Origin of the sequence: Dysgonomonas sp. 521 (assembly GCF_010501055.1) — a bacterium.
In the GTDB taxonomy this organism is placed as follows: Bacteria; Bacteroidota; Bacteroidia; order Bacteroidales; family Dysgonomonadaceae; genus Dysgonomonas.
Genome location: NZ_QVMO01000007.1, coordinates 18262 through 106882 on the forward strand (window position 1 = coordinate 18262; position 88621 = coordinate 106882).

Genomic DNA, 88621 nt, shown 5'->3' on the forward strand with positions numbered 1-88621 from the left:
GAAACGGGATGTTGTCCGAGCCGCAGGCGAGTTTCGTCCCGTTTAGCCGGCCAGCCGTTGGTGGGTCGCCGAGGGACAAAGCACTAGCCTTTTGCCTTCTTTTGGGCAATGCCAAAAGAAGGGGCAAGCCCGGGAGGGCGCGGCAGTAGCGAGCTTCGGCCAAAAGTAAGGTAAGCAATCTGTGATTGCGCGCAGAATAAAAATTAAAAGAACGATTATATTAATCATATTTTCAACTACTGATTGACATTACTTATATTATTTATCAGTTCTATCAATCCCTCCTTATTGATAATGTACATCCCCAGCCGGACATCGGACACTCCTTCTTTCAATTTGTAAGTATATGCCGGATGGCCGTCTTCTTGCCGTATATCAAAATACCCGAACTGGATATTGTCTTTTGGCTGTAATTCTTCCGCCGCCTCAACGATATGTGTGGAGATTACAAAAAAGGAGGTTCTTATCTTGGATAATGCCGAAACAATAGCCACTGTGCCATCATAAGCATCCTTTACGTTCGTTCCCCTGAACAATTCATCGAAAAGAACCATCATCCGGTTATTCGACTTCAGTTTTTCTGCGACATCCTTGATCCTCATTACTTCGGCATAGAAATGGCTGTAGCCGGAATTTAAGTTATCCGAAATATTTATTGTCGTACTTAGCCCCGACAATATCCCGAATTTCATTCCACTGGCCGGAACAGGGAAACCTACATGAGCCAGATATACCGCTATACCGAGCGCTTTCAGGAATGTAGACTTGCCCGCCATATTAGGCCCTGATATAAATAACAGATTGGAATCAACATCGAAACGGACATCATTGCCTACCGCCCCTGCCAGGAAAGGATGGAAAAGCCCCTGTATATCAAGGACGGATTGCGTATCGGGTAATATCTCCGGGTATTCCATCTGATGTTTTTCGGCTGCTTTAGCCACGGCGAAAAAAGCATCGTACTCGTACACCAGATTAAGAAAAAAGAGAATATGTTTCTTATCGGTATTACGAAACATAAAATCAAACCTCATTATATCATAAGATTTGTATCTCCTCATATCCAGAATCTCTTTATACTCCGGTTTGGAAAAGATAGCCAGTACTTCTTCATTATTCTTCAACAGATGAGCCGGCGCATCCGTTTTTGACATCTTCTGCGAAAGGGAAAGCGAAAAAGCATGTATATTTTTCAACAGGTCTATTGTAGAGGTCACACCTTTCTCTGCAAGATAGTATTCGTTCGCATTCGTACTGATTTTATCTGCAATCATCCGCTCTATAGCTGTAAACCATGAAGGCATCCGCGTAGGATGGTCGGGCTGCCGGAGATAGAACTCGGTAAAATCCAAAGCATCCTTATCCAGGCTCAGCCCTGCCGGAAAATGTTTTTGCAGGAAGGCTATGGACTCTTTACGCTCCGAAATTTGCCTGAAATCGGCCAACGGATTAGACAAGAACTCATATAGCTTACGTCTGCCGCCAACGCATTGAGTATGATTGAACAGACCGAAAACAGACGTACCGTCTTTTACTGTTTCAAATATTTCAAGGTCTTTTTTAGTCTGGTAGTCTACTTCAAATTTCATCTGTTTCATGATTATAAGGTTTTGTCAGTTCTATACAAAATAGATGCTTTATATAGCTTTTTTCCATAAACCTTATTATAATTCCTTCATATATCCTACAATGGTTTTCATTGCCGTATCCCAGTTCAGGCGTGTTTCGAAATCATTGTAAGCTGACAAAGCCAGTTCATTATAATATTTTTTATCCTCAAAGACCTTGTATATATGCTCAGCATAATCTTTCGGAGATACATCCGGACTAAGGATAATGCCATTTGTATCACTCACAATGGAAGGAATACCGCCTGTGGCTGCCGATACACACGGAACTCCATAAGACATAGCCTCGGAAAATACGATAGGCGTACAATCTGCCCGTGAGGGGATAAACAGGAAATGGCTTTGTAAAATCAGGTCTTCCACCCTTTTCATGCCTTCGGGGGTAGCTTTACTGATTCTTCCATGATTGATGATATAAGGTGGCAGATTATCCACAGGTAAGCTATCTATACCAACAATGTGTAATTCGGTCGGCAGATGCAGTTCTTCATTCAGATATTTAACGGCCTCAATCGTAATATCCCCGCCCTTGCGAAACCAGTCGACGCCAAGGAAAAGAATTTTACAAACATTTTCATCCCTCTTTTTCACAGCGTCTTTTATCTCATCCAAGGGCAAGTAGGTCGATATATTTGCACCGAAAGGAACAATCTTTACTTTAGCCGGATCTGTATTATAGTCTTTTATGGCACTATCTGCTGCCCATTGCGAACTATAGATAGCCAGACTACTGGTATCCAGTGACAGTTGCTCCATCCGGTTACCCTCCTTGATATACTGCGAGCTGAGATTTGTAAAATAGTCGTAATAATTAATCATAGACGCAAATGTAGCATCTGTATAAAAAACCTTATGCTTATCTGTTTTCAGATAAGACATCAATGTGGAACCTGGAGAAAAAAGGATATCGGCAGACGGCTTTAAACGAGCAGCAATCTGACGGGCATAACTCTTCCCAAATTCGGGAGAACGGTCTGCCCTATATATTTTACTACCTCCAAATAACCTGTTCTTTACTTTCAGTGAGAATGTCCAATCTTCCTGCAAATTTGTGATATAATCGACATTTGCATTCTGCTCCAGCTCTTTTGCTGTAAAATAAACAATACCTGACCAGTGCTTGATATCTATTGAAGGAAAATTGGTTACGTATGTTACATTCATAATCTATTCTTTTAAGTAAAGATAAAAATTATTTTATTGTCATTGGCTCCACTTTGCTCTGCCAAACGATGTTTCTGAACGAAGTGAAGAATCTCATATAACAAATATAGACGGGATGCTTCCTTCGTCAGCATGACAAAGAGAAAATAATCTTAGAGCCTGTTTGAATTTTAGCGAAAATTTTTATTACAGGTTCAGGTCAATAGTTCTTAGCAATTTTTTTATGCTCTTTTTACCGTATTTTTGGCTCCGCCGATTTTCAATTCCCTTTTTACTCTTGGTTTAGCCCGCTAATTAGCTCCGCTGACTGTTGGTTCGGCTAGCAAAAATGATAAAATCCATCTAAAAATAGCTATAAAAAAAATTTGCTATAAAATTTAAACAGGCTCTTACTTTAAAATGCAGAAGCTTTCAAGTTTAGTCCGGTGGTCTCCTCCAGCCCGAATATCAGGTTCATATTGTGTACCGCCTGTCCCGAAGCACCTTTGACAAGGTTATCTATACAGGAAAGAATCAGTAGCTTATTGCCATGCTTTTCCAGATGCAATACACATTTGTTTGTATTTACCACCTGCTTCAGGTCGATATTCTTATCGGATATAATAGTAAACGGGCTATCCTGAAAATATTCTTTGTATAATCTCTCAGCATCCTCTATCGTACCATCATAATTGAGATATGTAGAAACAAAAATCCCTCGTGTAAAATTGCCACGTACAGGGATAAAGTTAATCTCCCCTGCAAAATCCGCCTGCAACTGGCTAAGCGATTGCTTTATTTCAGTAAGATGCTGATGTTCGAATGCTTTATAAACGGATATATTATTTTCGCGCCAGCTAAAATGCGACGTAGCGGAAGGTTTCACTCCTGCGCCTGTAGAGCCTGTAATAGCATTGACATGGATTTCAGAATTTAGCTTCCCTGCCTTAGCTAAAGGTAACAGACCTAGCTGTATAGCTGTTGCAAAGCATCCGGGATTGGCTACATAATAAGATTTGCTGATTTCGTCTTTGTTCAGTTCCGGTAATCCGTAAACGAATTTATTACCTTCTGCCTTGTGCCGGTAGTCCGTAGACAGGTCTATTATCTTCAAGTGAGAGGGTATCTCGTTCGCGTCCAGAAACTTTTTGGTATCGCCATGTGCTGTACAGAAGAACAGTACATCTATTTTGTCATAAGGCAACTGGTCGGTAAAACTCATTTCTGTTTCGCCCAGCAGCCCACTATGTACATCCGTCAACTTATTTCCGGCATTGCTCGTACTGTTTACAAATATGAGTTCTACCTGCGGATGATTGAGTAATATCCTTATCAGTTCGCCGGCGGTATAGCCCGCGCCACCTATTATTCCTGCTTTTATCATTGTTATTTTATTTAACCTCAGAGTAAATTTATTTAACCACGGAGTAAAGGGAGTAACACGGAGTTTTTATAGAATATACCTCCTTATGCCATCCTTTAGTGATTTTACATTAAAATTCATTAAGAAACCGATTTCTATATCGGAAAGCTTCATATAGGTCAAAAGTTGCGCGGTATGAATATCTATCAACTCTTTCACTGATTTCAATTCTATGATTACAATTTCCTCAACTAATAAATCTATACGATAGCCTGCATCAATCTCAATTCCTTTATATTTGACAGGCAATTCTATTTGCTTTTCCACAGATAGCCCGCTTTCTGTTAATTCATAAAATAAGCATTCTTCGTAAACCTTTTCAAACAACCCCGGACCTAACTCAGAATGCACCGCATATGCACATTTTAATATTGTACCTGTTAGTTCTTCTTCTTTTATCATACAGACTCCGTGCTACTCCCTTTACTCCGTGGTTAATTAACTCTTACTAAAATTAGTCCTCTTTTCCGTTTTTCTTCTGCACACTATGATAAATCTTATTTGTCATAGCGTATATTTTTGTAAAACCTTTTGCGTCATCCGAAGTCCATGCTTTATTCATTTCGCCATATTCACCAAAGTCGGCTTTCATCAGGTCAAAGTCGCTTTCCACACCTACAAGTGTATAATGATAAGGTTTCAGTTCAATAATAACACGTCCTGTAACATTACGCTGCGAACTATCGAGCATCGCCTCAATATCACGCATTACAGGCTCAAGATACTGTGCCTCGTGAAGGAACATGCCATACCAGTTACCTACCTGATCTTTCCAGTATTGCTGCCATTTGGTAAGCGTATGTTTTTCGAGCATTTTATGCGCATTGATAATGACAAGCGGAGCGGCAGCCTCAAAGCCTACACGTCCTTTGATACCTATAATAGTATCGCCGATATGCATATCACGCCCGATAGCATAGGCCGATGCAATTTCCTCTATCTTCTGAATAGCTTTTACCTTATCTGTGTATTTTTCTCCGTTTACAGCGGCTATTTCTCCTTCTGCAAAGTCGATAGTCAATGTTTCCGAACCTTGTTTCTCCAATTGGGAAGGGTATGCTTCTTCGGGCAGGGTCTGGTCCGACTTCAACGTTTCCTTGCCTCCGATACTTGTACCCCAAAGGCCTTTATTGATAGAATATTCCATCTTTGTGAAATCAGCCTCATAACCATGCTCTTTCAAGTAGTTGATTTCATATTCGCGGGTCAGCAACATATCACGCGTAGGGGTTATAATCTCGATACCGGGAGCAAGCACATCGAAAGTCAGGTCGAAACGAACCTGGTCGTTACCTGCGCCTGTACTACCGTGCGCTACGGCATCCGCACCTATTTCTTTCGCGTAATTAATAATTGCAATTGCCTGAAAAATACGTTCCGAACTTACGGAAATAGGATATGTACCGTTACGCAGCACATTTCCGTAAATCATATATTTGATGCTCTTTTCGTAATATTCCTGTGTGATATCGAGGCTCACATGCTTAGCGGCACCCAGTTTATATGCTTTTTCTTCTATAATTTTCAGTTCGTCGGGCGAAAAACCTCCGGTATTGGCTATTGCTGTATAAACCTCATAGCCCAGATCGGCTGATAAATATTTGGCACAAAAAGATGTATCTAATCCCCCACTAAATGCTAAAACGACTTTCTTTTTCATTTTTTCAATTGCTTCTTTAAGTCTTTTATGATTGATTTTATTTCTTTCTTCTCTTTCTGCTTTTCGGGATCGAAAAGCATCGCTGTACAAATACAGTATTTACGTTCGGTACGTGTAAGCACATCATAGTTTACACACCCCTGGCAACCACGCCAGAAAGCCTCATCATCAGTCAGCTGTGCGAATGAGACAGGCACATAACCAAGCTCCGTATTGATTTTCATTACGGCAGCTCCGGATGTCAACCCAAAGACCTTCGCTTCGGGAAACATAGCCCTTGCCAATGAGAAAGCGTGCTGCTTGATCTTCTTTGCCAAGCCATGCTGCCTGAACTTTTCGACTACGATAAGCCCGGAGTTTGCAACATATTGCTTGTTGCCCCACGATTCGATATAACAGAACCCGGCAAACTCACTACCATATAACGCTATAATAGCTTTGCCTTCTTTTATTTTCAGCTCCAGGTATTCGGGACTACGTTTTGCAATCCCCGTGCCACGTACTTTTGCAGCGGCTTCTATTGTATCCAGTATAGTTTGCACATATTCGAGATGGTGCTCGTTGGCTATCTGTATTGTGATTTCTTCTTGCTCCATCGGTTTTTCTATCACAAGTTCTTCTATATTGTTCATCTTAGTAGGTCTATTCTAAATTTGCTATAAACGCAGATAATGAAGCCACAACTTCTTCCCTGCTCACATTCTCTCTGGGTATCAGCAATATGGTATCGTCGCCGGCTACCGTACCCAATATATATTTCGAAGCCTTATTATCTATCTCTCCGGCGATCCCCATCGCGTATCCCGGACGGGTTTTTATCACTGCCAACTGTCCCGAAAATTCGATGCTGGCAAATCCCAATGAGGAAAGAGGCGTTTCATCCTGCATAGCCGCTATATTTTCGGATAACTGATATGTATATCCGCCTTTTGAGGTCGGCACTTTTATTATTTTCAATTCCTTTATATCACGAGACAGTGTTGCCTGCGTTAGCTCGAATCCTCTCTCTATCAATATTTTGAGAAGCACATCCTGACTACTGACTTCATTTGTCTGCAATATTTCCTTTATAATTTTATGTCTGAATCTCTTTGTCATACGTGAATAAATATACAAAAACAATGCAAAAATATACACAATATTGCATATTAAAAAATATTAATGATAAAAAATATATAAAAATATTGATGGATGACTATTTTCTTTCGATACGGATGCCATTGCGGACTCTCGTTCTTTCGGATTTGCAATCCAATGAGACGGAGATGACAGACTTCACCCTATGTTTACAGTACATACTTTACCTCTTTAAAAGCAAAATGTCTTTCGGCATTATCTTTTGTTTCCAGAACAAGGATTCCGGAAGGTTCTATGTCTTTTATACGGGCTAGGAAATCGGTTTGCCCATCGTTGTAAAGGTGATAGCCCTCCCTTCTGAAAAGGGATCCTTTATAATGTTTTACAACTTCATCGCTTTTTCCGGCTTTTATCGCATCATAATACAATGAGATGTTACTCAACACATTGTCCAATATGTGCTCCAAGTTGTACTTAATCCCAGTAATTTGTGCCAAAGACACAGGATTAGGCGCATTACTTTTAAATTCTGCCTGGTTGATATTTATCCCGATCCCCGCTACAGATTGCCCTATGCTGTCGTCGATGAGCGTATTCTCCAGCAATATACCGCAAATCTTTTTCTCTCTCCAATAGATGTCATTCGGCCATTTTATACTAATGCCGTCTGTGTATGTTTGCAAACAACCGGCGACAGCCAGCGAGATTGCCTGAGAAAGTATAAACTGCTCCCCCGCCTTTACCATACCGGGATAAAGGATAGTGCTAAACAAAAGATTCTCGCCAGCCTCCGATTCCCAGCTATTTCCGCGTTGTCCCTTTCCCGCAGACTGGAAATCGGCCCAAACGACAAAGCCTTCATCCGGTTTTTGCTCCGAAGCAAGCTGTTTCAGGTAATTATTGGTGGAGTCTGTTTCTTTAATATGGATTATTCCGGCCACGGCTCTTCACTGTTTGGCAGATTATTATACTCCGCTTGCTTTACTTTCGGCAATTTTTTTATCACTTCATCTACCGAGTGCTGTATCAGTTCTACAATGAGCGTGTCGGGCACATCACTTTCAAGAATAATCGTATTCCAGTATTTCTTATTGGAATGATAACCCGGCATTACCCCTGTATATTGCTCGCGAAGTTCGATTGCCTTTTCGGGATCGCACTTCATATTCAGCCAGAACTCGCCGTCTCTGGATTCCAGCCCCATATAGGCGAACATCTTATCCATTACTTTATAGACTAATACATCTTCTCCAAACGGGAAACCTTCCGTAGCACCTTTTACAGACAGGCAGGCTTCACGGGCTTCTTCTATATTCATAACATTCTACTTATCTAAGTAATGCGAATCAGGGGTTGAAAGCAGCTCAACTCCTGCCTGAAAGGCAGAATCTTCCTAACCGTATGCAAGCGCAGCGTAGCTTACGCAGCAAGGGGCAATTACACTCCCCCTGCCCGAAGCGGCAGGACACACAGTATGTCCTGTCTTTCAGACAGCTGGTATTGCTCATCCTTTTTCCGCAGGTCAATGACCCGCGGTTATGAAGATTTGGCTTTTCAAGCCATTTCTCAACTACTGATTGGCATAAGTAACTATTTAAATTTTATACGAATATTTTATTATACCTTTTTCTTCGTTCATTTTTAGCCTGTTTTAGGCTGTTTTTTCCTTTCACTCAACTCAACCAGCGGTCACAGGAGCGAAGCGTATGTAAATAATCATCTCTAAAACATCTCTAAAAATTTGAACGAATAAAATTTAAACAGTTACTAATTTACCGGAGCCATAAAAGCATCATCTATATGGTCTATCTCAAATTTCCTGCCATCCCACATTACCGCAATTATATCGAAACGGGCGGGCTGGTCTATATCGTTTTCCCTGAGGTAAAAATCAGCAGCCTCAACAATCCTTCTGATTTTTCCTTTCGACACCGCGTCTTCGGGATTTTCCCAGTAATCGGAACTGCGGGTCTTTACTTCTGTGAAAATAATAAATTCTTCATTACGGGCAATGATGTCTATTTCATATTTGTCACAGACCCAATTGGTATCAATAATCTCATAGCCATTTCGCCTGAGATGGGCAACAGCTACTTCTTCTCCTTTTTTGCCTAGGTCGTTGTGTTGAGCCATAATTCAATATGCTAATTAGATAATGTGCCAATATGCCAATTAATTAGCAAATGATTACATCGCTTTGCGCCATTGGCATATTGGCACATTTTAGACTGTTAACTGTAGACTGTCGTAAATTGGAACTAAGGATGCTGTGTCTTCCGTCAAACAATATTCTACAGAATCCTGTAAGTTATTCGCTTCAAGCCGCTTGATATGTTCCGTGCGATTAATATACTCCCTTACATCCGGCTTCGCTTCTTTCCACATTGATAAAGCAACCTGCACAGCATCGGAGGAGAAAACATATCCCCTGTCGATCAGCCTTGCAGCCAACGCCCCGCCAAAAAGTGTATCTTCTATGTTGAAACGATTGTTCCATCCGGCACAAAGTACGATTACATCTTTTTGCTTATTTACGCAAAAGTCTGTCAGGGCACTGATATTGGAGAACGCGCCGATAGTCAGAATATCCGCATCGCTGGCGGCATCGATAGCTTGGGTTCCGTTTGTAGTCGTGAAAACAACTTCTTTTCCTTCTACAACTTCTTTTGCATAATCGAACGGAGAATTACCGAAATCGGCGAAGTCGCAACGTTTCACATTACGCTCGGCTCCTACCAGATAGCCTTTGGCCTTGTATGCCTGCGCCTCTTCGATGGAGGCAACGGGAATGATGCACTTCGCCCCGTTCTTCAAGGCGGCACACATGGTTGTAGTTGCCCTGAATATATCTACCACCACAACTATATAATCATTGCTGTCAGCATAGTAAGGATACAGTGCCGGAGAAAAACAAATATCTACTTTCATCCTTTTACAAAGCAGCTTTTATACGTATCAGTTTTTCCATCAATCCTTCAAGCTGGTCAAGCGGAAGCATATTCGCACCATCCGACAAAGCATTAGCCGGGTCGAAATGTGTTTCGATAAACAATCCGTCTACACCTGTAGCAATACCCGCCTTACACATGGTTTCTATCAGTTTGGGCTGGCCGCCGGTTACTCCTGACGCCTGATTTGGTTTCTGTAAACAATGTGTAGCATCCAGCACCACAGGGAATCCAAACTCTTTCATTTCGGGTATTCCACGGAAATCGACAACAAGGTCGGAATATCCGAATGATGTTCCCCTATCAGTCAGGATCACATTGTTATTGCCCGAATCCACTACTTTTTGTGCAGCAAACTGCATACCGCTTGGTGCAAGGAATTGCCCTTTCTTTATATTCACTATCTTCCCTGTTTTTGCGGCGGCAATCAGCAGGTCGGTCTGGCGGCAGAGGAATGCCGGTATCTGTAATACATCTACATATTCGGCAGCCATAGCGGCATCATGCGTTTCGTGTATATCAGTCACTGTAGGTATCCCGAAAGTATCTCCTACCTTGCGGAGTATTTTCAACGCTTTTTCGTCACCTATTCCGGTAAAGGAATCTACACGAGAGCGGTTTGCTTTTTTATATGAACCTTTGAAAACATAAGGTATATTCAACCTGTCGGTAACTGTCTTTACCTTTTCGGCAATGCGAAGTGCCATTTCTTCCCCTTCGATAACACATGGACCTGCCAAAAGGAAGAAGTTATCGTTTTTTAAGTCTGATATATTCATTTTTTATTTGTTTGATCACTAGCTCAAATACTTAGTAGCTGTTTAAATTTTATTCGTTCAAATTTTTAGAACTGTTTTAGAGATGCTTTTTTCTTCCTCGAAACGATAATAGCGGGCTATTTGAGTTGAGAGAAAGGAAAAAACAGCCGAAAACAGACTAAAAATGAACGAAGAAAAAGATATAATAAAATATTCGTATAAAATTTAAACAGTTACTTATCAAAGGTACAAACATTATACCATTTTGAGAAATTTTATTCGTGATCTAAAAGGAAAATTTGTTTGCCCACGTAAACTTGGTGAAAGGTGAAAGGTGAAGGGAGTAAGTTGTAGGAAATAGCGGGTATCTTATTATAATAACTCCTGAAATGCTGTATATAACAGATATTTTTGCGTTTTCCGTAAAAACTATCTATATTAGTCTACACTTTATGAAGGAGACAATTAACTATGGATTATTTATTAGGTAAACTCCAACAAATCGGAGTTCCGGAATCCGACATTGACGCATTAAGATATTTCAGACAAAGGGGAGTGTTTACGTTTGCAGATGAGAATTATCCCGATCGATTCTCAGAAGATATGTCTGATGGGAAAATACCCCTGATACCATTATTCCGTGATTGGGATTCTAACTATGTATGTGTATATACAGATGGCCCCTTGAAAGGAATGGTGTGCATTGAGATTCATGATATGAGAGACCTTGCTCCGGTAAGCAGGACTATCAAAAATTTCCTGAACGCGGCAAACAGATTATCGGATGAGGACGCGGAGTACTGTTATTATTACGACTTTGTACGCGATTATCAGGACGATCTGGACTTTCCGCTCACAGAAGGTAAATACATAGACCCGGCAGACAAAGAACGAAGGGAAAGATTGATAGAAATGTACAACGAAACGGATGATAAGGAAATCCGTTCCGACCTGCAAAATTCTATCTATGCGTTAACCCCGAAAGACGAGTTGGAAGATACCGTCTTAGTCCTACTCGAAAAGAAAGAGTATTTCTATAAAGCCATAGACCTGATAGACAGATACCGATACACCTCTGCCGTGGAAAAACTGATAACAATACTTGAACAAAGCAGGCTGCCCGCTTCGCAGAGAAGCAGGCTGAGATGGAGTATAAACCAATTAGCACCGGGAAGATTGCCGAGAAAGGCGTGGTGGCAGTTTTGGAAATAAGCAATGAATAAACGAGAGAAAACATATCAGCCATAAGATGAGTAACAGCTCTATAAAATTGATTTAGAAACTATACAATTATTACTTAACAATGGATGCAAAACAATTATTCAGGGCATATCAGAGTAAATATTATTTAGCAAACTGGCTTGATGAAGACGGGGAAGTGGCGCAGAGTGAGGGCAAAGTAAAATGGCATTATTGCGGGGTTAGCAAAGATTTTAAAAGTGAAATTGTAAATCAGGCAATAAACAATATGTTTACAGATGATGAAGTCTATCTGTGCATTTCATCCAATAAAAGTTCATTGGTTCCAAAAGCGCTCGCTGTCAAAGAAATTGATAATATCCTTCACAAGAAGGAAATCGGCATAATGAACCAATCATGTACAAAAATTATGCACTTCACTCTATATGGGACTTTCAAAAATGGAGTAATCAGAGAGTTCCCCAAAAGTCGGCTGAGACCCGCAGGACAACCTCTGAAGGTAGCATTCCATGCAAATATAACAGAAAAGAGCACACAGAAAGTTTCTGAGATTATTAGAAGCCGTTTTGGCAATCTCGAAATGGAGTTATGCAATGATTATGGAGGGTGTATGGAACATCTCTGGATAGATGTAGAATTGATTGAAAATCGCGACCCTTGGCCATTCCGTTTTCAGAAAAGGGTTGACAACCCAACTTCGTATACAGAACATTACTCCTACAACGTAGGTCATTATAGCGTTAAGCCGGATTTTGAAAAACTAAAAGGATTGTTATCCGATGATGCGATTTGTGCATACATATTCGGATTATTGTATGAATCTACCCAAATTTTAGTTGACAAACAGAAGAAACTGGAAGGATTTAATGCAACGGCATTCCGAACTGATTTTTTGTCCGCTTGCAAAAAGTTGGGATGCTGCATCCGTTAATTCCTTTATAAGAATGTAACTGCATAAAGAATAAAAACAGCCCCTGATAAGGAATGTGAGTGAAATAGAAATTCATTTTTGTTAAACACTGAATATTTATTGTTTTTCGATAAATATTTATTATTTTTGCAATGTGAAATAAATTAAAAGATCATTATGAAAAGAATTTCAATCGTATTCCTTCAGGCAGTCATCGTGCTTATCAGCTTGGTAGCACTTGCCTTTTTGATTTGGTTTCCCTTAACAGAGGGAAGAGCCACAAACTTAGACTTGTTCAGCATTTACTCCGACAAGTTCATTTTGTATGGATATGCAGCGTCGATTCCTTTTTTTGTAGCGTTGTACAAAGCATTCAGATTACTTGGATATATCGGACAAAACAAAGTATTCTCTGAAAATTCTGTCAAGGCCTTAAAAAGTATAAAATATTGCGCAATCGTATTAAGCATATTAATTGCAGCAGCAGGACTATACATAAAGGTATTCCACAGCAAAGATGACGACCCCGCGGGTTTTCTTGCCATGTGTATCATGACCACTTTCGTTTCTGTTGTAGTTGCAACTGCGGCTGCAATATTTGAAAAAATATTGCAGAATGCCGTAGATATGAAATCTGAAAATGACTTGACAATTTAAGGTATGGCAATTATTGTAAACTTAGACGTGATGATGGCAAAGCGAAAGATTTCTCTTAACGAACTTTCAGGAAGAGTTGATCTTACATTATCTAACCTCTCTATCTTAAAGACAGGGAAGGCAAAGGCTATCCGCTTTAGCACCTTAGAGGCAATATGCAAAGCATTAGACTGCCAGCCGGGTGACATATTGGAATATGTAGAGGATTAAGAAGCGGTTTGAATTATATAGAAACAAAGGTAAAACTCAAAATTATGAGGAAATAAGAAAAACATATTTCTGAATAAAAAAACAATAAATTGTTTGCAATATTCAAAAAAGTATTACTTTTGTACTCACATTCAAAACAAGAAACATTAGAATGAAGAATTTTTCTTATACATACTTTTTCTTTTTTTACTTTTACTTTAAAAGGTAAGACAGGATTTTGTATGAGAAAATTGAAATGAAATAAAGCAATATCAATATATAGAATCCTGTCAGGTATGACAGGATTTTTTTTATAATTAATTACAGTATGAAAAGAGTTGCAATACAAGGAGGACTGGGTGCCTATCATGGGATAGCCGCGGAGAATTTTTTCGGGGAAGAAGTAGAAATCGTCCCGTGCATCACTTTTCGAGACATCTTTGCCACCATCAAAAAAGAGCCGAACACCATCGGCATTATGGCTATAGAAAATACAATAGCCGGCAGCCTTCTGGGCAACTACGAGTTGCTCAAGGTAAACAAACTGCCCATAGCAGGAGAATACAAACAGCGCATCTCCCACTGTCTGGCAGCCCTGCCCGGCAAGACGATCCATGACATCAAGGAAGTGGAATCGCATCCGATAGCACTGATGCAGTGCACCGAATTTCTGGACACGCTCCCGGGTGTGAGAATCATAGAGCATGAAGATACGGCTCTGGCTGCAAAGGATGTGGCTGAGAAGAACCTGTCGTCTACGGCTGCAATATGCAGCACAAAGGCTGCCGAAATATACGGACTGAACATTTTAGCGAGGGGAATTGAGACTAACAAGCACAATTTTACTCGCTTTCTTATTTTTGGGAATCCGTGGGTGGTAGACGAACTGCAAAAGAATGAGGTTTTGAACAAATCATCTATTGTATTCACCACGCCACACAACGAAGGCAGCCTGTCGAAAGTATTATCCGTATTTTCTTTCTATGGCATCAACCTTACCAAGATACAATCGCTGCCTATAATCGGGCGTGAATGGGAATACCAGTTCTATGTAGACCTGACGTTCTCCGACCTGACCCGCTACAAGCAATCGCTACAGGCAATACGCCCGTTGACAAGTGATTTGAAAATGCTGGGGGAATATCCAGATGGTAAACAAAGCCCCCTTAATCCCCCAGAGGGGGAAACCCAGAGTAAAGAAATATAATTATTAACTAACTAAACAGACACCCTCTCTGTATTTCCCCTCGGGGGACTAAGGGGGCTCGAATATGGATACAATAAAACCCGCCAACCGCTTAAACTCAGTTGAAGAATACTACTTCGCAAAAAAGCTGAAAGAAGTAGCCGAAATGAATGCAGCCGGACTGAATGTTATCAGCCTGGGAGTAGGTAGCCCAGACCTGCCGCCTTCGGAAGAAACGACCAAAGTTTTGAATGAATATGCTTCAAAACCCGATACGCACGGTTATCAGCCGCATGTGGGTATCCCTGAATTCAGAAAGGCAATTGCCGGCTGGTACAAAAGGACATACAACGTCACGTTAGACCCTGCCAAGGAGGTACAGCCGCTTATCGGTTCCAAAGAGGGTATCTTGCATATCTCGATGGCTTTCCTCAATCCCGGCGACGGCGTACTGGTACCTAATCCGGGCTATCCTACATATAGTTCTGTAAGCAAGCTGGTAGGCGCTAATATCATAAACTATGACCTGGACGAAAACAGGAACTGGCAACCGGATTTCGATGCATTGGAAAAAATGGATTTATCCAATGTGAAGCTGATGTGGATTAATTACCCGAATATGCCTACCGGGGCTAATGCCACCCCCGAATTATTCGAAAAGATTGTAGCCTTTGGCAAAAAACACAATATCGTTATCGCGCATGACAATCCTTACAGCCTTATACTGAACAAGAAACCATTGAGTATATTTCAGGTGGAAGGAGCAAAAGATGTTTGCATAGAGCTCAACTCGATGAGCAAGTCACATAATATGCCGGGGTGGCGTATCGGAATGCTTGCATCCAATGCACAGTTTATACAATGGATTATGAAAGTGCTGACCAATATCGAAAGCGGTATTTTCAAGCCTATGCAATATGCAGCAATTGCAGCCCTCAACAATTCACCGGAATGGCACGAAGAAAACAATATAAAGATATACGCCGGTCGCCGCCAGTATGCCGAAGCCATTATGAACCAACTGGGCTGTACTTTCGACAAGAACCAGTCGGGCATGTTCCTGTGGGGCAAAATCCCCGCACATTACAAGGGCAGTGAACAACTAGCCGATAAGATGCTGTACGAAGCGAAAGTATTCCTTACTCCCGGATTTATTTTCGGGGATAAAGGAGAGCGCTATATACGCATATCGCTTTGTTGCAACGAAAAGATGCTGAAAGAGGCATTGGAGAGGATAAAAGAAGCCCCCTAACCCCCGCAGGGGGAATTTCTCTTCTATGAATGAAATGATTTTTAATTTATCTATTATAGGGGTTGGGAGCGCCCACCCCAATAAGATGCAAAGTAGAAAAAGTAACAGATAAAAACAGGCAAAAAGATGTCACTTTTGTCACTTTTTAGCATAGTACATGACAAAAAATATTTCACATACATTTAGAAACTGTTTTATTCCTACAAACCATCATAAGATTTGCTATAAAATTTAAACAGTTACTTAGAATAATCAAATAAACAACGAATCAATATGAAACTAGAATCAATTTTATTACCGGGTATCGACCCCAAACGCCCCCTTGTGATTGCCGGCCCATGTAGTGCCGAAACAGAAGAACAAGTAATGAACACAGCCAAACAACTGGCTGCCGATGGTATAAAAATACTGCGTGCCGGAATATGGAAGCCCCGCACCAAGCCCGGTGGTTTTGAGGGAGTTGGCAGCGAAGGGCTGGCATGGCTGAAAAGAGTAAAGCAGGAAACAGGCATGTACGTTTCTACCGAAGTTGCCACGCAGAAGCACGTTTATGAAGCCCTCAAATACGGAATAGATATGCTTTGGATAGGTGCACGTACTACAGCGAACCCGTTTGCCGTACAGGAAATAGCGGAAGCCCTTCAGGGTGTGGATATCCCCGTATTGGTAAAGAACCCTGTAAACCCCGACCTTGAACTTTGGATAGGTGCGCTGGAACGCCTGAGCAACGTAGGGCTGACCAAAATAGGAGCAATACACCGCGGGTTCAGCTCTTATGATAAAAAGATATACCGTAACCTGCCCCAGTGGCATATCCCAATCGAGCTTCAACGCCGATTTCCAGACCTGCCGATTATCTGCGACCCAAGCCACATCGGAGGAAAACGTGATTTGATACAACCTTTGTCGCAGCAAGCTATGGACCTGAATTATGACGGACTAATCATAGAAACTCACTGCGACCCCGAAAACGCGTGGAGTGACGCGGCTCAACAGGTAACTCCTGCCCGGTTGAAAGAAATACTGAGCGCACTGATTATACGTGATGGCAAACAATCTACAGAAGACCTGTCTGACCTACGTAAGCAGATAGACGAACTGGACGACCAGTTGCTCGAACTTCTGGCAAAACGTATGCGCATCTCCTGCGAGATAGGGACATTCAAGAAAGAACACAATATGACTGTCGTTCAGACCGACCGCTATGATGAGATATTACAGAAACGTATCAATCAGGCCGAAAACATGGGCATGAATCCTGATTTTATGCATACAGTTCTGGAGGCGATACACGAAGAATCTGTAAGGCAACAGGTCGTAATTTTGAACAAGTAAACACCCGGATATGAAAATACTAATACTCGGAGCCGGAAAAATGGGCTCCTTCTTTACAGATGTACTTAGCTTCGATCATGAGGTTGCTGTTTTTGACATTGACCCCAAACGGCTGAGATTCGTATACAATGTGGTGCGAATGAGCAATCCGGAGGAAATAAGGGACTTTAATCCGGAAATCGTCATCAATGCGGCAACTGTAAAATATACGATACAAGCATTCGAAATGGTCTTGCCATATCTGGACGAAACCTGTATATTATCCGACATAGCGTCTGTAAAGACAGGGCTGAGAGAATTCTATAAAAAGACAGGAAGGCCTTTTGCCTCTACGCATCCTATGTTTGGGCCTACTTTCGCTAATCTGACCGATTTAAGTACACAGAGCGCGATAGTGATATCAGAATCGAACCACTGGGGGAAGATATTCTTTAAGGATTTGTACAACAGCCTTAAACTGAATGTATTTGAATATACATTCGAAGAGCATGACGAAACAATCGCCTACTCGCTTTCCATCCCTTTTGCTTCTACATTGGTATTCGCCTCGGTTATGAAGCATCAGGATGCTCCGGGAACAACATTTAAGCGCCACATGAATATAGCCAAAGGGCTCTTATCGGAAGACGATTTCCTGTTGACAGAGATTCTTTTCAACCCCTACACTCCTGCTCAGGTAGAAGGTATACGCGCAGAATTGAAGCACCTGTTAGGCATTATTGAAAAGAAGGATAGTGCCGAAATGCTAAAATTCCTGACCAAAGTAAGGGCTAATATTGCCGAAAAAGTATAACCAACTAATAATCAAACAGAAAGACCGCATTAAAACAATGTCCTCCTGCGGTCTTTTCGCTCAAAGAGCATTCATCAACCTTACTTTAAAAACCACTCACGGTTGTATAAACCCAACCTTATTTCTTATGCCGGAATAGCCATGCAGCTAAATCCTTTTCCTTAAATGCACTATCCCAGCTATTATGGTTAACGCCTTCGTATTCTGTATATTCCACATCACAGCCTAACGATTTAAGCGCTTTATAGATATCCCTTGAGTTTTGTGCAGGAACAACAGAGTCGTCGCTACCGTGGAAAATCCACACAGCGGTACTCTCCGCATACAGCGGCAGCTTGGTCAAATCAGCTCCTCCACATATAGGGAATGCCGCGGCAAATGTATGAGGCATTCTCCATATTAACTCTAATGTACCCATGCCGCCCATAGAAAGGCCTCCGGCATATACCCGGCTTACATCCACTTTACCGGACGAGAGCCAATTATCCACAAGGGCCATAAGCGTGGTCATCGGCTGTGTAGGCACATCAGACACCCCGAATGTCAATGTCATCTTATCCGCTATCTGGTGCCTTACCACATTTGCCCAATAACTGTCTGCCGGGCATTGCGGCACTATTACGATGGCCGGATCAGACACATGGAAGTTATCGATCAGGAATTGCTCCCCATGTGTCAGCTGTTTCTGGTTATCGTTGCCGCGCTCCCCTGCCCCATGCAGGAATAGAACCAAAGGGTATGCTTTTGTTTCATCATAATCCTGAGGGAACATTACCTTGTAGGGCAATGTGTACCCGTTTACCATAAAAGACGCGGGCTTGAACTGGGCATAGCCTAAAAAGGCATAGACGAGAAAAACGAATGTAAAAAGACTCTTCTTCATAGTTACCATACTTTTAATATTGCTGCATTAAAGGTAATTATAAAGCCTCAGTTCTTACCCATTCCGACGTACCATTCTCATTTATAGCTTCTATAGCAAAGTAATAGGACTTTGTCTTATCCATACCCGGATAATAATATTCATTGGTATTGTGCACCATTACACAATTGTACAGTTTATCGGGGTCTGTGCCAATATAAATATTATAAGCATAGGCATTATCTACAGGTTGCCATTTGAGCCAGCCGTTGCGCCTGTCCGTATCATCATTACGCAAAGCTACAAATTGCTTCACAGGCCCGGGCTTCTGTCCGGCACCATAGCCAAATACCCGAAAGCCTGATACAGCAAATTTACCTGTAGGCATGTGGACGTTCTCCATTTTAAGATAACGGGCTTCCACAGGTTTCTCAAGTTCTACATAATCATGCGGAACATCTTTTTTATTCTGACTCTTATCTACTAATTTTTTCCAGTTTTTCCCATCCAGTGAGCTATATACGATATACTGATGATATATTCCGTGCTGCTTTCCCATAAATTCGGCATCCTGATCGGCATAGTTGATTTGGATACCGTGAACGGTAGACACTTCTCCCAAATCTGAGATCAGCCATTCGCCTTTACCGGCTGTTTTCGCGCTCCAGTATGTCTTTATATTCTCATCTACCAGATTGTTTGCAAAGAAAGTACCCAGCGTGGAAGAAACCTGAACAGGCTTATTATAGTTCAGGAGCATCCAGCCGGTAAAGCGGCTTTCCTGGTGGTCTGCCTTACCATTGGAGATATAATGCGGATAATCTCCGAATGCTGTATTGCAATACATGACATCGTCTTTGTCGAACCCGGCAGGCCATATACCGATACGGCGTTCAAAGTTATTTTTCACATTGATAACCATTGTAGATGTATGCCAGTAATTACCCCAGTTATCCTGAAAGGTTGCGCCATGACCTGCTCCGCGGATAAATCCGCCGGCCTTCATACTGAGTGGCAATGAGACATGCTCGAAAGGCCCGAGAGGATTATTACCGATGGCGACACCATCGCCATAATGGCTGAATTCTGTTCCGGGACCTCCCCACTGCAAGTAGTATTTACCATTGTGCTTAGTCATCCATGCCCCTTCCATAAAAGGCTTGAGGAATGTATTGTCCATGTGTTCGCCAAAACGGTGCCACCCTATTTTATTATCATCCAGAAGCAGCATTTCTTTACGTGTACCTATAGGGCGAAAGGTTTTCCTGTCCAACTCTATCCCATACAGGGGGTATGTATTACTGCTGCCGTTGTACATATACAGGCGGCTGTCATCATCTACGAAGAAAGCCGGATCCCAGCCTCCTATATCGAAATGCTCGACAGCCTTAGACCATCGATTTTCTTTGGGGTTCGTACTTACCCATATAGGGAATAGCCGTGAATATGTGGAGCCGAACACACACAGGGAATCGCCTTGCACCCATGCGGCCGGAGCGCAGAGGTCGTCCCATTTATTAGGGGTATTGTCAATGGCCTCCTGAGTAAGGAAACGGCGTGAAACGAAGTTCCAGTTGAGCATATCGCTACTCCACCAATATCCGCTCTGATTGGTGGAGAAAAGATAATAATCCCCTTTATAATTTACAATTACCGGATCGGCGGAAGTCCTGTGTTTACCCCATGTTACAAAATTGGGGATAGGACCATAACCATAATCTACATTGACGGGATTACAATATGTCTTTTGCTGAGCCGACAGGCATAATCCTGAAGAAAGCAGGATAACAAGAAATAATATTCGATAAAGATCTTTCATGGCATTTATTAAAAGAAACAGCCTGAAGGCTATACATTAGGGAATAGCCCCCAGACCTACAAAATATTTAATTTAAAGAAGGCGATTCGAATCCCAGCCTCCTAAGTCCTTTCTGAACATCGGGATGACTCATAAAAAGTTTCCAGATCAACTGTGAACGGTAGTTTTCTATCATTACGGCAACAGGCCCCTGATCGATAGCCAGATAACGCTGAGGATACCAGTTGTCCGTTTCGCTGAACGCGTCATAGAAGCCGTATTGTCCCCATACCTTATCTCCCATGCTATACAACTTACGCATTACCTTCATCGATTCTTCGGGTGTATAAACGATAGAAGATAACGCCGCTGTAGGGGCTATAACCCCAAGGTCTCCCTTCTCGTCCGGCTCATGGGCCGAGTATCCGTTGACGGAGTAACTGGCAGTCAATCCCCAGCAGTCTTCGCCATAGCCTTTGTAACCTTTCGGATTACTGATACAATACGCCCTGTTGATAAGTGTATAGTTCTTCATTTCCTGAAAATAGTCGGCATATTTATCCTTCAATCCGGTCGGATTTAATCCGAGGAATGAGTAATGAGCCCAGAACAAAGGCCCTACGCCACTATTGCTTTGGTATCTCATATTCAGAGTATAATCCTGAAGCTCGTGCGGCCCTATTATCTTTCCGTTTTCAGCCCAGCCTTCATGATATACCTCAGCAGGAGTACCATGAGTAGGAGAACAGGCAGCAAGGATATACGTAATCAGGCATTCATTATAACCACGGATAGGGAAGTTCATATCCCACGAATGGTCGGGGCTCCAGTGCCAGTACAATACGTTTTGTCCGTTACGGTGCCAGTTCCAGTCCACATTACGCCATATTTTATCTATACGCGCGGCAAGAGCTTTTTCAGCTACAGAACCGCTGATATAATACTGATGCGCTACCAGCAAGCCTTGCAAAAGGAAAGACGTTTCAACGAGGTCTCCCCCATTGTCCTTATCGCTGAATCCTTTTACTTTTCCTGTTTCGCCATCCCACCAATGCGGAAATACGCCATGAAAAGAATCAGCTTTCTCAAGAAAAGAGACTATCCGGGTCAATCTTTCGAGCCCCTGCTCGCGCGTCACAAAACCTCTGTCTATTCCGGCAACGATAGCCATTATGCCAAATCCGCTTCCGCCCGATGTAACAACATTCTTATCGTTTTCCGGATATACACCATCGACATGAAAACGTTCGCGAGCCATCCCGCTCGTTGGCTCGGCTCCATCCCAGAAGTAATTAAATGTTCTGTGCTGGACACTGTCAAGCAATGCGTCATCTGTAATGGCTAGCGCAGATCCGGATTGTTCCCCGGACGGGTTTTCCGATTTGTTTTTACAACTGCTCACACCAAGCAACAATATTAAAATGAGGGATACATATATTGTTTTCATTATATATATACTATTTTAATTCTTTTAAGCATTTAGTCCAGTGTAAATCTTGCCGATTTAACATCATGGCTATTACCTCCAATCATTACATCAAAATCACCCGGCTCGAATACATATTCAAGGTCATAGTTATAAAACTTCAACAGTTCAGGTGTTATCTTAAAACTAACATTCTTCGATTCGCCGGCTTTGACAGATACTTTCTCAAAACCTTTCAATTCTTTTACAGGACGGGTTACGCTACCTACAAGGTCGCGGATATAAAGCTGAACGACTTCCGCCCCGTCATATTTACCGGTATTGGTAACAGTTACGCTTGCAGTCAGTTCGCCGTTACTGCTTATCCTTGTCGAGCTTAGCTTCACATCGCTATATTTAAATGTGGTATAACTCAATCCGTATCCGAAAGGATAAAGCGGTTCATTGCTTACATCCAGATAATTACTGCGGAATTTTTCGAACCATTTGCCTTCCGCTAACGGACGGCCTGTATTTTTATGGTTATAGAATAATGGAATTTGCCCCACATTCTGAGGGAATGTAGCAACGAGTTTGCCGCTTGGGTTTACATCGCCAAACAGTACATCGCCAATAGCATAAGCCGCTTCGGTACCACCAAACCAAACATTAAGAATTGCCGATACGTTTTCATTTTCCCACGTCAGGGTCAACGGACGGCCTGTAAACAATACCAGCACTACCGGTTTACCTGTTTTTACCAGTTCTTCCAGTAATGTTTTCTGAACATCGGGAATACCTATTGCAGTACGGCTGCTAGCCTCGCCACTCATCTCCGAAGATTCGCCCAATGCCGCCACAATTACGTCAGCATCCTTGGCTACGGCCAACGCCTCACGTAACATTTCCTCATCGCTGCGCGTTTCCTGATCTCTGTTCAGAGTGCGTCCGAACATAGTAGCATGTTCTTCGTACTTCGCGTCTTTTACCAAGTGGCTTCCTTTGGCATATACCACTTTGGCGTTCGCTCCGGCTACTGCCCTAACACCTTCTACTACAGTTGCAGGCTTAGTCAGATCCACGGCAACGCTCCATGTTCCGGCCATATTGGAACGGGTATTTGCCAACGGCCCAACAACAGCGATCGTGCCTCCTTTTTTCAAAGGAAGTGTATTGTTCGCGTTCTTCAGCAGAACGAAACTTTCCGATGCTATTTTACGGGCAACGGCACGATGTTCGGGTGTGAATATCTCTGTTTTCGCACGGTTTACATCACAATATTTATATGGGTCTGAGAAAAGACCTAACTTATATTTCGCTTCCAGTACACGGCGGCAAGCCTGATCGATTTCCGCCTGTGTTACTTTGCCTTCTTGCAGTGATTTACCCACTGTGGATAAACCTTCGCTAACCATATCCATATCTATTCCCGCTTTTAACGCGCGGGCAGATACAGTTTGTAAATCGCCTATACCGTGGTCTATCATTTCGCTGATACCGGTATAGTCTGTTACAACGAAACCATTGAATCCCCATTGTTTACGCAGCACATCTGTCATCAGCCATTTATTGGCTGTAGCAGGTACACCGTCCACTTCGTTGAAGGAAGCCATTACACTGCCTACCCCTGCTTCTACAGCTGCCTGATAAGGATACAGATATTCGTTGAACATACGTATGCGGCTCATATCCACCGTATTGTAATCGCGTCCGGCTTCGCCTGCTCCATAGAGGGCATAGTGTTTCACACAGGCCATGATATTCGAGTTTGTCGCATACATGCGGTCTCCTGTTCCCTGATAGCCACGAACCATCGCTTTAGCTATCTGTCCTCCAAGAAACGGGTCTTCGCCATTCCCTTCCGAGAAGCGTCCCCAACGCGGGTCTCTCGAAATATCTACCATCGGGCTGAATGTCCAGCAAATACCATCGGCACTCGCCTCTATTGCCGCTATACGTGCAGACTGTTCTACCGCGGTCATATCCCAGGTAGCAGCCAGTCCTAATGGTATAGGAAACACCGTTTCGTAACCATGAATAACGTCCATTCCGAAAATCAACGGGATTTTCAGGCGGCTTTCCTCTACAGCTACACGTTGTACTTCCTTTATTTTTTCTACACCTTTTATATTGAATAGTCCTCCGACCTGTCCTTTCTTTATCTTTTCAGCAATATTGCTGCTCTTAGCCTGTCCTGTGGTGATATCACCGGAACTAGGCAGATTTAGTTGCCCGATTTTTTCTTCGAGCGTCATCTTGCCCATCAAGTCATTGATGAACTTGTCCATTTTAGGGTCTTTATTCTGGCCTTGCATATATCCAATAACCACAAAGGAAGCCAGAAAGACCATTAACAGTTGCCTTATTTTCATTTTACCTTATATTTCAGTTATACCTTAACTCCTGATTTCGAAATAAGAGGGTGTGTCATAAGTAATTTCCACTTTCATTTTGTCATGTTGAACGGAGTGAATTGAAAATCGACGGAGTCAAACTCCCGTATCCGGAGGGTCGGGATTCTTCATTGCATTCAGAATGACAAAGAGAGTAACAATTTAATAGACTGTTTTTACTTATGACACACCCTCACTAATAATTGTGATAACGAACAATCCTTATTGATAATTCGGGTTTTGTTTCAAAACACCGTTAGATTTATCTATTTCTGACTGAGGAACAGGAAGAAGAGCATGTTTATCCTGATAGTTGGTCTTACCGGCAGCGTGCAATACAGCCTTGGCAGTACCCCAACGTACCAAGTCGTAGAAACGGTCTGGTTCGAGAGCTAACTCAACTCTTCTTTCATGCTGGATAGCCTTTCTTAATTCTACTTGGTTTGTTGTAGTTACCTCCGGCAATATGCTGGTACTCGCACCTCTTGCATGAGCTCTTACCATTTCCAGATATTTCAATGCATCTGTAGTGTTAGCTAATTCGTTAGCAGCTTCAGCAGCCATTAGAATTACATCAGGATAACGGATGATACGGATATTTACCCAGAAACCTTCACGTGTATATTTAGATCTCATAGAAGGGCTAGTATATGCTTTCTTATTGAAATACGCGCCCATAGCTTCAGATACAGGAGACTCCCCGTAAGGTTTGTTTGTATTTTCAGGAGTGATTTCTTCACCCGGTTTCCTGAAATAAAGGAGTGTAGCATCTTTTCGTGGGTCACCCTCTTCGAAAGCTGTACCAACTTCTTTTGTAGCCATGTGCCAGCCCCAGCCGAGGTTCCATTGTCCGGCGCCTCTGACTCCCTGTACCTGACAAAACTGGCTACCGATATCGGTACTTGCAGGTTTTGCCGCAGTAGACGTACATTGCAGTTCGAATATAGATTCGCCGCAGTTTTCTCCGGCATCGGTGAATACCTGATCGACAGGTGTATTCAGGTTATACAAGCCGGAATTGATCACATCCCTGGAAGCAGCCAGCATATTATTCCAGTCGTTACGCATCATATATGTCCTCGCGTGCAAAGCCCTGGCAGCACCCCATGTTAAACGGCCTGTATATTTAGTTTCCCATGACTGTGGCAGATTGGCTTCGGCGAAAGTAAGGTCAGCGTCTATCAATTGATAAATCTCGGCGGCCGTATTCTTCGGTATATTCGCCTGTGACGCATCTGTTATCGGGAAATCGATCTTAGGAACTTCTCCCCATGCCCTTACAAGGTTGAAGTAACAATAAGCCCTGAAGAACTTCGCTTCTGCCTCAAGGCTATATAAGTCCTTATTATCCATCTGACGAAGCGTATCGATCACTGTATTACAATCATGTATGATCGAATAATTGTGATTCCAGTATGTTCCTAATATACCGTTAGACGGAGTGTATTCGAAGTTGTCCCAGAAAGCGGCGTTATCGGGCCCGTCATTTTCGGTACTCCCTTTTTCCGAGTCTTCGGAACGGAACATGTGTACGGCAAACGCCGGGATTCCTGCAGTTATATTATAACTTCTCATCTTGGAATAAACACCAAACACCTTTGCTTCTATACCTCCACTGGTATCATCATCCTCAGTAAAGCTTCCCTGAGGACTCTTGTCCAAGAAATCGCTACATCCTATAACAGATATTGCTAAAAAAGCAATTATAGCAGCATATATATATTTATTAAATACTCGTTTCATAATATTGTTTTTTGTCTATTAAAATGTAAGATTTAAACCGAATGTATAAACTGCAGGTACCGGGTATGGATTGGCATCGATACCGAATGCTGTGGCACTACCACCTATTTCGGGCGAGTATCCTGTATTGTTTTTCCATGTCTTAGGGTTCTGAGCATTGATATATACTCTCAAAGATTTCATTCTTAATTTTTTCAACATATCGGAACCGAAAGTATATCCCAACTGTATATTCCTGATACGGAAGAAGCTACCATCTTCTACAAAATATTCGGACGGATAATCTTTTCCGTTTATAGAACGTTTCCTGTCCAGTATAGGCTCAGAGTTTGATGTACCTTCGCCATGCCATCTGTTCATCCTGTTTTCGAGGTAATTGAACTGAGACCATTCGTAGATGTTCCATGTACGGTATATTTCATTACCCTGCACACCCATCATGTCTACAGACAGGTCGAAGTTCTTATATCCTGCATTGAACGAAACACCATAAGTGAAATCAGGAGTAGGGTTACCGATCTGGGTTCTGTCGGCAGTTGTAATTTCTCCGTCTCCGTTTACATCTTTAAACTTAAGGTCTCCGGGTTTTACTGTTACAAGTTTGTTTGCAGGAGAGTTGGCGATATCGCTTTCCGACTGGTATATTCCTTCAACTTTGTATCCGTAGAAGTAGCCGATAGGATAACCTGCCTGCGTGTATGACATCATAGGAAGCCCGGAAGTACCATCTGTGATAGTATAGCCATCCTGAACCAATGATATGACTTTATTCTTGATAGTGGTAAGATTTGCGCTGATACCGTATCTCCAATCGGAACCAATCCGGTCGTTCCATGACAATGATAGTTCCACACCCTTATTCTCTATCTGTCCCAGGTTACCCAGGCCAGGAGTAGTGCCTGTAATACCCGGCACTTCCGCCAACAGGTCTTTTGTGTTCTTCTTGTAATAAACACCTTCAAAATTCAGCCTGTTTCTTAAGAAATAAGCTTCGAGACCAGCTTCCCATGCTTCTACTTTTTCCCATCTCAAATTCGAATTAGGGAGGTATTGCTTAGAATATCCCGGAATAATGTTATCTCCGAATACAGCAGATGTAGAATTCGTCAAAATTGGTTCTGCAGGATAAACCCTGTCCATGTTCTGGTTACCTAACGTACCCCATGAGCCTTTAACTTTCAGATAATCGAGGAAAGTAAGGTCTTTCATGAAGTCTTCTTCGGTAATAACCCATCCGGCACCAAGTGAGTAGAAGTTTTGCCACTCGTTTCCTGTATAGTAGAAGGCTGACGAGCCATCGCGACGGAATGAACCGTTGAACAGATACTTATTCTTATAGTTATATAATGCCCTGAACAAGAATGAAACAGTAGAGCGTTCCCATTGTGTACTTGCGTTTGTAGCCGCGTCTGGGTCGCCGATACTAACAAACCATTTGTCTGAATCGTTCGCTATCGGTAGTCCGTTACCTTCTCCGCGCTTAGCCGTAAGGCTAGACAAGCTATTGTAATAGGTAGTGAAACCCGCCGTAGCTGTAATATTATGGTTGTTAAAGCTATTAGTATAAGTCAACAGGTAATCGGCCTGAACTTTTGTCTCGTTCTGTTTTTGCTGTTCCACGGCAGTTTTGCCGTCGCCCATAACAACAGATTGCTGTGTATCTACATCCCATACAGTTCTTTTTGGGGTGTACAGCCTGCTATCGTAAGACCTGTAGTCCAGTGAGTACATTACACGGAAGTTAAAGTGCTTGAAGAAATTCAGATCTCCATAGATATTACCGGAGGCTCTGTAATCGACAACTTTATTCATATCCTTTTGCAACTCTACATAAGTCATCGGATTAGATACTTCATTTTTCTGGAAGCTAGGAAGTGTATTGTACAAACCTTCCTGCGCGTTGTAAGGAGAAGCTATAGGCGCGGCATATAAGGCATTCTTCACACCATTTGTATAAAGTCCCTGAGCTGTATTTAACGGTGTAGCACGTGCTCCGTTGAACTGGAATCCTACTTTCAGGTCTTTTGTGATATTGTAATCGCTACTCAGATTGATCGTAATCTTATCATATTTCTCATGTTTGATATTACCTTCTTCGGAAGTATAACCTACACCCATGTAGAATTTATTTTTTTCGGTAGAAGATGTTATACTTATATTGTTGTTGGTAATAAAACCGGTCTGGAATACTTCATCCTGCCAGTTTGTATCGTTGTTCCAGTTAGTATAATCGAAAGCAGATGCTCCCTGGTTTGCCAACTGTTCCGAATAAAGTTCTTTGAACTGTGACGCGTTCGCCATTTTGATTTTATCCACAACAGATTTGAAGCCAAAAGAAGTATTGATATTCACCAATGTCTGGCCTTCTTTTGCTTTTTTAGTTGTAACGATAATTACACCATTGGCACCTCTCACACCAAAGATAGCCAATGATGAAGGGTCTTTCAATATTTCCATTGATTCTATATCCGCCGAGTTGAGGAAGCTGATGTTATCATTAAACAATCCATCGACAACATATAGCGGCTTGTAACCATTGATAGAGTTCGTACCACGGATACGGATTTCAGGGTCTTGTCCGGCAATACCTGTATTAACCACCTGCACCCCAGCCACTTTACCTTGCAATGAAGCCAGCGGGTTAGCTGAAGGGCGGTTAGCGATATCTTCGGCCCTGATACTGGCTATCGACCCTGTCAGGTCGCGCTTCTTAGCAGTACCGTAACCGATAACTACTGTTTCGGTCAGCATTGTCGCATCGTCTTCCAACACAACATCAATTCTAGTTTTAGAGCCAACAGCTATTAATTGAGGTTTCATACCTACAAAAGAGAATTCGAGTGTTTCATTCGATTTTGCAGCTATGGAATAATTACCATCTATATCAGTAATAGTTCCGGTAGATGTACCTTGTATGCGTACAGTCACACCTATCAGGGGTTCAGCATTGTTATCTGTTACCGTTCCCGTAATTGTGTTGGTCTGTGCATGAATGGCCGTGATGCTTGCTAATACAAAACAAGCGAAGAAAACAAAGCTCCTCCGAAAAAGAGATGTTGCGTTCTTTGATTTTTCAGGTTTAATTTTCATAGTCTTACTTTTTATTTAAACACACATTTTGCAAGTAAAATCTATTATTTACGACAAGAAAAGGCTGGTAATTGGTTAAAAAATATATACTAACTGTTTCTCTGATAAATTTTGGGCGTTTATGACAACCTTGGCATTTTCTGTGCGTGATATTAGATTTGCAACAAAGGTAGAAATGGGAAGGAAAGTGTTTCGAAAAGTTAATACATCATAGATACACTCATCCGTTTTTTAACAGTACCCCCGACTCACTTTTACCTCTCAAAAATACACAACGATCTAATAAGCAAATAGTTGACACAATCAATCTATATCAAGGAAGAACTCATTCAAATTCTGTGAAGGAAGGATATTTAACTTTTTTCTTAATCTATAACGGCTGTTTTCGACCGCCCTGATAGAAAGATTCATTAAGGAGGCTATCTCTTTTGTCTCCAAATTCAACTTCAAACAAGCGCAAAGCCGGAGGTCACTATTTGTCAACTGAGGATAAAGGGTTTTCATTTTTTTGAAAAAACCGGTATGCTTTTCTTCAAATTTTAACAAAAAAGTTTTCCAGTCTTCCTCTGTATTCATATTGTTATTGAGCAAGGCATTTATTTTTTGAGAAAGAGGGATTAGCGCGCTACTCTTATTTCTGGATGAAAAATCATCTATGATAGCCTTTATTTTCAGTATCAGTTCGTTCTTCTGTATAATGAAGGATGTCTGGGTCAGGAGTTCCGCGTTTTTTTGCTCTACTTCCTGTTGAAGTTCACCCGTCAAGGTTCTCAGCCGGCGGGTTTCCCGGTTCCTGATCTTCTGTAAATGCAGGTTACGGTATCGCCTGAGAATCAATAGCCAGACAATATACATTATAGCAAAGAAGACAATGATATAAAACATGTAAGCCCAGATACTCTGATACCAGGGAGAGGCTACCTTGAACTGATAGATCAACGGTTCTGAATGATTGCCTAGATTATCGATGGTGCGTACCAAGAACGTATATTTTCCTTCCGGCAAACGGGCATAGGACACCTGATTAAGCTTTTGTGGCAAAGACCATGTATTGTCCACCCCCTCCAGCATATATTGAAAAGACAGGTTGGACGAGAAAGCATTCTCTACCGAAAAACGGAATGTTACCGTATTGTAATTATAAGGTATCTCTACCGGTTGCGATAAACTGATATATTTATATTCCCCATTCGAATTTCTTGTTCCAAGAGATTCGAGATAAGGAGGAGATAGTGCCTTTGACCCGTCTTTCCCCGATTGCCCTTTTTTATACAGCAAAAAACCATTATCAAGACAAACAAGGCTTGTGCTGTCATTCAATATGGAGATATTTTCATACGCATTTACCAACGACAGGTTCATCCCCAGATTATAACTTTCCGTAATATACGCTTCATAGCCATCGTAAACAAACTGGTAGACAGAGGCGTCCGTCAATGCCCAGAACTCGTTATTGCGGATATGTATTACCTGCCTCAGGTTCTTTACACTCTTAAAGCAATCGTCAAGAATCGTATTGGGTACAATTTTATTGGAAATATCATCATAGGTATAGAATTGATTATTGCCCAGCAATACGATACGTCCTCCAACTTTAAACATTTTCAACTTATAAGGTAATCCATCCTTATTATTCCCTCCATAGTATGAAAATGTCTGGAATCCGGACAAGTCATCATCCAGCTTACACCTGTATATCCCCCTGTTAAAATGCTCCAGCCATACATTACCTATATGGTCTACATCGGCATTAATCACAGGTTCGGAAATCTGCCTCGGGTCGTACACCTCATCTGTGGCTTTATCCACAATCTTTAACGACTGGTATGTAGATAAAAAGAGTAAGTCCCTGTCCTTGTATCTGGCCTCGGATATATTATAAACGCCGGTACGGATATCGAACAGGTCGGTAACGGAAAGGTTGTCACGTATTTCTTTCAATCCTTTATTATGGCAGCAGTACAGTTTATTGTCTATTACCTTTAGTGCCCAAACCTGTCCCTGTGTTCCGTTTATCAGCTTCATTTTAGCCAAAGCTCCGGGCTTATCCAGATTGTCGGCAGTGATATAGAAAACACCCTGATTGGTTCCTATAAATAGTTTATCGTTCCAAAGGGCAGCCCCGTATACGGCACCGGTCTTGCCTCCCTTATCGGTATAGCAACTCATATTGTCGATATACTGTATATAGGATATGCCTTTGTCAAGCGCAGCCCATACATTAGCCGCCTTGTCCTCATAAAGGGATAAGATCGTATTGTTTTGGAGAGTACTCTCGGTAGATATATGATCCAATATATTACCATCTACATCTACCTGATATACACCATTTAATATAGTACCAAAGAAATAGGTTCCCCTTGATGAAAATATGCCACAGTTTAACTCCGCAGAATTCAGTACACCGGATAAAAGGGGATTCCATTCCTTAAAGCTAGTCCCGTCATATCGGTAAAGTCCTTTTGTAGCCGTACCTATCAGGTACTCATCTGTAGAATAGGGTAATATTACACGCACATCGGTATCCCGGAAAATTTCACTGCCCTCAATTTTTGTCAGTGTTGATCCTTTTAAACGATAAAGGGGGCCTAACATTTGCTGTACAAGGAATTCATCCCTGATTTTCGACAGGAAAAGGAATCCATTTTCGGCAGGTATCCGTTTTATCGTCTTATAGTCGTACATATATATTGAAGAAAACGACTGGAAATAAACACAATCCTCCGCTATCCAGATTTTCCAGAAATCATCGTTCTTGAAAAGCGCTTTATCCAGTTGGTCGCTTAGCGATGTATAAACCAGCTTTCCTGCAACATCCCTATCCCATCGCCCAAATTCTTCGTAACTGCCTGTAAAAACCGTATTGTGAGAGAGCACAGCAATAGACCTTGCTATCAAAGAATTAGGCATACGATTTAGCCGCCATTCTATCCCGTCAAATTCCAACAGGCCTATATCATTTCCAAAATACATTACACCTTTTTCGTCCTCTCCTATCGACCAGTTCTTATTATCAGCCTTATACCTGTCTGTCGATAGATTTATCACGTGGGGCTTATTCGGAAATACTGAAATAAGAGGTAAAAAAGTAAAAAATGATAAAAGAATATATTTGATAATGCTACCCATTTTTGATTTTTGCTTTTGATTGCTTTTTACTTAGTAACTGTTAGGAAATATCAAAAATAACATATTTTTGCGAAATTTGTTTTCTTCGGGGATCGAAGATGACTGCAAAACGGTGTATCACTTCCTTTTTAAATTATCTATATAGGGAATTCTTTGATATAATCGAAGAAAAAAGGTAACAGGAAAAAGTAATGAAAAAAGTGTAACTTTTGCACAGTACATGACAAAAAATAGAATATTAAGGTTCAACCCCTCGCCCTTTGGGCACTCCCCTTCTGCGAGGGGAGAGTCGCAAAGCGAAGGCAGATGCCGTTTGATCCGTCAGGCACTCTTCCCTTTTGATAAAGGGAAGTACCCGAAGGGGGAAGGGTTAGAATGATAGTATATATTTTTTGTCATGTACTAAACACCTTTGTCACTTTTTTGCAGCAGCCTGTTGTTTCGGTTTTTACAGTCAGGCTTCTAAGTCCGCGAAGCGGTATAATATGGATAACCACGGGGAAAGCCCGTGGCAAAAGCTGAAAGGAAGAGACCGTCTCCGCAGGAGGCGAACGGGGTTGGTTTTCGCTATTTGCCTCCTACGGAGACATGTTTTTCTGTCAGTTCCTGCCACGGGTTTTACCCGTGGTTATCCATGTTCAGTCCCTTCGGGACAGGTTGTTTATTGGAGGTGGCTGTCACTTTTTTGCAGTAGCCTGTTGTTTTTTCGTAGAAAATTGTCTTATATAAAGAGCTCTTTGATATAATCGGAGGAAAAAAGGTAACAGGAAAAAGTAATGAAAAAAGTGTAACTTTTGTCACTTTTTAGAATAAATCAGGGTAATCCGCATCAAAATTCATAAAGTTGTTTTCGGGCTCGTGTAAGGGCATATTGCAATACATCCCTGCACACTTCCGATAAAGGTTGAACAATTTCATCGTTTACCCTGACTTTAACCTGAAACGTTTTGGTTTTATATTTACAGAGGTTATATTTGTATACAAATAACTAAAATCGAATATCATGAGAATCGGAATTGATCTGGGTGGCACAAATGTACGAATGGGTATAGTGGATAATGGCAAGATTGTAAAGAAAATAGCGGAACGCTGCAAAGCCGACCAGCCCGAAGAAATTGTTATAAACCAGTTGAAAGACATGCTACACCAGATAATGGTTCCTGAAATAGAAAGTATAGGGATCGGTGTTCCGTCGGTAGTTGATGCTGAAAAAGGTATTGTCTACAATGTAATGAACATACCTTCGTGGAAAGAGGTGCATCTGAAAGAAATCCTTGAGCAGGAGTTCAAAATTCCGGTTTATGTAAATAATGACTGTAACTGCTTTGCGCTTGGCGAGTATCATTTTGGAGAAGGTGCGGGACAAAAAGACCTTGTAGCGGTCGCTTTGGGCACAGGTGTCGGCTCCGGAATCATCATCGATGGCAAGTTATACAACGGCGGCAATACAGGCGCGGGAGAAATAGGTTGCATTCCTTATTTCGACTATGATTATGAGGCATATTGCAGCAGTTCTTACTTTACCCGCGTTCATGGTATGACCGGAAAGGAAGCCTTTGAAAAGGCACAGGAAGGTGAAGACATGGAGGCTATTATTCTTTGGAACCAATTTGGACATCATGTAGGCGACCTGATGAAAGTGATTCTATTCGCCTACGACCCGCGGGTAATCATTATAGGCGGAAGCATAGCTAATGCTTATGAATACTTTGCTCCGGCAATGATGGAAAGCCTCGATGATTTTCCATATCCTGAAACAGTAAAGAAACTGAAGGTATATACTTCGAAAGTGGAAGATGTAGCTATTTTAGGAGCGTCTACCTTGGGTAGTTGATAATGGACAATTGACAGTGGGTAATTATTCATTATCCATTGTCAATTGTCCACTATCAACTAAAAACTATCTCTCCCACTGCTGTAGCTCAGCTACAGCAAGTTGGTAGTCCCTTTCTGTTTCCAGATACTTATCCATTGTTTCATAATATACGGATAGTTCCAGCAGATAATTGATGAGGGAGAGTTGGCCTTTATCCAGCGCTTTCTTCAAGAGTTCCTGATTGCTTGTTACACTCAGGGCTTCCTGATATTCTTTCAGCAACAGCGATAGTTTCTTTGCTTTATCGTACTGGTTCTTGAGAGAATTTCGGAATTGCAGTTTTGAGTCATCGTGTTGCATCTGCAATGCTACAGTCTGCGCTTTCTGGTGTTTGACTGTATTCTTCCCTTCCCACAATGGGATGGATACCCCCACCGAAATACCCTGGAATGTCTCTCCGGAAGTACGTTCGCTGGTATATCCGGCTGTTATCTTGGGAAGGTTGAGCGCACGGGTCAGTTGCTCTTGCTTTTTGCTCAGGGCAATCTCCTGTTCGGAAACCTGAAGCGAAGGATTGTTATCCTTTATCTGCTCGAACCACTCGATAAAGTTCAGTGGAAAAACAAATGAAGGGTAGCTATCAACGATGGAAGACAATTCCTGTCCACCGTTTAGCCGTTGCAGTTCCGACTTTGACAGGTTCATATCCACTTCGTTTATCTGCAAAGCTTTTTCGGCGCTCAACAGGTTCAGTTTGGTCTTGTTGCGTTCCAGAATGTCTATGTTTCCCTGATCGAAACTTTTCTGGTAAGCCTCGGATAATGTTCTGGCTTGTACGAGCCTCTGCGACAATTCTTTATGCATTCTCCACTGGTAGACCAATTGGATATACAATAGTCTGGCTTCATGGATAATTTCCATACATTGCTGATTATAAGCCATATCTACCTGTACGTTCTTTCCTTCTGCCAGTTGGTTCTTGTATCGGTAGGCGGTAGGGAAGTCGAATGACTGTGTTACATTCAGGTCTATCTTATGACCTATGCCGGAAGGGCTTCCCCACAGGTAGCCGAACTCTACTTCGGGATTGGCCATATTTATACCTGTTTTGTTGCCTATCTTGTCGGCATTGGCCTTTTCCCTGTAGGCTTTCAGGGTTGTATTATTGGCTTCTATTTCTCTTAGTACAGAGTCAAACGAGTGTTGCGCCTGTACATTTATAGCCAGAGCCAATAAAAGGATATATAGTATTCGTTTCATAATTATTTATATATTGTTTCTTTGTCATGTTGAGTGTAACGAAACATCTCTTGTCACACGAGATTTTTCACTACGTTCAAAATGACAAAAGAGAGTATTCATTATATTCAGAAGGAAAAAAATCATTTTACAATCTCCTCTGTCACAGCAGGTTCCCTTTTCTTCAACATCCTGTATATTATCGGTACAATGTACATATTCAGCAATGTAGAAGTAAGTAGCCCACCCAGAATAACCTTCGCCATAGGGCTTTGTATCTCATTTCCGGGAAGGTCTCCCTGTATAGCCAGGGGAATCAATGCCAGCCCGGAAGACAGAGCTGTCATCAATATAGGATTCAGCCGGTCTAATGAGCCTTGAAGGATACTCTTGTTCACCGAATAGCCCCTATGTCCCAGGTCATTGTAATGAGCCATCAGCAGGATACCATTCCGTGTGGCAATACCAAACAGGGCAATGAACCCGATGATGGCAGGGATACTGATTTCCCCGGATGTAAACAGGATGGCGTACACACCACCAATTAACGCCAGAGGAAGATTCAGTAGGATAACGGCCGACTGTGTCACACTTCTGAACTGATTGAATAACAACAGGAATATAATCAGGATAGCAAATACAGAAGCTATCATAATGGTGCGTGATGCAGCCTGCTCGCTTTCAAACTGTCCGCCATATTCGATATGATATCCTTCCGGCAATTGAATATTCTCATCCACACTTTTACGGATGTCGGTTACCACACTGCGCAAGTCCCTGCCGGCAACATTTGCCGATACTACAATCTTACGCTGGGCATTTTCCCGGTTTACCGTATTGGGACCTGTTGAAGACGTGATATCTGCCACATAGGCAAAGGGTACTTTCAGTCCATTGGCATCTATCATCAGGTTCCTGATTTTTTCGGCCTGGTCTTTATAGCTATCGTCTACTTTCAGGGTCAGGTCGAAACTTTTTCCGGCATCATACACCTGAGAGACAACTTCACCCGAAAGCATAGTGGTTACAAAGTCTGAAAATTCAGGTAAGGTAATACCATATTTAGCCAGTAATTCCCGCTTAGGAACAATCTTTAACTGAGGGCGTTCCACTTGTTGTTCCACATTCAGGTCGGCAACGCCTTCTACATTGTCTATCTTCGATTTAATGTCATTTCCTAACGAATACAGTTTATTCAAATCGGGGCCAAACAACTTAATGGCAATATTGGCTTTAGTACCCGAAAGCATATGGTCTATACGGTGCGAAATGGGCTGGCCTATTTCTACACTGATACCGGGTATGGCATTCAGCTTCTCCCTAAGCTCGGTTAGCATATCCTCCTGAGAACGGTCTTTCAGCATAAAGGGTGCCTCTATCTCAGAAGTATTCACTCCGAAGGAATGTTCATCAAGCTCTGCCCGCCCGGTTTTTCTTCCCACAGTCTGTATTTCAGGTACACTTAGGATTGCCTTTTCGGCCATAGCACCTACTTTATCCGATTCCTCCAGCGAAATTCCCGGAAGCGTATTGATGGTTATAGTAAAGGAACCTTCATTGAAAGGAGGCAGGAAATTACGCCCGAAAGTGAAGAAGATAATAACGGCTGATAATAAAAGTAGCCCTGTTACCCCCAGAACAATCTTTTGCTTCTCCAATGCCCAGTGCAGGCTTTTCTCATATATGGTTTTCAGCTTTACAACAAAGACCGGCTCTTTTTCCTCCTTGTCTTTCTTATTCTTGCCCAAGAGGTAGCTGCAAAGCACAGGGGTTACGGTCAGTGCTACCACTGTAGAGGCAAACAATGCCACAATGAAAGCAATACCCAGCGGAACAAGCATACGTCCTTCCATGCCGCTCAGGAAGAATAAAGGGATAAAGCTGGTAACGATAATTAAGGTCGAATTCAGTATAGGCATCCGCACTTCTTTAGAAGCCTCGAATACGACAGTGAGTACACTTTTTTGCTCTTCTTTAGGCTTTTGTCTATTTTCACGCAGGTGCTTAAATACGTTTTCCACATCTATAATGGCATCATCCACCAACGAACCTATCGCAATGGCCATTCCTCCCAGACTCATTGTATTGATGGTAAGCCCCATCAGTTTGAGGGCAAGGATAGAAGTAAGCAGAGACAGAGGCAGAGCCAATAAAGATATAAATGTAGTGCGCCCATTCATCAAGAATAGGAAGAGGATGATAACTACAAAAATAGCTCCTTCGTACAACGACTTCTGTACATTGTTAATAGAGTTGTTGATAAACCGTTCCTGACGGAAAATGTCGGTAGTTACTTTTATGTCAGAGGGAAGGCTTTTCTGCAAATCCGCAATGGATGCGTCCAGTTTATCAGTCAGTTCAATAGTATTCGTATTGGGCTGTTTGGTAACAGTCAGCAAAACGGCAGGCTTAGTCCTTTCGGATGCAACCCCTAAGACAGGTGTTTTAGCTCCTATCCTGATATCGGCAATATCACTAACCAGAATAGGGCTTTCACCGACTTTCTTTATTACTGCCTTACCTATTTCGTTTACATCCGTACTTTGCAGAACACCTCTGACGATGTACTCATTCCCATATTCGTATAAGATACCTCCCGAAGCATTCTGGTTCATATTGCGGGTTACCTGTAATACCTCATCGAGGCTGACTCCATAATGTTTCATCCTGCCCGGGTCAAGCAATATCTGATATTCCTTGATATCACCACCGATAACGGTGACCTGTGCCACACCACCTGTAGAAAGCAGGCGAGGACGAATTGTCCAGTCTGCAATTGTACGCAGGTCTAATAATGAGGTAGAATCAGATGTAAGCCCAATAATCATTATCTCTCCTAAGATAGAAGATTGAGGCCCTAAAGTAGGTTGCCCGATGTTTCCGGGAAGGGCATCGCCCAAGGTAGCCAGTTTTTCGGTGACTATCTGACGGGCTTTATAGATGTCTGTCCCCCAGTCAAATTCGACCCATACAACCGAAAAGCCTGTGGTAGACGATGAACGTACACGGCGAACGTCTGTTGCACCATTCACCGCCGTTTCGATAGGGAAAGACACAAGCCGTTCCACTTCTTCCGGTGCCATACCGTTAGCCTCTGTCATGATAACAACGGTAGGGGCATTCAGGTCGGGAAAGACATCTATCTCCATATTCTTGGCTGTATACAGACCTCCGATAAGAAGAAGTACAGCGCCAATCAGAACAACCAAGCGGTTATTCAGTGAAAATTGTATTATTTTATTCAGCATAACTATTCCCTCCCTTAATGTTCATGAGCATGAGGAATAGATGCAGAGGTTGAAGCCAACTTGACATGGTAAGCACCTTTGCTTACAACCTTATCTCCCTTTTTCAGCCCCGAAAGAATCTCTATATTACTGCCATCGCTCGTGCCGGGACTTACTTCCTGCTTTTTATAAGCATCTTCGTGAACCTGCAGATAGACAAAATAAAGACCCTGCTCTTCCACAAGAGACGATACCGGAATAGATATCACATTATTACGTGATTGGCCTAACAGATATATTTCGACATAAGAGCCTGATATAACCTGTCCTATATTGTCAAACTCAAAGTTTACAGGCACATAGTATTCCTGATTACTGGACGATTTACCATAGGATACAAGCCTGCCATTCAAGTTGGCAAGTGTATACACAGTCTTATCATAAGGGGTTTTGAAGTTAGCTGATGTAATGCTCCCCAAATCTTTGTAATAACGCTCTGAGACATCTGCCCGAAGTTGCAATTTACGGTTTTGGGTAACTGTCATCAGGGCTTGACCTACTTCCACATATTGCCCTTCGTTTACCAGCTTTGTTTTTATAAATCCGCTTATCGGGGTAGAGATACCCACACCTCTGGCTGTAGAACGTTGTGCTACTGCCTGATAAGCAACCCTCGCGTTTTCATAATTCAGCTTAATCTCATTATATTCCTTTTCGGCAATAAGCTTATCTCCGATTAATGATTCGGCACGCTGAAATTCACGCTGGGCAATATCGTAGGTCGATTTAGCCTTAATGGCAGGGTCGCCATCTACAATATTTCTGGACGAAATGCTAAGGAGAGACTCACCGCCCCTCACTGCTAAGCCTTCATTTAATGATGGCTTATTGAAGGATACGATGCCACTTGATGTAGCCGAAATAGTTACTTCATCTCCTTGTGCGGATAATATCTGCCCACTGGTCTTTATCACCTGATGGAATGTTGAAGGCTGAACTACTGTTATTTCCAAACCTGCTGATTTTGCCTGTTCGGGAGAAAAGGTGATTTCATCTCCATGCGCTTCCTCTGTCGGAGAATGTCCGGCTTCACCTTCATTATGGTCGTGGCCGCATGCTTCTCCGGGTGCATGGTTATGCTCTGCTTCATGCTTATGGTCGTGGTCGCATGTTTCTCCGTCGGCATGATTATGTGTGTGTTCTTCGTGTGAATGGTCATGCCCGGCATGCGACTCTTGGTCGTGGTTATGTACATGATTGTCTGCCTTTTGAGCGGAATTACATCCCCACAGTATCGCTAGCAGACAAGCGATATAGATTATATATTGTTTCATTATTTCTTATTTTAGTTACGAGTTACAAGTGAGTTCTTTTAGCAGATTGTTGGCAAAAAGCTGTTAGCTAATGCCCTTACTGCTAACTGTTGGCTGTTAACTGTTAACTGAAATAAGGAGGTGCTCGCAAGCTTTTTACGGAGCCTACGAAAGGTGGAGTATAGTTTTCTAAATAAGGTTTTTGCCGGAGCCGTTCCCCGAATTGTGGAGCCTCTAAATAAAATTCGTTTAGAGAATATAAAGTATAGGCTAATAAAAGGCAGTTTGCACAAGGCAATATATCTTCATGTGTATTTTCTTGTTGGCAGAGTACGATTTCTTTCAAGTCGCAATCCTCAGTGTTGGAATGATGATGACCCTCTTTGCCATGCTCGCAACAACAACCCACATCTTCGTGATGTTCGGAGCAATGATGCTGATGAGTCAATTCTTCAAGAGAGAAACAGACAATCCCATCATGATGAGAATGAGGCAAAACAGAATGTGCCAATAAGAAGATATTGGCAATGATTAATAGTGTCAAAGTAATTATCTGTTTCAGTCTCATTTTGCAAAGATATAAAACATAGGTAAAACGGATCAAGCTTTTTGAATAAATCTTGACTTTTTGATATTAGATTAAGAGCCTGTTTAAAATTTTAGCGAAAATTTTTATTACAGGTTCGGGTCAATAGTTCTTAGCAATTTTTTTATGCTCTTTTTACCGTATTTTTGGCTCCGCCGATTTTCAATTCCCTTTTTACTCTTGGTTTAGCCCGCTAATTAGCTCCGCTGACCGTTGGTTCGGCTAGCAAAAATGATAAAATACATCTAAAAATAGCTATAAAAAAGATTTGCTATAAAATGTAAACAGACTCTAAACATTTTTTATAAAACAGGAGGATACAGAAGCTAATATATGTTAACTTTGCATCCGTATTACTACAGAATAAACACTTTGCAATATGAAATTTTCTTTCCTGTACTTATTATTAATAGCGACATCGCTATTTATGGCGCAATCATGTGTCGACAAAGATTACGACTGGGATAATCTGGATAAAGACGGCGTCATCAGTATTCCTCCCGTTCCTCTGGGAAACATCGACACGATATATATAAAAGGCCTGCCACAAGGCGATAACCCGTGGAATATTCCTATACCGGATGGTTCTATCGTCAAAAGCGATACGATCAAGGGATTGTTTGACGGAGATGCCGTAAAGAACTTCTTCTTTGAGGGAGCAGGTAACGTAGAAATATCGTCTAAGATAGATCTCGATCTGGAAATTAAAGGTGTAACCATCGAAATATACCTGAATATAATAGACAGCGATGGCAAGAGAAACACAGATGTGGTAATCCCCAACCAAAGCCTAACAACGACCAAAAACCAGCAATTTTCAATAAAGATCGGCAGTGAATATATGTCGTATATGCAAAATGCGCGGGACTTGTTGCTTACCATAGCGATCCGAGCCGATAACGCTACAATATGGCTGGGAGAAGACGATTACATTTACCTCAGGGAGGCAATTATCAAGACCGGAGGATTCCACTATGAACTATAAACAACTACAAATGAAACTTATCAATACACGTCACTTACTTTTGTTTATTATTAGCCTTGGCTTTGTAAACACCGGATTTTCGCAGGTGGTAAGATCCGATTATTTTATGAGCACATCTTTTCTTCGGAGCAGTATGAATCCTGCGCTACGCCCCGATCAGGGATACCTTGTCGTACCTGTTTTGCCCAGTGTAGGAGCCAATGTCCAGAGTAACAGTTTCAATCTGGACAACCTTACATTCGGGGGAGAAAACGGCAAACGCGTCACTTTTATGCATCAGAGTGTAGATGCCAACCGTTTCTTATCCAACTTATCAGAGGATAATTATGCCGGAGCCGACGTCAATATCAAACTTCTTGCCGTGGGGTTTTACAGAGGCGACGCCTTCTGGACTTTCGATTTAGGAGTAAGGTCTCATGCCGATGTGAACATCCCCAAGGGCTTTTTCGGATTATTGAAGAAAGGGTTTGACCAGGATAACCAAACCAGATATAACTTATCAAATTTGAGCGCGACAGGCTATGCCTTTATCGAATTGGGAGCATCTTATTCCCGCCCGTTTGTCGACAACAACCTGATGCTGGGTGCGCGTGTAAAAGTCTTGGGCGGGCTTGCCGACTTTGATTTCGATGCTCAGAACCTGGCTATAGACGCCGGCCCTGAATACTGGAGCGCAACATCAAAAGCGACATTAAGAGGCTCTGCGCCCGGTGTACGGCCTAAATATGACAGCAAGGACAATCTGGACGGATTCGATTTCGACAGTGGTTTCAATATTCCGGGATTCGGTCTGGGATTGGATCTGGGCGCTGTTTATGATATGAAAGATGTACTCCCTGCATTGAATGGGTTAAAGGTATCTGCCGCGATAAACGACATCGGATTTATATCATGGTCGAAGGACAATTCCATTAACCTGCAATCGCCCGAAACGGAAGTCAGGATCACGCCTAACGATTATACCTATTTCAGCAAAAACGGCTCTTCCCTCAAAGATGTTTTCGAAGACGCCTTCGATGATATAAAGCAAGCTGTAAACCTGAAAGGGGAAACCAGAAAAAGCAGGGTTACAAAATTGAGGATGAATATAAATGTAGGGGCTGAATATGAGATATTACAGGATAAACTATCGGCGGGAGCCCTGTATCATCTCCGTTTCGGAAATTATTTCAACCTGTCGGAATTCACTCTGTCGCTCAACTACCGCCCTTGTCACTGGTTTGCTACAAGCGCAAGTTATTCATTTGTGCACAGTAAATTCGACACTTTCGGGCTGGCGATGCATCTGGCTCCATCAAAAGGGGTTACCTTCTTCCTTGCCAGCGATTATGCGATACCACATGTTTCATCCGAATTCCTGCCAACGACAAGTAAGGCTGTCAACCTCCAGTTCGGTTTCAGTATTCCGTTAGGAAGCAAGAGATATATGAAAAGAAATATTTGATATAAAAATAAAAAATGGCTGTCCGGTTGGACAGCCATTTTTCTTATAATAACTAAATATCAATCCTACTTCTTATTCACTCTGAAACGCTCGTTGCCATTCCGGATAAAATCCACGATCTGGTTAGCGGCAGCTATACCTGCGTTTGTATTAGCTTCGGCAGTCTGAGCACCCATCTTCTTCGGAGTAGAGAAATACCTTCCGGCAAACTTCTCAGCCATATCGGCATGATTGCCCGGCATAATATCCGTTACATATTTGAAGTCCTTGCGGTCTTCCATCAACTTCACCATTTCAGCCTCGTTTATTACTTCTTTGCGGGCTGTGTTGATAAGCAATGCATTTTTAGGCATCTTGCTCAACAAGGCATAATTGATTGAGTTCTTAGTTTCTGCCGTTGCCGGAATGTGCAATGAAACAAACTGGCAGGTAGCGTATAGGTCATCAGCCGAGTCTACGGCTTTTACGCCTTCTTCCTCTATAGCCTCCTTTGTCAGGAACGGGTCGTAAGCATACACCTCCATGCCAAAGCCTTTAGCTACGCGTGCCACATTACGCCCTACATTTCCATAAGCATGGATTCCCAGCTTCTTACCCAGAAGTTCAGTACCCGATGTTCCGTTATAGAAGTTACGCACGGCATATACAGCCAGCCCCAGAGCCAGTTCAGCTACGGCGTTCGCATTCTGTCCCGGAGTATTCATCACACAGATATTGTTTGCCGTTGCGGCATCGAGGTCGATATTATCAAAACCCGCGCCTGCACGCACAACTATCTTCATATCCTTTGCGGCATCCAATACCTCCTTGTCGAAAATATCGCTGCGGATAATAGCCGCCTCTACATGAGCCACAGCATCCAGCAATTGCTTTTTCTCTGTATATTTTTCAAGTAAGACCAACTCAAAGCCCGCTTTTTCTATTACATTCCTGATTCCGCTTACAGCTTCGGCTGCAAATGGTTTATCTGTTGCTATTAGTACTTTCATTTATTTAGAGCCCCTCCTTGCCTCCCCAAAGGGGAGGTACCAGAGAGTATATTTTTTAGATTAATAATTTTACTTGGTTGATCAAAGTCCCCCTTCGGGGGATTTTAGGGGCTTATTTCCCCACTTTATTTTCAAATTCCTTCATCGCGTCTACCAGCGCCTGTACACCTTCTATAGGCATAGCATTGTAGATAGAAGCACGGAAACCACCTACCGAACGGTGTCCTTTCAGTTCGTAAAGTCCTCTTTCCTTTGCAAATTCAAGGAAGGCGGCTTCGTTGCCTTCATATTCCGAAGAAAGTACAAAGCACACATTCATTATAGAGCGGTCTTCCACCTGACATGTACCTTTAAACACAGGGTTACGGTCTATTTCGTTGTACAACAGAGCCGCTTTTTCTTTATTGCGCTTGTACATGGCAGTTACACCACCATTCGCTTTCAGCCACCTTAAAGTCTGCATTGCGGCATAAACGGGTACTACAGGAGGCGTATTGAACATAGAACCGTTTTCGATATGCGTACGGTAATCCAACATACTAGGTATAGGACGGTTTACCTTACCAAGAATTTCATCTTTCACGATAACGAAAGTTACCCCTGCCGGAGCCAGATTCTTCTGTGCACCTCCGTATATCAAACCATAGTTGGATACGTCTACCGGACGGGAGAAAATATCGGACGACATATCTGCAACCAATGTTACAGGAGAATTAATATCGGTATGCAATTCTGTACCGAAAATCGTATTATTGGTAGTGATATGGAAATAATCGGCATCAGTCGGAATAGTATAATCCTTAGGTATATATGTGAAATTAGCAGCTTTAGACGATGCTACTTCAATTACTTCGCCAAACAATTTAGCTTCTTTCTGTGCCTTGCTTGCCCATGTCCCTGTATTCAGGTAAGCGGCCTTCTTCTCCAATAAGTTGAATGGAACCATACAGAATTGCAGGCTGGCACCCCCACCAAGGAAAAGTACCGAATAACCCGATGGAATATCCAATAATTCTTTAAATAAATCAATCGCCTCGTCCATCACAGCCTGAAAGTCTTTGCTCCTGTGGCTTACTTCCATCAAAGAAAAAGAGGAACCGTTAAAGTCCAAAATTGCTTTTGAAGTTTCCTCTATTGTTTGCTGAGGTAAGATTGACGGCCCTGCACTAAAATTATATTTCTTCATTTTTGATATAAATTAGGGAATTAAGAACTCTTCTTTTATACGTTTTAGGACCCCAAAATTAGTAATTATATATTAAAAATAAGTACTTTAGATAGACTTTTATTAACTAAAGTTTAAATATCTTGTCAAAATGCTCTTTACTCTTATATTTTCTGGATTTTTTATTTATTATTACGCTTATCTCTATTGTTTTTATATATTTGCATATAACAAAAAGTAAGATGTAAAAAATAGATATGAGATACAAGATACAGTTTATTTATTAACTCGTTTACACCAACTTGTCAACTCAAAACATACTTAACCTTATAAACCCAATATTAAAACACCATGGCCCGAATAAAACCATTCAAAGGAATCAGACCACCTAAAAGCATTGTAGAGGTAGTAGTTTCACGACCATACGATGTATTAAGTTCGCTAGAAGCCCGTTTGGAAGCCGAAGGAAACGAGAAGTCGCTTTACCGTATCATAAAACCCGAAATCGATTTTGAAGAAATAATAGACGAACATCATCCCGAAGTATATGAGCGCGCCGTACAGAACTTTAATAAGTTTCAGGAAAAAGGATGGCTGGTACAAGATCCGGAAGAATACTATTATATATATGCCCAGACGATGAACGGGAAAACCCAGTACGGGCTGGTAGTATGTTCGCATGTGGAAGATTATATGACGGACAGAATAAAGAAACATGAACTGACACGCCGTGACAAGGAAGAAGACCGGATGAAGCATGTACGCATCAACAACGCGAATATAGAACCTGTATTCTTCGCCCATCCCGACAATAAGGAACTGGACGGTATCATTACGCGGATAATAGCCACTCCCGCCGAATATGACTTTGAGGCTACAGATGGAGTCGGACATCATTTCTGGATAATAAGCGATAAAGAGGACATAAAAAAGATAACTGAGATATTCGCGGCGATTCCAAACCTGTATATAGCAGACGGGCATCACCGTTCGGCGGCAGCAGCACTTGTGGGCGCGGAAAAAGCAAAGCAGAATCCAAACCACAGAGGCGATGAGGAATACAATTTCTTTATGGCAGTATGCTTTCCTGACAGCCAGCTCAATATCATCGACTACAACCGTCTGGTAAAAGACCTGAACGGACTGAGCACAGCTGAATTCCTGAAAAAACTGGAAGCACATTTTACCATAGAAGAAAAAGGTTCGGACATCGCACCTCCTACCGGATTGCATAACTTTTCCATCTATGTGGAAGGAAAATGCTACAGCCTGACGGCAAAAGAAGGGACTTATGACGATAATGACCCTATCGGCGTGCTGGACGTGACTATTTCTTCAACATATATACTTGACGAGGTTCTGGGTATAAAAGACCTGCGTTCTGATAAACGGATAGATTTTGTAGGAGGTATCAGGGGTTTGGACGAATTGAAAAAACGGGTGGATAGCGGTGAAATGAAGCTGGCTCTGGCCTTGTATCCGGTGACAATGAAACAATTGATGGATATAGCCGATTCGGGAAATATTATGCCGCCAAAGACAACCTGGTTCGAGCCGAAATTGCGTTCGGGACTGGTAATACATAAGCTGGAATAATAAAATAAAAGAGGGTGTGTCATAAGTATTTTTCCATATCTTTTTGTCATGTTGAACGGAGTGAAACATCCCGTATCTGGAAGGTCGAGATTCTTCGTTGCACTCAGAATGACAAAGAGAGTAACAATTTGACAGAGATGTTTTACTTATGACACACTCTCTTATTTATATTCGGTAGTGCCGCATATTCTCTCCTCTTATAAATATTGCGATATGGAATGATTATTTCCAATATAACGTACCAGATATATTCCGTTTTCGTATTGAAAAAACACATACCATTGTGTATTCCGGTTCTTCTTGTATACGGCGTAATGCAACTCTTTCCCGTATTTGTCAAAATAAGAAGGTGCTTTTTTCTTGAGTTTTCGGGGCAGTGAAATCGTGATATCACGGATCAAATCGTTTACATAATCAAAGGCCGCGTCTTCAAAACCGAAATAGTCCTTTTCGTAAAGCAATTCGATCAACTCTAAAAAATAGAGCTTCACTTCTTTCGTTAATAATACCCTCATTTATTTTTTCTGAACATTGCTCTAATTTCAGGCTCAATTGCTTTCAAAAACTCCTCACCTGTCATGGCATTCTTTATATCCTCTTCCGAAATCAAAGGTTTTTTCGCCCCTAACTCCAATTTTTTCTTGCCTCTGGTTATAATAATTTTTTCATTCTGAGCCATATCCAGATACTTTGAGAGGTTCTGCTTAAATTCTAATTCTGTGATGACTGTCATAATTATATCTGTTTTAGCTTGATACAAATGTACAAAAAACATCTCTAAAACATCTCTAAAAATTTGAACAAATAAAATTTAAACAGGCTCTAATAAGGACATTGTTGTAAACAAAGTCAACATTGGCTTTCTTTTTTTGTTATATAAAAAAGTATATTTGTCAATTAAACAAATAACATAAAAACAGAACTATGATTTTAAAACATTTTACCGACAACGACTTGTACAAGTTCTCCGTAATGCTGGCAATACAAAAACTGTATCCGTGGGCATATGTGAAATATGCATTTACCAACCGTGGAGGGACACAGTTCCCCGAAGGGTTTGCCGAACGGATGCGCGAAGAAGTAGCCTCTATGGCAAATCTGAAACTGACACAGGAAGAAAAGCAATTCATCAAGAACAAATGCTACTTTTTCGACCCTGTATTTGTCGATTTCCTCGAAGGATTCAGGTACAAGCCCGAAGAGGTAACCATCACCCAAAACGGCGGAGACCTGAGCGTTGTAATAGAGGGTTACTGGTACAGGACCGTACTTTGGGAAGTCCCTTTGCTGGCTATCATATCCGAGCTTTATTTCCGGATGACTGGGGCTGAGCCGCACGATGTGGAAGAAAAGGCCATAACAAAAGCGAAAGCTCTGGCCGGGATGAAAGCGGATTATTCGGAATTCGGTACCCGCCGCCGCTTTTCGTTCGATGTAGAAGATAAAGTCATAGCCGCATTGCAGGCAAATTCGGGAGAATACTTTAAAGGTACGAGCAACGTATACTTTGCGATGAAATACAATACGATCCCAATAGGGACAATGCCGCACGAATGGTTTATGTTCCACGGAGCGGTTTTCGGCTACCGTTCGGCCAATATCAGGGGGCTGGAATCGTGGGTAGACGTATATGACGGAAGTCTGGGAATCGCCCTGACAGATACATACACCACCGATTCATTTTTCAATTCGTTCAGCCTGAAACAGGCCAAACTGTTTGACGGAGTGCGCCACGACAGCGGAGACCCTCTGACCTTTGCCGATAAAGCGATTAAGTTTTATGAGCAAAACCGCATCGACCCGACATCAAAAACGCTTGTATTCAGCGACTCCCTGAATCTGGAAGCTGTGAAAGAAATAAAGGAACATGTAGCGGGACGCATACACGACACTTATGGGATAGGTACATTCCTGTCTAACGATGTAGGTGCGAAAGCGCTGAATATAGTAATCAAACTGACGGATGTGAAGTTACATAAGAAGGATGCTAATTTCCTACAAGCCGTTAAGTTGTCGGATGTAGCCGGAAAACATACCGGAGACCAGAAAGAAATTGATTTGAGTCTGAGAACATTAGGCTTGGAATAATAAGTCAAAATGATGAGGCCGACCTGATATCTATAGGCAGGGGACTTCTGAGGAATCCATACTTTGCATTACATGCTGCAAAGTAACTAGATGATGAAGTAAAATATCCACCTCAGTATGAGCGGATGAGATAAATCTTGGTATATTTTAACAAAAACAAAGAATAGTATAAGAATTTATGATATCTTTGTCGGAATTTATTAACTAAATAATATCACATTCATGAAAAAACTACTACTTCTCTTGCTGGTTATTCCGTTTATTTTCGGTTCTTGTAGCTCAGATGATGATGACAATAATTCCCTTAATGGTACTACATGGGAGTCTTACGAAGATGAAGGGGACGGCTATATTTATAAAAGCACTCTAACTTTTTATGAATCTACTTATAGTGGATATGGCTATGAAGAATATAATGGTAAGAAATATGAATTTCAAGGTACCGGAACATATAAGTACAATCATCCGAATGTTACATTTACTGAAGACGGAGAAACCTATACAGCTAAGATATCAGGTAACAAAATGATCGTAGGCGAGGAGGATATAATTTATACAAAGAAATAGTAAATTTATATTTTAAATAGAGTTTATATTCAATAAAAGAGTAAGATGCATATTTTTAGGAGTTTTAGTTGCCACGACTTTCAAGTCGTGGATAATAATACAGATAGAAAACGACTTTAGTCAAAACATTTTGGCTAAAGCCATTATCTGATTAGACTATTATCCTCCAGCTAAAGCAGGAGGCAATTAAATCACAGAGAATAAACCATATATAATCTTATTGAATATAAACTCTAATACTAAAAAGGCAATCTGACAAATTGCCTTTTATTTTTTCTTCTCTGCAAGTTTATTTAAGATTATGATTCTTTTATCTCATAATACTATTTATGAGATAAAAGGGTCGCTCTGGGTTGAAGTATACTATTATAAATCAATCTTCTGTTTTGCAGTCAGGGTTCTAAGTCCACGAAGTGGGCTAATCATGGATAACTACGGGTAAAACCCGTGGAAAAATCGGATAGAGGAGAGACCGTCTCCGTAGGAGGCGAATGGCATTTATTTTTGCTATTTGCCTCCTACGGAGACATATTCTTCTGCCAGTTCCTGCCACGGGTTTTACCCGTGGTTATCCACCTTCAGTCCCTTCGGGACAATAAGTTACTGTGCTTTTTAACCCTTGATTCGCATTATTTATGCCAATCAGGAGTTGAGAAATGGCTTGAAAAGCCAAATCTTCATAACCGCGGGTCATTGACCTGCGGAAAAAGGATGAGCAATACCAGCTGTCTGAAAGACAGGACATACTGTGTGTCCTGCCGCTTCGGGCAGGGGGAGTGTAATTGCCCCTTGCTGCGTAAACTACGCTGCGCTTACATACGGTTAGGAAGATTCTGCCTTTCAGGCAGGTGTTGAGCTGCTTTCAACCCCTGATTCGCATTATTTATATATCTATAGAACAAAAAATATAATGGATTGAATTTAACAATATCTAACTCAATCCATTATATTATATATACAAATCTGCCTGTATCTATTCTTCCATCAAATCCAGCACACGGTCATATCCCCATTTTTCATCTACATCGTCATCCGATGTAAATACATTCTGCCAGTTGAAGTCAACAACCTCAATCCTCTTTGAGGCGGAACCATCCCAATTTACGGTAAAGCCCTGTTCCTTCAATTGGGAAACAACCTTATTCCCTACTATTATAGCTTCTTTATCATTTTTTTCTTTCTCTCCGTAAAAGCCGATACACAGTGTTCCCGTTTCGATAACACGTTCCAGATCCTGACCGTGGTAATAACAATATCCTACAGGTTTCACTCCACTGTCTTCCAAATCCTGCCATACATCCTGTACATCATAGATGGCATCGGACTGTGTATACCCTGCATTATGCAAAGCCACAATTTTCTGTTTACATAGGTTGTCAAAAACGGTATGTAGTTTCTCCGTATCGGTAGGATGCTGCCATGTCTTACTTGCAGCCTCGTTCTTAGCATACTCTTTACTAAAAGTGTCGCGAATCCATTCTTCCGTGATTTCGCTTTCCCAGCCTTCATCTTCTACCGCTTCCAAAGCATCGGTTATAATATCTTCTAAAGAATCAAATCCTGATTTTATACTAATAAGGAAATGATCATAGAGATATTTTTCATTTTCTGTCATAGCGTAAAAAAATTAAGAAACTTCGCGAAGCCATCCCAAAATCTGTCATCCTGTGCTTGACATGGAATCCCCCCAAAAAAGGTTTATCGGGAGATTGCGGGTCAAGCCCGCAATGACAACTGTTCTATTTTATTATTGAGACAACTCCGGCGTACTTGTGTTAAAAAAAATAAGGTTTATATTAATAATCATCGAACTCTAATCTAATCGCATAATATTGGCACCAAGCTGGTTAAGGCGCACATCGATATTCTGGTATCCTCGGTCTATCTGCTCAATATTATGTATCGTACTCTTTCCGTCGGCACACATGGCAGCGATGAGCAACGCTATACCGGCGCGAATATCGGGAGAGGTCATTGTTGTAGCGCGCATAGGGCGTTTTCCCGTACCTATAACCGTTGCACGGTGCGGGTCGCAAAGTATTATCTGGGCTCCCATATCGATCAGCTTATCCACAAAGAACAAGCGGCTCTCAAACATTTTCTGGTGTATCAGCACACTACCCTTAGCCTGTGTAGCTACCACAAGCAGCACACTGATAAGGTCAGGGGTCAGTCCCGGCCACGGGGCATCGGCTATGGTAAGTATTGAGCCATCTATAAATGTATCTATTTCGTATTCTTTCTGGGCCGGAATATGTATATCATCCCCTTTTCTCTCCAACTGTATTCCCAAACGGCGGAATGTATCAGGGATAATACCGAGATCGTCATAAGCGACATTCTTTATAGTGATTTCCGACCCGGTAATAGCGGCCATACCGATGAAGCTGCCTATCTCTATCATATCCGGCAAGATACGGTGTTTCGCTCCTGACAAAGAATCAACCCCTTCGATACGAAGCAGGTTGGAGCCCTGCCCGTCTATTTTTGCTCCCATTTTGGTCAGCATACGGCACAGTTGCTGCAGGTAAGGTTCGCAAGCCGCATTATAAATCATTGTTTCTCCTTCGGCGAGTACTGCGGCCATGATTATATTTGCCGTACCCGTCACAGAGGCTTCATCGAGAAGCATATAGGCTCCTTTCAGCTTGTCCGCCGTAATATTATACACCTGCTGCGAACTATCGTACTCAAAATCAGCACCCAGTTTCTGGATTCCTATGAAGTGCGTGTCGAGGCGGCGACGTCCTATTTTATCCCCACCGGGTTTTGGCAAAATAGCTTTACCGAAACGGGCTACCAGAGGGCCTATAATCATTACCGAACCTCTCAAAGATGCACTTTTCTTGAAAAAATCGGGTGTCTGAAGATAATCTATATTAACCGTTTCGGCCTTGAATGACCATGTATCTTCGCTCAAACGCCGGGTTTCCACTCCCATTTCGCCAAGTAAGGCAATAAGGTTGTTTACATCCAGAATATCGGGTATATTTTCTATAATTACTTCTTCGGGTGTGAGCAACGTTGCACAGATAACCTGCAACGCTTCATTCTTTGCTCCTTGTGGGGTAATCTCCCCGCTCAGGCGACAACCTCCTTCTATAATAAATGATGCCATATTTCTACAGTTAACAGGGCCCCTAACCCCCGAAGGGGGAATAAGCCTCCCCTTTGGGGAGATTGGGAGGGGCTTTAATTTTAAAATATTCTTACTTCCGGTTCCAATTCTATTCCAAAGATGCTTTTTACCGCACCTTGCACTTCATTCATAAAGCGCACTATATCGTTGCCATCGGCCGAACCATAATTGACGATAATAAGCGGCTGGTTCGGGTATGTCCCTATATCCCCTGCTCTTTTGCCTTTATATCCCGCCTTATCTATCAGGAAGGCGGCAGACGTCTTTACCAAACCGTCTTTGTAGGGGAATGCCGGCAGATCAGGATATTCCGCCTTAATCTTATCTGCGTGCTCCTGTGTGATATACGGATTTTTAAAGAAGCTGCCTGCATTGGGCAGGACTTTTTCGTCCGGCAGCTTCCGTTGCCGCACACGAATGACGGCATCGCGGACATCCTGAACAGAAGGTTCTTCTATATCTTCAAGTTCCTTGTTCAAATCCGCGTATTTAGGAACATATACAAATGTACGTTTCAGATGGAAAACCACAGAAAGGATGAGATATTTATTTGTCCGTTTGAAGATACTGTCGCGGTATCCGAATTCGCATTCAGCATTCGAGAACGACAATGTTTCTCCCGTTTCCATGTCAACGGCAACCACCTCACGTATTACATCTTTTACTTCAGCGCCGTAAGCGCCGATATTCTGTATCGGGGCAGCGCCTACCGTTCCGGGGATCAAAGAGAGGTTTTCTAATCCGACAAAGCCGCGCTCTACACAGTATGCGACAAACTCATCCCAGTTTTCGGAAGCGTTTACCTCCAGAAATATATCTTCGTCTTCTTCCTCCTCGTCCGAAATCTCACGCAGGCCTTTGATATTCGGGTAAATAACCAGCCCGTCAAAATCTTTCGTAAAGAAAAGATTGCAGCCTCCCCCTATTATCAGCTTCTTCTCGTGAGGATAGTCGGATAAACACTTGCGAAGTTCTTCTATCGTAGTGGGCTGACAAAAAATCTTCGCTAAAGCCTCTGTCTTAAATGAATTGTAATTTTTTAATTGGGTTTTCGTATAATAGTCCATTTCAGGAATTATTGATTCAACATAAGCCGGATCAGCGCTTTCGCTTCAACCAGACAATTAATATAGCCAGTACGACGACAATACCAAATATTATCAGTGCTGTCTGCCAATGGCTCATTATGAATTTCACAATGAAGATAAGCGCCACCACGGCTACTACGATGCCGGCAACCTGTAGTACGCGGCGAATAGTCATCTTCCTTTTAGCTGCGCGTTCTTCTTCACTGATCGAGTCTTCTTCATCGTCCTCTTCGATGTCATCAGTTTCGGCTTTTTCGTCCGGCTGCGGCTCAATGGCGGCTGTTTCAGGTTCTATAGTTTGCTCCTGTACATAGCTTTCTTCCAGTTCAGGAACTATTTCATGTATATCCGTATAATCTTCAACAATCCGATCCTCCACCTCTGCGTCGGCCTCAGATAATTCATTATCCTCATTAATGACAGGGGAATCTTCTTCCATATCTTCATCCGCGAATTCTTCGGGGAGCAGTGGTTCCTGCTCATTAACGTCATCCCTTACATCTTCATAAGGGACATAACCTTTTGCCGCTTCCTCTTCCAAAGATGGCTCCAGTTCTTCATATTCTATATCTTCGGGCTGATATAAAGGTTCTTCCTGCCCTTCATAGATTTCCATCGGGATATCATCCGGATTGACATGGCTGTCAGCTTGCGGCACTGCTGTTTCTACATCCTTTTCTTCGGTTTCATTCCCTGCTGCGATTGTTTCTTCTTCTTTACTTTCTTCAATAACAGCAGCAGGAGGTACAACTTCTGGTTCTTGCGGTATAGCTACCGGCTCTACAAGAGGCTGCATAACCATTCTGCTGGCTTGCGCGGCTTCGGTATCCGACAAGCGGATAACAGTATCTACCCGCGAGGAGGCTACTTTAGTATCAAAATCCCCGTCTTCAACCATAGCGATCAATTCGTCCTCTATGGCAGGATATTTAATCATCAGGGATTTCAGTGCGTTTGCAAAATCACGAAAACGCTGGATTTTATCTATCTTTGACTTTACCTCTTCGCCACTACCGGCGGACAAGTCCAGCACTTTATCGGCTAATATAGATTTTAAACGTTCCATTATTTAAATTCTCCGGATTATATCTTATTTTACTATTTTACCAAAACTTTCCAATGGTTCCTTTAGCTGAATGGCCTCCGCTGTTTTCAAAGCGAGTTCCCACCAATCTGCAAAGCCCAAATCGTCATCCTGTATTCCATTGTTTATCTCAATAAGTTCTTTCCAGGCTTTACAATATAGCTTAAACGATTTCAGAAACCCCAACCGGTATCCCAACGATGTTGCTTCCGCAAAATGTATCCGGAGGCCTTTTTCCTGCGACAGGGACAATATTACCTGCTCATTATCAGGAGTAGTAAAGGCAAAAGCATTGAAGCCATCCGGTAAAAAAATCCTCATGGAATCTCCTTCCAGCAGATTTAAAGTTTTCAAAAAATCGGCAGTAATATATGACCAGTAATACCTTGTCAGGCTATATATTTCCTTCCATTCTTCAATAACAGGAGATAATGTAAATACAGCATCTTCTGCGGAAGGAAACCACATCGCAAATTCTACATTGTTTAACTTGTCCCATTCGAGTAATTCCCCTACAAGACCTCTAAAGCAGACTATCGAATTGCCACGCGAATAATCGCCTGCATTACCGGACGATATATTATCGGTTTCCATACATTTGTTCGTAGTACTTCAGATAGTCGCCCGAAGTTACTTCCTCTACCCAAGCCTGATTGTCGAGATACCAGTAGATCGTTTTCACAATCCCCTTGTCGAAAGAGGTCTCCGGCAACCATCCTAATTCTGTCGATATTTTAGTAGGGTCGATAGCGTAACGCTGGTCGTGCCCCTGACGGTCTTTTACGAATGAGATAAGGTTATCATTGATCCAGCTTATATCGATGCTGCCGTCCGCAGCTGTTTCTTTTTTCTTCAGTACTTCACGGTATTTCGGCTCTTCGGCCATAATGTCGTGTATCGTTTTAATGACCAGCTTAACAATCTCGATATTCTTACGCTCGTTATGGCCTCCCACATTATATACTTCTCCAACACGTCCCTTATGAAGCACGATATCTATCGCTTTACAGTGGTCGTCTACATACAACCAGTCGCGTACATTGCTTCCATCGCCATACACAGGCAGTTGTTTGCCTGCAAGTATGTTACGTATAATGAGAGGGATCAGTTTTTCGGGAAAATGATACGGCCCGTAGTTATTCGAACAACGTGTTATATTTATAGGCATCTTGTACGTTTCGCCGTATGCCCTTACTATCAGGTCGCCGCCTGTCTTTGCAGCGCTATATGGCGAACGCGGATCGAGAGGGGTGGTTTCGGTAAAATATCCTTCTTCGCCCAATGAGCCGTAAACCTCATCTGTAGACACTTGCAAGAATTTTACACCTTCGCGCCAGATGGGATAGTTATTATCATCCTTACCTACTGTCCAGAATTTCTTTGCAGTATCCAGCAGGTTCTGAGTACCAAGTATATTTACTTGCAGGAATAACTGAGGATTTTCGATACTTCTGTCAACATGGCTCTCGGCAGCAAAATTAACGACATAGTCTATCTGGTGCTCTGAGAAAACCTTTTCGGTAATCTCCCTGTCGCAAATATCTCCCTTGACGAATACTACACGCGGATCTTTCAGCTCCTGAGCCAGCGTTCCGAGATTTCCGGCATAAGTAAGTTCATCAAATACAACCAGTTTCGCATCGGTATGTGTTGCCAACATGCGCTTCACAAAATTTGAACCTATAAATCCGGCTCCGCCTGTAATTAAGTAAGTCATTATAATATTCAGTATTTAAGTTATTATTCGCAAAAATAAGAAAAAAACAACACTAAAAACATCCATAACATGATAATATCTGGTAAATTTATTAAACCCAATAAATCCGGTTTGAAAAAATGTCACTTTTTTGAGAAAAAATTTAACAAATAGATATTTTTTTTATACTTTTGCAGCATCCATAAATCAAAAACCCGTTTTTACAATGAAAGCAGAATTAGTATTAGAAGATTTGAAACGTAGATTTCCGAATGAGCCGGAATACCATCAGGCCGTTCAGGAAGTATTGGAATCCATTGAAGAAGTTTATAACCAACATCCTGAGTTTGAGAAGGCAAACCTAATCGAGAGATTATGTATCCCTGAACGTATTTTTTCTTTTCGTGTAACATGGGTTGACGACAAAGGTAATACTCATACCAATATGGGATACCGCATACAACATTGTAACGCTATAGGGCCTTACAAAGGTGGATTGCGCCTGCATGCTTCGGTAAATCTGTCTATTCTGAAGTTCCTTGCTTTTGAGCAAACATTCAAAAACTCGCTGACAACATTGCCTATGGGTGGAGCCAAAGGTGGTTCCGACTTTAACCCTAAAGGTAAATCGAGCGCCGAAGTAATGCGCTTCTGCCAGGCTTTCATGCTTGAACTATGGCGCAATATAGGCCCCGACACCGATGTGCCGGCAGGAGATATAGGCGTGGGCGGCCGCGAAGTAGGTTATTTCTTTGGTATGTACAAGAAGCTTGCGCGCGAGTTTACCGGAACATTCACAGGTAAAGGGCTGACTTTCGGGGGGTCGCTCATACGCCCCGAAGCTACAGGTTACGGGAATGTGTATTTCCTGCTGGAAATGCTCAAAACTCAAAATATTGACATCAAAGGTAAGAAATGCCTTGTATCGGGTTCGGGTAACGTGGCCCAATATACTTGCGAGAAACTGATAGAACTGGGAGCAATCCCTGTAACATTATCGGATTCGAACGGATATATCTATGATCCGGAGGGTATCACTACCGAAAAACTGGAATATGTAAAAGAACTGAAAGAGCTATACAGAGGACGAATCAGCGAATATGCCGAAACTTATGGTTGCAAATATGTGGCAAACGCCCGTCCTTGGGGAGAAAAAGCGGATATAGCATTACCTTCGGCAACACAGAACGAAATAAACGGAGAGGATGCTAAAAAAATAGTAGCAAACGGAATTATCGCCGTTTCGGAAGGGGCGAACATGCCATCTACACCCGAAGCGATAGAAGTATTCCAGCAGGCAAAAATATTATATGCACCGGGAAAAGCGGCAAATGCGGGAGGTGTTTCTGTTTCGGGGCTGGAAATGACCCAAAACTCGGAACGTATAAGCTGGTCTGCTGAAGAGGTTGACGAAAAACTGAAGTCAATCATGCAGAATATCCACGAAAACTGTGTGAAATACGGTACTGAAAAAGACGGATATGTCAACTATGTGAAAGGCGCTAATATTGCCGGATTTATGAAAGTAGCCAAAGCTGTAATGGCGCAAGGCATCGTGTAAAGAATAATTTAAGTTAAGATAGAACGCCGCGGAAATTAAATGTTCCCGGCGTTTTTATTTTGTGCAGGCCGCAAATTCACTTTCGTTTTTCACCACGGAGTAACACAGGGTTACACGGAGTAAATAATGCGAATCAAGGGTTAAAAAACACAGTTACTTATTGTCCCGAAGGGACTGAAGGTGGATAACCACGGGCTAAACCCGTGGCAGGAACTGGCTGGAAAATATGTCTCCGTAGGAGGCAAATAGCAAAAACAAATACCATTCGCCTCCTACGGAGACGGCCTCTCCCCTATCCGCTTTTTCCACGGGTTTTACCCGTAGTTATCCATGATTAGCCCACTTCGTGGACTTAGAACCCTGACTGCAAAACAGAAGATTGATTTATAATAGTATACTTCAACCCAGAGCGACCCTTGATTCGCATAAATAATTAATGCGAATCAAGGGTTAAATGTGCCGTTAGGCACATCATATTGGTAGAAACATGAATGAAATTCGTTTTTTTGTGCCGTCAGGTACAAAATGTGAATTGTTCTGTAGATATTGCGTACCTGACGGCACGCAATTAACCGGTTAAAGCTTCTTTCTACCAACATTCAGTCCCTAAAGGGACAAAAAATAGCACATTTAACCCTTGATTCGCATAAATAATTAAAATAAAACACACATTCATCTCCGGAGACGACACAATAAACTATTGTATTTATCAACACCTGGTCCGCATTATTTTAAAACAGTCCCCCTCTTCATCTTTCATCAAAACCCAATATCTTTATCTTATATTAGCTAACGATGCAACAGAAAAGTAACAATGGAAAAACAATGAAAAAGATGTCACTTTTGTCACTTTTTCAAATATCCGGTAACAATTAAGCAACTCAGAATAAATACATTATAAAACAATAATGTTAAAATAAAAATAACGGGGCAGTAAAAAAGTAACAACCGAAATAAAAAGATGGTTCTATAACGTTTTGTATGAGATGTATCAATTATTGGTAGAAAAAGAATATAATTGGCTCGCAGCCGTCCCTTCTGTCCTGCGTTGCGTACCTAACGGCACGCCTTGGTTTTCGAGACACAAATTTTCTACCAATATTTTATCCCTATCGGGATAAGAGCCATCCACTAGAAACGTTATATTAAAAAATATTGAGCCAATAGCTATAAAAAAGATTTGCTATAAAATTTAAACAGACTCTAAATAATACGTATTTTTGTATGAATTAATTCCTATAATTATGAATGACTGGAAAGACCGTCTGAATGTTGTGTATTCCACAAATCCGGACTTTAAATATGAGACAGAGAAGGAGGATGAACCGGATACCCTCCCCAAAGAAAAGCAACTCTTGCGCATTTCGCTGGATAAGCGTAACCGTAAGGGAAAGGCCGTCACACTGATTACCGGATTTGTAGGTACGAATGACGACCTTGAAGACCTTGGTAAATTACTGAAAGTGAAATGCGGTGTCGGCGGCTCGGCTAAAGACGGCGAAATCATTATACAGGGAGATTTTCGCAACAAAGTTTTAGAACTGCTCCAAAAAGAGGGATATGCCAAAGCACGCATCATTTAATGATGAGATAAACCTTTATGTATATAAAGCCTCTGCCGGTTCGGGAAAGACACACCGGCTGACAGAGAAATACCTGAGCCTGCTCTTTTCGTCCCCATACGCGTACAGGCACATACTCGCCGTGACCTTTACCAATAAGGCTACGGACGAAATGAAAAGCCGCATCATAGAGGAACTGGCGAATATCGCCACCGGCAGGGAATCGGAACACATCAGCTTCCTCTCGCGGGAATACAAGTACAATGAGGAACAGGTAAGGAAAGAAGCGCGTGATATATTAATCCGCATACTGCACGATTATTCGGCTTTTTCGGTAAGTACTATCGATAGGTTTTTCCAGCAGACGATGCGCGCCTTTACCCGCGAAATTGGTCTGGGCGGCGGTTACAGCGTAGAACTTGACACCGGTAAAGTTTTGGGAGAGGCTATCGATTCCATGTTATACGATTTGGAGCGCAGCGACAACAAACTCCTGTTAGACTGGCTGATACGCTTCTCGGAGGAGAAGGTGGAAAACGGCGAAACATGGAATATACGCAACGATATACAATCCCTTTCTTCCGAAATATTCAAAGAAAGCTACAAGGCGTACAGCAACCAGGTACAATCCGACATCAACGATAAGCAACTGATGACGGACTATAAGGATATGCTCTTTGCCATTATCCAGAACTTTGAAAACACCTCTCAACAGATTGGCGAAAAAGGGCTGAATATAATGACCCGCTACGGGCTGAAAGCCGAAGACTTTAAAGGAGGTTCACGTTCGCCTTTTGCAGGATTTCTGAGATGGGCCAACAGGACAATCGTGGAACCGACCAATACCTTCCGCACACTGGCCGACAACCTTGCCGGATGGTACACCAAGACTACAGACGCGGCGACACGGGACAAGATAGAAACCGCGTATCCCGAACTGAATACCTGTATTTGCGATATAATAAACCATTATGACAATTCGCTGATTTACCAGACGGCATACGAAATAAACCGGTATTTCTTCACATTGGGGATATTGGGCGATGTGGATAAGAAAATACGAGAGTACAGTGCGGAGAACAATATTATGCTCATATCCGATACTACCGAACTGCTTAACCGCATCATAGAAGGCAATGAGTCTCCTTTCATTTACGAAAAAGTAGGTTTAAGGATAAACAACTATATGATAGATGAGTTTCAGGATACATCGGGCATGCAGTGGCAGAATTTTCTCCCTCTGGTAAAAGACAGCCTGGGAAGCGGGAACAAGAATTTCATAGTGGGAGACGTAAAGCAAAGTATCTACCGCTGGCGAAATTCCGACTGGAAACTACTGGACGAACAGCTGGATAAAGATTTCAGGACAGAGGGCATCATACACGAAACGCTGGATACGAACTGGCGAAGCTCCTGCAATGTGATCTCTTTCAACAATGCCGTCTTTACCGCCGGGGCAGCACTGTTGCAGGAAACATACAACAGGTCGTTGCAGGATATAGAAAGTGCGTCTCTCAAGCCATTCCTTTCGCGAATTACAAAAGCTTATGACGAACTGTACCAGAAGATACCTGACAGCCACAAGGACAATGAGGGGCGCGTAAGGATTGAGTTTGTTGACACGGACGAATATGTATGGCAAGAATACGCGTTGGAACAACTGCCTGCTCAGATAGAGCAATTGCAGGAAAGAGGTTATAGCCTGAAAGACATAGCCATACTGGTACGCACAAAAAAAGAAGGCGCGGATGTGGCAAACCGCCTTCTGGAATATAAAAACCAGCATGCAGACTCAAAGTACAGGTATGACATTATATCAGACGAAGCGCTCTTCGTCAGCAACTCAAAGAGCATCAAGCTGATAGTAGCCCTGCTGAAATACCTGCACAACCCGCAGGATAAGTCATTGAAAGCGCTGGCCGTGTTTGAATATTTCAAATATAGCAAACAGCTTAGCGCCGAAGAAGCCCTGCTGAAATACTTCTCAGCCAAAGACGACTTGCCGGAGCATATAACCAATAGCCTGAAACATATCAGGGAACTTCCGCTATATGAAATGACGGAGGAGGTTTTCAACCTGTTTCGCGATGCGATGGAAGACAATGAACAGGTATATATCCAGTCGTTTCTGGATATGGTGCTCGATTTTACGATACGTAATTCTTCGGATCTGGATGCCTTTCTCAGGTGGTGGGACGAAACGGGAACCAATAAGACCATCTTTACACCCGATGGTCAGGATGCTATCCGCATTATGACAATACACAAATCGAAAGGGCTGGGTTTCAATGTCGTACTGATCCCCTTCTGCAACTGGGAGATAGACCACAAGCTGACAACGATACTCTGGTGCCATCCACAGTCCGAACCGTTCAACAGGTTGCACCTTGTACCCGTGAAATATTCACAAAAACTAAAGAACACCATCTTCGCATATGAGTATTTTGACGAACGGCTCCATGCTTTTATCGACAATGTAAATATATTATACGTAGCTTTTACCCGTGCCAAAAACGAATTGATAGCATTTGCGCCAAAGCCTAAGAAAGAGGACATTACGAATATCTCGTCACTATTGTGGGCTACAATAAACCAGTCCGTTCCTGCCCTGTCCGGCAATCCGTCTTATATCAACCTGAACGAGTCGCTGGATGATGAAACGGATATTTTTGAAACCGGCAAAAACTATCTGCCTGTAAAAAAGGAAAGGCAGCCATCGGCAAAGGAAATAAGAGTAGACAGCCTGTCCAGTATCCCGTACGACGAAAGGGTAAAACTCCAGCTGAAGAACAAATACTATTTCACTGACACCGGACAGCGCGACTATGGCACGCTGATGCACGAGATAGTCAGCAAGGTGCAGACTGTAAACGATATATCAAATGCCGTGGAGGCGTATTATATAGCAGGGGATATAACCACCGGTGAAAAAGAAACAATAACCCGCCTGTTGCAGGAATATCTGTCAAACCCAATCGTGAAGCCTTGGTATTCCGGCGAATACAAGGTGCTGAATGAAGTACAGATATTACAACCCAAAGGCAACTTTATCCGCCCCGACCGGGTTATGATAAATGATAAGGAAGTGATTGTCATCGATTACAAATTCGGGGAAAAGGAGAATAAGAAGTATATCCGGCAGGTAAAATACTATACCGACCAGATTCGCAAGATGGGTTACCCGGATGTAAAAGGCTATATTTGTTATATAAAACTTGGTAAAGTGACAGAAGTATGAGAAGCCTTTCGTACAAAGGATTTCGGAGGCACACCAGTCAGCAAATTAACTAAAAATCAGATTGTTTTAACATTTTTAATACTGCTATGGTAAACTATTTTGCCTGCAGCCACGTTAATATTATGTGTTTTTCATAGTATTAGATTTAAGGTTAACAATGAAGATTGGTTGTCGTGATGACAACCTTTTCTTTTTTATATAAGCAGCCGATACTAAACTATAAGATAAGAGAAACGAATCCATAATGCAGGCACTGATAGATTTCAAGTCATTATTTGTTAAATATTGAGGTTTCGAAATGTAAATATATTAATTTTGCTCTTCTATATAACGTCAAAATATCAAAATATGAGAGCAATAATATCTGTATTTATACTTCTGCTAATGTTTTCCTGCAATCAGGCAGACAAAAAGAAAGGCAATATTGAAGTAAAAGAATTCAAAATGCTGACACAGGAAGAGGTGATCGAAGGATTCGATCTGTACCGGACTATGTCTGTCAACCTGATGATGGATATTCCCGAAGCGACTTATGTAAAGGAAAATGAAGGCCAATACTCCATACTGTATATCCCTAAAAATAAAGAAGCCCTTGAACGTTACAAAGACTTCGATAGAAAGAATAATATAAAGCTGAGTACTGATGCCGCCGGCAATTCATATTACGATGAAGCTACTCAAAAGCAGATAGACCAACTTATCCGCGAAAAGCTGAGTATAAAAGACTTTTGTATTATCGGCCGTTATATTCCTCATCATTTCCTTGCAAAGGATACAGCATCATCCCAACCTGTATACAGTATCATTATCCCTTATGAAATGCAGATTTACAAACTGGATTGCAATGAATGGAAACACCTGCAAAATGCCAAGATACTTGATTTTACAGGCGTAGACCATTATCAGACGCTAAGCACTTACGATGAACTTCTGAAATCAGGGAAAAAAGCAGATTAATAAAGATCTCCTTTTGCAATATCAATAAACAGCTCGGAAAGTTTCCGGCTAACCTCTTCGGCATATCTTTTTCCTTTCTCTGCTGTCGATCTCTTCGGGTTTCCTATCCCTGTATCCCGGGATACCTTTGCCCAGTTGCGGGGAGTCCAGCCAATGCCATCCCTCAGCGAAGCAGCCCTGAAGGGAGTGTATGCCCCGTCTCCTGCAACAGACAGATCCACCAACTCCGGATGGTAATGCATCAGCACGGATGTCTCCATTTCTCCCGCATGGTCATCCTTTTCCTCAAAATAACCGGCCTGCGGAACAATAGCGAACAGGTTGCTTATCACTACCAGAAAATCAGGATAGTCAACCGCCAGATCGCGTATCATATTTTTAAAGCTGTTTCCTCCATGCCCGTTTACAATGATAAGCTTATGTATGCCCTGATAATGCAGTGATGAAACAATATCCGACAAGATAGCCTTTTGCGTTTCATAGCTTGCATGTAAGCAAAATGGTAATTCACGCTGCCCCGGATTTTGCGATCCAAGATGAATAACAGGTAATACCATGCCTTTGACATTCTCTTTTTCGTATGCCTTTATGACCGCATCTACTGACAAATCGTGAGCCAGATAACAATCTGTCATATATGGCAGATGATAATTATGAGGTTCGGTCGCACCCCATGGTTGTACCGCAAAATCGTATTTCTTACCTTTCGTATCGTTATAGATAGCAGATAACATGTCGAATTGTGTGTTCATATCCTTCATTTTTATATGATTTGCAAAGATAAGCAATTAGTTATAGGTTATGAATTTTACGGATCTGTAGTTGAATTATAAGGTATAAGGTACTGTTAAATGTAAAATGTAAAATATTATCTTTGTACCGGAAAAGAGAAAAAGATGAAAGAAAAAATCATAGAATTAAGGAAAATACTCCCTGTACCGATAGGGGAAGCCATACATTTATTAAAAGAGAATGACAATGATATAGAGAAGTGTGTTTACCTATTCATTGCCAAATCTATAAAGGAGATACAGACGCTTACTGGCTGTGACGAAGCTATGGCAAACCAATATTATAAAGCTGAAAAGTATGATTTTAACAGGGCTGTTTCGGCTGTCAGGGAAGCTATTTACGATGCGAATTACATTCCTATAGAAGGCGTAACAAAAGAAAACATTAGCCTGATATTTAAATGGTTAGACATCATCGAAGAGGAAGACTTCGGCAGGGCTTTAGATTTCAGTTACTTAAACGTTGTGCTGGATACAATGCTCCTGATCTCCTCCCTGCAAGAAACGGCTGAAACAGTACAAAAAGCCAAGGACGCCAAGGATATTATCTTTGAAGGATACTCTGATACCGACAGTCTGGACGAGTTTGTACGCCGCCACAAACGCCTCGACGACAGCGAAGAATTTCAGCAGGCTGACCGTATGATTAACCTCAGGCTCACGGTAATAAAAGAAGAACTGATGAGGCATGCCCGGAATTTGTAAAGGCTTTATCTGATAATAAAAGATTATCTGTCTTAATATCTAACTCCTCCCCACCTCTGGTGGTACTCCCCTTCTGTGCGAGGGGAGAGTTCTGTTTTTTACCCTTGGCTAAAACTCCGAACAAACGATGGAAAAGCAGCGACTGTCCCCTTTTGTTAAAGGGGACGAGCGAAGCGGAGGGGTTAGACAAGATATTCATTAGGCATAGACGGATATTCATATAAAAATAAAACGGAGCAGATGTCTTTATCTGCTCCGTTTTCAATATATACTAATAAGATTATTTCGCTATTGCTTTCAGCTTATCATTCTCCTTATCTACCTCAAAGGTAATTGTTCCGCCTTCCTTCACTGCACCCGAAAGTATCAGTTCGGCGATTTCATCTTCTACATAGTTCTGGATAGCACGTTTCAACGGACGGGCTCCAAACTGAACATCGTAACCCTTATCCGCAAGGAAATCTTTCGTTTCCTGACTAAGCTCGATAGTATAACCCAATTCGGACATACGCTTGTAGAAGCCTTTCAGTTCTATATCGATGATCTTCTCTATTGAAGTCTTATCCAACTGGTCGAATGTAATAATGTCATCCACACGGTTCAGGAATTCAGGCGAGAATGTCTTGTTCAAAGCCTTCTGAAGTACACTTCTCGAATATTCCCTGTTGGCAGCCGATTGACGGTTAAACCCGATACCCCCGCCGAAGTCTTTCAACTGGCGCGTACCTACGTTCGACGTCATAATCAGGATTGTATTCTTGAAGTCGATTTTACGCCCCAGGCTATCAGTCAAATGCCCTTCGTCCATTACCTGCAACAATATGTTGTATACATCCGGATGCGCTTTTTCTATCTCGTCAAGCAATACTACAGAATATGGTTTGCGGCGAACTTTTTCGCTCAACAGTCCGCCCTCTTCGTACCCTACATATCCCGGAGGTGCTCCAACCAGGCGCGATACATTGAATTTCTCCATATATTCGCTCATGTCGATGCGGATAAGCGCGTCGGCAGAATCAAAGAGTTGTTCGGCAATCATCTTAGCCAAGTGAGTCTTACCTACCCCGGTAGGCCCAAGGAACATAAATGAACCTATCGGACGGTTAGGGTCTTTCAGGCCGATACGGTTACGCTGTATAGCTTTCACTATTTTGTTTACGGCTTCGTCTTGTCCCACTACGGCAGCTTTCAGGCTGTCTTTCATACCTACAAGTTTCAGGCCTTCCGATTCGCCGATACGCTGTACAGGCACACCTGACATCATAGATACTACCTCGGCAACCATTTCGGCATCCACGGTTTCGGGCTTTTCCTTCAATGAGGCCTTCCAGTCGGTTTCCGCTTTATCCAGTTTAGCCATCAGCTGGCGTTGTGTATCGCGGAAGCTGGCAGCCAGCTCATACTTCTGAGCCTTTACAGCTTCTCCCTTCTGATCTATTATATCTTTCAGTTCAGCTTCGATATCTTCTATTTCCTTCGGTACCTGAATGTTTGCTATATGCATACGCGAACCCGCTTCATCCAGGGCATCAATAGCCTTATCGGGGAAGTTACGGTCTGTAATATACCTGTCGGTCAATTTCACACAGGCCTCGAGCGCACCTTCTGTATATTTTACATTATGGTGCTCTTCGTAACGTTCCTTGATATTATGCAATATCTGCAATGTCTCTTCCGCAGTGGTCGGCTCTACCATTACCTTCTGGAAACGGCGTTCCAAAGCCCCGTCTTTCTCTATATTCTTACGGTATTCATCCAGTGTAGTGGCGCCTATACATTGAATTTCGCCTCTGGCCAAAGCCGGCTTCAGCATATTAGCCGCGTCCAGTGAGCCTGTAGCTCCTCCGGCACCTACGATGGTATGTATTTCGTCTATAAACAAGATAATGTTCGGATTTTTCGACAGCTCGTTCAGGATGGCTTTTATACGTTCCTCAAATTGTCCGCGGTATTTTGTACCTGCTACCACAGAGGCCATATCAAGAGCGATCACACGCTTGTCAAACAATACGCGCGACACTTTCTTTTGCACGATACGTAATGCCAAACCTTCAACTATGGCAGATTTCCCAACGCCCGGTTCTCCTATCAGTATAGGGTTATTCTTCTTACGGCGGCTCAGTATCTGTGCCAAACGTTCTATTTCTTTCTCACGGCCTACAATCGGATCTAGCTTATTCTCCAATGCAGACTTCGTCATATCTATACCGAAGTTGTCGAGCACAGGCGTATCTGTAGCCTGACGGGGTTGCTGTGTACCAACGTTAGAGTTTCCACTGTTCATTGGTTCATCATCCTCATCGTCGTCATCGGTAAAGTCGGCGCCCATACGAGGCGACTGTTTACTATTATTGTGTAATATATCCCCCATACTCTTAATATAGGTAAATGCTCCATTGTAATCCATGTGATATTCTTCCAACAGCATCGCAGTTACATTGTCATGATCTTTGAGAATGGCAAGAAGCAGATGCTCCGAATCAGTTTCCTGACTTTTAGTCAACCTTGCTTCCAATATACTCATTTTCAATATCTTTTCAGTGCTTTTACTTAATACGACCTCGCTGTTTGGGTATGCATCCTCCTGTTGCTTTAATATGTTATTATCAATACTGTCTTTTAATTCAATCAAATCTATACCAAAATCTTTCAATGCCTGTATGGCCAATCCTTCTCCATTGCGGAGTATACCAAGCATCAAATGTTCGGGTGCCAGATAATTGGTTTGAAGACGTCCGGCCTCCTCACGGCTGTAACTCATGATTTTGCGGACTCTCTGTGAAAAATTATTTTCCATAACCACCTTTATTTGATGTTTTATGCGTATGTTACAAATATAAGATTTATTTCTAAAACCTTTTTCAGATAAAATCTTAAATAATTATCTCTTTATATTCAAACAAAAACTATGCCATAATGTTTTAAATTTTGTGTACATTTCAAGTATCCACGATATACAAATCTGATTTACAACCGCTTTAATCAAGCCATGCAGCCCCACTGCCGACATCCGCCCCTGATATGCTATCTGTTATAATGCACTTATATATCCATGCTGAAAAAGTGGCTCTGTTTTGTTTCATATACCAGAACAACTTATCTTCTGACATTGTCAGACTGTACTCATCACAATCTGCGAACCGGACATTATAGCAAATATCTAAGTACATGACAAAATCTTATATCCTGCTGTAGGGGCATCCCCTTGTGGGTGCCCGTAAACGATGACAAGCGGGCAGGGACAAGCCACTGCCCCTACATCGTCTCCAAATCGTGTTTGAATAATTTTTGTCATATACTGCGAGCAAATATATAAATTTAGAGTGGCACTGTCTTTAAGCCTCTGTATTTAATTCTATATAGTTAATGCCAATCAGGATTTGAGAAAAGGCTTGAAAAGCCAAATCTTCATAACCGCGGGTCATCGACCTGCGGAAAAAGGATGAGCAATACCAGCTGTCTGAAAGACAGGACATACTGTGTGTCCTGCCGCTTCGGGCAGGGGGGAGTGTAATTGCCTTGCTCCGTAAGCTACGCTGCGCTTGCATACGGTTATGAAGATTCTGCCTTTCAGGCAGGTGTTGAGCTGCTTTCAACCCTTGATTCGCATAGTTAACAGTTAGTTTGATAATTTTTCCTTTTATAGAAGTCTATGGATATATACAAAATTAGCATATTTAATATCACAATATATTACATTTTGATTACAAAACAATGTGAAATAAATTATTTTGATATACAATTAAAATATTTATATCTTTTTGTTTGTTTTATAAAAAATACACTTTACATTTGTAGTATATTTTTCATGGTATTAGATTTATGGTTAGGAGTGAAGATTGGTTGTCGTGAGACAACCATTCCTATTTTAGAGGGATAAGGTTTATTTAAAATGCCTATCTTTACAACGGATATGAAGGATATTTATAAAACAATTGCCAATACATCCAAAGCTACTTACACCGAGAAACGGAGCAAGTTTATAGCCTATGCCATACCTGTAATATCACCGGAAGAAGCTAAGACAGAAATAGATAAACTTCGTAAGGAATATTATGACGCACGCCATGTATGCTGGGCATATATGCTGGGAGCAGAACGCAAGGAATTCCGCTCAAATGACGACGGAGAACCATCCGGCACAGCAGGGAAACCCATACTCGGACAAATTAACTCAAATGAACTTACAAATATATTAATCGCGGTAGTGCGCTACTTCGGTGGGATAAAGCTAGGTACAAGCGGCCTGATAGTAGCATACAGGGAAGCGGCCGCCGAAGCAATCGGGGAAGCTGAGATAATAGAAAAAACGGTAGACTGCCGCATATCGTTCAGTTTCGAATATCCTTTTATGAACGATGTAATGAAGATAGTAAAGGATCTGGAACCTACTATCCTGCACCAAAGTTACGACATGGACTGCACTATGGCACTGGAAATAAGAAAAGCCCTGTTTGATGAATTAAGAAACAGATTGGAGAAAGTGGAAAGCCTGCTGTTTACAGATAAAGAGTAAGAGAGTGTGTCAAAAGCCTGTCGCTCCGTGCCTGACACGGAATCCCCCTGAAGTCAAACTTGATTATAAGGAGATTGCAGATCAAGCCCGCAATGACAATTACTCTTTTTTACTTTTGACACATCCTCCTATCTTATATCATCTAAGAAACTGTTTAAATTTTATACGAATATTTTATTATATCTTTTTCTTCGTTCATTTTTAGTCTGTTTTCGGCTGTTTTTTCCTTTCTATCAACTCAAATAGCCCGCTATTATCGTTTCAAGGAAGAAAAAAAGCATCTCTAAAACAGCTCTAAAAATTTAAACGAATAAAATTTAAACAGTTTCTTATTTTAATCTTTCAACCTGCGGAAATTCGCATCGAAGTTTGCCCTGTCAAACATTTCGTACCAGGGCCGGGTAGGGGTATAACCCTCATCATCCCACAATGTACTTGTAATCATCAGATCGGCACTGTAACGATTGCAGGCGATGGGCACATTGTGTACACGGCACTGGCGAAGCAACATCATTATGTCAGCTTCGTGCGGTTGCGGATTCAGGTCGTCAATCAGGAAAACCGCCATATCTACTTCATGGCGTACAACCATAGCGGCAATCTCCGCATCGCCTCCTAACGGCCCTGAATTCATACGGGTAATTTCAGCTTCAATCCCTTTTTCTTCAAAGGCTTCTTTGATGAGTGTTCCGGTAGTTCCGGTACAAACCAAATGATGTGTTGACAAAAAGTCCGAATTATAATAACACCATTCTACCATATCCGCCTTGCGGTGATCGTGTGCCACGAGGGCTATTGTCAGTTTTTTATTCATAACCATAGTTTTATGTATTTACACAAAGATAGGACTTTTATGTTCCATTTCGATGAAGAATCGATTAAACTTATAAAAACAAAAAGGAGATACCCGGGGTACCTCCTCTCACTATCTGATTATCTTTTATTAATTTCTTCCGCCTTTGCGCCATACTGTGCTGTAATACCCTTCCGACAGTGAGCTTACGATTACACTCTTCTTTATAGAGGCATGAATAAACTTACCATCGCCCAAATACACACCTACATGGTTTATATATTTCTTTTTGAATGTGGAGAAGAAAACCATATCACCCGGAAGTAAATCATCTTTACTTGTAATGGATTCTTTCACATTCTTCGCTATTGTGGTACTAACCCTGTCTAATTGCTGGCCAAAGACATTCTTATATATTATATTGGTAAAGCCAGAACAGTCTACTGCCGCACGGCTCATCCCTCCTCTGCGGTAACGTGTACCCAGCCAGTCGGCAGCTTCGCGATACAAATCCAGATTATTAGGATTCTTAATTGACACGCCCAAAACAGATGACAACTCCTGCATCTCTTTCTGCTCTATCATCCTTTGCTTCATTATTTCCATTGATATGGCGGCGTCAGCACCTGCATCAGCCAGCAACACCTCCGAACTGGAAACATTATATGAATGATCTTCAAGCACCTTGTCGAAACGCGGCAACGAAACAGTCTCTCCCGTTTCGGTTACCATATCGATATTTTCTGCTGATTGTACCACGGTCACAGACTTTGGAGCATGTGATGTACTGGTCTTTGATTTTTTCTTACCTGTTGTTTTCGATTTCTTAGGTGTAGTTGCCGAGATTGGCGTGAAAGCCATGGAACACATTAATAAAAATGACGATATTCCTAATATTCTTTTTGGTATTGACATGCAGTTTTATTTTTAAGCCGGATAAAAATAAATAATTCGGCCTAATAAAAGATCATTACCGCTAATCTTTTATAATATTTTAAGTTCTAAGTAACTATTTTGGACGCCCGCCTTTTTTCCATGTACGGTCATAATAACCTTCGTCTAAATGACTGACGATAACACCTCTAGAGGTTGAAGCATGAATAAAGCACCCGTCTTTGAGATAAATACCTACATGGCTGATTTTATTTTTTTCGGATGACGTTGCAAAAAAGACCAGGTCACCTGCCTGCAATTTTTTCTTAGAAATATTCTTCATCGCCATCTTAGAAAGGTAAGTTGTAGAACGGGGTATCGTTTTCTTATACACCTCCTGATAGATAATGTATGTGAAACCTGAACAATCCACTCCGTTTTTTGATAAACCTGCATATACGTATGGAACCCCCAACCATTGGGATACTTCGGCATATAAGTGCATATTGAGGTCATCGTCCTTATCGATGTTACTTAACTCAATACCCAGTTTTGTAGAAAGCTCGGCTACCTCCTTAGGGTCGTACAACAAAACTCCTTGAGGCTTTTGAACACCACAAGAAGATACAAATAAGAGTATCAATACGGAAACAGGAATATACCTGATAAGGAATCTAAGCATAGATATCATTCGTTGTTTGCTTAAAGATATAAATTATAAAAGAAAAAAGCGGCTTTCGTTTCCGAAAAACCGCCTTTTGCATATAATAAAAAGATTAATTAACAAGATTCCATCTTATTTCTTAGTACCGGCAAAAGTAATAGGAAGAGTCATTCCGGTTAGGTCCTGAATTTCTGTTACAACAATAGACAGAGACATTGCACCATTAGAACTAACAGTACCATCAACCTTTACTTTTGCTGTTTTTTTTCCACCTAAAAGAGCTACATCAACTTCAATATCTTCATTTTTCGAAGTTAATGTATAGGTATTTCCTGATTTGGTTATTGATACAGATTTTACGTCAATCCCTGTTACAGTTCCGATATTAGGTATATCCAAACTGGCCACAGACATTTTAACTGTATTATCATTTACTTTAGATAAAACAATGTTATTTGATATAGGCTCACTAGTTAAACCTGTGATATTCAACTCACCTGAATAGGTTCCTGCTATTTGTTGTGCAACACTCTCATCATCATCGTCATCACTACATGCAGTAAAAGACAGACCTAATGTGAAAACAAGCATTAATAGATAAATAAGTTTCTTGTTCATAACTAACATTTTTTAATTAATAAGTTAAAGTCTCCTCTATTATTGGACGCGTAAAGATACATTACTTAATATCTTTCCATCTATTTTCCATGCGAAATTCTTTAACAAATAACTATATTTAACAAATTCTTAACTTCTCAAAAAATCGTCTATATGTTGTGCTGTCTTACGTCCTGAGGCTATGCTGGTTACCACTAACGATTGTCCGCTGACACAGTCACCCGCACCGAATACTTTGGCTACAGTTGTTGCACGATTTGCATCAGTTACCACATTATGACGGGTATCATCGGTCTTTATATCCAGTTCTTTCAACAGACCTTCTTGTATAGGATGCACAAAGCCAAGAGCCAGGAATACAAGGTCTACTTTATGAATTTCGGGTTTGCCAACTTCTTTCATTATGTGCTTGCCATTTTCGTCCTGTTCCCAGGCTACCTCTACCAACTCTACGGCAGTCAGCTTACCATCCTCACCTATAAAGCGTTTTGTATTCAGAGACCAGCGACGCTCGCAACCTTCGAGATGTGACGAAGAAGTTTTCAGTACAACCGGAAACGGTGTAGGCCACGGATTTTCTATATCTTCCAACCTGGCAGGCTTCGGTAATATCTCTATTTGCAGAATACTGGCTGCCCCCTGACGGTTAGCAGTACCGATACAATCGGAACCGGTATCACCACCACCGATAACAAGTACATTCTTACCTTTTGCATCTATTATCTGCTCTGCCGCAACAGGCTCTTTTGCAATCAGTTTATTCTGAGCAGTAAGGTACTCCATTGCATAATACACACCTTTCAGTTCACGGCCTTCTACAGGCAGGTTACGAGGCACCTGTGAGCCGATGGCCACACAGACTGCGTCATAGTCCTTCAGTATATCTTGACCTTTTACATCTTTCCCTATCTCTGTATTTACTACAAATTTCACACCTTCAGCTTCCATCAGCTTCAGGCGGCGGTCGATAATATTCTTATTCAGCTTGAAATCAGGTATACCAAAACGAAGCAAGCCGCCGATATGTGAACTTTTCTCATAAACGGTGACATCATGTCCTTTCTGGTTCAGTTGGTTGGCAACGGCCAACCCCGAAGGGCCTGAACCGATTACAGCTACCCTCTTCCCTGTACGGTGTGCTGGTACTTTGGGCTGAATAAAACCTTCGCTAAAGGCATGCTCCAAAGCAGAAGCTTCGTTCTCGCGGATGGTAACAGGTGCACGATGAATGGACAACACACATGATTTTTCGCACGGAGCAGGGCAAATACGCCCTGTAAATTCCGGAAAATCATTTGTCTGCATCAATACTTCCGCTGCCAGTTTCCAGTTACCTTTATAAATATATTCCTGCCATTCAGGCATCTTATTTCCAAGCGGGCACCCCCAATGACAAAAAGGAATACCACAATCCATACAGCGCGAAGCCTGTTCACGCCTGTCTTCACTATTTAGAGTTTGTTCAACTTCACCAAAATCGAGAATGCGCTCCTGTACCGGACGGTATCCCGCGTCTTTTCTCTTTACTGTTAAAAATGCTTTTGGATTTCCCATTTTCTTATAAATTGCAACCCCTCCCGACCTCCCCAAGGGGAGGAGACACGAAGCGTATTTGTATAATGTATTATAATCTTTATGGCTTTGCCTTAAGCCTCCCCCTTTGGGGAGGTTGGAGGGGCCTAATAATCAAATTCTACCTGTGCGATCTTCTTCTTGATCGCTTCCAGTTTTTCATCCTGCAATACCTTTTTGTATTCGATAGGAGTCACTTTCATAAATTTCTCCACTTCGGCATTCCAGTTATCGAGAATACGTTTTGCCAGAGGACTATTGGTATAGTTATAATGATTCGTAATCAACTGGCGAAGCTCGCGGCTGTCGTATGTATCTTCTATCAATGTCAGTTCCACCATCTGCATATTGCAATAGTAATCGAAATCGTCATCTATATTATACACATAAGCCACACCGCCACTCATACCCGCAGCAAAGTTACGTCCGGTCTTACCCAAAACCACAGTGCGTCCGCCTGTCATATATTCGCAGCAATGGTCTCCTGCTCCTTCCACAACAGCAATCGCACCACTGTTTCTCACGCAGAAGCGCTCTCCTACCCGTCCGTTGATATATATTTCACCGGAAGTAGCACCATATAATAAAGTGTTACCTGCTATGATATTCTCTTCGGGTTTAAAGGTTGATGTTGCAGGGGGAACGATAATAATTTTACCACCGGATAGTCCTTTACCTACATAGTCGTTTGCATCACCTTCCAGTTTGAACGTTACGCCATGAGCAAGAAATGCACCGAAACTCTGTCCGGCAGAGCCACTGAACGTACATTGTATTGTATCGGCAGGCAATCCGTCATTCCCATATTTCTTGGCTATTTCGCCGGATAGCATAGCGCCTACGGTACGGTTTGTATTCTTTATTACTTTCGACATCACTACAGGCATAGCCTTATCGATAGCCATACGCGAAGTAGTAATCAACGACAGGTCAAGTATATCATCCAGTTTATGTTCCTGGTCTTTTACCTTATGTGTTGCATTTTCTTTTGCTTCAACAGGGAAATATATCAAGCGGGATAAGTCAATCTTCTCCACTTTCTTATTAGCATCGCTCTTTACATACTTCAGCAAATCGGCACGGCCTACAACCTCATCCAGTGACTTTACACCTAACGAAGCCAGATGCTCACGTACTTCTTCTGCAAGGAAATTGAAATAGTTAATCAGGTATTCGCTGCGTCCCATGAATTTCTTTCTCAACTCTTCATTCTGAGTGGCAACGCCTACAGGACAAGTATTCAGATGGCATTTACGCATCATTATACAACCAAGCACAATCAGTGCACTTGTAGCAAAACCAAATTCCTCAGCTCCGAGCATCGCCGCAACAATTATATCATGTCCTGTCTTTAATTGTCCATCTGTTTGCAGATATACCTGACCACGAAGACCATTCAATACAAGCGTCTGTTGTACTTCTGCCAGACCTATCTCCAACGGCAAACCGGCATGCTTGATAGAGCTGGCAGGGCTTGCGCCTGTACCTCCTTCGCATCCGCTGATAACGATACGGTCAGCTTTGGCTTTGGCTACTCCGGCAGCAATGGTTCCCACACCACTCTCAGAAACCAATTTCACACTGATTTGTGCCTTCGGGTTTACATTCTTAAGGTCGAAAATCAGTTGAGCCAAGTCCTCGATAGAGTAAATATCATGGTGGGGCGGTGGCGAAATCAAAGATATCCCCGGTATAGAGTGACGCGTTTTTGCAATAATCTTATCTACCTTAAATCCGGGAAGCTGCCCGCCTTCACCCGGTTTTGCACCCTGGGCTATCTTAATCTGTAGTTCGTCTGCATTTACCAGATATTCGGCAGTAACACCAAAACGACCCGATGCCACCTGCTTGATAGAAGAACGTGCATTGGTTGCAAATCGCTCAGGCAATTCACCTCCTTCTCCTGTATTGCTCTTTCCTCCGATGGCATTCATAGCCACGGCCATAGCCTCATGCGCTTCGCGACTGATAGAACCGAATGACATGGCTCCTGTTACAAACCGCTTCATGATAGCAGATGCAGGCTCAACTTCGGATATATCTATCTGTTTCTTAGCCGGGTCGAAGTCAAGGAAGTCACGTAAGAAAATCTTTTCAGGTTTCTTATCTATCGATTCGGTATATTCTTTAAACTTCTTATAACTGCCCAAACGTGTAGACATTTGCAGCTTCATTATCGTCTCAGGATTCCAAGCATGGTATTCTCCATTTCGACGCCATGCATAAATGCCCTGACTAACCAGTGAAGGGTCTACAAAGTCGTCTTCGAACGCTTCATAAAATGCCTCAATAGTATCACTGGCAATGTCATTGATATCAATCCCTTCTATCTTCGAAGTAGTTCCTTTAAAGTATTTATTGATAACCCCTGTACTAATTCCTATAGCTTCGAATATCTGGGCACCGATATAACTTTTCAGTGTAGAGATACCCATTTTGGACATGGTCTTGAGCAAACCTTTGTTTATAGACTTCACATAGTTTTTCATCGCTGTATGGAAGTCGAGATGAATATCTCCTTTCTTTACAAGGTCTTCTATTACAGCCAGTGCAAGATATGGATTCACAGCATTTGCTCCATAGCCGAACAGCAGGGCAAAGTGCATTACCTCGCGAGGCTCTGCCGATTCCACCACAATATCTATCTGCATACGCTTACGGCGTTCTATCAGGTAATGATGAACCGCTGAAACAGCTAATAATGAAGGTATAGCTGCATTATCAGGATTTACCCCTCTGTCGCTGAGCACAATATAGTTACTGCCGTTATCTACTGCTTTTTCCGCATTGCGGCACATTTCATCTATTGCTTTTTCAAGTCCCGCACCACCTTGTTTCGGGTCGAACAGCATTGGGATAACCTCAGCTTTAAAGCCCTTATAACCAAGGTGTACTAATAAGTCCAGTTCCCTGTTAGACAGGAAAGGGTTGGAAAGGCCTACCATTTTGGTATGTTCCGGCATTGGCTCTAAGATATTTTTGTGCAGTGAACCGATATATCCCGCAAGAGACATCACCAGTTCTTCACGAATCGGGTCGATAGGCGGATTAGTCACCTGTGCAAATAACTGCCGGAAGTATGTAAACAGGCGTTGTGGCTTGTTTGACAATACAGCTACAGGCGTATCATTCCCCATAGAGGCAGTAGGCTCTTTGCCTTCGGCTGCCATCGGGGTAATTATCTTTTCAATATCTTCCTTGTAGTATCCGAAAACCTTTAGCAGTTTAGAATAATCATCCACACTATATTTTGGGGTACGGCCGGAAGAAATATCATCCAGTGAAATACGGTTCTTCGAGAGCCATTCACGATATGGATATGCTTTTGCCAGATTTTCTTTCAGTTCGGCATCATATTGTATTGTACCCGTTTCGGTATCTACCATCAGCATTTTACCCGGACGAAGACGACCTTTTTCTTTTATTTCGGAAGGCTCGAATGGTAATACACCCATTTCGGAAGCTACTACCATTACATCATTGTGTGTCATCAGATAACGAGCAGGGCGCAAGCCGTTACGGTCAAGTAATCCGCCTGCATAGCGTCCATCTGAGAACAACAGGGTGGCAGGGCCATCCCACGGTTCCATAAAGAGGCTATGGTATTCATAAAAAGCTTTCAAATCGCCAGATATCGGATTCTTGTCATTCCACGATTCGGGAACCATCATTGCCATAGCATGCGGCAGTGATTTACCCGACATAACAAGGAATTCCAATACATTGTCGAACGATGCGCTGTCACTCATGTGAGGCTGCACTATCGGCCACAAGTCACTAATATTTCCGAGAAGGTCGGATTTGAGTACACTCTCGCGGGCTTCCATCCACAAACGGTTTCCTTTAATCGTGTTGATTTCACCATTGTGTGCCACCATACGGAATGGATGTGCCAAATCCCATGTAGGGAACGTATTGGTACTAAAACGTGAGTGTACCAGAGCAATCGCACTTGTCAGATGGGGATTCAACAAATCAGGGTAATAGTGCCTCAACTGTTCGGAGGACAACATACCTTTATATATAATGCGCTTGGTTGACAAACTGACAATATAAAATGCGCGTTTGGTATCTAAAGAAAATACCTTCGAGTTGAATATTTCCTTTTCAATCTTTTTGCGAAGCAGATACAGCTTATGTTCCAGCTCGTCCTGAGAAATACCTTCTTCACCCACTACAAATATCTGTTTGATATGGGGCTCGTTAGAGCTTGCCATCTCGCCCAGTATTTCACTATTGACAGGAACATCGCGTACAGCTAAAAGCTTTAATCCTTCTTTGTCAATATATTGGGTTAATGTTATCATACAGGATTCTTGTTCGGCCTCTCCTTTAGGTAGAAAGACCAATCCTGTTCCGTAATGCCCTTTCTCAGGGACTGGTATCCCTTGCAGTAGTATAAACTCGTGCGGTATCTGCAACATAATACCGGCACCATCACCGGTTTTATTATCGGCGTTCTCTGCTCCACGGTGAGTCATATTCTCCAAAACACGGAGACCATTCTCAACGATGGCATGTGATTTAGCACCCTTCATATGAAGCACCATACCTACTCCGCATGCGTCGTGTTCGTAGTTTGGGTCATATAGTCCGTGCTGGATTGCTGATTTTAAATCTTGCATAATTTATAGTTGATATAGTTGAAAGAATTTTCGGGTTCTATCCTAATCTAATTAGATGACAAATGTACTAATTTTCATCAATTAAATTTTCTTTTTGATTAAAAAAATCACTTTTTTAATAAAATATCTATCATTAATCGATTTTATTTAACAAAAGAATAAAAACAATAAAACAAAATATAAATATTGACAAATATCCTTATTGTATGTACTTTTACATAACAAAAGATTGAAATTATGGTTCATATACGCAAGGCTCAGTTGAGCGATATAAAAGAGATACAGTCGCTACTGAGTCAATTAGGATATAGCAGACCGGCTGAATTATGTCAATCAGTAGTTGATAAGTTAAATCTTCAATTCCATTAGTCGTTTTACATACGCTTCGCTCCTGTGAACGTTGTTTGTCGTGACTCGGCATAACATAAAATAAATTTTAGTTCTGCTCTCGCTACTTAAAACGTTCTTTCATTTTTTACATAAAGGCTATCCTAGGCTAAATACTTTAGCCGTAGCTCGCTACTGCCGCGCCCTCCCGGGCTTGTCCCTTCTTTTGGCATTGCCCAAAAGAAGGCAAAAGGCTAGTGCTTTGTCCCTCGGCGACCCACCAACGGCTTGCCGGCTAAACGGGACGAAACTCGCCTTCGGCTCGGACAACATCCCGTTTCACGCCGCCTGCACCGGGTGGGTACCCCGCCTGCGGAACTGATGCACGGAGTCGCGACGCAACGTCAAGACAGAGGCTAGACCCTATCAATCAGGCGTCAGCAAGCGCCGTCAGCAAGCGTACGGGGTACCCACCCGGTGCAGGCGGCGTAGAATGAAGTGCGGGCGCTCTTAAGCAAGATTTCCCAATCTGTAGAATGATGAATCCATTATCACTTCATTCAGCTGGCAAACCGTTGGTGGGTCGTACAGCGAAGCGGGGCGCAATGCTTTTTTGCTTACTTTTGGAGCTTTGGCCAAAAGTAAGGCAAGCAATCTGTGATTGCGCGCAGATAGAAAAGAACACATAATTTAAACAAAACGAAATACTGATTCAGGAGCAAAGGCATAGGAAAAACAATGGAAGAATACTGCACCCAAATAGCTAAAAAATCCCAGCCTCAATCAGAAGCCGGGATTCTCTCTTATATAATGTTCAATTATCGTATAAACAATAATTCCCTGTATTTAGCCAACGGCCACATTTCGTTATCCACTATCAGCTCAAGCTTATCCACATGGTAGCGGATCTCATCTAAGTAAGGAGCCACATTGTCATGATAAGCCACGGCCTTTTCGCGTTCGCTTTCGATATTATTCGCAGCCTTACGGGCGTCTATCATTTCATGGACTTTAGCGTTTACTGCGTTTACATGGGTCGAAACCTTCTCTATCAGGCGGATTTGCTCGGCGCCCAATGTTTTGTAGTCGTCAGTTATTTCCTTCAATTTAGAGACGTTTGTCAACAGGATAGACTGATAAGTAATTGCTACCGGAATAATATGGTTCAGAGCCAAATCTCCTAACACACGCGATTCTATCTGAATTTTCTTGGTGTACATTTCCCATTTCACTTCGTTACGCGCATGCAGTTCCACTTCGGACAGAATGCCTGCAAAGGTCTTGATACTTTGTTTCGAAGTATAAGCGTCGTATATAACGGGTACACTTGTTTCACAATCCAGCTTACGTTTCTTCGCTTCGGCTTTCCATTCTTCGCTGTAACCGTTTCCATTGAAACGGATCGGGCGGGATTCTTTAATATATTTCTTCAATATTTCATAAAGGGCTTCTTCTTTCGATTTGCCCTTCTTTATCAATCCGTCCACTTCTTCTTTAAACAATCTCAGTTGTTCCGCTACTGATGCGTTCAATGCCGTCATAGCAGAAGCACAGTTGGCAGAAGAACCTACGGCGCGGAACTCGAAACGGTTTCCTGTAAATGCAAACGGAGATGTACGGTTACGGTCGGTATTATCCAGAAGTATTTCAGGAATCTGACCTACACCCAGACTGATCTGTTTTTTGCTGTCAACTACGATTGCATCCTTTACTGAGCTTTTTTCAAACTTATCGAGAATATCGCTTACCTGCGTGCCAAGGAATACGGAGATAATCGCGGGAGGCGCCTCATTCGCCCCAAGGCGGTGCGCATTGGTAGCAGATGAGATAGAAGCCTTCAACAAGCCGTTATTTTTATGTACGGCAGCCAGAATATTTACTACGAAAGTGATGAAACGAAGGTTTTCTACCTTGTCTTTACCCGGAGATAATAAGTTGATACCGGTATCTGTACTCAGCGACCAGTTGTTGTGCTTACCCGAACCGTTGATCCCTTTAAATGGTTTTTCGTGGTACAATACGCGGAAAGAATGCTTACGCGCCACCCTGTCCATTACCGACATTACCAAAAGATTGTGGTCTACCGCCAGATTACACTCTTCATATATTGGCGCCAACTCAAACTGGTTTGGAGCCACCTCGTTGTGACGTGTTTTTACCGGAATACCCAAAGAATATGATTCATACTCGAGTTCTTCCATAAATTTTTGCACACGCTCTGGAATAGCGCCGAAGTAGTGGTCTTCCAATTGCTGGTTTTTCGCGCTCTCGTGGCTCATCAGGGTTCTTCCTGTCAGCGCCAAATCGGGACGCGCCATAAACAGGTCTTCGTCCACAAGGAAATATTCCTGTTCCCAACCCAGGTTGGATTGTACCTTCTGCACATCCTTATTGAAATAGTGCACAACGCCTGTAGCTGCTTTATCCACCGCGGCAAGGGCTTTCAACAATGGAGTTTTGTAGTCGAGCGCTTCTCCTGTGTAAGAGATAAAGATAGTTGGGATACACAACGTATCGCCCACAATAAAAGCAGGGGAAGAAGGATCCCAGGCCGAATATCCGCGCGCCTCGAATGTGTTGCGAAGACCTCCGGACGGAAAACTTGAAGCGTCAGGCTCCTGCTGTGCCAGCAGTTTTCCTTCAAACTCTTCGATCAATCCGCCATTTCCATCATGCTCGACAAAGGCATCATGTTTTTCGGCAGTACCATCCGTCAACGGATGGAACCAGTGTGTATAATGGGTCACACCGTTTTCGAGAGCCCACATACGCATACCCGCAGCAACATGTTCCGCCAGATTACGATTTACAGACTGACCTTTCTCGATGGCATCATTAAGCGCTTTAAAAGTTTCTTTCGAAAGGTACTTGGTCATCGCTTTGCGATTGAATACCTTTTCGCCATAGTACTCAGATGTCTTACTAGCCGGTTTCTTTACCTCAAGAGGCTTTCGCTCTGAGGCTAACGCTACTGCTTTAAAACGTAACTTTGTCATAGATTTGCTTTTATTGAGTTTTTAATATATTTTAAATTGAAATCTTTTTTAAACGACTAATTGCTTCTTTTGTATTTTCCAATGTACCGAACGCCGTCAACCTCAAATATCCTTCGCCACTAGGACCGAAACCTACGCCCGGAGTACCTACGATATTCAGGTCATTCAACAGGTAATCGAAGAACCCCCACGAAGTCATTCCCTCAGGGGTCTTTACCCAGATATAGGGAGAATTTACACCTCCGTAAACCTGAAGCCCTTCGGCTGACAGCCCTTCACGGATAATCTTCGCGTTAGCCATATAGTAATCGATAATCCCTTTTATCTGTTTCTTTCCTTCGGCAGAGAAGCAGGCTTCGGCTGCACGCTGGATAATATACGGTACACCATTAAATTTAGTTGTATGCCGCCTGTTCCATAATTTATTCAGAGAAACTCTTTCTCCGGATTTAGTATATCCCACCAATGCCTTAGGAACGACAGTATAAGCGCAACGTGTTCCGGTAAATCCGGCTGTCTTGGAGAAGCTGCGGAATTCTATAGCAACTTCTTTCGCGCCTTCTATCTCGTATATGCTGTGAGGCACATCACTTTCTGCGATAAATTCTTTATAAGCGCCATCGAACAATATCAGCACTTTATTCTTGAGGGCATAATCGACCCATACTTTCAGCTGATCCTTTGTCAAAGTTGTTCCTGTCGGATTGTTTGGATAGCACAGGTATACAATATCCACCTTTTCGGTTGGCAACGAAGGTACGAAATCATTCTCTGCCGTACATGGGATATATACCAATTTGCTCCATTTGCCGTTTGCCAGCAATTCCCCCGCGCGTCCCGCCATCGCGTTTGTATCCACATACACAGGGTAGACAGGGTCTGTTATGGCCACTATATTATCCAGTCCGAGTATATCGCCGATATTACCTGTATCGCTTTTCGAACCATCGCTCACGAATATTTCGGACGCTGAGATATCCAGCCCCCGTGTTTTATAATCATTTTCGATAATCGTATCCAACAGGAAATCATATCCTTGTTCCGGTCCGTAACCTCTGAATGTAGACGCATCCGCCATTTCATTCACGGCTTTATGCAGGGCTTCTATTATTGCAGGTGGCAATGGCTTGGTTACGTCTCCAATGCCCAGTCGTATAATATTCGCGTCAGGATGGGCGGCCTTAAATTCGTTTACTTTTCGCGCAATATCCGAGAATAAATAGCTACCCGGGAGCTTTGTATAATTTTCGTTTATAAATGCCATATATCTTTTAATGTACTAAGAGCCTGTTTAAATTTTAGCGAAAATTTTTATTACAGGTTCAGGTCAATAGTTCTTAGCAATTTTTTTATGCTCTTTTTACCGTATTTTTGGCTCCGCCGATTTTCAATTCCCTTTTTACTCTTGGTTTAGCCCGCTAAACCGGCTAGCAAAAATGATAAAATACATCTAAAAATAGCTATAAAAAAGATTTGCTATAAAATTTAAACAGTTTCTAATGAGATAATATGCCGATGTGCCAATGCAACATTACCCATTTTTATCTTACGATTTTTAATTCTTATTCATTTCTAATTGTCCAATTGGCATATTGGCACATTAGTCAATTGAAAACTCCCCTTCGAAAACCGTAACGGCCTCTCCGGTCATATATACATGATTATTCTCGCGGTTCCACTCTATCTCCAAGTCGCCGCCAAGCAGATGGATGGTTACTTTACGGCCGCACAGGCCATTCAGCACAGCAGCCACAGCGGCAGCGCATGCACCTGTACCACATGCCAGAGTCTCCCCTGCCCCCCGTTCCCACACACGCATATTCAATGTATGGCGGTCTACTACTTCAATAAACTCCGTATTCGTTTTGCGAGGGAAAACAGGATGTTTCTCAAACTTAGGCCCGATAACGGGTAAATCCAATTCTTTTATACCTGTAGTAAAAACAACAGCATGCGGATTCCCCATCGATACGCAGGACATTTCCCATATTTCACCATCAATATCCAATGGATAGTTAAGAACAGGTTCTTCGTCAACCTTTACAGGAATCAAGGCCGGATCGAGGATAGGCTCGCCCATATCCACCGTTACCCTACGCGCCTTTTTATCCCCGTCGAGCAATGATATATATTTTACACCGGCTTTTGTTTCCAGCGCAATTTCCGTTTTTACCGTCAATCCGTTATCATACACATACTTGCCTACACAGCGTGAGGCATTTCCACACATTTCGGCTTCAGAACCGTCAGAATTGAACATCTGCATCCTGAAGTCACTAGTCGCCGATGGTAATATCAGTACCAAACCGTCCGACCCTATACCAAAATGACGATTACTCAACCGCACTGCCAGTTGGGAAGGATTTTCTATTGTCTGGGACAGCCCATCCATATAGATATAATCATTACCGGCACCCTGCATTTTGGTAAATTTCAAATTCTTCATTCTCTATTTTCGATGTATATTTTAGATTCTCTTACTATATTTATATTTACGATGCAAATTTCATACAAATTATTCGTTTTTGCAAGAATTTTATAACATTTTTTCATTTTTAATAAAATAAAAAATCTTTTTGACTTATTTACGCTTTAAAAATAAAACATAAAGACACTCCGAAAGTTCAAATGATTTACAAATGACATATTTAGATTTAATATACCAACTCTTTATTTTATTTAACGACGTTTTTACATCAAAATATCTCTTATACCCAATAGTTTAAAACTATATATCAGAAAACACCTGAAACAAAAAAAGTTGCCATTAACGGGCAACCTTTCCTATCTGTACTACAATTCCATATCTGCTTTATTTATCATACGCCTCTTCGTGGACAGCCTTTACGGCACGCCCCGAAGGGTCGACCCTGTTCTTGAACGATGCATCCCACTCCAAGGCGGTAGCCGTACTACATGCCACCGACGGTACAGAAGGCACCGTATGTGCCGCGGATGCCGAAGGAAAATGTTCCTCAAACATTGTGCGGTACCAGTACTCCTCTTTCGACATAGGCGGATTTATCGGGAAACGCTCCGAGGCGTGCATCATCTGCTTGTCCGAAACTTTCTTCTCAGCCATTTCACGCAGTGAATCTATCCAGTTGTAGCCTACCCCGTCCGAGAACTGTTCTTTTTGCCTCCATGCAACACTTTCAGGCAGATAATCTTCAAAAGCCTTCCGGAGGATATACTTTTCTATCTTTCCGTTACCACACATTTTATCACGGGGATTGAGGCGCATGGCAACATCCATAAATTCCTTGTCCAGAAAAGGCACGCGCCCCTCTACACCCCATGCGGCCAACGACTTATTCGCACGCAGGCAGTCATACAGATGCAACCTGTCCAGCTTGCGGACAGTCTCCTCATGAAACGCTTTTGCATCCGGCGCCTTATGGAAATACAAATACCCGCCGAACAGCTCATCCGAGCCTTCGCCCGAAAGCACCATCTTTACCCCCATCGACTTAATAAAACGTGCCAACAGGTACATAGGCGTTGAAGCCCTGACGGTGGTAACATCATACGTTTCGATATGGTAAATCACATCACTAAGGGCGTCCAACGCTTCTTCTACCGTAAAATGAATCTCATGATGTACCGTTCCTATATATTCAGACACTTTCCTTGCAGCCATCAGATCAGGCGAACCTTTCAGCCCGACAGCAAAGGAGTGCAGTTGAGGCCACCATGCTTCGGTTCTGTTATCATCTTCTATCCTGCGGGCGGCATACCGCTTTGCGATAGCGGAGATAATAGACGAATCCAACCCGCCCGAAAGAAGAACGCCATAAGGCACATCCGACATCAGCTGGCGATGCACGGCTGCCTCTAAAGCCGCCCTTAACCCATCTATATCCGACTTGTTCTCTTTTACGTTATCATATTCCATCCAGTCGCGCTTATACCAGCGCTGCAGCCCATTCCCCCCGGCGCTGCAAAGGTAATGACCCGGCAAAAATTCGCTTACATTGGGACAAACACCCTCCAGCGCTTTCAGTTCACTGGCGACATAAAATTGCCCGCGATCGTCATATCCCATATACAAGGAGATAACCCCCATGTGGTCGCGACCGATAAGGCATATATCTTTTTCCACATCATACAGGGCAAAAGCAAATATCCCGTTCAGCTCTTCGAACAGCTCCACACCTTTGTCCTGATATAAAGCAAGAATAACTTCACAATCGGAATGTGTAAGGAATTCATAGCCGGGATAACGGCTTCTGATTTCTTTATGGTTATATATTTCCCCGTTGACAGCCAATATCAAATTTCCATCTTTACTATAAAGCGGTTGCTTACCTGTGTCTACCCCTACAATGGACAGACGCTCATGCGCAAGGATGGATTTTTCGCCACAATATATACCAGACCAGTCCGGCCCGCGATGACGAATCTTCTTTGCCATACGGAGCACCTGCCCCCGTAAGGCATCCACACTTTGTGTTAAGTCAAAAACACCTACAAATCCACACATATTTTCATTTCTAATAATTTCACAAATTGGTATAGTCCGGCAAATATATATCATTTTATTCAAATAAAAAATATTAACAATACTTTTTGATAGATATATAGTTATTTTAATTTCAAAATGACAAGAATAAAATATTTTGATTAAAATTTCGTTCTATTTGTACCAAAATCTTAGAGCCTGTTTAGTTCCTATGTTTGTATTTGAATTACGGCGATAGCAAATATGCATAAGCCCACGAGTATTATTATATTTGAGTTTGATTATAATAACATAATAATATTTAGAGCTTATGCAAGAACAAATTAACAAATTAAGTTTCAAAGGACAAAGCATTTATGCGGGCATTGATGTACATTTACGGAGTTGGTCAGTGACGATTTTGAGCGAACATAATCACCACAAGACGTTTACTCAACCTGCGGATCCGACAAGGCTGGCAGCTTATTTACATACTCACTTTCCGGGTGGTACTTATTATTCTGTTTATGAGGCAGGCTTTAGTGGTTTCTGGACACATTTCAGATTGGAATCTATGGGAATAAAAAATATAGTTGTAAATGCCGCAGATGTTGCCAGCACTCAGAAAGAGAAGCTGCAAAAAGACGATGCTGTGGATAGCCGGAAATTAGCACGGGAACTCCGTTCAGGAGATTTGTCTGGTATTCATGTTCCATGTATATCGACACTAGAAGATCGTTCTTTAGTGAGAACCCGTTCGGCTTTGGTCAAAGATATGAGTCGTTTTAAGCAACGTATAAAATCACATTTATACTTTTATGGCGTTCGATTTCCTGACCAATTTGAGAAAAGCGGAACTCATTGGAGCAAACGATTTATGAAATGGCTCAAGGAAGATATATGCCATAGAGATGGCTGTGGGAAGCATGCTCTTGAAATATTAATAGCAGAAGCAGAGCAACAGCGGAAACTTTTGTTGGAGGTAACCCGCAAAGTCCGTTCTCTTTCAAACGATGCTAAATATGCGGATAAGATAAGGTTGTTGAGGACTATTCCGGGAATTGGTTTTATCACCTCTATCTCTCTTTTGACAGAGTTTGAAAATATTAACCGCTTTCATAATACCGACCATTTGGCAGCTTATGTAGGCCTTGTCCCTAACAGGCATACATCAGGGGAGAAAGAAAATGTGGGAGAAATGACTTTCCGCGGGCATCGCCTGCTTCGCAGTTATCTGATTGAGAGTGCTTGGTTTGCTGCAAGGCTGGATCCGGCTTTGAGTCTTTGTTTCAATACCTGTTGTAGACGAATGGAATCAAACAAGGCCATTGTGAAGATTGCCAGGAAATTGTTGAATCGCATCTATTATGTATTGAAGAATGAAAAAGAATATGTGTGCTCGGTGGTTAAATGAGTCCTTGAAAACAATCAATATACTAAAGTGACCGGTAACAGTTTCTTGCAGCTATTTGTCTGCTTTTCTTAGAATACGGCACTTAAACCTATAAAACTGAAAAGGAAAATGTAGCGAACTGCTTTTAATTGTTTGTCTACTGATAGAAGGTTGTTTTCATAGGATACTTACGGAAAAGAAAAACATCAAAAAACGATGGGTTTTCTTAGCCATGAAGCGATATCAGTAACAAATAAAGGACAGCTAAAATTGCCATCCTTTATCAATATGTTACTGCGTAACGCAGGAAGTGTATTGCTGACAAGTTGCTCCCCAGCAGAGCCTGTTTCCTCTTCAACTTCCTGATACAAATGTAGTTGTTTTTATG

Annotated in this window: 69 protein-coding genes; 21 read left to right on the forward strand and 48 right to left on the reverse strand. The window is 42.1% G+C overall.

Annotated elements, in window-relative coordinates:
• Window positions 1-236: 236 nt before the first annotated feature.
• The 12 genes from D0T84_RS03590 to kdsA all read right to left on the reverse strand — a co-directional run bounded on the left by D0T84_RS03590 (window position 237) and on the right by kdsA (window position 10658).
• The gene (locus tag D0T84_RS03590; RefSeq protein WP_163306116.1) at window positions 237-1598 is read right to left on the reverse strand and encodes a hypothetical protein; all 1362 of its coding nucleotides are present in this window, start codon (window positions 1596-1598) and stop codon (window positions 237-239) included.
• 66 nt (window positions 1599-1664) lie between these two features.
• Window positions 1665-2792 (reverse strand): glycosyltransferase family 4 protein, encoded by a 1128-nt coding sequence (locus D0T84_RS03595; RefSeq protein WP_163306119.1) that lies wholly within the window; start codon window positions 2790-2792, stop codon window positions 1665-1667.
• Window positions 2793-3186: 394 nt separating this feature from the next.
• Window positions 3187-4155, reverse strand: coding sequence for an N-acetyl-gamma-glutamyl-phosphate reductase (argC, locus tag D0T84_RS03600; protein ID WP_163306121.1), 969 nt, complete (start codon window positions 4153-4155; stop codon window positions 3187-3189).
• A 66-nt stretch (window positions 4156-4221) separates the two neighbouring features.
• Window positions 4222-4596: a GxxExxY protein gene (locus tag D0T84_RS03605; RefSeq protein WP_185155681.1), complete on the reverse strand. Its 375-nt coding sequence runs from the start codon at window positions 4594-4596 to the stop codon at window positions 4222-4224.
• A 52-nt stretch (window positions 4597-4648) separates the two neighbouring features.
• Complete coding sequence (locus D0T84_RS03610; RefSeq protein ID WP_163306123.1) at window positions 4649-5854, reverse strand: argininosuccinate synthase; 1206 nt, start codon at window positions 5852-5854, stop codon at window positions 4649-4651.
• Complete coding sequence (locus D0T84_RS03615) at window positions 5851-6450, reverse strand: GNAT family N-acetyltransferase (protein WP_221413112.1); 600 nt, start codon at window positions 6448-6450, stop codon at window positions 5851-5853. Before D0T84_RS03615 ends, D0T84_RS03610 begins: the two co-directional genes overlap by 4 nt.
• Before the next feature lie 46 nt (window positions 6451-6496).
• The gene (gene argR, locus D0T84_RS03620; RefSeq protein WP_185155682.1) at window positions 6497-6952 is read right to left on the reverse strand and encodes an arginine repressor; all 456 of its coding nucleotides are present in this window, start codon (window positions 6950-6952) and stop codon (window positions 6497-6499) included.
• Between the two features lie 188 nt (window positions 6953-7140).
• On the reverse strand, window positions 7141-7872 hold the full coding sequence (locus D0T84_RS03625) for a biotin--[acetyl-CoA-carboxylase] ligase (protein ID WP_163306129.1): 732 nt from the start codon (window positions 7870-7872) through the stop codon (window positions 7141-7143).
• Window positions 7860-8249, reverse strand: coding sequence for an MmcQ/YjbR family DNA-binding protein (locus D0T84_RS03630; protein ID WP_163306132.1), 390 nt, complete (start codon window positions 8247-8249; stop codon window positions 7860-7862). Before D0T84_RS03630 ends, D0T84_RS03625 begins: the two co-directional genes overlap by 13 nt.
• Before the next feature lie 449 nt (window positions 8250-8698).
• Entirely contained in the window at window positions 8699-9064 is a 366-nt protein-coding gene (locus tag D0T84_RS03635) for a YraN family protein (protein ID WP_163306134.1), read from the reverse strand.
• Window positions 9065-9154: 90 nt separating this feature from the next.
• Window positions 9155-9859 (reverse strand): 2-phosphosulfolactate phosphatase, encoded by a 705-nt coding sequence (locus D0T84_RS03640; RefSeq protein ID WP_163306136.1) that lies wholly within the window; start codon window positions 9857-9859, stop codon window positions 9155-9157.
• 4 nt (window positions 9860-9863) lie between these two features.
• Window positions 9864-10658, reverse strand: a complete 795-nt coding sequence (gene kdsA, locus D0T84_RS03645; protein WP_163306138.1) for a 3-deoxy-8-phosphooctulonate synthase — start codon at window positions 10656-10658, stop codon at window positions 9864-9866.
• A gap of 450 nt (window positions 10659-11108) precedes the next feature.
• On the opposite strand from kdsA, the gene D0T84_RS03650 reads away from it, so the two are divergent.
• The 8 genes from D0T84_RS03650 to D0T84_RS03685 all read left to right on the forward strand — a co-directional run bounded on the left by D0T84_RS03650 (window position 11109) and on the right by D0T84_RS03685 (window position 18159).
• Window positions 11109-11849, forward strand: a complete 741-nt coding sequence (locus tag D0T84_RS03650) for a hypothetical protein (protein WP_163306140.1) — start codon at window positions 11109-11111, stop codon at window positions 11847-11849.
• Between the two features lie 91 nt (window positions 11850-11940).
• Window positions 11941-12768 (forward strand): hypothetical protein, encoded by an 828-nt coding sequence (locus tag D0T84_RS03655; RefSeq protein WP_163306142.1) that lies wholly within the window; start codon window positions 11941-11943, stop codon window positions 12766-12768.
• A gap of 156 nt (window positions 12769-12924) precedes the next feature.
• Window positions 12925-13404, forward strand: a complete 480-nt coding sequence (locus tag D0T84_RS03660) for a DUF2975 domain-containing protein (protein ID WP_163306143.1) — start codon at window positions 12925-12927, stop codon at window positions 13402-13404.
• A gap of 3 nt (window positions 13405-13407) precedes the next feature.
• The gene (locus tag D0T84_RS03665; RefSeq protein WP_163306145.1) at window positions 13408-13614 is read left to right on the forward strand and encodes a helix-turn-helix transcriptional regulator; all 207 of its coding nucleotides are present in this window, start codon (window positions 13408-13410) and stop codon (window positions 13612-13614) included.
• 307 nt (window positions 13615-13921) lie between these two features.
• Window positions 13922-14800 carry a prephenate dehydratase gene (locus D0T84_RS03670; protein WP_163306147.1) on the forward strand — a complete coding sequence of 293 codons (879 nt, stop codon included), beginning with the start codon at window positions 13922-13924 and terminating at the stop codon, window positions 14798-14800.
• A 64-nt stretch (window positions 14801-14864) separates the two neighbouring features.
• Entirely contained in the window at window positions 14865-16031 is a 1167-nt protein-coding gene (locus D0T84_RS03675; RefSeq protein WP_163306149.1) for a pyridoxal phosphate-dependent aminotransferase, read from the forward strand.
• A 273-nt stretch (window positions 16032-16304) separates the two neighbouring features.
• Window positions 16305-17366, forward strand: a complete 1062-nt coding sequence (locus tag D0T84_RS03680; protein WP_163306151.1) for a bifunctional 3-deoxy-7-phosphoheptulonate synthase/chorismate mutase type II — start codon at window positions 16305-16307, stop codon at window positions 17364-17366.
• A 10-nt stretch (window positions 17367-17376) separates the two neighbouring features.
• Complete coding sequence (locus D0T84_RS03685; protein ID WP_163306153.1) at window positions 17377-18159, forward strand: prephenate dehydrogenase/arogenate dehydrogenase family protein; 783 nt, start codon at window positions 17377-17379, stop codon at window positions 18157-18159.
• Between the two features lie 118 nt (window positions 18160-18277).
• Here the strand turns inward: D0T84_RS03685 and D0T84_RS03690 are convergent, their stop codons facing one another.
• The 7 genes from D0T84_RS03690 to D0T84_RS03720 form a co-directional block, all read right to left on the reverse strand.
• Window positions 18278-19042: a dienelactone hydrolase family protein gene (locus D0T84_RS03690; protein WP_163306155.1), complete on the reverse strand. Its 765-nt coding sequence runs from the start codon at window positions 19040-19042 to the stop codon at window positions 18278-18280.
• Between the two features lie 37 nt (window positions 19043-19079).
• Entirely contained in the window at window positions 19080-20840 is a 1761-nt protein-coding gene (locus tag D0T84_RS03695) for a family 43 glycosylhydrolase (RefSeq protein WP_163306157.1), read from the reverse strand.
• Window positions 20841-20907: 67 nt separating this feature from the next.
• Entirely contained in the window at window positions 20908-22266 is a 1359-nt protein-coding gene (locus D0T84_RS03700; RefSeq protein ID WP_163306160.1) for a glucoamylase family protein, read from the reverse strand.
• Window positions 22267-22298: 32 nt separating this feature from the next.
• Window positions 22299-24539, reverse strand: coding sequence for a beta-glucosidase BglX (gene bglX, locus D0T84_RS03705; RefSeq protein WP_370525414.1), 2241 nt, complete (start codon window positions 24537-24539; stop codon window positions 22299-22301).
• Window positions 24540-24839: 300 nt separating this feature from the next.
• Window positions 24840-26360: a RagB/SusD family nutrient uptake outer membrane protein gene (locus D0T84_RS03710; RefSeq protein WP_163306164.1), complete on the reverse strand. Its 1521-nt coding sequence runs from the start codon at window positions 26358-26360 to the stop codon at window positions 24840-24842.
• Window positions 26361-26378: 18 nt separating this feature from the next.
• Window positions 26379-29450 (reverse strand): TonB-dependent receptor, encoded by a 3072-nt coding sequence (locus D0T84_RS03715; protein WP_163306165.1) that lies wholly within the window; start codon window positions 29448-29450, stop codon window positions 26379-26381.
• A gap of 303 nt (window positions 29451-29753) precedes the next feature.
• Window positions 29754-32579 carry a triple tyrosine motif-containing protein gene (locus D0T84_RS03720; RefSeq protein ID WP_185155683.1) on the reverse strand — a complete coding sequence of 942 codons (2826 nt, stop codon included), beginning with the start codon at window positions 32577-32579 and terminating at the stop codon, window positions 29754-29756.
• A gap of 1003 nt (window positions 32580-33582) precedes the next feature.
• Here D0T84_RS03720 and D0T84_RS03725 point away from each other — a divergent pair.
• Window positions 33583-34413, forward strand: coding sequence for an ROK family protein (locus tag D0T84_RS03725; protein ID WP_163306167.1), 831 nt, complete (start codon window positions 33583-33585; stop codon window positions 34411-34413).
• Window positions 34414-34479: 66 nt separating this feature from the next.
• Here D0T84_RS03725 and D0T84_RS03730 read toward each other — a convergent pair whose 3' ends face one another.
• From D0T84_RS03730 to D0T84_RS03745, 4 genes are all read right to left on the reverse strand, one after another.
• Entirely contained in the window at window positions 34480-35655 is a 1176-nt protein-coding gene (locus D0T84_RS03730) for a TolC family protein (protein WP_163306169.1), read from the reverse strand.
• 122 nt (window positions 35656-35777) lie between these two features.
• Window positions 35778-38882 carry an efflux RND transporter permease subunit gene (locus D0T84_RS03735; protein ID WP_163306170.1) on the reverse strand — a complete coding sequence of 1035 codons (3105 nt, stop codon included), beginning with the start codon at window positions 38880-38882 and terminating at the stop codon, window positions 35778-35780.
• Between the two features lie 14 nt (window positions 38883-38896).
• Window positions 38897-40195: an efflux RND transporter periplasmic adaptor subunit gene (locus D0T84_RS03740; RefSeq protein ID WP_163306172.1), complete on the reverse strand. Its 1299-nt coding sequence runs from the start codon at window positions 40193-40195 to the stop codon at window positions 38897-38899.
• Window positions 40196-40298: 103 nt separating this feature from the next.
• A complete protein-coding gene (locus D0T84_RS03745; protein WP_163306174.1) occupies window positions 40299-40742 on the reverse strand; it encodes a hypothetical protein in 444 nt (147 codons plus the stop codon).
• A gap of 397 nt (window positions 40743-41139) precedes the next feature.
• Between D0T84_RS03745 and D0T84_RS03750 the strand changes: the two genes are divergently transcribed.
• Both D0T84_RS03750 and D0T84_RS03755 read left to right on the forward strand, forming a co-directional pair.
• A complete protein-coding gene (locus tag D0T84_RS03750; protein ID WP_163306176.1) occupies window positions 41140-41745 on the forward strand; it encodes a hypothetical protein in 606 nt (201 codons plus the stop codon).
• A 10-nt stretch (window positions 41746-41755) separates the two neighbouring features.
• Entirely contained in the window at window positions 41756-43189 is a 1434-nt protein-coding gene (locus D0T84_RS03755) for a DUF5723 family protein (protein WP_163306178.1), read from the forward strand.
• Between the two features lie 65 nt (window positions 43190-43254).
• Here D0T84_RS03755 and D0T84_RS03760 read toward each other — a convergent pair whose 3' ends face one another.
• Together D0T84_RS03760 and serC are read right to left on the reverse strand one after the other, a co-directional pair.
• On the reverse strand, window positions 43255-44178 hold the full coding sequence (locus D0T84_RS03760; RefSeq protein ID WP_163306179.1) for an NAD(P)-dependent oxidoreductase: 924 nt from the start codon (window positions 44176-44178) through the stop codon (window positions 43255-43257).
• A 112-nt stretch (window positions 44179-44290) separates the two neighbouring features.
• Complete coding sequence (gene serC, locus D0T84_RS03765) at window positions 44291-45364, reverse strand: 3-phosphoserine/phosphohydroxythreonine transaminase (protein ID WP_163306181.1); 1074 nt, start codon at window positions 45362-45364, stop codon at window positions 44291-44293.
• 330 nt (window positions 45365-45694) lie between these two features.
• Here serC and D0T84_RS03770 point away from each other — a divergent pair, with 330 nt between their 5' ends.
• Window positions 45695-46939: a DUF1015 domain-containing protein gene (locus D0T84_RS03770; RefSeq protein ID WP_163306183.1), complete on the forward strand. Its 1245-nt coding sequence runs from the start codon at window positions 45695-45697 to the stop codon at window positions 46937-46939.
• A 197-nt stretch (window positions 46940-47136) separates the two neighbouring features.
• On the opposite strand, the gene D0T84_RS03775 is transcribed toward D0T84_RS03770, so the two are convergent.
• Both D0T84_RS03775 and D0T84_RS03780 read right to left on the reverse strand, forming a co-directional pair.
• The gene (locus D0T84_RS03775; protein WP_163306185.1) at window positions 47137-47454 is read right to left on the reverse strand and encodes a hypothetical protein; all 318 of its coding nucleotides are present in this window, start codon (window positions 47452-47454) and stop codon (window positions 47137-47139) included.
• A complete protein-coding gene (locus tag D0T84_RS03780) occupies window positions 47451-47672 on the reverse strand; it encodes a hypothetical protein (RefSeq protein WP_163306187.1) in 222 nt (73 codons plus the stop codon). Before D0T84_RS03780 ends, D0T84_RS03775 begins: the two co-directional genes overlap by 4 nt.
• 191 nt (window positions 47673-47863) lie before the next feature.
• Between D0T84_RS03780 and pncB the strand changes: the two genes are divergently transcribed.
• Complete coding sequence (gene pncB / locus D0T84_RS03785) at window positions 47864-49027, forward strand: nicotinate phosphoribosyltransferase (RefSeq protein ID WP_163306189.1); 1164 nt, start codon at window positions 47864-47866, stop codon at window positions 49025-49027.
• A 222-nt stretch (window positions 49028-49249) separates the two neighbouring features.
• Entirely contained in the window at window positions 49250-49594 is a 345-nt protein-coding gene (locus tag D0T84_RS03790; protein WP_163306191.1) for a hypothetical protein, read from the forward strand.
• A 973-nt stretch (window positions 49595-50567) separates the two neighbouring features.
• On the opposite strand, the gene D0T84_RS03795 is transcribed toward D0T84_RS03790, so the two are convergent.
• The 6 genes from D0T84_RS03795 to rfbB form a co-directional block, all read right to left on the reverse strand.
• Entirely contained in the window at window positions 50568-51209 is a 642-nt protein-coding gene (locus D0T84_RS03795) for a hypothetical protein (RefSeq protein ID WP_163306193.1), read from the reverse strand.
• 198 nt (window positions 51210-51407) lie between these two features.
• The gene (gene murA / locus D0T84_RS03800) at window positions 51408-52712 is read right to left on the reverse strand and encodes a UDP-N-acetylglucosamine 1-carboxyvinyltransferase (protein ID WP_163306195.1); all 1305 of its coding nucleotides are present in this window, start codon (window positions 52710-52712) and stop codon (window positions 51408-51410) included.
• Window positions 52713-52792: 80 nt separating this feature from the next.
• Window positions 52793-53800, reverse strand: a complete 1008-nt coding sequence (murB, locus tag D0T84_RS03805; RefSeq protein ID WP_163306197.1) for a UDP-N-acetylmuramate dehydrogenase — start codon at window positions 53798-53800, stop codon at window positions 52793-52795.
• 31 nt (window positions 53801-53831) lie between these two features.
• A complete protein-coding gene (locus D0T84_RS03810) occupies window positions 53832-54887 on the reverse strand; it encodes a hypothetical protein (protein ID WP_163306199.1) in 1056 nt (351 codons plus the stop codon).
• Between the two features lie 24 nt (window positions 54888-54911).
• Window positions 54912-55499 carry a hypothetical protein gene (locus tag D0T84_RS03815; protein WP_163306201.1) on the reverse strand — a complete coding sequence of 196 codons (588 nt, stop codon included), beginning with the start codon at window positions 55497-55499 and terminating at the stop codon, window positions 54912-54914.
• On the reverse strand, window positions 55486-56625 hold the full coding sequence (gene rfbB / locus D0T84_RS03820; protein ID WP_370525415.1) for a dTDP-glucose 4,6-dehydratase: 1140 nt from the start codon (window positions 56623-56625) through the stop codon (window positions 55486-55488). The genes D0T84_RS03815 and rfbB overlap by 14 nt, the downstream gene beginning before the upstream one ends.
• Before the next feature lie 202 nt (window positions 56626-56827).
• Between rfbB and D0T84_RS03825 the strand changes: the two genes are divergently transcribed.
• The 4 genes from D0T84_RS03825 (at window position 56828) to D0T84_RS03840 (ending at window position 63919) form a co-directional block, all read left to right on the forward strand.
• A complete protein-coding gene (locus D0T84_RS03825) occupies window positions 56828-58162 on the forward strand; it encodes an NADP-specific glutamate dehydrogenase (protein ID WP_163306205.1) in 1335 nt (444 codons plus the stop codon).
• A 1244-nt stretch (window positions 58163-59406) separates the two neighbouring features.
• Entirely contained in the window at window positions 59407-59745 is a 339-nt protein-coding gene (locus tag D0T84_RS03830; protein WP_163306207.1) for a translation initiation factor, read from the forward strand.
• Complete coding sequence (locus tag D0T84_RS03835; protein ID WP_163306209.1) at window positions 59723-62962, forward strand: exodeoxyribonuclease V subunit beta; 3240 nt, start codon at window positions 59723-59725, stop codon at window positions 62960-62962. Before D0T84_RS03830 ends, D0T84_RS03835 begins: the two co-directional genes overlap by 23 nt.
• Before the next feature lie 348 nt (window positions 62963-63310).
• Window positions 63311-63919 (forward strand): hypothetical protein, encoded by a 609-nt coding sequence (locus D0T84_RS03840; protein ID WP_163306212.1) that lies wholly within the window; start codon window positions 63311-63313, stop codon window positions 63917-63919.
• Here the strand turns inward: D0T84_RS03840 and D0T84_RS03845 are convergent.
• Window positions 63916-64671 carry a creatininase family protein gene (locus D0T84_RS03845; RefSeq protein ID WP_163306214.1) on the reverse strand — a complete coding sequence of 252 codons (756 nt, stop codon included), beginning with the start codon at window positions 64669-64671 and terminating at the stop codon, window positions 63916-63918. The two genes, D0T84_RS03840 and D0T84_RS03845, sit on opposite strands and share 4 nt — an antisense overlap.
• A gap of 144 nt (window positions 64672-64815) precedes the next feature.
• On the opposite strand from D0T84_RS03845, the gene D0T84_RS03850 reads away from it, so the two are divergent.
• Entirely contained in the window at window positions 64816-65415 is a 600-nt protein-coding gene (locus tag D0T84_RS03850) for a hypothetical protein (protein WP_163306216.1), read from the forward strand.
• A gap of 280 nt (window positions 65416-65695) precedes the next feature.
• Here D0T84_RS03850 and D0T84_RS03855 read toward each other — a convergent pair whose 3' ends face one another.
• The 3 genes from D0T84_RS03855 to D0T84_RS22785 all read right to left on the reverse strand — a co-directional run bounded on the left by D0T84_RS03855 (window position 65696) and on the right by D0T84_RS22785 (window position 68710).
• Complete coding sequence (locus tag D0T84_RS03855) at window positions 65696-68212, reverse strand: ATP-dependent Clp protease ATP-binding subunit (protein ID WP_163306218.1); 2517 nt, start codon at window positions 68210-68212, stop codon at window positions 65696-65698.
• 181 nt (window positions 68213-68393) lie between these two features.
• On the reverse strand, window positions 68394-68585 hold the full coding sequence (locus D0T84_RS03860; RefSeq protein ID WP_163306220.1) for a hypothetical protein: 192 nt from the start codon (window positions 68583-68585) through the stop codon (window positions 68394-68396).
• Window positions 68576-68710 (reverse strand): hypothetical protein, encoded by a 135-nt coding sequence (locus D0T84_RS22785; protein ID WP_255495167.1) that lies wholly within the window; start codon window positions 68708-68710, stop codon window positions 68576-68578. Before D0T84_RS22785 ends, D0T84_RS03860 begins: the two co-directional genes overlap by 10 nt.
• A 618-nt stretch (window positions 68711-69328) precedes the next feature.
• On the opposite strand from D0T84_RS22785, the gene D0T84_RS03865 reads away from it, so the two are divergent.
• Complete coding sequence (locus D0T84_RS03865; protein WP_163306272.1) at window positions 69329-69931, forward strand: YigZ family protein; 603 nt, start codon at window positions 69329-69331, stop codon at window positions 69929-69931.
• 334 nt (window positions 69932-70265) lie between these two features.
• Here the strand turns inward: D0T84_RS03865 and D0T84_RS03870 are convergent, their stop codons facing one another.
• The 11 genes from D0T84_RS03870 to asnB all read right to left on the reverse strand — a co-directional run bounded on the left by D0T84_RS03870 (window position 70266) and on the right by asnB (window position 86882).
• Window positions 70266-70745, reverse strand: a complete 480-nt coding sequence (locus D0T84_RS03870; RefSeq protein ID WP_163306222.1) for a methylglyoxal synthase — start codon at window positions 70743-70745, stop codon at window positions 70266-70268.
• Between the two features lie 129 nt (window positions 70746-70874).
• Window positions 70875-71639, reverse strand: coding sequence for a C40 family peptidase (locus D0T84_RS03875; protein WP_163306223.1), 765 nt, complete (start codon window positions 71637-71639; stop codon window positions 70875-70877).
• Between the two features lie 94 nt (window positions 71640-71733).
• Entirely contained in the window at window positions 71734-72288 is a 555-nt protein-coding gene (locus D0T84_RS03880) for a C40 family peptidase (RefSeq protein ID WP_255495170.1), read from the reverse strand.
• Window positions 72289-72393: 105 nt separating this feature from the next.
• Window positions 72394-72879 (reverse strand): calycin-like domain-containing protein, encoded by a 486-nt coding sequence (locus D0T84_RS03885; RefSeq protein WP_163306225.1) that lies wholly within the window; start codon window positions 72877-72879, stop codon window positions 72394-72396.
• Between the two features lie 129 nt (window positions 72880-73008).
• Entirely contained in the window at window positions 73009-74433 is a 1425-nt protein-coding gene (locus D0T84_RS03890) for a glutamate synthase subunit beta (RefSeq protein WP_163306226.1), read from the reverse strand.
• 125 nt (window positions 74434-74558) lie between these two features.
• On the reverse strand, window positions 74559-79076 hold the full coding sequence (gltB, locus tag D0T84_RS03895; protein WP_163306227.1) for a glutamate synthase large subunit: 4518 nt from the start codon (window positions 79074-79076) through the stop codon (window positions 74559-74561).
• 837 nt (window positions 79077-79913) lie between these two features.
• Entirely contained in the window at window positions 79914-80090 is a 177-nt protein-coding gene (locus tag D0T84_RS03900; protein ID WP_163306229.1) for a hypothetical protein, read from the reverse strand.
• 131 nt (window positions 80091-80221) lie between these two features.
• Window positions 80222-82399 (reverse strand): glutamine synthetase III, encoded by a 2178-nt coding sequence (locus tag D0T84_RS03905; protein WP_163306231.1) that lies wholly within the window; start codon window positions 82397-82399, stop codon window positions 80222-80224.
• A gap of 31 nt (window positions 82400-82430) precedes the next feature.
• Complete coding sequence (locus D0T84_RS03910) at window positions 82431-83663, reverse strand: LL-diaminopimelate aminotransferase (protein WP_163306234.1); 1233 nt, start codon at window positions 83661-83663, stop codon at window positions 82431-82433.
• 336 nt (window positions 83664-83999) lie between these two features.
• Window positions 84000-84845, reverse strand: coding sequence for a diaminopimelate epimerase (dapF, locus tag D0T84_RS03915; RefSeq protein WP_163306236.1), 846 nt, complete (start codon window positions 84843-84845; stop codon window positions 84000-84002).
• A 366-nt stretch (window positions 84846-85211) separates the two neighbouring features.
• On the reverse strand, window positions 85212-86882 hold the full coding sequence (gene asnB, locus D0T84_RS03920) for an asparagine synthase B (protein ID WP_163306238.1): 1671 nt from the start codon (window positions 86880-86882) through the stop codon (window positions 85212-85214).
• Window positions 86883-87171: 289 nt separating this feature from the next.
• Between asnB and D0T84_RS03925 the strand changes: the two genes are divergently transcribed.
• Entirely contained in the window at window positions 87172-88254 is a 1083-nt protein-coding gene (locus tag D0T84_RS03925; RefSeq protein WP_163306240.1) for an IS110 family transposase, read from the forward strand.
• The last annotated feature ends 367 nt before the right edge of the window (window positions 88255-88621 follow it).

What these genes read in the sequence shown, in the direction of transcription:
- D0T84_RS03675 (WP_163306149.1), top strand. Translation starts at nt 14,865, where the DNA reads ATGGATACAATAAAACCCGCCAACCGCTTAAACTCAGTTGAAGAATAC.
- D0T84_RS03880 (WP_255495170.1), bottom strand. Translation starts at nt 72,288, where the DNA reads ATGATATCTATGCTTAGATTCCTTATCAGGTATATTCCTGTTTCCGTA.
- D0T84_RS03610 (WP_163306123.1), bottom strand. Translation starts at nt 5,854, where the DNA reads ATGAAAAAGAAAGTCGTTTTAGCATTTAGTGGGGGATTAGATACATCT.
- argR (WP_185155682.1), bottom strand. Translation starts at nt 6,952, where the DNA reads ATGACAAAGAGATTCAGACATAAAATTATAAAGGAAATATTGCAGACA.
- D0T84_RS03730 (WP_163306169.1), bottom strand. Translation starts at nt 35,655, where the DNA reads ATGAAACGAATACTATATATCCTTTTATTGGCTCTGGCTATAAATGTA.
- D0T84_RS03700 (WP_163306160.1), bottom strand. Translation starts at nt 22,266, where the DNA reads ATGAAAACAATATATGTATCCCTCATTTTAATATTGTTGCTTGGTGTG.
- D0T84_RS03735 (WP_163306170.1), bottom strand. Translation starts at nt 38,882, where the DNA reads ATGCTGAATAAAATAATACAATTTTCACTGAATAACCGCTTGGTTGTT.
- D0T84_RS03890 (WP_163306226.1), bottom strand. Translation starts at nt 74,433, where the DNA reads ATGGGAAATCCAAAAGCATTTTTAACAGTAAAGAGAAAAGACGCGGGA.
- D0T84_RS03845 (WP_163306214.1), bottom strand. Translation starts at nt 64,671, where the DNA reads ATGAACACACAATTCGACATGTTATCTGCTATCTATAACGATACGAAA.
- D0T84_RS03795 (WP_163306193.1), bottom strand. Translation starts at nt 51,209, where the DNA reads ATGACAGAAAATGAAAAATATCTCTATGATCATTTCCTTATTAGTATA.
- D0T84_RS03720 (WP_185155683.1), bottom strand. Translation starts at nt 32,579, where the DNA reads ATGGGTAGCATTATCAAATATATTCTTTTATCATTTTTTACTTTTTTA.
- pncB (WP_163306189.1), top strand. Translation starts at nt 47,864, where the DNA reads ATGATTTTAAAACATTTTACCGACAACGACTTGTACAAGTTCTCCGTA.
- D0T84_RS03900 (WP_163306229.1), bottom strand. Translation starts at nt 80,090, where the DNA reads ATGTGTTCTTTTCTATCTGCGCGCAATCACAGATTGCTTGCCTTACTT.
- D0T84_RS03710 (WP_163306164.1), bottom strand. Translation starts at nt 26,360, where the DNA reads ATGAAACGAGTATTTAATAAATATATATATGCTGCTATAATTGCTTTT.
- D0T84_RS03760 (WP_163306179.1), bottom strand. Translation starts at nt 44,178, where the DNA reads ATGAAAGTACTAATAGCAACAGATAAACCATTTGCAGCCGAAGCTGTA.
- murB (WP_163306197.1), bottom strand. Translation starts at nt 53,800, where the DNA reads ATGGACTATTATACGAAAACCCAATTAAAAAATTACAATTCATTTAAG.
- D0T84_RS03855 (WP_163306218.1), bottom strand. Translation starts at nt 68,212, where the DNA reads ATGGAAAATAATTTTTCACAGAGAGTCCGCAAAATCATGAGTTACAGC.
- D0T84_RS03830 (WP_163306207.1), top strand. Translation starts at nt 59,407, where the DNA reads ATGAATGACTGGAAAGACCGTCTGAATGTTGTGTATTCCACAAATCCG.
- D0T84_RS22785 (WP_255495167.1), bottom strand. Translation starts at nt 68,710, where the DNA reads ATGACAAAAATTATTCAAACACGATTTGGAGACGATGTAGGGGCAGTG.
- D0T84_RS03740 (WP_163306172.1), bottom strand. Translation starts at nt 40,195, where the DNA reads ATGAAACAATATATAATCTATATCGCTTGTCTGCTAGCGATACTGTGG.
- asnB (WP_163306238.1), bottom strand. Translation starts at nt 86,882, where the DNA reads ATGTGTGGATTTGTAGGTGTTTTTGACTTAACACAAAGTGTGGATGCC.
- D0T84_RS03665 (WP_163306145.1), top strand. Translation starts at nt 13,408, where the DNA reads ATGGCAATTATTGTAAACTTAGACGTGATGATGGCAAAGCGAAAGATT.
- D0T84_RS03670 (WP_163306147.1), top strand. Translation starts at nt 13,922, where the DNA reads ATGAAAAGAGTTGCAATACAAGGAGGACTGGGTGCCTATCATGGGATA.
- D0T84_RS03825 (WP_163306205.1), top strand. Translation starts at nt 56,828, where the DNA reads ATGAAAGCAGAATTAGTATTAGAAGATTTGAAACGTAGATTTCCGAAT.
- D0T84_RS03850 (WP_163306216.1), top strand. Translation starts at nt 64,816, where the DNA reads ATGAAAGAAAAAATCATAGAATTAAGGAAAATACTCCCTGTACCGATA.
- D0T84_RS03865 (WP_163306272.1), top strand. Translation starts at nt 69,329, where the DNA reads ATGAAGGATATTTATAAAACAATTGCCAATACATCCAAAGCTACTTAC.
- D0T84_RS03755 (WP_163306178.1), top strand. Translation starts at nt 41,756, where the DNA reads ATGAAACTTATCAATACACGTCACTTACTTTTGTTTATTATTAGCCTT.
- D0T84_RS03925 (WP_163306240.1), top strand. Translation starts at nt 87,172, where the DNA reads ATGCAAGAACAAATTAACAAATTAAGTTTCAAAGGACAAAGCATTTAT.
- D0T84_RS03640 (WP_163306136.1), bottom strand. Translation starts at nt 9,859, where the DNA reads ATGAAAGTAGATATTTGTTTTTCTCCGGCACTGTATCCTTACTATGCT.
- D0T84_RS03650 (WP_163306140.1), top strand. Translation starts at nt 11,109, where the DNA reads ATGGATTATTTATTAGGTAAACTCCAACAAATCGGAGTTCCGGAATCC.
- D0T84_RS03655 (WP_163306142.1), top strand. Translation starts at nt 11,941, where the DNA reads ATGGATGCAAAACAATTATTCAGGGCATATCAGAGTAAATATTATTTA.
- D0T84_RS03745 (WP_163306174.1), bottom strand. Translation starts at nt 40,742, where the DNA reads ATGAGACTGAAACAGATAATTACTTTGACACTATTAATCATTGCCAAT.
- D0T84_RS03790 (WP_163306191.1), top strand. Translation starts at nt 49,250, where the DNA reads ATGAAAAAACTACTACTTCTCTTGCTGGTTATTCCGTTTATTTTCGGT.
- dapF (WP_163306236.1), bottom strand. Translation starts at nt 84,845, where the DNA reads ATGAAGAATTTGAAATTTACCAAAATGCAGGGTGCCGGTAATGATTAT.
- D0T84_RS03840 (WP_163306212.1), top strand. Translation starts at nt 63,311, where the DNA reads ATGAGAGCAATAATATCTGTATTTATACTTCTGCTAATGTTTTCCTGC.
- D0T84_RS03680 (WP_163306151.1), top strand. Translation starts at nt 16,305, where the DNA reads ATGAAACTAGAATCAATTTTATTACCGGGTATCGACCCCAAACGCCCC.
- murA (WP_163306195.1), bottom strand. Translation starts at nt 52,712, where the DNA reads ATGGCATCATTTATTATAGAAGGAGGTTGTCGCCTGAGCGGGGAGATT.
- D0T84_RS03630 (WP_163306132.1), bottom strand. Translation starts at nt 8,249, where the DNA reads ATGAATATAGAAGAAGCCCGTGAAGCCTGCCTGTCTGTAAAAGGTGCT.
- D0T84_RS03715 (WP_163306165.1), bottom strand. Translation starts at nt 29,450, where the DNA reads ATGAAAATTAAACCTGAAAAATCAAAGAACGCAACATCTCTTTTTCGG.
- D0T84_RS03835 (WP_163306209.1), top strand. Translation starts at nt 59,723, where the DNA reads ATGCCAAAGCACGCATCATTTAATGATGAGATAAACCTTTATGTATAT.
- D0T84_RS03860 (WP_163306220.1), bottom strand. Translation starts at nt 68,585, where the DNA reads ATGTACTTAGATATTTGCTATAATGTCCGGTTCGCAGATTGTGATGAG.
- D0T84_RS03750 (WP_163306176.1), top strand. Translation starts at nt 41,140, where the DNA reads ATGAAATTTTCTTTCCTGTACTTATTATTAATAGCGACATCGCTATTT.
- D0T84_RS03905 (WP_163306231.1), bottom strand. Translation starts at nt 82,399, where the DNA reads ATGACAAAGTTACGTTTTAAAGCAGTAGCGTTAGCCTCAGAGCGAAAG.
- D0T84_RS03780 (WP_163306187.1), bottom strand. Translation starts at nt 47,672, where the DNA reads ATGACAGTCATCACAGAATTAGAATTTAAGCAGAACCTCTCAAAGTAT.
- bglX (WP_370525414.1), bottom strand. Translation starts at nt 24,539, where the DNA reads ATGCAAGGCCAGAATAAAGACCCTAAAATGGACAAGTTCATCAATGAC.
- D0T84_RS03885 (WP_163306225.1), bottom strand. Translation starts at nt 72,879, where the DNA reads ATGAACAAGAAACTTATTTATCTATTAATGCTTGTTTTCACATTAGGT.
- D0T84_RS03870 (WP_163306222.1), bottom strand. Translation starts at nt 70,745, where the DNA reads ATGAATAAAAAACTGACAATAGCCCTCGTGGCACACGATCACCGCAAG.
- D0T84_RS03775 (WP_163306185.1), bottom strand. Translation starts at nt 47,454, where the DNA reads ATGAGGGTATTATTAACGAAAGAAGTGAAGCTCTATTTTTTAGAGTTG.
- D0T84_RS03615 (WP_221413112.1), bottom strand. Translation starts at nt 6,450, where the DNA reads ATGGAGCAAGAAGAAATCACAATACAGATAGCCAACGAGCACCATCTC.
- D0T84_RS03635 (WP_163306134.1), bottom strand. Translation starts at nt 9,064, where the DNA reads ATGGCTCAACACAACGACCTAGGCAAAAAAGGAGAAGAAGTAGCTGTT.
- D0T84_RS03815 (WP_163306201.1), bottom strand. Translation starts at nt 55,499, where the DNA reads ATGGAAACCGATAATATATCGTCCGGTAATGCAGGCGATTATTCGCGT.
- serC (WP_163306181.1), bottom strand. Translation starts at nt 45,364, where the DNA reads ATGAAGAAATATAATTTTAGTGCAGGGCCGTCAATCTTACCTCAGCAA.
- D0T84_RS03660 (WP_163306143.1), top strand. Translation starts at nt 12,925, where the DNA reads ATGAAAAGAATTTCAATCGTATTCCTTCAGGCAGTCATCGTGCTTATC.
- D0T84_RS03910 (WP_163306234.1), bottom strand. Translation starts at nt 83,663, where the DNA reads ATGGCATTTATAAACGAAAATTATACAAAGCTCCCGGGTAGCTATTTA.
- D0T84_RS03605 (WP_185155681.1), bottom strand. Translation starts at nt 4,596, where the DNA reads ATGATAAAAGAAGAAGAACTAACAGGTACAATATTAAAATGTGCATAT.
- D0T84_RS03690 (WP_163306155.1), bottom strand. Translation starts at nt 19,042, where the DNA reads ATGAAGAAGAGTCTTTTTACATTCGTTTTTCTCGTCTATGCCTTTTTA.
- kdsA (WP_163306138.1), bottom strand. Translation starts at nt 10,658, where the DNA reads ATGAATATATCAGACTTAAAAAACGATAACTTCTTCCTTTTGGCAGGT.
- D0T84_RS03595 (WP_163306119.1), bottom strand. Translation starts at nt 2,792, where the DNA reads ATGAATGTAACATACGTAACCAATTTTCCTTCAATAGATATCAAGCAC.
- D0T84_RS03810 (WP_163306199.1), bottom strand. Translation starts at nt 54,887, where the DNA reads ATGGAACGTTTAAAATCTATATTAGCCGATAAAGTGCTGGACTTGTCC.
- gltB (WP_163306227.1), bottom strand. Translation starts at nt 79,076, where the DNA reads ATGCAAGATTTAAAATCAGCAATCCAGCACGGACTATATGACCCAAAC.
- D0T84_RS03770 (WP_163306183.1), top strand. Translation starts at nt 45,695, where the DNA reads ATGGCCCGAATAAAACCATTCAAAGGAATCAGACCACCTAAAAGCATT.
- argC (WP_163306121.1), bottom strand. Translation starts at nt 4,155, where the DNA reads ATGATAAAAGCAGGAATAATAGGTGGCGCGGGCTATACCGCCGGCGAA.
- D0T84_RS03685 (WP_163306153.1), top strand. Translation starts at nt 17,377, where the DNA reads ATGAAAATACTAATACTCGGAGCCGGAAAAATGGGCTCCTTCTTTACA.
- D0T84_RS03875 (WP_163306223.1), bottom strand. Translation starts at nt 71,639, where the DNA reads ATGTCAATACCAAAAAGAATATTAGGAATATCGTCATTTTTATTAATG.
- D0T84_RS03725 (WP_163306167.1), top strand. Translation starts at nt 33,583, where the DNA reads ATGAGAATCGGAATTGATCTGGGTGGCACAAATGTACGAATGGGTATA.
- D0T84_RS03695 (WP_163306157.1), bottom strand. Translation starts at nt 20,840, where the DNA reads ATGAAAGATCTTTATCGAATATTATTTCTTGTTATCCTGCTTTCTTCA.
- D0T84_RS03590 (WP_163306116.1), bottom strand. Translation starts at nt 1,598, where the DNA reads ATGAAACAGATGAAATTTGAAGTAGACTACCAGACTAAAAAAGACCTT.